Annotated in this window: 61 protein-coding genes (1 of these 61 only partly in view); 36 read left to right on the top strand and 25 right to left on the bottom strand. The window is 37.6% G+C overall.

Annotated features, from left to right (window positions below):
- Positions 1-507 precede the first annotated feature (507 nt).
- From QM524_RS18780 to QM524_RS18740, 9 genes are all read left to right on the top strand, one after another.
- On the top strand, positions 508-1,644 hold the full coding sequence (locus QM524_RS18780) for a glycoside hydrolase 5 family protein (RefSeq protein WP_388047539.1): 1,137 nt from the start codon (positions 508-510) through the stop codon (positions 1,642-1,644).
- 57 nt (positions 1,645-1,701) lie between these two features.
- Positions 1,702-2,748: a glycoside hydrolase family 43 protein gene (locus QM524_RS18775; RefSeq protein WP_310586458.1), complete on the top strand. Its 1,047-nt coding sequence runs from the start codon at positions 1,702-1,704 to the stop codon at positions 2,746-2,748.
- 322 nt (positions 2,749-3,070) lie between these two features.
- A complete protein-coding gene (locus QM524_RS18770) occupies positions 3,071-5,095 on the top strand; it encodes a beta-L-arabinofuranosidase domain-containing protein (protein ID WP_283345756.1) in 2,025 nt (674 codons plus the stop codon).
- A 92-nt stretch (positions 5,096-5,187) separates the two neighbouring features.
- A complete protein-coding gene (locus QM524_RS18765; RefSeq protein ID WP_283345755.1) occupies positions 5,188-7,593 on the top strand; it encodes a glutaminase family protein in 2,406 nt (801 codons plus the stop codon).
- 209 nt (positions 7,594-7,802) lie between these two features.
- Complete coding sequence (locus QM524_RS18760) at positions 7,803-11,759, top strand: hybrid sensor histidine kinase/response regulator transcription factor (RefSeq protein WP_283345754.1); 3,957 nt, start codon at positions 7,803-7,805, stop codon at positions 11,757-11,759.
- A gap of 524 nt (positions 11,760-12,283) precedes the next feature.
- The gene (locus QM524_RS18755) at positions 12,284-15,499 is read left to right on the top strand and encodes a SusC/RagA family TonB-linked outer membrane protein (RefSeq protein WP_283345753.1); all 3,216 of its coding nucleotides are present in this window, start codon (positions 12,284-12,286) and stop codon (positions 15,497-15,499) included.
- Positions 15,500-15,517: 18 nt separating this feature from the next.
- Positions 15,518-17,407 carry a RagB/SusD family nutrient uptake outer membrane protein gene (locus tag QM524_RS18750; protein ID WP_283345752.1) on the top strand — a complete coding sequence of 630 codons (1,890 nt, stop codon included), beginning with the start codon at positions 15,518-15,520 and terminating at the stop codon, positions 17,405-17,407.
- A gap of 19 nt (positions 17,408-17,426) precedes the next feature.
- On the top strand, positions 17,427-18,125 hold the full coding sequence (locus tag QM524_RS18745; RefSeq protein ID WP_283345751.1) for a DUF3823 domain-containing protein: 699 nt from the start codon (positions 17,427-17,429) through the stop codon (positions 18,123-18,125).
- An 861-nt stretch (positions 18,126-18,986) separates the two neighbouring features.
- A complete protein-coding gene (locus QM524_RS18740; protein WP_283345750.1) occupies positions 18,987-20,537 on the top strand; it encodes a replication initiation protein in 1,551 nt (516 codons plus the stop codon).
- Positions 20,538-20,589: 52 nt separating this feature from the next.
- Here the strand turns inward: QM524_RS18740 and QM524_RS18735 are convergent, their stop codons facing one another.
- Together QM524_RS18735 and QM524_RS18730 are read right to left on the bottom strand one after the other, a co-directional pair.
- Positions 20,590-21,495: a ParB N-terminal domain-containing protein gene (locus QM524_RS18735; protein ID WP_283345749.1), complete on the bottom strand. Its 906-nt coding sequence runs from the start codon at positions 21,493-21,495 to the stop codon at positions 20,590-20,592.
- Between the two features lie 2 nt (positions 21,496-21,497).
- Entirely contained in the window at positions 21,498-22,442 is a 945-nt protein-coding gene (locus tag QM524_RS18730; protein ID WP_095165020.1) for a ParA family protein, read from the bottom strand.
- Between the two features lie 517 nt (positions 22,443-22,959).
- Here QM524_RS18730 and QM524_RS18725 point away from each other — a divergent pair.
- The 6 genes from QM524_RS18725 (at position 22,960) to QM524_RS18700 (ending at position 30,717) form a co-directional block, all read left to right on the top strand.
- On the top strand, positions 22,960-25,245 hold the full coding sequence (locus QM524_RS18725; RefSeq protein ID WP_283345748.1) for a TonB-dependent receptor: 2,286 nt from the start codon (positions 22,960-22,962) through the stop codon (positions 25,243-25,245).
- A 37-nt stretch (positions 25,246-25,282) separates the two neighbouring features.
- Positions 25,283-26,677, top strand: coding sequence for an HmuY family protein (locus QM524_RS18720; protein ID WP_283345747.1), 1,395 nt, complete (start codon positions 25,283-25,285; stop codon positions 26,675-26,677).
- 37 nt (positions 26,678-26,714) lie between these two features.
- Entirely contained in the window at positions 26,715-27,551 is an 837-nt protein-coding gene (locus QM524_RS18715) for a heme/hemin ABC transporter substrate-binding protein (RefSeq protein ID WP_283345746.1), read from the top strand.
- A gap of 4 nt (positions 27,552-27,555) precedes the next feature.
- Complete coding sequence (locus tag QM524_RS18710) at positions 27,556-28,641, top strand: FecCD family ABC transporter permease (RefSeq protein ID WP_283345745.1); 1,086 nt, start codon at positions 27,556-27,558, stop codon at positions 28,639-28,641.
- Between the two features lie 220 nt (positions 28,642-28,861).
- Positions 28,862-29,707: a heme ABC transporter ATP-binding protein gene (locus QM524_RS18705; RefSeq protein WP_283345744.1), complete on the top strand. Its 846-nt coding sequence runs from the start codon at positions 28,862-28,864 to the stop codon at positions 29,705-29,707.
- Complete coding sequence (locus QM524_RS18700) at positions 29,695-30,717, top strand: hemin-degrading factor (protein WP_283345743.1); 1,023 nt, start codon at positions 29,695-29,697, stop codon at positions 30,715-30,717. Before QM524_RS18705 ends, QM524_RS18700 begins: the two co-directional genes overlap by 13 nt.
- A gap of 68 nt (positions 30,718-30,785) precedes the next feature.
- Here QM524_RS18700 and QM524_RS18695 read toward each other — a convergent pair whose 3' ends face one another.
- A complete protein-coding gene (locus QM524_RS18695; protein ID WP_283345742.1) occupies positions 30,786-31,232 on the bottom strand; it encodes a molybdopterin-binding protein in 447 nt (148 codons plus the stop codon).
- On the bottom strand, positions 31,229-32,320 hold the full coding sequence (locus QM524_RS18690) for a cytochrome-c peroxidase (protein WP_283345741.1): 1,092 nt from the start codon (positions 32,318-32,320) through the stop codon (positions 31,229-31,231). Before QM524_RS18690 ends, QM524_RS18695 begins: the two co-directional genes overlap by 4 nt.
- Positions 32,321-32,444: 124 nt before the next feature.
- Here QM524_RS18690 and QM524_RS18685 point away from each other — a divergent pair, with 124 nt between their 5' ends.
- Together QM524_RS18685 and QM524_RS18680 are read left to right on the top strand one after the other, a co-directional pair.
- Positions 32,445-32,981, top strand: coding sequence for a hypothetical protein (locus tag QM524_RS18685; RefSeq protein ID WP_283345740.1), 537 nt, complete (start codon positions 32,445-32,447; stop codon positions 32,979-32,981).
- Positions 32,982-33,203: 222 nt separating this feature from the next.
- Entirely contained in the window at positions 33,204-35,390 is a 2,187-nt protein-coding gene (locus tag QM524_RS18680) for a TonB-dependent receptor family protein (protein ID WP_283345739.1), read from the top strand.
- A 236-nt stretch (positions 35,391-35,626) separates the two neighbouring features.
- Here the strand turns inward: QM524_RS18680 and QM524_RS18675 are convergent, their stop codons facing one another.
- The 4 genes from QM524_RS18675 to QM524_RS18660 all read right to left on the bottom strand — a co-directional run bounded on the left by QM524_RS18675 (position 35,627) and on the right by QM524_RS18660 (position 41,505).
- A complete protein-coding gene (locus QM524_RS18675; RefSeq protein ID WP_283345738.1) occupies positions 35,627-36,709 on the bottom strand; it encodes a PepSY-associated TM helix domain-containing protein in 1,083 nt (360 codons plus the stop codon).
- Positions 36,710-36,766: 57 nt separating this feature from the next.
- Complete coding sequence (locus QM524_RS18670; RefSeq protein ID WP_283345737.1) at positions 36,767-38,260, bottom strand: PepSY domain-containing protein; 1,494 nt, start codon at positions 38,258-38,260, stop codon at positions 36,767-36,769.
- A 113-nt stretch (positions 38,261-38,373) separates the two neighbouring features.
- Positions 38,374-40,722 carry a TonB-dependent receptor gene (locus QM524_RS18665; protein ID WP_388047554.1) on the bottom strand — a complete coding sequence of 783 codons (2,349 nt, stop codon included), beginning with the start codon at positions 40,720-40,722 and terminating at the stop codon, positions 38,374-38,376.
- Positions 40,723-41,106: 384 nt separating this feature from the next.
- Positions 41,107-41,505 carry a hypothetical protein gene (locus QM524_RS18660; RefSeq protein ID WP_283345736.1) on the bottom strand — a complete coding sequence of 133 codons (399 nt, stop codon included), beginning with the start codon at positions 41,503-41,505 and terminating at the stop codon, positions 41,107-41,109.
- A gap of 160 nt (positions 41,506-41,665) precedes the next feature.
- Between QM524_RS18660 and QM524_RS18655 the strand changes: the two genes are divergently transcribed.
- Positions 41,666-42,139 (top strand): hypothetical protein, encoded by a 474-nt coding sequence (locus tag QM524_RS18655; RefSeq protein WP_283345735.1) that lies wholly within the window; start codon positions 41,666-41,668, stop codon positions 42,137-42,139.
- A gap of 164 nt (positions 42,140-42,303) precedes the next feature.
- Here the strand turns inward: QM524_RS18655 and QM524_RS18650 are convergent, their stop codons facing one another.
- Positions 42,304-45,588, bottom strand: a complete 3,285-nt coding sequence (locus QM524_RS18650) for a glycoside hydrolase family 2 TIM barrel-domain containing protein (protein ID WP_283345734.1) — start codon at positions 45,586-45,588, stop codon at positions 42,304-42,306.
- A gap of 395 nt (positions 45,589-45,983) precedes the next feature.
- Between QM524_RS18650 and QM524_RS18645 the strand changes: the two genes are divergently transcribed.
- The 6 genes from QM524_RS18645 (at position 45,984) to QM524_RS18620 (ending at position 53,101) form a co-directional block, all read left to right on the top strand.
- A complete protein-coding gene (locus tag QM524_RS18645) occupies positions 45,984-49,313 on the top strand; it encodes a PAS domain S-box protein (RefSeq protein ID WP_283345733.1) in 3,330 nt (1,109 codons plus the stop codon).
- 15 nt (positions 49,314-49,328) lie between these two features.
- Entirely contained in the window at positions 49,329-49,766 is a 438-nt protein-coding gene (locus tag QM524_RS18640; RefSeq protein WP_283345732.1) for a response regulator, read from the top strand.
- The gene (locus tag QM524_RS18635) at positions 49,759-50,784 is read left to right on the top strand and encodes a PAS domain S-box protein (RefSeq protein ID WP_283345731.1); all 1,026 of its coding nucleotides are present in this window, start codon (positions 49,759-49,761) and stop codon (positions 50,782-50,784) included. The genes QM524_RS18640 and QM524_RS18635 overlap by 8 nt, the downstream gene beginning before the upstream one ends.
- Before the next feature lie 319 nt (positions 50,785-51,103).
- Positions 51,104-51,337, top strand: a complete 234-nt coding sequence (locus QM524_RS18630) for a hypothetical protein (protein ID WP_283345730.1) — start codon at positions 51,104-51,106, stop codon at positions 51,335-51,337.
- A 103-nt stretch (positions 51,338-51,440) separates the two neighbouring features.
- Positions 51,441-52,241 (top strand): HipA family kinase, encoded by an 801-nt coding sequence (locus QM524_RS18625; RefSeq protein WP_283345729.1) that lies wholly within the window; start codon positions 51,441-51,443, stop codon positions 52,239-52,241.
- Complete coding sequence (locus QM524_RS18620) at positions 52,238-53,101, top strand: DUF3037 domain-containing protein (protein ID WP_283345728.1); 864 nt, start codon at positions 52,238-52,240, stop codon at positions 53,099-53,101. Before QM524_RS18625 ends, QM524_RS18620 begins: the two co-directional genes overlap by 4 nt.
- Positions 53,102-53,143: 42 nt before the next feature.
- On the opposite strand, the gene QM524_RS18615 is transcribed toward QM524_RS18620, so the two are convergent.
- The 8 genes from QM524_RS18615 to ccsA all read right to left on the bottom strand — a co-directional run bounded on the left by QM524_RS18615 (position 53,144) and on the right by ccsA (position 67,251).
- Complete coding sequence (locus QM524_RS18615) at positions 53,144-53,401, bottom strand: hypothetical protein (protein WP_283345727.1); 258 nt, start codon at positions 53,399-53,401, stop codon at positions 53,144-53,146.
- 100 nt (positions 53,402-53,501) lie between these two features.
- The gene (locus QM524_RS18610; protein ID WP_283345726.1) at positions 53,502-54,278 is read right to left on the bottom strand and encodes a GW dipeptide domain-containing protein; all 777 of its coding nucleotides are present in this window, start codon (positions 54,276-54,278) and stop codon (positions 53,502-53,504) included.
- A gap of 10 nt (positions 54,279-54,288) precedes the next feature.
- Entirely contained in the window at positions 54,289-55,941 is a 1,653-nt protein-coding gene (locus tag QM524_RS18605) for a hypothetical protein (protein WP_283345725.1), read from the bottom strand.
- Complete coding sequence (locus QM524_RS18600) at positions 55,895-59,548, bottom strand: hypothetical protein (protein WP_283345724.1); 3,654 nt, start codon at positions 59,546-59,548, stop codon at positions 55,895-55,897. The genes QM524_RS18605 and QM524_RS18600 overlap by 47 nt, the downstream gene beginning before the upstream one ends.
- Positions 59,549-59,559: 11 nt before the next feature.
- A complete protein-coding gene (locus QM524_RS18595) occupies positions 59,560-61,290 on the bottom strand; it encodes a cytochrome c family protein (RefSeq protein ID WP_283345723.1) in 1,731 nt (576 codons plus the stop codon).
- A gap of 224 nt (positions 61,291-61,514) precedes the next feature.
- Positions 61,515-62,831: an NAD(P)-binding domain-containing protein gene (locus tag QM524_RS18590; RefSeq protein ID WP_283345722.1), complete on the bottom strand. Its 1,317-nt coding sequence runs from the start codon at positions 62,829-62,831 to the stop codon at positions 61,515-61,517.
- A gap of 9 nt (positions 62,832-62,840) precedes the next feature.
- Positions 62,841-63,680: a hypothetical protein gene (locus QM524_RS18585; protein WP_283345721.1), complete on the bottom strand. Its 840-nt coding sequence runs from the start codon at positions 63,678-63,680 to the stop codon at positions 62,841-62,843.
- A gap of 484 nt (positions 63,681-64,164) precedes the next feature.
- Positions 64,165-67,251: a cytochrome c biogenesis protein CcsA gene (gene ccsA / locus QM524_RS18580; protein WP_283345720.1), complete on the bottom strand. Its 3,087-nt coding sequence runs from the start codon at positions 67,249-67,251 to the stop codon at positions 64,165-64,167.
- Positions 67,252-67,803: 552 nt separating this feature from the next.
- On the opposite strand from ccsA, the gene QM524_RS18575 reads away from it, so the two are divergent.
- The 7 genes from QM524_RS18575 to QM524_RS18545 all read left to right on the top strand — a co-directional run bounded on the left by QM524_RS18575 (position 67,804) and on the right by QM524_RS18545 (position 77,400).
- A complete protein-coding gene (locus tag QM524_RS18575; protein WP_283345719.1) occupies positions 67,804-68,502 on the top strand; it encodes a response regulator transcription factor in 699 nt (232 codons plus the stop codon).
- On the top strand, positions 68,499-69,881 hold the full coding sequence (locus tag QM524_RS18570; RefSeq protein WP_283345718.1) for a sensor histidine kinase: 1,383 nt from the start codon (positions 68,499-68,501) through the stop codon (positions 69,879-69,881). Before QM524_RS18575 ends, QM524_RS18570 begins: the two co-directional genes overlap by 4 nt.
- A gap of 205 nt (positions 69,882-70,086) precedes the next feature.
- A complete protein-coding gene (locus QM524_RS18565; protein ID WP_283345717.1) occupies positions 70,087-70,536 on the top strand; it encodes a hypothetical protein in 450 nt (149 codons plus the stop codon).
- A gap of 170 nt (positions 70,537-70,706) precedes the next feature.
- The gene (locus QM524_RS18560; RefSeq protein ID WP_283345716.1) at positions 70,707-71,072 is read left to right on the top strand and encodes a hypothetical protein; all 366 of its coding nucleotides are present in this window, start codon (positions 70,707-70,709) and stop codon (positions 71,070-71,072) included.
- Positions 71,073-71,670: 598 nt separating this feature from the next.
- Positions 71,671-74,838, top strand: coding sequence for a SusC/RagA family TonB-linked outer membrane protein (locus tag QM524_RS18555; protein WP_283345715.1), 3,168 nt, complete (start codon positions 71,671-71,673; stop codon positions 74,836-74,838).
- Positions 74,839-74,852: 14 nt separating this feature from the next.
- A complete protein-coding gene (locus tag QM524_RS18550; RefSeq protein ID WP_283345714.1) occupies positions 74,853-76,313 on the top strand; it encodes a RagB/SusD family nutrient uptake outer membrane protein in 1,461 nt (486 codons plus the stop codon).
- Positions 76,314-76,512: 199 nt separating this feature from the next.
- On the top strand, positions 76,513-77,400 hold the full coding sequence (locus QM524_RS18545; protein WP_283345713.1) for a DUF1684 domain-containing protein: 888 nt from the start codon (positions 76,513-76,515) through the stop codon (positions 77,398-77,400).
- 88 nt (positions 77,401-77,488) lie between these two features.
- Here QM524_RS18545 and QM524_RS18540 read toward each other — a convergent pair whose 3' ends face one another.
- The 3 genes from QM524_RS18540 to QM524_RS18530 form a co-directional block, all read right to left on the bottom strand.
- On the bottom strand, positions 77,489-78,664 hold the full coding sequence (locus QM524_RS18540) for a cysteine desulfurase family protein (RefSeq protein ID WP_283345712.1): 1,176 nt from the start codon (positions 78,662-78,664) through the stop codon (positions 77,489-77,491).
- Positions 78,665-78,711: 47 nt separating this feature from the next.
- Positions 78,712-80,136 carry a tetratricopeptide repeat protein gene (locus QM524_RS18535; protein WP_283345711.1) on the bottom strand — a complete coding sequence of 475 codons (1,425 nt, stop codon included), beginning with the start codon at positions 80,134-80,136 and terminating at the stop codon, positions 78,712-78,714.
- 93 nt (positions 80,137-80,229) lie between these two features.
- On the bottom strand, positions 80,230-80,388 hold the full coding sequence (locus tag QM524_RS18530) for a hypothetical protein (RefSeq protein ID WP_166577709.1): 159 nt from the start codon (positions 80,386-80,388) through the stop codon (positions 80,230-80,232).
- 416 nt (positions 80,389-80,804) lie between these two features.
- On the opposite strand from QM524_RS18530, the gene QM524_RS18525 reads away from it, so the two are divergent.
- Both QM524_RS18525 and QM524_RS18520 read left to right on the top strand, forming a co-directional pair.
- Positions 80,805-80,981, top strand: a complete 177-nt coding sequence (locus tag QM524_RS18525) for a hypothetical protein (RefSeq protein ID WP_166577708.1) — start codon at positions 80,805-80,807, stop codon at positions 80,979-80,981.
- Positions 80,982-81,028: 47 nt separating this feature from the next.
- Positions 81,029-81,646, top strand: coding sequence for a pyridoxamine 5'-phosphate oxidase family protein (locus QM524_RS18520; protein ID WP_283345710.1), 618 nt, complete (start codon positions 81,029-81,031; stop codon positions 81,644-81,646).
- 194 nt (positions 81,647-81,840) lie between these two features.
- Here the strand turns inward: QM524_RS18520 and QM524_RS18515 are convergent, their stop codons facing one another.
- On the bottom strand, positions 81,841-83,178 hold the full coding sequence (locus tag QM524_RS18515; protein ID WP_283345709.1) for an ATP-binding protein: 1,338 nt from the start codon (positions 83,176-83,178) through the stop codon (positions 81,841-81,843).
- A gap of 255 nt (positions 83,179-83,433) precedes the next feature.
- Between QM524_RS18515 and QM524_RS18510 the strand changes: the two genes are divergently transcribed.
- From QM524_RS18510 to QM524_RS18500, 3 genes are all read left to right on the top strand, one after another.
- Positions 83,434-85,068, top strand: a complete 1,635-nt coding sequence (locus QM524_RS18510; protein ID WP_283345708.1) for a sensor histidine kinase — start codon at positions 83,434-83,436, stop codon at positions 85,066-85,068.
- Positions 85,065-85,814, top strand: a complete 750-nt coding sequence (locus tag QM524_RS18505; protein ID WP_283345707.1) for a LytR/AlgR family response regulator transcription factor — start codon at positions 85,065-85,067, stop codon at positions 85,812-85,814. The genes QM524_RS18510 and QM524_RS18505 overlap by 4 nt, the downstream gene beginning before the upstream one ends.
- A gap of 155 nt (positions 85,815-85,969) precedes the next feature.
- The gene (locus QM524_RS18500) at positions 85,970-86,599 is read left to right on the top strand and encodes a 3-keto-disaccharide hydrolase (RefSeq protein WP_283345706.1); all 630 of its coding nucleotides are present in this window, start codon (positions 85,970-85,972) and stop codon (positions 86,597-86,599) included.
- 68 nt (positions 86,600-86,667) lie between these two features.
- On the opposite strand, the gene QM524_RS18495 is transcribed toward QM524_RS18500, so the two are convergent.
- From QM524_RS18495 to QM524_RS18480, 4 genes are all read right to left on the bottom strand, one after another.
- Positions 86,668-87,843 (bottom strand): DUF3179 domain-containing (seleno)protein, encoded by a 1,176-nt coding sequence (locus QM524_RS18495; protein WP_283345705.1) that lies wholly within the window; start codon positions 87,841-87,843, stop codon positions 86,668-86,670.
- Positions 87,844-87,889: 46 nt separating this feature from the next.
- The gene (locus tag QM524_RS18490; RefSeq protein WP_283345704.1) at positions 87,890-88,459 is read right to left on the bottom strand and encodes a carboxymuconolactone decarboxylase family protein; all 570 of its coding nucleotides are present in this window, start codon (positions 88,457-88,459) and stop codon (positions 87,890-87,892) included.
- Positions 88,460-88,542: 83 nt separating this feature from the next.
- Positions 88,543-89,766, bottom strand: a complete 1,224-nt coding sequence (locus QM524_RS18485) for an MFS transporter (protein WP_283345703.1) — start codon at positions 89,764-89,766, stop codon at positions 88,543-88,545.
- Positions 89,767-89,793: 27 nt separating this feature from the next.
- Positions 89,794-90,058, bottom strand: the 3' end of a protein-coding gene (locus tag QM524_RS18480; protein ID WP_283345702.1) for a TonB-dependent receptor. Its footprint extends 2,501 nt past the window's final position; 265 of the gene's 2,766 nt are visible here — the last part of the coding sequence; the start codon falls outside the window, past its right edge; it ends in the stop codon at positions 89,794-89,796.

Genomic DNA, 90,058 nt, shown 5'->3' with positions numbered 1-90,058 from the left:
AGAATTTAATTTTTGTGCCCAAGGCATTCAGGTATCAGCTTTCGGCGGTGGGCTTTGTAAAAAAGCATGGCTGTGGTTAATAAAAACATTTTAACACTCTGTGCCTTGTGCCTGTTGCCTTGTCCCTAAACACATAACTTAAATCTTATTCTGCACTATTACTAAATATAGTTTTAAGAAATCCTTAAGTTCATACCAATTGAGTAACTCGAAATCATCTAATACAAAATACTCATATGTCTCATCAAAATGAACAATTTTATAACACTATAGAACAGTTTTGCCTAAAAATGACTCAAAATAGCCCTTCTAAATTGTTCATCCAATTGATGTTTTGAATAAAAAGCGCAAATATGATACGTTTTGATTAATATTTGAATAGAAACATCAAAGAGAATCTACTTACTTTGTTTCAATAATATATCAAATTAGTTCAATAAAGTTGCTTTAAAGGCTGTTTGGCATATTATCTCCGAATTAATTAACTTAAACGTATTAAAAGAAAACATGATGAAGTTCAAAAGAGGTTGGTACAAAGGCATTTCCTTGGCAGCTTTGATGATGTGTGCTATATCCAACAACTCAACTGCCCAAGTGCGTAAGGTATGGACAAAAGAGCAGGCAAATGAGTGGTATAAAAAACAAGGTTGGCTCGTCGGTGCAAACTATCTTCCTAAATCTGCCATCAACCAACTCGAAATGTGGCAAGCAGATACTTTTGATACAGAAAATATTGATAAAGAATTAGGATATGCCCAATCACTTGGAATGAATACCATGCGTGTGTTTTTGCATGATTTGGCTTATGAAACAGATTCACTAGGTTTTTACAAACGCATTGATACATTTTTGACTATTGCTCAAAAACATAAAATTCGTCCTTTGATTGTAATTTTTGATTCATGCTGGGATCCATTTCCACAAGTAGGCAAACAACATGAGCCAAAACCGTATGTACACAACTCTGGTTGGGTACAAAGTCCAGGACAAAAAGCTTTGCAGGACGAAAGTCAATATATACGTTTAGAGAAATACGTTAGAGCTGTCGTGAGTCATTATGCAAAGGATAAAAGAATTTTGGGGTGGGATGTTTGGAATGAACCAGATAATATGACTGGACCATCCTATGAAAGATTAGAAATCAAAAATAAGGTAGATATTATCACTAAACTACTTCCAAAAGTTTTCGCTTGGGCTCGTGCTGCCAAACCTACACAACCACTTACTTCTGGTGTTTGGGCTGGAGACTGGTCACAAGATGCTAAATTGAAGCCAATCGAAAAGGTTCAATTGGAAGAATCAGATGTGATTTCGTTTCATAATTATGATAATCCCACGATTTTTGAAAATAGAATAAAAGAACTGAGCCGTTATGGAAAACCAATGTTGTGTACCGAATACATGGCTCGCCCAAATGGTAGCACCTTCCAAGGTTCATTGCCAATAGCAAAAAAATACAAAGTTGCCATGTTCAACTGGGGCTTTGTTTCAGGAAAATCTCAAACGATTTATCCTTGGGATAGCTGGACAAAGCAATACAATTCAGAGCCTCCTGTATGGTTTCATGATATTTTCAGAGAAGATGGTTCTCCATACAAGCAAGAGGAAGTTGACTTTATTAAATCTATGACACTGAAAAAATAAGACTTTTAGTCTCAAGTGTCTTTAAAAAAACTGATAATCAAACACTAAAACATAAAAGTGAGAAAACTATTAACTATAATCCTTGCTTTGGGACTTTGTTCTTGTGGGCAAATGGATGTTTCGGCACAAAGCCAAGGAACATTCACTAATCCCTTATTGCCCTCTGGAGCAGATCCTTACAGTTTTTATAAAGATGGGTATTACTATTACACCCATACGACGGGCAACCGTTTGGTTTTATGGAAAACGAAAAACATAGCAGAACTTGCGACAGCACCTAAGAAAACCATTTGGACACCGCCAGTCGGGACGATGTACTCTAAAGAAATTTGGGCGCCAGAAATTCATTTCATTCAAGGAAAATGGTATATGTATTTTGCTGCCGATGATGGCAAAAACGATAACCATAGAATGTATGTGCTAGAAAATGCCTCTGCTGACCCGATGGAGGGAGAATGGATATTTAAAGGAAAAGTGGCAGATAAAAATGATAAATGGGCTATTGATGGCGATGTTTTTACCCATAATAATCAGCTTTATATGATTTGGTCGGGTTGGGAAGGAGATGTAAATGTACAACAGAACATTTATATCGCAAAGATGAAAAATCCGTGGACAATTGATGGTGAAAGGGTAAAAATTTCTGGTTCAGACTATGATTGGGAAAAACACGGAGACCTCAACGATCCCAATAATCCGCCTCATGTAAATGTAAATGAAGGGCCTCAGTATTTGGCTCACGACAAAAAAGTATTTATTATCTACTCAGCAAGTGGCTGTTGGACAGATTTTTACGCTTTAGGAATGCTTACAGCAGACGCTAAAGCAGATTTACTCAATCCAAAATCATGGAAAAAATCGGCACAACCTGTATTCAAACAATCTGCAGAGAATAAGGTATATGCCCCAGGACATAATTCATTTTTCAAGTCAGCTAATGGCAAAGAAGACTGGATACTCTATCACGCAAACCCTGAACCCAATCAAGGTTGTGGAAACCATCGCTCTCCAAGAGCTCAGAAGTTTACTTGGAATGCCGATGGAACTCCCAACTTTGGAAAACCAGTAAGTACACAGGAACAAATAGCCTTACCTGCAAAATAAGATATTTGTCCATTTTAAGGATTTGAAAATGTAGGTCAATACACTATCAAATCGAAAAGAATTCCAATTTTCTATGAGAACGCCTCGGGGGTGTAATGCCCTCGGGGTTATTTTAAAGTTATCTACACATTTTTTTTTAAGGTTACCGTCTTTACTAGTTCAAGACTTTGTCTTGGACTTAATATCTAAACAGTTTCGAAACTGAATCTATTACTAACACTATTTCAAGCTAGTGTTACAATTCTTGAAATGCTTTTATTGGTGTCAGCAATAAGATCTCAATACAGAAACGATCCCTTGATAACTATTGACTATGAAAATGATGAAAAACCGTTTACTTCTAACTTTAATCATTTTATACGCTTGGTCTGGTTTTGCTCAAAAAGCACAGTATCAAGGAAACAAAGCGCCTTTGGCTCCTCTCAAATATATTGAACTTCCTTTGGGAGCTGTAAAGCCACAAGGCTGGCTTCGTCAACAGTTGGAAGTCATGAAAAAAGGAGCAACAGGGCATTTGGATGAATATTTTCCCAAAATCCAAAACGACAATGGTTGGTTAGGAGGCAAAGGTGATGCTTGGGAAGAAACCCCTTATTGGTTGGATGGCGCTGTACCATTAGCCTATTTGCTCGAAGACAAAGCCCTCACTCTGAAGGTCCAAAAATATATAGATTGGACTCTTTCTACGCAAAGATCCAATGGTTTTTTTGGTCCATTAACCAACGAAGAAAGAGAAGGAAAACCCATAAGCTCATGCGAACAAGGTGCTGACTGGTGGCCAAGAATGGTGATGCTTAAGGTATTGCAGCAATACTATACTGCCACCAAAGATACTCGTGTAATTCCGTTCATGACCAAATATTTTCACTATCAATTACAATCCATCAAAGCTTGTCCGCTCAACAAATGGACAGATTGGGCTCGTGCTCGTGGGGGTGACAATATAATGTCTGCTTATTGGCTCTACAATCAAACAGGAGACAAATCTTTGCTCGAACTTGCCGATATTCTTTACCAACAAACTACTCCATGGACTCAGTACATGGCAGAAAGAAACTGGGTTATGCAGGCTTCGGCCAATCAAACGGGTGAAAGTTGGATGGATCGTCATGCCGTAAATGTAGGAATGGGAATCAAATTACCAGCCATTTATTATCAAAGTCAAAAAACCGACTATTATCTCAAAGCCATGAGCCAAGGTTGGAAAGACATTATGACTTTGCATGGCTTACCACATGGAATGTTCTCTGGAGATGAAGATTTGCATGGAAACGAACCTTCTCAGGGTGTGGAACTTTGCGCTATTGTCGAAACCATGTTTTCGCTTGAAAATGTCCTTGGTATCACAGGTGATCCAATGTATGCACAAGCCCTTGAGCGAATGACTTACAATGCGTTACCTACGCAAACAACAGATGACTATATCTCTCGTCAGTATTTTCAAACAGCTAATCAGGTAGAAGTTAGACGTGGAACTTATGATTTCTCTCTACCATTTTATCGCGGTATGAATAACGTATTTGGTCCTTATGCTGGATACACTTGTTGTACTTCAAATATGCACCAAGGCTGGACAAAATTTGTGAGCCATCTTTGGTATGCAACGCCACAAAATGGTTTGGCGAGCTTGCTTTACGGACCTTCTAGTATAAAAGCAAAAGTAGGTAATGGCATTGAGGTAAATATCAATGAAAGCACAAACTATCCTTTTGAAGATCAAATCAATTTTGAGTTACAATCCGCTCAAGCTGTTACATTTCCTTGGGAGTTCCGCATCCCTGAATGGTGTCAAGAAGCCACCATTAGTATCAATGGAAAGGAATTTCAAAAGGGAAAAGCAAGCGAAATTGTAAAAATTCAACGTCAATGGCAGCCCGGAGATAAAGTAACCTTGCATTTTCCTAGTGAAGTTCGTACAAGCGTTTGGGCACATAATTCCAGAGTTATCGAAAAAGGCCCACTAGTTTATGCCTTAAAAATCGAAGAAGAATGGAATAAAAAGGAAATTAAAGAAGAAGGTACTTTTTATGAAATTATCCCAAAAAGCCCTTGGAACTTTGGTATTCCTACTTCAGTAGCTGAAAAACCAAGTAAATTTTTACAAGTATCCAGCAAAGGAATGCCGCAAGGTTATGTTTGGAATGCCCAGAATGCTCCTATAGAAATCAAACTTTCGGCCAAACAAATTCCAGCTTGGATCATCAATAACGACGGTGTTGCACGCATTCCCGTTACCACACGAGACGGCTTTTATCAAGGTGCGGTCGATAGCAAAGAACAAACCATCACACTTATCCCGTATGGTTGTAGTAAATTAAGAATTGTAGCATTTCCTTTAATCAAATAATAGTAGAGAGTTCGAAAGAAATCAAGTGTTTTATCCCAAATACGAGATTTCTTTCTCGCCCAATTCTCTATATCATGAATCAATTTTATCACATGAAAAAATCAATTGTTGCACTTCTGAGCCTTTTCAGCATTTCAACGCAAGCTCAACAGTTGCGTCCACCCGCTGTTCCACTGATTGCCAATGACCCTTATTTTAGCATTTGGTCAGTTTCTGACAAAGCTAATGAGTCGGTAACAAGACACTGGACTGGCAAAAATCACTCTCTTCAAGGTATTGTCGAAGTCGATGGCAAAGCTTTTCAATTTCTCGGAATGCCAAAAATCAATTACAAAACCTATGCAAGTACAGCCGCAGAAAAAGTATATCAAGCTAAGTACACTTTGGATACACCTGCTGCTGGTTGGGAAAAAGAATCATTTGACGACAACTCATGGAAAATAGGCACTGCTCCTTTTGGTGATGGTGCGGGTAGTAATCCCATGCGTCCAAATACCGATTGGAAAACGAAAAAAATCTGGTATCGTCGTGCGGTAGAACTTCCTGCAAAATTCAATGCGGAGAAATTGAGACTACAAGTAAGTAATGACGACGATGTTCAAATTTATATCAACGGCGTTTTAGCCTATGAGTGTGGACCTTGCTATATTGCTGGATATGAGCAATATAAACTTTCTCCAGCAGCACAAAAAGCTATTAAGCCAGGCAAAAATATTATTGCCGTACACTGTATTAATCCAATTGGTGGTGGTTTTGTTGATGTAGGTATTCAGGAAGAATTACCCCCTGCAACACCAGTAACAGCGGCAACTCAAACAAGTGTTCAAGTAAAAGCTACTAACACGATTTATACATTTGATGCTAATGGTGTTCAGGTAAAAGCTACATTTACTTCTCCCCTATTGATGGACGAATTAGAAGTTTTGGCTCGTCCTGCTTCCTATATCACTTTCGAAACAAGTTCTAAAGATGGTCGTTCTCACAAAGTAAAAGTGAAAATGGATGTTTCGGCAGACTTAGCTGTGAATATGCCTTCTCAGGAAGTAGCAACAAAGGTATTACCAAATACCACTGGTGGATTAAAATTGATGTCGGCTGGTTCGGTTGAGCAAAAAATCCTAGGAAAACGTGGTGATGATCTTCGTATCGACTGGGGATACGCGTACGTAGCAGCAAAAAATGCTACTTTTACCACAGGAACTCCTCAAGAAAGAGTGTTGAAAAGTACCTTTGATTTTGGTACGGTTGGTCAAACTTCAAAATCAAATCACTTGATTTTGGCGTATGATGACATTTATGCTGTACAGTATTTTGGGAAAAACTTGCGTGCTTGGTGGCGTAGAGATGCTTCGATGACTGCTGAAAAAATGTTGGATGAAGCTGAAAAAGACTATTCAAGACTAATGGCAAAAACTGCGGCTTTTGATCAACAATTGTATCAAGATGCTCAAAAAGCAGGTGGTAAAGAATACGCTGATTTATGTGAATTAGCTTATCGTCAAGCTATTGCGGCACATAAAACAGTTGACCGTGGTGATGGTACTTTGTTGTTTTTCTCGAAAGAAAACTTTTCAAATGGCTCTATCGGTACAGTTGACGTAACTTATCCTTCAGCACCGATGTTCTTGTTGTACAACAATACATTGATGAAAGGTTTGTTAGAGTTTATTTTCGAATATTCTGAATCTGGAAAATGGGCAAAACCTTTCGCAGCACACGATGTAGGTACATATCCATTGGCAAATGGTCAGACTTATGGCGAAGATATGCCAGTAGAAGAATGTGGCAACATGATTATCTTGGCAGCAGCTACTTGTTTGAAAGATGGCAATGGCGATTATGCTAAAAAACACTGGTCAACGCTTTCGACTTGGGTAAAATACTTGGAAGAATATGGTTTTGACCCTGCCAACCAATTGTGTACTGACGATTTTGCTGGTCACTTGGCTCGTAATATCAACTTGTCTGCCAAAGCAATCATGGGTATTGCATCGTATGCAAAAATGGCGGAACTCGTGGACGACAAAGCTACTGCAAACAAATATCAAGCAATGGCAAAAGAGATGGCAAGCAAATGGCAAACGATGGCCGAAGATGGCGATCACTATGCTTTAACTTTTGACAAAAAAGGTACTTGGTCTCAAAAATACAACTTGGTTTGGGATGAGCTTTTGGGCTTAAATGTATTTCCAAAATCAGTAATGCAAAAAGAAATTAAGTATTACTTGAACAAACAAGAGAAATATGGATTGCCTTTGGATTCAAGAAAAACATACACTAAGTCTGACTGGATTATGTGGACAGCAACGATGGCTGATTCGCAGCAAGATTTTGAGGCATTGATTCATCCTATTTGGAAATTCGCAAACGAAACAACTTCAAGAGTTCCATTGTCTGACTGGCACGAAACAACCAACGCTAAACAAGTGGGCTTCCAAGCTCGCTCGGTAGTGGGAGGATATTTTATCAAAATGCTAGAGGGAAAACTCAATAAATAAAATGAAAACGCCGTGGCTATTAGGTCTGCTGACAAATAGCCACAGTTTTCGAACAAAAGAACAGTAAATTTGGGATTTTAAATTGTTCATTTTTGTTCATTTTTTATTCAAATCTTCTCAAAATAGTCTCTACACTTAAATTAAGTATATTTACAATTTTCTGCATCTAGGAATTAAATTTATCTTTACAGGACAAAAAACACAGTAAATTGAAACTTAATCTTACAATAGTATTATTTGTTTTATGGTGCCAGCAATTAGTGGCTCAGTCTTTCAGCTTTCGTCATTATGAAGTAGAAGATAATCTTTCTTACAACTCGGTAATGTGTAGCATGCAAGACAAAAAAGGCTTCATGTGGTTTGGTACCAAAGACGGGCTCAATCGTTTTGACGGATACTCTTTTAAGGTTTTTAGAAAAATAGAAAACAATCCCAAAAGTTTAGGGAATAATACGGTTTTTGCGGTTTGTGAGGGAGACGAACAAACTATTTGGGTAGGAACTTACTCTGGAATTTATCAGTATAATACCATTACCGAACAATTTAGTGTGTTACCCGACACTAAGGAACACTTTATCCGAACCATCAAAACAGACGATGAAGGAAAGGTATGGTTTATTAAAGATTACACCTTACACATTTATAATACTAAAACACAAAAAACTGAAAAATTAGATACAGGAAAAGAAAGAATAGATGTTACCTCTTTTATCCTGAATAAACAACAGGTTTGGTTAGCTACCACAGATGGTAATTTGTGGGAGTATAATATGCTCAGCAAATCGTTGAAAAGGTACAATATGTTTGAGAAATCTGCACCTGCTATTTCTCATTGGATAGACAAAATTTACGATACTCAGCAAAATGCAATTCTGATTGGTACCTCAAGTCAAGGGGTCAAATTATTTAATACCAAGACGAAGACCTATGAAGATATATTGACTTACAATTCCAATAAAACTACCATTTATGTACGCGATTTTATGCATCGCACAGAAGATGAATATTGGATTGCTACAGAATCGGGGCTATATGTTTATTACTTACAATCTCGAAAATATATCAACTTAAAACATGAATATAGTAATCCATACTCCATATCGGACAATGCGCTGTACACGCTTTCAAAAGATCGAGAAGGTGGAATTTGGATTGGAACATACTTCGGTGGTATCAATTATGTGCCTACTCAACATGTAGCATTTGAAAAATACTTCAACCAAGGAGCTAATAATAGTATTACGGGAAATGCCGTAAGAGAAATTTGCGAGGACAAATTTGGTAACCTCTGGATAGGGACTGAAGACAACGGATTGAACAGACTCAACCTCAAAACTCGTCAGTTTACCCATTTCAAACCAGACGGAAAACCCAACAGTCTTTCGCACTCAAATATCCACGGACTATTAACAGTTGGAGATAAATTATGGGTCGGTGCATTTGAGTCAGGCTTAGATATTCTTGATATACCTTCTGGAAAAGTAGTAAAGCACTTTGTAGCAGGAAACGGGCCAAGAAGTTTGAAAAGTAATTTTGTGGAAACACTTTACCGCACAAAGTCAAATATGATTTTGGTTGCCACCTCTAACGGGCTGTTTCGTTTTCATGAAAAAACACAAGACTTTACACCTCTATGCGATCGAACTACCTACGGGCATTTTATTACAGTCACCGAAGACAAAGATGGGAATATTTGGGCAGGCACTACGCGCGAGGGATTACGCTGTATAGATTTTAAACACAATCGCGTAATCAATTTTCGTTCAAGCGAAAAAGATACAACCTCAATCAGTTGTAATGCCATCAATGGTATTTTTATCGACCATGCCAACCGCATGTGGGTTACTACCGAAAACGGATTGAATTTACTGGATAGAAAAACAGGAAAATTCAGAAGATTTGGAACAAAAGATGGTTTTCCGAGCGATGTTTTTTACAAAATCTTGGAAGACCAACATCATAAACTTTGGATAAGTACCTCAAAAGGCTTGTGTGCGTATGATTTTGAACGCAATAAGTTAGCTACTTATACCAAATCAAATGGAATTTTGAGCGACCAGTTTAACTATAGCTCCGCCTTCAAAGATGATGAAGGACGAATGTACTTTGGAAGTGTAAAGGGTCTAAATAGTTTTACACCTGATACTTTTATGCAAAATGCTTTTGTACCCCCAGTATATCTGACGGGTATCCAAGTAGACAATCAAGAGTTGAAGATTGGGGAAGAGAACTCTCCGCTCGAACGCTCAATTTCGTCTACCAAAAGCATCAATTTAGACCATACACAATCCACATTTAGTTTAGACTTTGCTGCCCTAAGCTATACCTCACCACAAACCACCGAGTATATGTACATGCTCGAAGGCTTAGACAAAGGCTGGAATTTATTAAAAACTAACCGCAAGGTATATTTCACAAAACTTGCTCCTGGCTCCTATACTTTTAAAGTGAAAGCATCTAATGGCAGTGGCATTTGGAGTGAAGAAACGGCCATGCTCGAAATAGAGGTGAGTCCTCCTTTTTGGGCAAGCGGAATTGCGTATATCCTTTATAGTGTAATAATTTTACTGGCAGTGTATTTTGGTGTACAGATGTACCATGAGTATATCAATCAACAGAATCAACGGAAAATTGATATGTTGGAAATTGAGAAGGAGAAAGAGATATATGCTGCTAAAATTGAGTTTTTCACCAATGTAACCCACGAAATCAGAACTCCTTTGACGTTGATCAAAGCACCTCTGGAGGACTTGTTGAAAAAGAACATTGAGAATAATGCCTTGGCCTCAGGCTTACAGGTGATTGAAAAAAATACAGATAGATTGTTAGAGTTAACGAATCAACTTTTGGATTTTCGTAAAACAGAGGCCAACGGTTTTAGTTTGAATTTTGTAAAAATGAATATTAGTCAGTTTTTACAAGAACGCTACGAGGAGTTTTATCCCATGGCAACATTCAAACAAATAAGCTTTGAGTTACAACTTCCCAATGAAGATTTTTGGGCATCTGTCGACCGTGAGGCATTTCAAAAAATTATCAGTAACCTTATTGACAATGCCGTCAAATACGCTGAACATAAGGCGATTGTAAAATTATCTTCAATAGATGATAGTCGTTTTTCGATTGAAGTTCAAAATGATGGCGTACTTATTCCTGAAGATTATCGCCAGCGAATTTTTGAGCCTTTTTATCGAATGAATAATGTAAAAAATCAAAGAGGAACAGGAATTGGTTTGGCACTTGCTCGTTCTTTAGCAGAGCTTCATGAAGGAACATTGAAAGTGGTTGATTCAAAAAGTAGGAATATTTTTCTTCTCGAACTACCAATTCATCATGCCTATGAATTTGATATTAGGAAAGATATTGTTTCGCTAAACGCTGAAAATATTGCTCAAAAAATAGCTCATGACGAGCGTCCAACCATACTTTTGGTGGAAGACAACTATGAAATTGCCCAATTCATTGGCGAAAAGCTTGAAGAAAATTACCATATCCTACGTGCCAATAATGGAAAAGTTGCATTGGATATCATTGAGTCTGAGTCTGTTCAGCTAGTATTATCAGATGTTATGATGCCAGTCATGGATGGTTTTGAACTTTGTAAACATCTGAAAAGCAATCAACAGTATTCGCATATCCCTGTAATTTTGTTGACGGCAAAAAATACACTTCAGGCAAAAATAGTAGGGCTTGAACTTGGTGCAGATGCCTATATCGAGAAACCTTTTTCTTTGGATTATTTACTCATGCAAATATCTAACTTACTGATTAACAGGACAAAGGTTAAAGATTATTTTGCTAATTCGCCGCTGGTGCATCTTAAAAATATGGCACATAGCAAATCAGAGGAAGCATTTTTGGAGAAAATTACAGAAATTATTTTGCAGAATCTCAACAACAATCAACTGGACGTAGATTTACTAGCTGAAACCATGAATATGAGTCGCCCTACGCTTTACAGAAAAATTAAAGCCGTAGCAAATCTCTCTCCCAACGAATTGATTATTGTGACAAGACTCAAAAAAGCAGCAGAGCTATTAGTTCAAAGTGATTATAAAATACAAACTATTGCAAGCATGACAGGTTTTAATTCGCAAGCACAATTTGGAAGAAGCTTTTTAAAACAATTCGGCATAAGACCATCCGAATATGCCAAGAAAAAATAGTGTACACTCGAGTTCGAGGTATTAATGTAAAATAAAATTGCATTAACACGCTATAAGCCGTAGGCATTAGGCAAAAAATATATGCATGATAGTGAGAAATACTTGTGCTTTAGGCTTTCAGATATCGGCTTTCGGCGGTGGGCTTTGGGAAAAAACATGTTAAAACTCTTTGCCTTGTGCCTGTTGCCTAGTTCCTAAACCCATAAATTAAATCTCACTTTGCTCTATTAATTAATGAAAATTACCTTTAAAAATAATCCCTTTAACTCTGAGGTTATAGAGTATAAACCTACTAAGTCGAGAGAAATTTACTATTGCCCCAATATCTCCCCTAATCAAAGCAAGAATTTCTCTTAACTATCTGAAAAAACTATGATAAAATAACGTGTATTTCAATCTCAAAAAAAGTCAAGGATGCTTGTCCCATCCCTGACTGGTCGTTTGTTCATACTCAACTGATTGGCGTCAGTTGTGGATTTTTATTGCTCGATAACTAAAACAATACGAACAAATCTTTCAAATTTATGAATCAATCTAGACTATTACTATCACCATGGATGAAAAAATCTGTGGTACAAATCCCCGTGGCCTGTTTGCTGCTCAACTTGATTGGCGTCAAGGATGTTACAGCAAAGACTACTGCGGGATTTTTAACCAGTAATTCAAGTAATGTCAGTAGCCTCATCGCCGATCAGACGGTAAAAGGAAAGGTTATTGATGAAAAAGGCGAGCCTATCGCTGGAGTAAACATTTTGGTGAAAGGAACACCCAACAAAGGAGCAAGTACCAATGCTTCGGGGGAGTTTACCATTAACGTAAGTAATCCAAATGCTACCTTAATTTTTTCTTCTATTGGCTTCGTTAGTCAAGAAGTAGCCATCAACAATCGCACGTTTATCGAAGTAAAACTTTTGGGAGATGTAAAAAGTCTTGATGAAGTCGTGGTAGTTGGTTACGGTACCCAAAAGAAAGAATCTTTAACAGGTGCTATCTCAGTAGTGACTTCTAAAGATATAGAAAAAGTACACGGTGGATCAACAGTAAGTTCGGGTTTGGCAGGTAAAATTCCAGGGGTAACTTTCCGTATGGCTGACGGTCGCCCAGGTGCGAGTGCCAACATCCAAATTCGTAATATGGGTGACCCTCTTTACGTAATCGATGGTATTCAACAAGATGCGGGTCAGTTTAACAACATTGCTCCCAACGACATCGAAAGTATCTCTGTATTGAAAGATGCTTCTGCGGCAATTTACGGGGTACGTGCTGCCAACGGGGTTGTCGTTGTAACGACCAAAAGAGGAAAAGCTGGTGCTAAAAATACCATTAATGTAGATACTTACACAGGATGGCAAAACTGGTCGAGATTCCCGAGTGTAGTGAATGATTCTTACCAATGGTGGTTAGGAAAAGTAGATGCTGATGTAAACCAATTTTTTACAACAGCTATGACAAAAACTGAACTTGAGAAATATAAGGTTGGAACAGAATATGGTTACCAAACTTTCAACTGGAAAGACTTTATCATTCAAGGAAATGCTCCACTTAATTCATTAAACATCAGTGCAACTGGTGGTTCAGACAAAATTACGTATTACTTGTCTGCTACTCGATTAGCTCAAAGTTCGGTATTGGGTCGTGAGTTTACTTTCCAAAGAAGCAATATCCAAAGTAACGTAGATGCTCAAATCTCAAACCGTTTGAAAGTGGGCGTACAAATCAATGGTCGTATCGAAACACGTGATCAACCGGGTATACCTGGGGCAGATGATTACTGGTTACCAAGATTTGCCATTTTACGAAACCGTCCTTTCGAACGTCCTTATGCAAATGACAATCCTGAGTATTTGAACGATATCAAGCACAATGAAACTAACTGGGCTTATAACAACAAAAAACTAGGAGGCTATTGGCGTGAAGACTGGCGTGTAATGCAAGCCAATTTTACAGGAGAATACCAAATTCCGGGAGTGAAAGGTCTGACAGCCAGAGGAATGTACTCTTACTACATTGCTGACCGTGTGATGAATGGTCACGAATATACTTACCAAGCATATACTTATAACCCCGCAGATAATACATACAAAGTAACAGGAGGTAGTACAAACCCTTGGCGTGAAAGAGGTACTCGTAAAATCATGCGTAATATCTATCAAGGTCAATTAAGTTACAATAATACATTCGGAAAGCATACTGTAGGAGGTGTATTTGTTACAGAACGTCAGGAGCAAAGATACCAAGACCAATGGGTTCACTCGGTGCCAAAAACAAATGTGTTGCCATTGGTATATTTCACAACCATGGATACTTATGACGATACAGACAATGAGGAAGCTAGAATTGGTTATATCGGTCGTTTCAACTACAACTTTGCTAACAAATATTATATTGAAGTTTCTGCTCGTCGCGATGCCTCTTGGAAATTTACTCCAGACAAACGTGTAGGCGTATTCCCTTCTGCTTCAATTGGTTGGAGAATTACAGATGAGCCATTCATGAAAAACATTTTAGGTTCAAAAAGTATTTTGGATGACCTAAAATTCAGAGCTTCTTACGGGGTATTGGGTGACGATAACATCGGTATTGGCGCTTATGATTACTTAACTGGCTATAACTACAACTCAGGAACAGTTATTTTGAGTGGTACACCAGTGGTTACTAGCCGTGATAAGGGTCAGCCAATTACAAACATTTCTTGGTTTAAAAGTAAGGTTACCGACATTGGTGCCGACTTCTCTTTGTTAGGTACAAAATTGACAGGTAGCGTAGATTATTTCCATCGTTTAAGAACTGGCTTGAGAGGTCGTAAATATGACATCTTAGTACCAAGTGAATTAGGTTATAGCCTTCCTGACGAAAACGTAAACAGCGATGCCCAATCGGGTGGTGAAATTGCCCTACAATACAACAATAAAAAAGGAGATTTTAGCTACAGCATCGGTGGAAACCTTTCTTATGCTCGTAGCAAAACCGTTGAAACGTACAAACCAATCTTCAACAACTCTTGGGATAACTACCGAAACTCAATCGAGAATCGCTACACAGGGATTTTCTGGGGTTATGAAACCATTGGACAGTTTAAAACAATGGACGAAATCAATGCGTATCCTGTAAACATCGATGGTCAAGGAAACCGTACACTTCTCCCGGGTGATTTAATCTATAAAGACTCTAACGGAGATGGTAAAATAGACCAATATGATGTTCGCCCAATTGGCTATACGACCTCAGGTCAACCAACGGTTAACTTTGGTTTTAACGTATCTGTAGGTTGGAAAGGCTTCTCGTTAACAGCTGACTTCTCAGGAGGTAGCATGTACTCTTGGAACCAAAACTGGGAACAAAGATGGGCTTACCAAAACGATGGTGCTTTAAACTCCCTTTTGACAGACAGATGGCATCGTGCTGATCCGTTCAATATCAATAGCGAATGGATTCCGGGTCGCTTCCCTGCACTCAGATACAATAACGGCGGCCACAGCAACTACAACCGTAACTCTACATTCTGGTTACAAAACGTAACATACTTACGTGCCCGTACCTTAGAACTAGGTTATCAGTTACCAAAATCAATCCTAGATAAAGTCAAAGTTCAAAGAGCACGCGTGTATATCAATGCCTATAACATGTTCTCTTTCGACAACCTCAAAGAGTATGGTGTTGACCCAGAAATTGCTGACGACAATGGTTTGCAATATCCTCAAAGCAAGTTTGTTAACATCGGTCTTAACCTTTCTATCTAATTAATTTTGAATCCGAAAATGAAAAAAACGATATATAGTATTCTTTTGGCAAGTCTTGGAATTTGTTGGTCGTGTAATGATGATACCTTCCTTGACAGAAAACCAACCAATATTTTAACAGAACAACAAGTATGGTCTAGTCCAGACCAAGCCTTGTCAGTTTTGGGTGATTTATATAACAGATACGCAGACCTTGGTACTGTAAAAAACTGGACAGCTATCTCTGACTTCAACGAAGCATTTTGGTCTGAAGCAGGACAGTATGGAAACTTCCAAAACACAGGTTGGGACTATGGCGCTTGGGGTGCTTGGGATTACGGTTATATCCGTGACTTGAATCTCTTTATTCAAAAATGCAATAATGCTACATCCCTAGACGCTGCTTCAAAAGATCGCTTCTTGGCAGAAGCCAGATTTCTAAGAGCTTCTTATTACTTTGAATTGGTCAAAAGAATGGGCGGGGTGCCGTTAATTCTCGAACCACTTACTTATGATTTTAGTGGTGACCCAACGTATTTGCGTAATCCTCGTGCCAAAGAATCCGAAGTGTATGATTTTATCTTGAAAGAAGTTGATGATATTAAGGATAAACTTCCTACAAATACAGGTGAAAAATCAAGAGCAACCAAAGGTGCCGTATTAGCTATGGCTTCTCGTGCCGCGCTTTACGCTGCGTCAATTGCCCGTTATGGGGTCAATACGCCAGTGGTAACGCTTTCAGGTGGTGAGGTTGGTATACCAAGTACTTTGGCAACAGGATATTACAACAAAGCGCTTGGTTATGCGCAAGATTTGATTTCAGGAAAAGCGGGAGCTTATGCCTTGTACAACAAGAAACCTGACCTGTCAGAGAACTTTGCTTCTATTTTTTATGATAAAGCAAACAACCCTGAGGTGATTTTTGTAGAAGATTTCAAATTACAGTCTGGTAAAACTCACAATTTTACTGTTGTAAACCAACCACGTTATGGAGCTGAGGAAGAAGAAGGTGGACGTATTAACCCTTCTTTAAATTTTGTTCAAGCATTTGAAAAATTAGATAACTCCTTTGCTCCGCTTCCTACAACTTCGAGCAACGGCACACCTGTTTACTATTCAAATGTAAGCGATATTTTTGCTGACCGTGATGCTCGCTTGGCAGGTACCGTGATTCTTCCAGGAAGTAAATTCAAAGGTAGATCAGTGGATATTTGGGCTGGCTATCAGTTGGCAGATGGCTCTATCATTAGTGGTACAGACCGTGGTGCTCAAAAAGTATTACCGGGCAAAACGCTAGCTGAACAAGTTGTAGGATTTGACGGTCCTATCGATGGCTTTGAATTTACGGCTCAAACAGGTTTTTATCTACGAAAATATCTCGATCCATCAGTAGGTTCGGGTCAACGTGGGGTTCAATCTGAAGTTTGGTTTGTTCGCTATCGTTTCGGAGAAGTATTACTCAATGCGGCAGAAGCTGCCTTCGAGTTAGGTCAAAAAGATTTGTCTGCGCAATATATGAATTCGCTTCGTGCTCGTGCTGGCTTGACCAAGGCGCTTACAGCTAATGATATTAACTTCGACCGTATTGCTCACGAACGTCGTGTAGAGTTAGCATTCGAAGGTCATACGCTTTACGATATGAAACGCTGGAGAATTGCTCACCTTATTCAAGACGGTAACAGCATCTCTCCTACCGAGTTAAATACAGAGCTTGATAAAGCGACTAAACGCAATACCCAGCCGTACTCACTTTGGCCGTATCGCATTTATGCGCCAAACACCGCTAATCACGATAAATGGATTTTCAAGGTTGTGAAATTGACACGTGTAACTGGCGCTGACCGCTTCTTGATGGGTAATTACTATTCAAGAATTGGTGACGATATTATCAGTAACAACCCTAAAATTGTGAGAAACCCAAATCAATAGACATTCAATTTTATTCAATATGAAAATTTTAAAATACTTCGTTGTGCTTGCCGGACTACTTTTGGTTGCCTGTTCAAAGGATAACTACGTAGCACCATCAATTACACTCAAAGGACGCATCGTGTACGGAGGCGAACCTTTAAATCTCGAATATAGTCAAGTGGGTATGCAACTTTGGGAACCGGGTTGGGGAAAATTAGCGCCTATTGATGTGACCGTTTCGCAAGAAGGTACATTTTCTTCTTTGCTGTTTGCTGGAAAGTATAAATTGATTATTCCTAAAGGTCAAGGTCCATTCATGACCAAAGCGCAACAAGGCAGTTCATCGGATACTTTGTACGTTGATTTGAAGGATAATCAAAATATCGACATCGAGGTAACGCCTTATTATTTGGTTCGTAATACCAAATTCGCTAGCGAAGCTGGAGTAATCTCTTCTACCTTCGACCTCAGTAAGGTTATAACGGACGCTAACGCCAAAAATATTGAGCGTGTGAGTCTTTATATCAACAAGACACAGTTCGTAGCTGGTAGCACAAATATCGCAGCCACAAACCTAACTGGCGCTAACATAACGAATCTAACAGGGATTAAAATGTCGGTTAACGTTCCAACAATCAATCCAGATCAAAATTATGTGTACGCTCGAGTGGGCTTAAAGATTGCTGGAGTTGAGGATATGATCTTCTCTCCTATCCAAAAAATTCAGTACAAGTAGTTAGGGTTGTACGAAGGATTTCCAATAATTTCGGATTGGGGATTTCGGAAATAAAGTAAAATACCTTTATTTTTTACAAAACATAAAAGATTACACTTCCGAAATCCAACATCCGATATCCGAAATAGACGGTTTTAGAATCCTACATACACTCCTGATTGCAGAAGTATTACCTCCAGTTCTCAATATTTCCGCAATCAGCAATCCCAAATCTACAATTAGTCACAAAAAATAGCCTCATCTTTCTGGAAAAATCCGAAAAATGAGGCTATTTTTTATCATTTTACCATAACCAATTTCACGGAAATTCACATAAAAACTTCGTTTTTGGAAGATTAAAGCACTTTTTATCTATAACCAAAATCACGATTTAGTATAACCAATTTCACGGAACGAGTTTTTTATTTAACATAAACAGGACAGCTACCTTTCATATTCACACTAATTTTTTATTTGTTTAAGAAATCAAAGAAGGACTATTTTTTTTAGAGTCGATTAAAAAAAATAAACAAAAACTTTTAAAAAAACAGCAACATCTTCTTTTGTTGTTTTTATTCTTTTTTATTCTTTTTTATGTTTAAGAGCTCTGTAACTATTTGATTTACAGTTTATTGTAGGGGTAACTATAACCAAAATCACGACAACTATAACCATTTTCACGATTAACTATAACTATTTTCACGATTAACTATAACCATTTTCACGGGTAACTATAACCATTTTCACGATTAACTATAACTATAACTTGACGGAGTTATAGTTATAGTTAATTCTTTGTATATTTGTTATAGAAAATGCTCATTACTAGTAGTCACAGGTATTTTTTATAATTCTCTGTTGATTAAAACTCTGAACTGATTAATGACAAAGAAACGAACTATAGCGTTACGTAAAAAGCAGGATTATCAAGATCGTTATATCATCCGAATGCAAGGTGGTAAAGCAGGGCTTGTGGAAGCTACCTCCAAAATGGACATCCATGAGTTTCGTGTATTTATGGCCATGCTCACGATGGTATTGCCCGACGATGATGATTTTGCGGAATACGAAATTCGTACACAAGACATTATCAAGCTGTATTCGTTGAGTGATGATGGTCGATACTACGAGGCTATTCGTGATGCAGCGGAGCGACTTTTTAATAAGCGCTTTGTGATTTATGAAAAAAAAGAAGATGGCGAGATATACAAAACGACCATTCACCTAATAGACGAGACGAGTGAACCTGTCAAGAAAAGTGAGAAGAACCGTATTCGTTTAAAATTTAATCCTAAGCTAAAGCCCTATTTGTTGGAGCTTCAAAGAGAGTATCTGACTATTGATATTCGAAATATTGCAAACGTCCAAAGTCCTACATCTGTAAAAATGTACTTGATATTGAAGCATCAATTTAATTTGGGAAATCGTCGGGCACGATATTCGGTAGCACGTCTGCGAGAGATTTTAGCGATTCAAGATAATGAATATCCCATGTATGGAAATTTCAAGCAGAAGATTTTACAAAAGACAATCAATGACTTTGAGAAATATACAGATTTAGTCGTAACACAATTGGAGGAAGAAAAAGTAGGTCGTGCTGTGGATGCTGTTATCTTTCATCTGGAAGAAAAGAAAGCGCCGAAGCAACTGGAACAGATTTCTAAAAAACTTACCAGACAAGTCATCAAATCTACGAATGGAAGTATTGTTGTAGCCTCAAGAACACAGGATTTTATTGAAGAAATCAGTCCAAGTGAAGTAATTGAGTCCACTCTCATTCAATCAGAGGAAGGTGTGAGTACATTAGATCAGCTTTACGAGAACGTCAGACGCTTCAGAATCGCTAAAAATACCCTTAAAAAGTGGCTTGACGCTTACTCTGAAGAGCAGGTAAAGCGTTCGATTGATTATGTGATTGCTAAAATAGACAAGGGAGAAAAAATAAAAAGTGTAGGAGGCTATATCTTTAATCGTATCAAAGATGCTGATTGGGGTAATGAAGAAGTGCCAAAAGAAGTAAAACCCAAAGGCTCCTCTCCTATCGAGATTCAAAAAGCAAACCAGGTGCAAAATGAATTGGAGAAACTGAAAGTTGACTTACAAAAAGAATATTTTCAAGAGCGTTTGGGACTAGTTCAAACCTTAGTGCAGGATGAGCAAGCTTTGATTGCGCAATTGATGTTACAGCTTAAAAATGATAATGTAACTGAAAATCCGAATATCTTGGCTGAGCTTGCCCAAGCTAATTATCAGTTGTATCCTGAGTTGGATAATGTGCAAGAGTTTTTGGTGAACTTTGATAAAGGGGGAATTTTCCAAGGATATATGTTCGAGAAAGTGGAGAAATTATATCCATCAAAATTTGCTAAAATAAGAGAAGATTTTCAAGCAAAAGCTTTAGCAAACGGACTTAACACAAATACTTTTTTTTAAAGTTTGAAGGTCTATCAAATGGTCATTTTGACCATTTGATAGACCTTCATTTTTAGAATACTTTCTTAAAATTATTGAAAGATTTTTGAGCTTCGTCCAAATCTATCTTGCTTCTAGAGGCGAAAGCGATTCTTATTTTTTCCAAAACATCTTCATATAAAATCTCAATGGCAGGCTCTTCTATTGCTATTGCCGAACTTGGCGTTTGCGTTTGAGATAAAATAGCTTCAAATTGGGAAAGGTCTTCTATCGGTTGCTCGACTACTTGCTTAGATAATTTTTGAACCTTAGCTTTTTCGATTTTTGCTTTTCCAGAAAGAACTTCATTTCTTAACTGAGTACTAAATTTTTCGAGACCAGCCGCAAACTCAGCATCACGACGAATAGTTTTTTCTGAAACATTATATTCTTCTGCAAGCTTTTTCGCTGTTGAATTTTCCTGAGAAGTCTCCACCATCAATTGGTCATTTTGACCATTAGATGACTCCCTCTTGAAGTTTTGTCCAACATTAATTTTTTCGGTTTGGTAACGAAGTCCTCGAAGATATGATGCTTGTTGAGGATTCAAATTACGACGACCCAATTGAAGGTCAATCATGTATTCTTTGGCTTCTTTGATTGAATCAAATGGTACCAACTGAACATTGAAATTTATCCCTAATTCACTACAAATGCTATATCGGTTGTGACCATCTACCAACACATAAGCGGCTTCTTCTGCCGACCCAGTCCCAATGATTTCTTTAGTTGTTTCCCATACTAGAAGAGGGTCTTTACAACCATCCTTTAATAGGTTTGAGCGTAATTGATCATATTCCTGAGGTAATAGAGGTGGAATAAAGTCTCTTAATTCGTCGAGAATCGTGATATTGGTTTTGATTTTTTCGACATAACTAAAAGAATTGGTAATAGCTTCCCTTGCTTTAGATTTCAAGGTGCTTTTAAAATCTTTTGCCATAATTAGAATAGGGTTAAATACTCGGCACAGAAGGTATCATAACATTTTGCAGCTTCCGAATCTTTGTCGTACATCCTGATAGGAATTTGCTCGATTTGGGCTTTTTGAAAAGCAATCAAGTGTCGAATTTCATTACTGAAAATACGAACATGATTAAACTCTTCACGAACCAAATCTTTGATACCATTATGAACCGTATTATTACGAACCATCGTAAATACAATTCCATCCACTTGCAAAGAAGGGTTAAAGATTTGACGAGCTTCCGAAACACGTTCCAATAAAGTGTTGAGACCTTTCAAGGCTGACATTTCTGGAAGCAAAGTAATCAAGCAACTATTAGATGCTTGCATAGCACTCATCGTAAGAATATTCAAAGATGGTGGGCAATCAATCAAAATAAAATCGTAGTTTTCGCTTAGTCTCGAAATAAGAATTTTAAGACGTTGCTCTCCTCCTACTTTATTGATTAACTCGGTTTCAGCTTTGGACAACTCAATATCTGATGGACAAATATAAAGGTTGTCTGCCACCTGATAACTTGGCAAGTCTTGTAGTTTTACTAAACTTGTGTAAACTTGTTTTTCATCCTGAATATCAACGTCAAAAATCTGACTAAGATTGCCTTGTGGGTCAAGGTCGATAAGCAATACTTTGAACCCTTTTTTAGCAATGGCTTCTCCCAGATAACCAGTGGTAGTGGTTTTGCCAACACCTCCTTTGTGGTTGATAACTGATACAACTCGGGCTTTCTCGAATAGGTCTGGAGAGTAGCCATAAGCTGTCAAAACTGGCAATAAAGATTCTACGTGCTTGTCACTTAGTTTTCTTTCACCTTTAAGTGCTTTTGCTATAGTATCTTTAGGTAAATTTGCTTCACGTTCAAGCGTAGCAATCGACAAGGCATTGCGCCTTCTGATAAATCTAAGCAGTTGGTCTTGTATCATTTCTTTTGCATGTAATTATATACAAATATAATTATTTTGCATGATTTTTTATGCAAAATAATTCAGAAAATTTTCATCTATCTAATGGTCAAAATGACCATTAGATGCGTGTTCCTCTTTTTGGAATAATTGCTAAAATCTGCTACAAATCATTTCTATCTAATGGTCAAAATGACCATTAGATGCGTGTTCCTCTTTTTGGAATAATTGTTAAAATCTGTTACAAATCATTTCTATCTAATGGTCAAAATGACCATTAGATGTGCGTTCCTCTTTTTAGAATAATTGCTAAAATCTGTTATAAAATATTTCTATCTATTGGTCATTTTGACCATTAGATAAGGCTGACATTTTCCAGCTAAGAAAAACTATTTGAAAAATTATTTAAAATGATTCTAAATAATACTTGACAATTCAATTCTTTTTTACATAACTTTGTACAGTTATTTATATTGAGTCTAAATAAAAATAGTGAAAGTATTTAAGAATATTACTTATTTGAACTAGCATCAAATCCATGAAATATAAGAGTGTTGTGTTATTGCTGCTTTGTCTGGCAGCAAGCTGGCAAGTATTTGCCCAAGAAATAATCATAGAAGGGAAAATTATCAATACAGAGGGATTGCCCATTGAAGGTGCTACTATCCTATTGCTGAAATCTGGCAAAGGAACTGTGAGTAAATCGGACGGAAATTTTAGTTTGAAAGTTGCCCAAAAGCAGATAGAACAGATTAAAGTTAGCTCAGTTGGATACGAGACAGTAGTGAGAACACTCGATGTCAGAAAGTTTACCAAATTCGAAGTGTCATTAAAACCTTCTGTAAAAAACTTGGATGAGGTAGTCGTGACTGGACAACCGCAAGGTCAAACGCTCCGTAATTCTGTTTATCAAGTAAGAGTAATCGATAGAGCAAGAATAGAACAGCGGGCAGCCACCAATGTGATGGGAGTTTTAAATAATGAAATAGGCTTTAGATTTTCGAATGATATGGCATTGGGTACAACAGATATTCAGTTGATGGGTATGTCGGGCAGAAATGTAAAGATATTATTAGATGGAGTACCGATGCTTGATCGTGGGGATACAAGAGAGAGCTTGAACCAGATAGATATTAACAGTATCGAAAGAATTGAGATAGTGGAAGGTCCTATGTCAGTAAACTATGGGACAGACGCCTTGGCGGGAGTAATCAATATTATTACGAAAAAAGGAAACGCGAATCATTGGAGTTTGTCGGCTAAAGTTCAGGAAGAAACGGTGGCAAATGAATATGGTTTTAGTAAAAATGTGGGAGATGTCTGGAATGGCGTTCATTTACAAAGTATTGCTGGAACGTGGCAAGGTAAAGCTCTCTCCTTTTCGGCGGGTTTGACTAATCAAAGTTTTGGTGGCTGGCAAGGCAGTTCTACAGGACGAAATAAAGAATGGTTGCCTAAAACACAAACGCTTGCTAATGCTAAAGTGGGCTATCGTTTAAAAAGTGCTGAATTCTATTATCGATTAGATGGTCTTGATGAAGATATTGTCAATCTTGGGACGGTCAATATCAATACAAATCAAGCACGTGACCAGCGTTTTTTGACAACACGCCTTATGCATCAATTTCAGGGCAATTGGCAAGCAAGTGCAAAACTGACCGTAAATTTCTTGGCCGCCTATACCGACTATCAGCGAAAAACCCAAACCTCAATTTTGGATTTGAATACAGGTAAAAGAACGCTTTCGCTTGGGGCAGGAGAACAAGATATTTCGAAATTTAATAATGCCATGACACGTGCGACTGCCTATTATCGGTGGTCGAAGCTTCTGAATATACAAGCTGGTTTTGAAATCAATGCAGACCGAGCTAGCGGAGCTAGAATAGAGGGTTCTCCAAGTATCACCGACTATGCAGTATTTGTGGCACCAGAAATAAATCTAGACTCAGTCGTACTGATTCGCCCTGGTTTTAGACTCATCAAAAATTCTGTATATGCTGCTCCTCCATTGATACCTGCATTGAATGTGAAGATAAAATTGAGTCAACATTGGGATTGGCGTATGGCGTATGCACAAGGATTTAGAGCGCCAGCTTTGAGAGAGTTATACTTTAATTTCTTTGACGCTAGTCATTCAATTAAAGGAAACCCTAATTTGAAGGCAGAAAATTCTGACAGTTTCAATGCCTCACTGACTCGGATAGGCAATATTGGAAAGTTTCAGAATAAATCAACTTTGACAGGATTTTATAATGATTTTAGAAATTTGATAAGCTATGGTACTGATCCAACGAATCCAAGTGTTTCGCAAACGATAAATATCGATAGATTTAAAACAACTGGTTTTACGATTGAACAAACGTTGGCAACTCAAAAATTACGTGCCAGCTTGGGACTTTCATACATTGGCAGATACAATCAACTATTGAGTGACGAGAGCCTTGCGAATACAGCCATGGAAAGTTTTTTGTGGTCGCCAGAAATTAATACCAATGTGAGCTATACACTAGGCTCAGGAACTACTTTGGGCTTGTTTTATAAGTTTACAGGAAAGCAACCTGCCTATCAAGCCAGTATAGATGCACAAGGAAATGCTACTGCAAAGTTGACCGAAATCGGAAGTTTTCATTGGGCAGATCTTACCATAACCCAAAAACGTAAGCATGGCTTTCAGCTCAATGCGGGCATTAAGAATCTAGCGAATGTTACACGCTTGAATAATACAGGTACAAGCTCAGGCTCGGCACACAGTACGAGCGGACCAGTGCCAATGAGTTATGGTCGTTCCTATTTTGCGGGTATAACTTACCAGATTCATCAATAAAATTTTACCAATCATTCTCATAAATTAAAAGAAAACAATGAAGTATTTTTCTCAATTATTAGGAGCATTACTTGTAGGCGGTGCTTTGGTGGTATCGTCATGCAAAGATACTGAGATTGCTCTACCCGATAATTTAGCACAATTTGAAGCAACCCAACAAGGAATTGATGCCGCTACAACCGAATCGGTGATAAAAGTAAAACTTTCGAGAGCAGTAGAATCAGCGACTTCGGTTACCCTACAGTTGGCAGCAACAGGGCTTACCTACGGAACCGAGTTTACTACAGAACCTGCGGCAAGTAATAACCAGATTAGTTTACAAATTCCAGCAGGAAGCAGCGAGACATCTTTTAAACTAACTAAAAAAGCAGGTATTTTTCTGAGTGGCTCAGAGTCACTCGCTGTAAAAATTGCTTCAACGACCAACTCGGTTTTGGTGGGAACAAATGCAGAATTGACCGTGAAATTTACAGCAATTGTATCAGATGGTTCAACCCTCAAACTCAATGGAGGAACTGGAGGTTCATCGGCAGTCAATTCTGTATGGGTAGATTTTAGTAATAATAGTCAAACCGCTGTGGCTCGTGCTGCTTGGGATTTGGGTTTTTATACAGGAAATTCTTTTTCCGTAAAAATTAATAACCTTACTGCGGCAACAGCTATTGCAACAACCAAGACGGATATAAATCAGGTAAGTGCTGCCGATACCATTGGCAAAAACTTGACTTTAGGTTTTGAAACATCACATTTTGCTTTAGTCGACGACGTGACAGGAGATATTACCAAAACCGTTATAGCCGCAGTTTCTGCAACCGATGCAGATAATAAAGTTTATATCTTGAATAGAGGAACAGGCGGAGCTACCACAAAGAAAGACTTGATAAAACTACGTGTATTGAGAAACACATCTGGAGGATACACTTTACAATATGCCAAACTAAATGAAACAAACTATCAAACTATGACGATTGCAAAGGATGCTTCATTGCAGTTTGTGTACACTTCTTTTGATAGCACAAGTCCAGTTTCGGTAGAGCCAGTCAAAGAAAAATGGGATATCCAATGGACAGGAGCATTATACAAAACAGCATTATCAGCAACAGCAGATATTCCTTATTATTTCTCTGACCAAGTCTTTATTAACCATTTGGCTGGTGTACAGGCAGCAGAGGTGTTGACTAGTACCGTCAGTTATGATGCCTTTGCTGAAAGTAACATTAGTTCAATAACGTTTAGCAATAACCGTTCGGTAATTGGAGCCAATTGGAGAGCTACTACTGGAACAGTTGGTGTAAAAACGGATAGATTCTATGTAGTAAAAGATGCTGCAGGAAATGTCTATAAATTGAAATTCCTAAACTTTACATCTGCTGATGGCGGTGAAAGAGGCTATCCCAATATTGAATATAAATTAGTGAAGAAAGCGCAATAGCATAAAGAGGTAAAATAACACTCACTTATTATTAGTTATGAAAAAACTCATTTTAGGATATTTATTGCTTTGCAATATTTCTCTTTTCGCACAAACAAAAACACCGAGAATCGTCTCTATCAGTGGCGCTGTTACAGAGATATTGGTTGGTTTAGGTTTACAAAATCAAATTGTTGGCACGGATGTAACCTCCAACTATCCAGCCTCAATCGAGAAACTCCCAAAGGTTGGGCACAACCGCGGTATAGGTGCAGAAGCAACTTTGGCATTACAACCTACCATTGTGATTGGAACGAAGGATGAAAAAGGAACTTCCTTTTTGAAACCAGAGGTAGAATCGCAATTCAATTCGGCAGGGGTAAAAGTGCAAATGTTTACTCAAACCTATACCGTAGAAGGCACTAAAAAACTGATTGATGAAGTAGCGTCATACTTTGGAAAAAAGGTAGAGGCACAACGTTTAAAACAGCAGATTGATATTGCGCTGAAACAAGTCAAAAAGCTCAAATCCTCGCCCAAAGTCTTGTTTATTTATGCACGAGGCATGGGAGCACTGTCAGTAGCAGGTAATGGTACTTCGGTAAAAAGTTTGATAGAATTGGCAGGAGCGCAAAATGCAGTTAATGATTTTGAGAACTTCAAACCACTCACTCCTGAGGCACTAATAGCAGCAAATCCAGATTATATCCTGCTATTTGATTCGGGTTTGGAAAGCATAGATGGCACAGCGGGATTATTAAAAATTCCTGGTGTAGCACAAACTAATGCAGGAAAGAAAAAGCAGTTTATCACCATGGACGGAGCCTTGTTAACGGGTTTTGGACCTAGAGTGGGCTTAGCAGTGTTGGAACTGAATAAAAAAATTAACCTTTAAATCTATGAATAATTCGGCTGAAATGCGGTTTGTAGAGACGATATTGACAAGAAAAAAAAGCTCTTTTACCAAAAATGGACTTATTCTTCTTGGTCTGACATTGGTACTTATCACCGCTGGTTTGTGGGCAGCAGGCTTGGGTGCAGTATCAATATCATTCCGTGATGTTTGTTATATTTTGGGTCAAAAGCTAGGACTTGTCAGTGGTGCTGTCAACGACCAAGCCAGTGTAATCCTTACGGTAATTCGCTTGCCTAGAGTATTGATGGGGATTCTAATAGGAGCAGTATTGGGCATGACAGGAGCTTCCATTCAAGGTCTTTTTCGGAATCCATTGGCTGACCCAGGTCTGATTGGTATTTCGTCGGGCGCTTCGCTATTTGCGGTATCAATGATTGTGTTAGAACTTCATTGGTTGAGTGAATGGCAAATGCTGGGATTGTTTGGTATGTCTATCATGTCATTTATGGGTGCTTGTTTGACGGCTTTTGGAGTATATCAATTATCCAAAGTCGAAGGAAAAGCGTCCGTTTCCAATATGCTTTTAGCAGGAATTGCCATCAATGCTCTATGCGGAGCAATTACAGGCTTGTTGACGTATCTTGCCAACGACGCTCAGTTAAGAAGTATTCAGTTTTGGGGATTAGGAAGTTTGGGTGGTGCTACTTGGGAAACACTTCAAGTAGGAGCTATAGGATGTTTTTTGCCATTGGTGGCTATTCCAAGATTAGGGAAATCGCTCAACGCCTTTGCTTTGGGCGAAGGTCAAGCGCAACATTTAGGCATCAACGCCAAGCGTTTGAAGGTTCAACTTATCTTATTGACAACCTTGGGGGTTGGTATTTCTGTAGCGCTTTGTGGTACAATTGGGTTTGTGGGTTTGGTAATTCCACATATTACCCGAATGCTTGTGGGCTCCGACCATCGAATAGTGTTGCCTGCGTCGGCGTTGATGGGAGCCATTTTATTGACTTTGGCAGATTTGATTTCAAGAACGATTGTTGCTCCTGCTGAGTTGCCTATTGGTATCGTCACCGCCATTGTTGGAACACCAAGTTTTATAGCAATACTTATCAAAAATCGTCGATAGGTGAATTTGAGTTATTGGTATATCAGTTATTGGAATACAAATGTAATCAGCTTAATATCGTCAATGTATGTCATCGGAATAAGTATTCATGCAGTAGTAGATTGTTTAGGCAACAGGCACAAGGCAAAGAGTGTTAAAATGCTTTTAATAATCACAGCCATGCTTTTTCCCAAAGCCCTCTGCCGAAAGCCGAAACCTGATTGCCCAAACCCTTTTTATCATGATTGAAGTTCAAAATATCAATTATAGCATTAACAAAAGACAACTCTTGAGTCAGGTGAGCTTTGATTTTCCTAGTGGAAAACTCTTGGCAATCATGGGTGCTAATGGCGCTGGAAAATCTACTTTACTGAAAGTATTGAGTAAAGAATTGCCATGTCGAGAGGGTAAAGTTAGACTGGCACATCGTAACCTAAATACCTATCGCTCGGATGAACTAGCCCAGATAAGAGCGGTATTAGCACAGCAAAATACCCTAGCATTTGAATTCAAAGTGGATGATTTGGTAATGATGGGTCGATACCCGCATTTTACTTCTCGGCCCAACGCCCAAGACCGAGCTATTGTAGAATACTGTTTAGACCAAACAGGTATCGCCCATCTTGCCAGTCGTATTGTACATACTTTATCGGGCGGCGAGCAACAACGTGTGTATTTGGCAAAAGTCATGGTGCAGTTGCTCGATTACGAATCACTATTTGATAAAAATTATAGGTCAGATCAACCCAAATATCTGTTTTTGGACGAGCCTGTAACAGGGTTAGATTTATTTCATCAACAACAATTATTGACAACAGTAAAAGAGTTAACTCAAAGAGGTTTCTGTGTGGTCGCGATTCTTCACGATTTGAATTTGGCAATGCAGTTTGCCGATTCGGTACTATTACTCAAAAAAGGGAAAATCGTGGATTACGGCGTCACACAAAAGGTTTTACAACCCGATTCCATTCATGAAACCTTTGGGATTCAAGTAAAATTATTTCAGGATAGCCAATTGGATTATCCCTTTATTATTCCATTTCAAGAAAATATTTATCATAAAACAGCAAGGATATGTCAAGTATAACCCTTTCTCTCAAAGAGATATATCAAAATTTTCAAAACGAAAATCCTAAAGTTAGAATAAGAGACGCCGCCAAGCAATTGGGCGTTTCTGAGGCAGAATTACTGGCGACCTCAATTGGCGAAGGCGTGGTACGACTGAGTGGTGATTTTAGAGAGTTGATGAAACAAATTCCTTCGTTGGGATACGTAATGGCGCTGACTCGTAACGAAAGCTGTGTGCACGAACGCAAAGGAAAATATGAAAAGGTCTCATTCAATAACCACGTTGGTTTGGTACTAGGCGAAGATATCGACCTACGTTTGTTTATGAGTCATTGGAAATTTGGTTTTGCCGTTGACGCTCAGAATAAAAGTCTTCAGTTTTTTGATGAAAACGGCAATGCAGTCCACAAAATATTCTTGCAAGAAAGCAGCAATATTGAGGCATTTCAAAATATTGTTTCAGCATTTCGCGATAATGAACAGTCATCAATATTGGAGGTGATTCCTGAAGTTGAATTTGTGGCTCCATCCGCCAATCCTGATTTAGATGTTGAGGCCTTTCAGGAAGCTTGGTTAAAATTAGAAGATACCCATCAGTTTTTCCCCTTATTACAAAAATTTGGGGTAAATCGTCAGCAAGCTTTGGCCTATGCACCAGAAGGATATGCACAAAAAGTTTCGGTGGAGCAAGTAAAACAGGTGCTAGAAGAAGTATCAAGTACCAATACCGAAATTATGATTTTTGTGGCTAGCAAAGGCTGTATTCAAATTCATACAGGCTTGGTTCAAAAACTGGTAGCTATGGGTCCATGGTTCAACGTTTTGGATCCACAATTCAACCTACATTTACGTGAAGACCATATTGCTGAGGCATGGCTTGTGAAGAAACCAACCAACGACGGAATAGTTACAAGTTTGGAGCTTTTTGATGAAAACTTCCAACAAATTGCCTTAATTTTTGGTAAAAGAAAACCTGGCAAACCAGAATTAGAAGCTTGGCGAGTGGCCTTGGAGAAATTTATAAACTAATGATTGATTTTGTAGAATCGGTACCGATTATGGTACCGATTTCTTTTTGAGTAAAAAAAGGAGTAGAACTATTTAGCGAATTTTATCTCTAGAGAAGCCAATTCTCGAATCCATCTGGCTCGGCGTTTTTCTTTTGGAACAATCAATCTAAAAGTCCCATCATTCGGAGCTATCAAGACAGGAGAATCTGTATATTCTGGGTCAAATTCTGTCAGGGCAAAAACCACTTCATAGCCATCAGAGGCTTTGGCAACGACGTATTTTGACAAACTTTCACCTCGTAATTGATTACCTAAGGTAACACCAGCGGCTTTGAATAGCTCATAAACACCTACGGCGTTATAAGTTTTGCTTTGGTCTTTGTCTTTTACTTCAAAATTAGCTGAAGGATATTTACTCAACGCTTGTGCATCGAGGTTGATTTCTTGCTGTACTTCTCCGAAGATTCTTAACTTTTGGGCAGAAATAGAGAAGGAGAGTAGTAATGCAAATAATAAAACTAATGATTTTTTCATGGTTGGTTAATTTTATGAGGATTCGCAAAAGCGGGATTTTGAATAAAACTTGAGTCGGTAAGTGTATGTAAAAAAGCAATCAGGTCTTGCTTTTCCTGAACTGTTAACGCAAGATTTTTCCCATTCTTTTCGTTCGAGTTATTTTTTAAAAAAGGACTTAAATTCGGAACACTTTCGATATGCTCGTTGTAATGATCAAGAACCTCTTCAAGCGTTTTAAATCTGCCATCGTGCATATAGGGTGCTGTGAGGGCATTATTCCTCAAAGTTGGAGCTCTGAACCTAGCCTTATCAATGGTGTTTTGTGTAATTTCAAAACGCCCCAAATCTCTTTCATCAATCGGAAGCCCATTATTATGGAATAATTCAATATAGGTTTTGGCGCCACCGTGGCACTGAACGCAGCCAGCACCACGAACGCCATTTTCTGGTTGAGGTAAGCTTGAAAAAAGTTTTAATCCATTAGATTCTTGATGGTTAAGTGATATTGTCCCTGCTAAATATTGGTCATATTTGGCATTGGCTGAAATGAGGGTTCTTTCAAATTGAGCAATAGATTTTGTAATGAGTTCGGGTGTAATCTTTTTTGTATGGAAAACCTCCCAAAATAGTGCTGGATACACCTTAGTCTTTTCAAGCTTTTGGCATGAGACAGCTAGACTTTGAGCCATTTCATCAGGATGCGTAAGTGGTCCCATGGCTTGTTCTTCTAAGTTTGATGCTCTACCATCCCAAAACAATTGCCGAACCCAAAGCAAATTGGCGAGTGACATACTATTGCGTTTGGTGGTTTTTCCACTTACACCAATACTCAATCTCTTTCCATCGGTAAATGCTAGCCTTTGTTGATGACAGCTAGCGCATGATATTTTATTGTTTGCCGATAACAGCGGTTCATAAAAAAGCATTCGACCTAGATAAACCACTTCTCTTCGCATCTGATTGTCGGTTGGAATGGTGTATCTGCTACCAAAGTTTTTGGGGTATTCTAAAACGTATGCTCCTTGAGGGATAGATTCCTTAAGTGCAGAAGCCATCGTTAATACAAGGATACCGATACAGATTATAGCCCGAGCCTTTCTTTTCATTAAATTCGTTATATTTGTACAAATATAACGAAAGGTTTTAATTTTGTTTTAAATGAGTTTATGATTTGAATCATTGGCTAGCTAAGGATTAAATGTTATTTTTGTTAAAATTTCTATAAAAATATTGAGAGCACTCACAAGCATATTTTTGTTGGTATTATTACTAAATTCTATTTTTAGTAAAAGTATTGCTTTGTTGATAGTTCATGACGCGCCACAAATTGAACAAGAAGATGTTGTTTCTGAGCGAATAGAAGTTGGTATGCCAATGATTTTGCCTTATACTTTTGACTTTCATAATAGGGTAGAAGGAAGAGCATTGGTAGAACACGATGGAAAGTTTTATAGTGTTGTGGAAAAAATCTATCGAAATGATAGTTTGATAACAGTGTTGCAACTCAATGAAAAAGCTACGCAAAAAATCAAACAAATAGCGCAAGAAGTTAAATCAGAAAGTGGGCAAATACCAGCCTCAGGGCCAATCCAAAAAGCATTAGAACTCTGTAAAAATTTATTGGTAGAATATTTGCCAAGTATTACCTACCCCACTGTCTCGTTGTCTATAAGTGTTTCTTATATTAAGCTAAAAAAGACCTTTTATTATACTACTTCATATCATTTTTCCTATTATTTAAGACTTCTCAAACCTCCGTGTTTTTAGTTATACTTATAATTAATTTGTATTTTTAATATATGAATCATGTTAGTTTTATTATATATAAATCTTATAATTAAGGTTTTATATAAGATATTTTCAGTATTTATAGGTTAATTAAAATACAAAATAATTAATATAAAATTTTGTTTAATTTTCAACTCATCTATTGAGTTGAGAGTTATGCTTTTATCCAATAAGTGAACTATTACATTTTGACGAGAAGAAATGAATTTAACATATTCTATAACTACATTATTATTAACTGTTTGGTCTCTAAAAACCAATGCTCAAACCGCTGATTCCACTAAATCCAAAGAGTTACAAACCATTACAGTAGAAGGCAAAAGTCTTCACGAGGATATAAGTCGCCTGTCAGGTATTACAGGTACGTATATTATGGAAGGTAAGAAAAGCGAAGTGCTGAAAGTATCTCAATTGAACGCCAGTATTACCGACAAAACGGGTCGTCAGATATTCGCTAAAGTCCCTGGTGTATTTGTGTACGACATGGATGGAACGGGCAATCAGGTTAATATTTCGACTCGCGGACTCGACCCACATAGAGGTTGGGAGTTTAATATTCGCAAAGATGGAGTCATTACCAACTCAGATATGTATGCTTATCCTGCCAGTCATTACAGTGTACCTATGGAAAGCGTAGAACGTATTGAACTGGTTCGCGGAACAGGTGCTTTGCAATATGGAGCACAGTTTGGCGGGATGCTCAACTATGTCAGTAAGCAAGCTAGTGAACATAAAGCGATTGAATTGGAAGCTATTTCGACGGCGGGTTCTTATAATCTATTGAGCAATTATGTATCGATGGGCGGAACACTCAAAAAGTGGAAATATTATACCTATTTTCTACAAAAGTCAAGAGACGGATACCGTGATTATGAGCATACCAATATGAATGCTCAAGGCGCTGTGGTGCAGTTTGCACCGAATGAAAAATGGAATTTTAGATTAGAATGGGCACGTTCGAGCTATTTATACCGTATCCCAGGGCCATTAACAGACGCAATGTTTGCTACTGATCCGACTCAAGCAACACGTACCCGCAACTACTTTAGCCCGACAATCAATGTACCATCGTTTAGAGCAACTTATCGTTTGGGTGCTAATACAACGGTAGAGTTTACTTCTTCGGCAGTTATCGGAACTAGAAATAGTGTGATGTTTGATAAACTAGCGACCATACAGGATACACTAAACCGTGCGACTCTACAATACGCTAATCGTCAGGTAGATATTGACCGTTTTAATAGTTTTACCAATGAGTTGCGTGTCTTGAGTCATTACAAAATAGGTCATATGGAAAGTAATTTGGCAAGTGGTGTGCAGGTAATGACCAACGATTTGCATCGTACACAATTGGGTAAGGGTACAACTGGCGATGACTATGACTTGACCTTAGTAGACCCTGTTTGGGGCAGAGATTTACATTTTGCTACCAACAATATCGCCATTTATGCAGAGAATAGCTTTTATGTTATGAACAATCTGAAAGTCAATGCAGGGGCACGGGTTGAAATGGGAGAGAGTCGTATGAGTGGAACGATTAGCTATTATCCTGAAAATAAAATTCCTGTATCCATCAAGCATCAATATCCTTTGTTGGGAGCGAGCTTTAGCTACAAGCCGAGCTTAATAGGAGAAATTTACGGCGGTTTTTCTCAAATGTACAGACCTATGATTTTCAAGGATTTAGTGCCAAGTTCTATTTATGAAAAAGTAGACCAAAATATAAAGGATGCCAAAGGATACAACCTTGAATTAGGCTATAGAGGTCGAAAAGGCTTTTTGAGATGGGATGTGACAGGATTTTTGTTAAGATATGATAATCGTTTTGGTACTTTGGGCATTACTGATGAGACAGGTACATTTATTACTTATCGAACTAATATTGGAAATTCGGAAACAAAAGGCTTAGAGATTTTCATTCAAGGAGATTGGAATTTGAGTAAAAAATCGTCTCTATCAATCTTCACTTCGACTTCATTCATGGATGGAAAATATGTTTCAGGTGAAGTCAAAACGGGTAATGCGAATATTTCTGTGGTAGGCAATAAGATTGAGAGTGTTCCTGCAGTAATTACACGCAATGGGCTTACTGTCAACATCGGTGCGATTAGTTCAACACTTTTGTATAGCTACACTTCTGAAACATTCGCAGATGCGCTCAATACACGTACCCCAAATGCAAGTGGTGCTATTGGCTTGGTTCCTTCCTATGGTATTCTGGATTTGAATGCAGCTTTGAGACTAAGCGACATGATTCAGTTGAAACTGAATATCAACAATATTACAAACGAGCATTATTTTACTAAAAGACCGCTATTCTATCCTGGTCCAGGCATTTGGCCTTCGGACGGGCGTAATATGCAATTGTCCTTGACGATTAAGATTTAGCGAGTTGTGATTGAGAGGATGAGGTATCATTCTAAAATATAGTATCAAAAAGGGGTTAGAAAAAAGTTTTCTAACCCCTTTTTGATTAAACGCCAGTAAATGATTACAATTTCAGTGTTTTTATTCCGAATAGGGTCGCACCCTATTCGGAAATGTTTAGAGACTTGTTCTGAAAAATACTTAAATTCAGAATGACCTATATTTAGACGAAAGCATTGCGTCTCTACGGATAATCATCATTTTTTCACTTTTCTCCACCACAACAAAAACCCTGTAATTGACAATAGGGCAGGGCTGAGTCCTAAAATAACATAAAGTATTTTGAGTAAAATACCTCCGTAGTTTCCCACATGAAGTGGATAAAACAGGGCTTCGACTTTGTCCCAAAATGCCATTTCTTCAAATCGTCCCATACTGCTGAACGCTCCTGTTTGAGCGTCAAATTTGACAAAATTCCCTCCTGCAAACAAGGCGTTTTGCCCCGCGATATTTCCTCTAACATTGAATTTCTTTTCGGGTTGTGTTGGGAAATACACATAATTCGGTACTAAATCTGGCATTTTTAGTCGGGCTTCATGATACATTTTGTCGATTGAAGCTTTTGCAAGTGCATTGGGAGAAGCTAATTCTTTTTCTACTGCCCACTTGTCTGTTTCAAAAGCAAATAAATTCATCCAAAAGCCTGTGAAAAAAACCACTATATTGAAAAGTAACGCCCAAACCCCGACAATTCTGTGTAAGTCTGAGGAGATGGTACGCCAGTTTTTGGTTTTGATTTGCACTTTGAAAGTAAGTACTTTCCGAATAAATTTTCGGTAAACAATCAATCCCGTAATTATCGAAATGAGCATACAAATCCCCATAATGGCTGTTAGCGCCGCGCCAGGCATTCCTAAATGGAAAGAGAAATGGAATTGAAATAGCCAATCCATCAACCCTGTCACAAAAGTGTCACTTCGCCCTGTTCGGATGATTTGTCCTGTGTATTGGTTGATATTCAAGCCACCCAAATCATATGTCATTAGTTTGGCATCGTTGAGATATAAACGAAACTTGTATGACTCATCAGGAGCCGCCACAGGGTTTATCCATGAGGCACCATCTAATCGAGGATATTCTTTGACAATCACATGATATAGAGTATCTAATGAAAGAGGTTTTCCTGTAGGAACTACCTTTGTAGTGGTATGGTCTAGGATGTGTTCTAGTTCATCTTTGAAGACTAATATTGAGCCACTTACCCCTAGGAGTAATAAGAATATTCCTGTTACTAAGCCAAACCATTTGTGAACACTGTAAATATTTCGATAAATACGCATGATTGTTGATGTTCCTAAAAATCGGCTATCAGTTATCTGATAGCCGATAAATGAAAATTATTTAGTTTTGATAAAAATGGCAAGACCAAAAATACTTACCACCAATACCCCAAAGGCTGCGAAAGTCATAACTCCGTCTCTGATATCTTTTCCTAGGCTTTCTAAACCATTGTATTTATGCAAGAAAGCAAACGAAAATCCCTCACGACGGTCAGCATCGGTCACTTTGGCTGCTAAACGATTGGTGGCAGGTTCAATGTAATAAGTAGTATGCTCTGGCGTGTTGTATGCCAATTTAACAACAGGTAATCTTTTATTGACAAAGCCGTATTCTCCCGCAAATTTAGTGATGATTTTAACCTCCTTTAAATCTGTTTCACTTACTGACAAAGACGATTTGTTGTCCATCATTTCACAACATTCTTCTCCACCTTTTGCCTCACGATTTGAAAATTGATTGGCAAGATATTCAGCATAGACTTTATAACCATCCTTTAACGGTTTGTGCTCATTTACTGTAAGATATTCGAAGCTCGTTTCTTTAGTCTCCCAGTTCTTTTTGATGAGTTGCCAATAAAGTTGTTCATTCATTTTTACCAAAGAGATATTGCTAACGCCTTTTAGATTCACCAATGAATCTTGGGCTATGGCTTGAGTTTGAATGACTGGTTCGCTAATATATTTTAGTCTTTCATCAGGGGTAAATTTCCTTGTTGCATGATAGATTCCTGAAAAGGCGAAAGTAAAAGTGACAAAACTTGTCCAAAGTCCGATAGAACGGTGATATTTTTTAAAACCACTTACTTGATTTTCTTTTTTCGCAGGTTTGAATTTTCCCCACATAAAGCCATAAATCACTAGTCCTCCGATGGCTGAGGCAATGATGATTGTTAAAAAAATCATCATCACAATGATTCGAATGGTATTGTTACTTATAGCATTCAGAAAATCCCAGTTGTGGAAAATATCGAAGATTTTGATAAAAACTTTTCTTTTAGCATCGTTAAAAACGATAAAGCGACTTTGTTCTGTTTCTACATAAAGATCCATTTTGTCTGGTCTATCAAAGGATACTTTGTAAGCAGGTAAAATTCGGTTTACGTAAGGGTATTCTTCGGTAAACTCTGTAAGTTTTTCTATGCTTGTAATTTTACTTGTAGAGTCTGCCAACATAAAACGAGCAATTTGCTCAGCAAATAATACATCACCATTTAGTAAAGGTTTTCCGTATAATGTGTTGAAATACTGCAAGTTACCTTTGATGTCTTTAACTTGATAATAACTTTGTTTGCCAAACTTAGCAAAACGAATATTTTTGAATGAAGTGATTTGGTTTTGTGTTAAAACTTGTCCAGCGCTTAATTTGACATCAGTTTTCTTTACTGTTTCCGCTTTATAAAATTCATTGGCAATTTTGGTTTTAAACCAATGGGACATAAATGGGTGCATTACGCCTGAAGCTGTCCAAAATATCGTTGGCACTAGCGCAATAATTCCTATAATACGATGCCAACGATACATATTTCGTTGAACCCATTTTTTGAACCCCATCTTTTGACTTTTTGTGTTTTTATCCTCAATATCCATAGTTGCTGATTGTGATACTTTTAAGATGAAAAGAGTTTGGTTACAGCATATCAAGCTGCAACCAAACTCTTTATGAATTATTTTCCGATAAAACTGTATTGAATTCCCATCACAAAAGTGCGTGGTGCAGCAGGAGTGAAGGTGGTACGGTCTGTAGAAGCGTTACCTCTTGTAGCATTTGTGGCATAAAGTGCGTCTGTGGCGTTCATGATATTAGTAAATACCTCAAAGCCTTTCCAACGATAACCAACACGGAAGTTGACTAAATCATATCCACCGTAAGTCACTGTATTGATTTGGTTTTGATACCATTGTCCAACATGTTGCCATTCTAAAGCTGTTCTTAAGCCCTTAAACCATGTAGGATAGTAGCTCACTTCGGTGTTCCACATCCAGCGAGGAGCTGAAGGCATATCTTTGCCATTTACATCTTTGATGGCATCTGTAGACTTTTGACTCAACGTAAATTCGATAAAGCGGTGTACCGAGTAAGTACCACCACCACGAATAGATAATTCTTGGCTTGGGCGGTAGGTGATACCCAATTCTATTCCTTTGTGTTCAGTTTTACCTGCTGCCTGATAGTCTGTAGAGTTGTCGGGTTGGCGAATACTCAACAATTCGTTACGACCGTCCATTTGGTAAATCGATGCGTCGACATATACTTTATTTTTAAACAACGAAGCCCAACCACCAATTTCAGTATTGGTAAATGTGGCAGGTATCAAGTTATAATAGAACAAATCGCCGTTTGCGGCAGGGGTTGGTCTTTTACGGAAAATAGCTGTCAACCCAGAAGGAGCAAAGCCTTGTGAGTAGTTGAAATAAACACCCTTGCTGTTGCCAAGATCATAAGTTAATCCCAATTTTGGCGTTACGTTGGTGTAGGTTTTTCCACCTCCAATATCTAAGCCAGTGGTTTTATCAATGTCCAAATTGTTTACGTAATCAAAAGTCATATTGTCATAACGTAAACCTGCTGATACATGCAATTTTTGGATTGGTTCAAAATCATATTGTAAGTAAGCAGCTGTATTATAGATTTTTGCGTTATAATCTGCAATTTTAATATCTGGACGCTCCTTTGTAATGGTATATTTCTCTACTGATTTTCCATCAGCTCTTAATTTCGCCGCCAAGTCTATTTGATACGACCAATAATCATTAGGAGAATAGTCGATACTTGCTCCTGCGATTAGTTTTGAGTTAAGAAAATCAAACTTTTGAGTGTGTTGTGTAATCAAACCCAAACTTCTAAAATTGTTTGAGTTGATTTCTCCTCTTGCGGTAGTCGCCCCCGAAGTCCAACGAATACCGTAGCTTGGATTTTGACCATGTTCATTATCTCTTGCAAAAACGGTTACATAGGTTTGTGAACCTTTTACCCAATCCTTTTCAAATGTTAATCTTGTACGTAAAGAGTACGCCTTACGATACGTAAAATCCGTGGTACTAACATATTGACGATTATAGAACGCTACGCTGTCGACACTACCACTTGTTTGTGAGTTGTATTTGGCATACGATAAGGTATAAATCAAGCGAGCTTTTGGATTGATTTGGTATTCCAAACGAGCATATTGTGCATTTTTAGTATAGTCAGAGCTTGTCATCCAAGAATTAGTTTGGTCTGATAATAATCCTCCTACATATACACCTAGTTTACCGATTGTTGCGCCAGCACCGTATTGTACTCGACGGAAACCCCATTGGTCAAATTGAATACCAGCGCGTGCAGTAGGTACTGCCGTAGGTCTTTGAGAAATAAAGTTTACAGCTCCACCAACAGCTTCAGGTCCATAAATAGATGATACGGGACCTTTTACCACTTCGATTGAGCTTACCGTAAATTGGTTCATTTCCAACAAAGAGTTGTGATTGAACACACCCATTGGACGAATAGGAACGCCATCTTCCATATACAAATAATAGGCGTTGGTAGTCATAGGCTGGCGAATCGACATGGAGTGTTGTTCATTACCTAAGTTTACCATCAAAACACCTGGCGTTTTGTTGACCACTTCATAAATAGCCGTCGGTTTAGCCTCTTCTATTTGCTTTGGTGTTAATTTACTAATGGCAATCGGAGCTTCAGTTCGTAAACCTGCCTCACGGTTTGCGGTTACTATAACTTGTTGTAAATCATGGGTTTCTTGCTCTAATGAAACTGAAATAGTCTTTTGATTAGCCGTGGAAATCGTTGTTTTTTTATAACCAACAAAAGAAATAGTGATGCTTGCTGGCGTGTTTTTTAGACTAAACAGACCTTGTTGATTTGTAACTGCACCAACACCATTAGCTTCAATATTGGCACCTATTAGAGGCTCATGAGTAACACTGTCAAATACTTTCCCTGTGATCTGGGCATTAGAGATGAATGCGATTGTGCTCAATAGCATAACCGACAGGATACGTAAAAAATACATAATAATGTTTTAACTTTAAAATTGGAAAAAAGTACTAGAGGCACAACGACGCCTTTTTGCTGGCATTACAGCAAGGCAACGAGAGGTCTCAGTATGAAAATGGAAAGTTTAATCAGGTAGGATTTTATCTTACCTGATTTTTATTTGGAGAAATCAATAGCACGAGGGGCATATTTTTCCGAAAACAGATACCGTTTATTTCGGATATAGGAAGTTAGATTTCGGAAGTGTAATCTTTTACATTTCTTAAAAAATAAAGGTATTTAACCTTCTTTCCGAAATCCGCAATCCCAAATCTGAAATAGCAGAAAATCCTTCATACAGTACTATTACTCCATAGATTGATGCTATGCAGTACTATCGAAAACCCAAGAAAATGAGGAATTAAGCCACAGTTGGTGGTTTAAGGAGAAAATGGAAATAGATAGAAGAGTAATTATTGTTGTAGATAGGAAAAGAGCATTTCTTTTTTATCTCAATAATATCATTTTCTAGTACTAAATCATGATTAATGGAAGGTACAATACAAGGAATTTCAAGGAGAATTCTGGCAAAAGCCATTCCTTTTTCTGAAGTTTCTTTTTGGTCGGCTGCCGCTACTCGTTTAGCCAAATAACATTTACCATTACAGTGTAAATCCGGTCTAAAGCGATTCTCACAAAGATTTTGGACAATATAGTCCTTACGAAGATTATAATCAACATATACCAATGGCACGGCCATCATCCTGATAAACAGAAGGATAGCTAGTAGCAATGCCGCTATGTTGTATTTTTTCTTCAAAATTTTGGTCTAAATTTTCTGGACAAAGATAAGCCAGCATTTTTAATCTAGCAAATGGATATACTGATATATCTGGGAAGAAACCCTGATTCTTATTAGTTATGTTCAATATTTTTCTTAGAAATTTGTACTTTATTAAGAGATTTAAGACTTTATAAATATGCTTTATTCGTTTTTATTAGCTTTTCATTCGTTTTGGAGATGGGTTGTTTTGCTTACGTTGGTGTTGAGTATCGGTAGAGCTTTTTTGGGTAAAAAAGGACATAGATCGTTTTCTAAAAAAGACCAACAACTAAGCTTATTAACTTTGATTTCGGCACATATTCAACTAACTGTTGGCGTACTATTGTATTCTATTAGCCCGATTGTAAGTTATTTCTGGAATAATTTTGGAAAGGCAGTTCACGAGCGACAAATTCGCTTTTTCGGAATGGAGCATATTACTGTTATGATTTCAGCAGTTGTAGTCTTGACGATTGGTTTTTCGAAAGTCAAAAAGCAAAAGGGAGACTATGAGAAGTTTAGTTCCATGTTCTTTTGGTTTGGAATAGCACTTTTACTGATTCTAAGCTCGATACCATGGTCATTTTCTCCGCTGACCAGCCGACCCAACTTTCGAGATTTTTCGTGGTAGGAGATAGGATTGATAAGGCAAAACTTGCATCAATATTAATTGAATACTAAAAATTGCGAGATTATCCGATAATCTCGCAATTTTTAGTATTTGTCCACAGGGAATGATACTAGTTCAAGACTTAGTCTTGGACTTATTTTTTACAGTTTGTTAAAGCGTTTGCTCTAAAAAACTAACTTCCTTTTGACATTCGTGATATTTTCTTTACCCAAAGTCATTGGTTTCAAATAGAAAGAGTAGGTATAATCCTTTGCAGGAATCTGATGCTGTTCCAGAGGAGCAGCCACCTCGCTCCATGAATCGTTGCCACCTACACCCATTTGCACAAGGTCTATATTAAGCGTAATATAGCCTGCATCTTGCAGTTTGTAGGTATGTTTGGCGTTTTGAATATTGGCCTCAGTATAAGGCCAAGCGCTCATGCTGAGTAAGCTATCGGCTGCTACCAACAGACCTGTTTGTTGTTTATTGCCCAAAAACATCCAGCGAACATCGGTACGATTACCATTTTCTTGCGGTACTACATAGTTTTCCATAAACTCCTGAATAGCCTGTGAATAGATACCCACATCCATTCCTTGGCGTTTATCGGTGTAGTTTTCCATCGGACCACGACCAAACCAAGTAATTTGCTCAAACTCACGACGAATTCCCATTTGCATACCAACTTTAGGTAGATTGGGAAGTTTGAATTTTGGTGAAAAATGATAAGTTACTTTTACAACTCCTTGAGGATTAATGAGATATTGGATTGTGACATTCGCGCTATCGCCCACTAGGCTATAATTGGTCTTAACCAAAACACCTTTATCCGATTGTTCGGTTTTTACTTCTTTTACCTTTAATTGAACATTATACCATTCTTTCATTTTGCGTTGTGGTTTCCAACCACGACGGTCATTGTCGGTTAACGGACGAGAGAAATGGGGGAGGAGCGGGGCGAAAATTTGCTCTTTTCCATTCAACAAATACGAGCTTAAAGCACCAGATTCTTTTGAAAAACTAAGTTTAAAGTTTTTATCAGAAACAATAACCTTTTTTTGCTCATCGTCTACTTTTAAAGAAGATTTTAACGAAATAGTTTCTTTAATATTTGCCTTAATTTCCAATTGATTACTAGCAATAACAAAACCTTTCTCAGCCCAAGGCTGAGTTTCTGGCAATAAGAATGAGATTTGAATATGATATTCTGAATTAGGTTTTAATACAGGTAAATACGAAGCTATATTCAGTTGTGTGGAAGCTCCTGCCTCCAGATTTAACTTTGGTAATGCTAAAGTTTTTATCAAACTACCTTCTTCAAAAACTTGCAATTGCATATCATAATATGAGGCATTGCGATGAGCATGACGATTGAGAATTTGAATTTGTTTTCCTTCCAAATTACGCCATGTAACTTCTATACCTTGAAAAATTCGTTTGGCTTCAAACATGGCAGACTTTGGACTTCCATCGGCGTTTACTACGCCTTTTATGGTAAAATTATCAAAGTATTTTTCTCCAAAATCGCCGCCATAGGCATAATAAGGCTTACCTAAAGAATCTGTTTTTACTAATCCTTGGTCTTTAAATTCCCAAATACAACCCCCAATTACGCGTGGAGTTTTACGGAAAATATCCCAAAACTCTTTCAAATTACCTGCACTATTTCCCATGGCGTGGGCATATTCACAAAAGAAAATCGGGCGTGTATCACCATTAGGTTGATTTACCAAAAGCTCTGGCGTATAGATGCTAGGGTACATGCGACTGACCATGTCTACGTAATACTGGTCGAGAGGGTTTTGAGTTCGATGCGAGTGGTCGTTGGGTTTGAGATAACGTGGGTCTTTAGGATCCATATAGCCCTCCAATTTGGGACTTCCCATGGCTGGCTCATAATGTACTGGGCGAGTAATATCAAAATCATGCAACCAGGCCGCCATGGCTGCATGGTTTGGTCCACGACCCGCTTCGTTTCCTAAACTCCAAAAGATAATAGAAGGGTGATTTTTGTCACGCATCGCCATACGATTGCTACGTTCCAAATAAGCGCTTGTCCAAGCGGGGTCATTGCTGAGTTTGCCACCCAAACCATGTGTTTCGAGATTGGCTTCGTCAATGACAAAAATGCCATATTCGTCACAAAGTTCATATAGATAAGGATCGCTAGGATAATGACTAGCACGGATACAATTGAAATTGAATTTCTTAATGGTCTGTATATCAGCTAGTATATCTTCTCTCGACAAAGCTTTTCCTTTGGTCGGATGATGGTCTGGACGGTTTACGCCATACAGATAAGTCTCACGTCCGTTAATTAAAAGCTTACTGTTTTTGGGAGAAAAATCAATGGAACGAAAACCAACTTTGCAACTTTTTGCTTCCAAAACCGCTCCTGAGCTATCTTCTAGCGACATTACCAAAGTATAGAGATAAGGGTCTTCGTCGCTCCATAAATGAGGTTGGTTGACTTTACTTTCCAATATCCCAAATTTGGCATTATCCAAACGTGGATATACTTCATTGACAATACTTTCGACAGTACAAGAAAGTGGATCTGTCCAAACTGGTGCATTCTTTTTATCATAAAGTTGTCCTTTGATAAGCGTCTTTTTCGAAATAGGTTTTCCTGTAAAATTATCAATACGAGGACGAAGACTAAAAAGAGCTTCTTGGGAGTCTTTCCCTAATTTGGTTTGATAAAAGAAATCGGCAATACGAAGGCTTGGTTCGGCGTGTAAAAAAACTTCACGATGAATACCACTCATACGCCATTGGTCTTGATCTTCCAAAAAAGAGCCATTGCTCCAGCGTATTACCCAAACTGAAATAATATTTTCTCCTTCTTTCAAATAGGGCGTAATATTGAACTCAGAAGACAGAAAAGAATCCTCGGCATATCCTACAAATTGACCATTGAGCCATACTTTATAAGCCGAACTTACCCCTCCAAAATGTAGATTGATTGTTTGCCCTTTCCAAGAAGCAGGAACAGTAAAACTTCGCTGGTAACAGCCTACACCATTATAGTCTTTTGGCACAAAAGGTGGGTTGACAGGACGAAAAGGATATACAGCACTTTTATAAATAGGCTTGTCATAACCTTGCATTTCCCAAGAAGAAGGTACTGGTATTTTTTTCCAACCTTGTACTTTTTGCTGGTAAAAGTTCTGTGGTTCGTCGCCAGGTTTTAGGGCAAATGCAAAATCCCAGTCTCCATTGAGCGACATATAGCGTCCGCTCTGCTCACGAGGCTTTTGGATGGCATCTTCGACGGACGCATAGGAATAGGCGGTAGCCCTTGAAGGCTCTCTATTGATACCACTAACTGATGGATCTTCATAGGGTTGTGTTTGATAAACCGTAGGGACTACGGGTATAGGAGCGGGAGTTTTATCAACTAGTTGAGCCAAAGATACAAACGGTACAAACGCCAATGCCAGTCGAAAAAAGGTAAAATATTTCATGAAAATAGAATTAGATTCAAGACTAAAAATCTTTTCACTGTTTCTCAAAGAATATAATTTGATATACAAGCAGTGAAAGAAAATCAAAATTAATTCTAATACTCCTTTAAAAAGTTCTATATTTTTACAATAGATTGTATGATATTATCAGAGTTGAGGAACCTTTACGAAGGTTTGGGAGAATAGAGGGCTAAATTGATACATTAATTCCATCGACAAAACTAAAGCGGTATAAATTTTAGAAAATTTTCTGTCAAAAATCATTTTTAAAGTAGGTAATATATTCTATTTTGCTTTAGTAGAACGAGAATTTGCCTAAGTATACTCAATAATAAATTACCAACCTCACTCACTTTGAGGTTGATTCATATTGTTTATACTAAAATCAACAGAGTATGTTGGATATAATAAAGCATATTTCAAAGCCCTATCTTCTGTTTACAATTGAGCAAAATAACTTTGTGGTTACTGAGCTCAATACAGCTTATTTGAACTACTCAGGAGTATTGACAAAAACACAAGTATATGGTCATTCTTTTGAGGAGTTAGAGGCTCTTTTTGTACAAAATGAAGTGTATTTCAGGGAGTCTTTGCTTTCATTGAAAGAGGTATTAGCTACAAGCGCTACCGATACAGTATACATAAGTTTGAATAATACCGAGGTTGAAGTTCAAAATACGTACTTCCGAGAAAATGGTATTCAATACATCCTCCATATTATTACGATTGCCGAGAAAAGCAGTATATATCTTCCTGAGCTTTTTGAGACGGTAGTAGCTCATACTACCGATACGATTCTTATCATGGATACCTTCAAAGAAGGCGCCGAACCTAAAATTTTATTTGCTAATAAGGCGTTTTGTGACCTTGTAGGATATTCTTTGAGCGAAATTCTGGGCAATAGCCCTATGATGTTTACTGGAGCAGAAACAGATCGTGAGCAAATTGATCGTTTACGTACCTCATCGGAGAACCATCAGCCAATACAACTGTCACTGTTAAATTATAAAAAATCTGGTGAAAAGTTTTGGTTAAATATTTCTGTAACACCAATTTATGACAAAGCAGGTAATTTGATTCAATGGCTGTCAATAGGACGTGATATTACAATTTATAAAAATGAAGAACGGAGAAAAGCATTTAAAGAAAAAGTTCGAACCTTATTTAGACAACCCCAAAATCTCAATTTTATCCTTTCAGAACTGAGTTTTTTGATTACTAGTGAACTAGGTTTGAAAAATGTCGAGATATGGCTCAATAGTTTTAATCATGATATAATACGTTTTGGAAATCAACAAAACTTTGTCTTTGAGGATGTTACGGAAGGTTCGGAATTTGTTATGAAGGTTTTTGCTTCAGAGCATCACTCTGGCGAAATCGTGGAGCTACCTGATAAGAAAGTTGTAGGTATTATGATGCAAGCACCCAAAGGGCTTTGGGGAGTACTCACCCTAGAAGTGCCAATAGGTTTGCTTTCAGATATCGAGTTAGATTGGTTCAAAAATTTGGGCACGCTACTCATAAATGAAATAGAGCAAAAACAAGTGGCAGAGGAGTTAAAACAAATTTTCGATTTTGCACCTGATATAATTTGCATACTTGGCTTAGATGAATATTTCAAAACTGTAAATCCTGCATTTTGCGAATTGTTGGGTTACACAGAAAAAGAGTTGTTGAGTAAAAAATTCTATGAATTTATTTATCCAGGAGACCAAAAGCCTACCCTAAATGCCTTCAAATTAGAAAAGGATTTTTCGAAAGTCTATCCTTTTGAAAATCGTTATGTGACCAAATCAGGCGAAATTTTGAGCATTGCTTGGCGTTCGACTATGCGCATGGATGGAAAACATTTATTGGCGATTGGTCGCGATATTACCGAGGAGTTGAAGCTGCAACAATTGCTACATCGCACCAATTTATTGTCCAAAATCGTGAGTTGGGAAATCAATCTTCAAACACATAGTATCTATGTATCAGATGTGATTCATGAAGTATTTGGCTACACACAAGAGGATTTTAAACTCAGTACAATTGAGGCTTTGGTTGAGGTTTATAAAGAGGGAGAACATCGTAAAAGAGCATTATTCTATATCAATAGAGCTATCCAAACAGGTGAAAATTGGGATGAGGAATTTATCATTCTATTACCTAATGGCACCGAACGATGGGTTAGGGTAATTGGTGAAACGGCTTTTGTCGATGGCAAATGTGAACGAGTATATGGCAGTGTCCAAGACATCAATAATAGAAAAATCAATGAATTAGCGCTTCAGGAGGTGATTCTTCAGAAAAACGAAATCCTCGAAACAACAGGAGATACCTTTATAATGCTCAACCAAGAATGGGTCGTGACTTATTGGAATGCACAGGCTACCAAACTCACAGGGATTTCGAAAGAGCAAATCGTTGGAAAAGTGATATGGGAGGTGTTTACCGAAAGTATTGAAACTGAGATTTTTAGCAACCTAGAGTACTCTCGCAAAAATCTGACACCTGTAACCTTTGAATCATTCTATGAGCCAATCGGTAAATGGGTAGAAATTCGATGTTTCCCTACGGAGGATATTATGAGCGTTTATGCTCGTGATATTACGGTGCAAAAAATAACTCATCAACAGCTTAAAGAAGAAAGAAACTTGCTTCGGACGTTAATAGATAATTTGCCTGAGACCGTTTATTTTAAAGATACCGAAGCCCGAAAAGTTATTAGCAATCGAGTTGACTATTTATTCTTGGGAGCTCAAAATGAACAAGAGGTTTTGGGGAAAACTGATTTGGAATTATTTGATAATGAGCTAGGTAAAATCGGGTATGAACATGATATTCATATTCTACAAACTGGTGAGCCTTTGCTAAACTATGGGCAATTACATCAAACCTCAGGGAAACCTGATTTGTGGTTAGAGTCGACCAAAGTGCCCGTTAAGAATGAAAAAGGTGATATTATGGGTGTTTTAGGGATTGGGCGCGATATTACGATTCAAAAGCAACAAGAATTAGAACTAAAAAAACTTAATCTTGAGCTAGAAGAATACATCAAACAACTGGAGTTGTCTAATACCGAATTAGAACAATTTGCGTATGTGGCTTCGCACGATTTGCAAGAACCACTTCGAATGATTACCAATTTCCTTTCTCAAATCGAGCACAAATACGAGTCAGTTCTCGACGAGCGAGGGAAGCAATATATTTGGTATGCAGTCGATGGAGCTAAACGAATGCGACAGATTATCTTGGATTTACTGGACTTTTCGAGAATAGGGCGAATAGAAGAAAAAAAACAGCTGGTTGACATCAGTGAAGTGCTAAATCATACCCGAAATATGCTCCATCAAGAAATTGTACAAAGTAAGGCCCATATTAAGGTTAGTCAGATGCCTGTTATTTTTTCGAGCAAATTACGTATCGAACAAATCTTTCAGAATTTGATTAGTAATGCACTTAAATACCGAAAACCCGATATAAATCCTGTGATAGAAATAGAAGCAAACGAAACACTTACACATTGGATTTTTTCGGTGAAAGACAATGGCATAGGTATTGAAGAAGAATATTTTCAAACCATTTTTGTCATTTTTCAACGCCTACATACCCGTGATGAATACGCTGGCACAGGTATTGGTTTGGCTATTGTCAAAAAAATCGTTGAGATGCTGGGCGGAAAAGTCTGGGTTGAATCTATTGAACACCAAGGTAGTACCTTTTATTTTTCTATAAAAAAATAATACACATACAACACTATGAAAAAAGGACATATCTTATTAGTCGAAGATAATGAAGGAGACATTCTTCTTACTCAAGAAGCCTTCGAACATTCATCCCTTGTCGATAAATTGAGCGTTGTTCGAAACGGAAAAGAGGCTATGGATTTTTTAACCAAAAAAGGAAAATATGCCCATGAAGCTCCACCTGATTTTGTCTTGTTGGATGTTAATATTCCCAAGAAAAATGGGCATGAAGTTTTACGGTTTATCAAAAACACTGAAAACATCAAGCATATTCCTGTGGTGATGTTTACCACGTCATCGACACCCAAAGATATTAGTATGGCTTACGAAAATCATGCTAACTGCTATATTACGAAGCCTGTAGATGTAAAGTCATTTCAAACTACAGTGAGTCAAATCGAAAAATTTTGGTTATCTCTCGTTCAACTATCTCCTAATAACTATGCATAGAGACGCATTTCCATATAACATATTGGTCATAGAAGATAACATGGGCGATTTTATCTTGATCAATGATTATTTGTTTGAGATGATACGTGAACCCCAAATTACGCATTGTCAAACCTTTAAACAGGCGCAATCCGTGTTGCAAAAGCCTGAAGAAAAGTTTGATATGATTTTGCTTGATTTATATCTTCCAGATAAAAATGGGCAAAGCTTAATTGACGCTGTTTTGCAGATTTCTCAAGATGCTCCAGTGATTATTTTGTCTGGTAACTCTGATTTAAGCTTTAGTATAAAATCTATTTCTTCTGGGGTAGACGATTACTTAATTAAAGATGACTTGAGACCAACAACACTTTATAAAAGTATAGTTTATTGTATTGAAAGAAGGAAAAAAAGACAAGAGCTTCTTGAATCAGAGCAGCGCTACAATGAGCTATTTGACTTTAGTCCGCAGCCTATGTGGGTTTTTGATTTGGAAACACTTGAGTTTATGGATGTCAATTTGGCTGCCATCAAACATTATGGTTATAATCGCTCAGAATTTTTGTCAATGAAAATATCAGATATTCGTCCTGTCGAAGAAATTCCAGTTTTGCTAGAAGAAGTAAAAGATGTACGTGTCGTAAACCCATATTTTGCAATAGGAGTATATAAACATTTAAAAAAGAATGGTGAAATTATCTTAGTAGAAATTCGAGCAAACCCTATTATGTACAAAGGTCGAAAAGCTCGTGTTGTACTTGCCAATGATATTACTGAGAAAATCAAATATATCGAGTCAATAGAAATACAAAACAAGAATTTAAGCGAAATAGCATGGATTCAGTCGCATTTGGTACGAGCGCCTTTAGCGCGTATTATGGGAATTATTCAGATGTTTGAACACAATAAAAAAATGTCAGAACCTGAAAAGCAAATGTTTTTTGAGCACATCATCACTTCTGCACATGAACTGGACGAATTAATTATGGAAATAAGCCAGAAAGCATATTTAGCCAAAACAAAGTTTGCGGAAGAGTAGGGTTTGTATAAAAGACTAGGTAAACATGAGTCACCTCTATTTAGTGAATTGAGATTGAGTGAATGAGTGATTATTTTTAATATGAATTTTACCTTTAGAGACGTAATGCTTTGCGTCCTAAGCTGAGTCAATCATAGCATAGTAGCATCAAAAAAGCGGTCGAAAAACAATTTTCGACCGCTTTTTTGATGAATAGTTTAACCATAAGTCTAATTCCAACATTCGGTAAGACGTATGTTTTATGCAATTTATTTCATAAAACCTTAAAAATAAGACTACTTTGTAGTGTTATTATCCAAATTACTATTATATAAACTGTATGAAGATTAAGAGTAAACTTTCGCAAGGGTGTACTATACCCTTACTATTTCTTCTGTTGTCCCATTTTTCATTTTCTCAAGTACAAGATAGTACGCTGGCAAAACCTCAAAGTTTCTTTTCGGGCAATATCGTAGCAAAAATTGAATGTTTAACGGTTCAAGTAAGTGCTTTAGAAGCTGAAAACAAAGCCCAACAAGTCGAGTTTGAGTGTTTGATATTGGCAGTATTATGAGACTCACTCAGTTACACTGTTTGGAAACCATGCAAGTAGCTTAAATACTTTTCATAAAATACTTGTATATTTATTCCCAAATTTATATAACGCATTTATCAGCTTGTTACCAATCTACGAAGCCATATCTTATGATAGTCGAATCACAAAAGGGGGAAGAACACGCCCAATTATTGTGACAATTAAGAATGAAGAAGGAAAATTAAAGCAATTCGTTGTGAAGCTTTATAATAAAAGAGAAGTTCATGAGAATCTAACGGTTGCTCGTGATGTCCTTACCGTTGCATTAGCTGACGAGTTTGATTTATTATCGCCGTTCCCTGCTTATATTAGTTTTACAAATGACTTTTTACAAACACTACCGAGTGAGCTGCAAGCCGAGATAAAAGAAAAGGAAGCTTATTTAAACTTTGGTTGTGAGTATATATCAGGGGTTATAAATTTTGGTGCAAATATCCCTAAAAAAACCTTAGAGGGGCTAACAGGAATTGATACAGTATTTGCCTTTGATAATTTGGTCAGAAATTTTGATAGAAGATATAATGAAAAAACTAACTTACTATTAGATAATCATGATATTTATTTGATTGACCACGAGTTTTGTTTAGATATTGATTTAAACCATATTGAAGATTTAGAAACAATGAAATGGAACTATTTTTACCAAAATCATGTGTTTTATCCCTTTTTATCAAGCCATAGTAAACAAACTATATCAAACTATTTCTATGACTTCGAGGAATTATTGAAACGCTTGAACGTTAATAAGTTAAATACCTATGTCAATCAATTAGAGGACCTTGATTTTCCTGTACCTGATATTGAAATATTAAAACGCTATTTAGAATATACAAAGAAAAATAGTTATAAATTTGTGACCCTTTTGAAAGGAATACTCCAATGAATAATAATATTTTCACATATAGCCTCCTACAATACGTGCATTCAGCTTCGTCAGGAGAAGCCTTGAATGTGGGTATTTTGTTCATTTTTCCAGAGCAAAGGAAAGTAGTTTTTCATGCTCCTACCAAACTTTCAAGGCTATCTCATGCTTATCAAAACTTTTCAGAATGGTTGGTAAAAGCACATTTGAAAGGCATTAAGCGAAAGACCCAAGAGGTGAGTAAAGATTGGGTTTTATTTGCAGACGACTTATTAAGTGACCAACGAGCTTTTATTGCTCGTGAGTTTTTACTGGAAGATGCCACAGCTTTACAGTTTAGTGAATTACGAGTAGGAGTACTCTACACAGAAAACATAGGAGAACTAGCGCAATCATACTATGATTTGTATTTTGGTGATTATGAAGAAATAATACCCAAAGAAAATCAACGTAACGAAAAGTATATTAGCCAAAAGCTCTATAAAAGTATCATTGCTAAAAGTAAAGACGTTGAGCAATATTTGAAAAAAGATGTTGTAATTAAGTCGCCCGATTTGACACTCAAATTTGAATATGCTTGGCAAAACCACCAAGAGCATTTGGTAAAACCTTTGTCCTTAGATTTAGCGACAGAAGAGGGTATTCAAGAAAAGGCTGCCCGTAACTATGGATATTTGACTCTAATGAATCAAACTGCCCAAGAAAATAACTATACTTTCGATATTCTGGTCAGTCGGCCCACAGAAAGAAGACTTTACCCTTCTTACGATAAGGGTTTGAGAGTTTTGGAGTCTGTACCTACTTCAAAGAAAATCATTGAAGAAAATCATATAGATGACTATTCTGATGAAATTGTTCAGCAGATTGTTCTGATTAGATAGCAAAGTAAAGCCCCAAGTATGAGACAATACTTGGGGCTTTGTTCACGCACTCAAACGATATAACCTTTGCAGATTTTGAATCATGAGTATTTGTTTTGCATTGTGTGTTTGACCTACAATATTTTCGAATAACTTTTCTGCAATCATCTCTATGATTCTGGTGGAGATGGCTTCCAGCTTCTGTAATTCATCAAGACTACATCCTTTTCCATGACGACTAATTTCTTGATGTTTTACCAAGTTTAAATAGTTTTCAAAAGCCCGCATTATTTGCGCTTCATTTATTTCAAGTGGTTGCATCTTATAGAGTGGTTAGGTATCGTATCAGTACAACATGATGATTGCTAGTCATCTATAAGATGAAACTTGAATTGTAATGGTTGGGTAAAATTTAAAAAAATTACAAACTTCCGTTTTCCAAAATAATATCGTATTTATAACCTGCGCCAAAATCTTTATTCAATACCACTTTTCCTTTCATGGCAATAGTCGCACCCATCGGAATATTTTCGGTGGTAGTAATGGTAATATCACATTTTTGTCCTTTGATACTTGTGCCATCTTGGATATGTACCCAATTGAGATTCATGATTCCGTAGTTAACCTTTACCACTTTTCCTTGTACCAAAACAGTCTTTCCGTTGTATTTTTGACTATTTACCAATAAATCTTGCAAACGAATAGCATCTTTTACTGGAGCAACTTTTGTATTTGCCTCTGCTTCAATTGGTGGATGATTATGTGGCATTTCGCTGCCCATCGCACCACCTGGGTGTGCGGCTGCATCGATGATATTGGATACTAATACAATTTTGTCGAAAGTTCTATGATGCTCTTGACTTTCGAAATCGGTTTTGAGTAGCCCTCCTTGGTACAGATAGGTATTGCCAACTTTAGGTTCAAATTTGACTGTAGCGATCCAAAACTCATTATTTTTTTCCTTTACCTTCATATAGGTATAGCGTTGAGCTTGAAGTATTTCGATAGCCACCACTTCATGCATTTGATTATCGGTAGCGCTATTATTGCCAGAAGCTGGAGCTAAGGCGCTCGAACTATCAATGGTCTGAGCAGGAACTGGTTTTGTGGTATCTTCCTCAACCACTTTGGGCTTTGATTTACAGGCTACTGTAAGCGCAAGCATACAAATGACAAGGGTAGTGTTAGCGTATTTCATGATTAATCGTTTATTTCTTATTTCTAAATCTTTGAGAAAAGGTAACAAAATAGCGATGATACTTTTTATCTGGTTCAAAAGTACCCTCGTATGATAACATAATCGAGGTGCGCTTTTGTGTGTAATAACTAGTAGAAAAACCAAAGATATTTTGTTGAAGGCTTGGTTGAAAATCACTAAAGAAGGTATAATCTACTTTGCGGTATTCAAACTCAAGTGATATTTTACTTTTAAGAATATCTTGGTTCAATCTAGCAGTTAAAATATTACCATCAAAATAATAGGTATTCATCATGTTATAATTAAAATTCAGGTTAGAGCGATTGCCAAGCAATTGCGCCATATTGAGCCCAATCACATAGTTTTTAGTAGGCTCAGGTCTACTGGATTCAAAGCGATAAAATCCTGAAAAATTCCAACTCAGATAATTCGACATATTATGATTGAACTGCAAACGGTACCCTTGTCGAGTTTCTTGATTGATGAGTTGGTCGATAAACGTTCTGTATGTTTCGTAATAAATCACATTTCGACGATTGTCATAAGATGCCGTAATATTAAAACGCTTGAATGGTCGGTATCTCAGTGAGACGTATGTACTGGTAAGTTGAACATCATTAGTTTGTACATTATTGATGTTTTGATATAAATCTAGTTCCAAAGAATAAAACAGACTCATGTTCTTCACAATCGTATTATTGTGTTGTAAGTACAAAAAGCGCCTATCTACCTTGGAGGCATTGCGTTGTTCGGCTATGGCAAAACTCGTTTGAACTTGTCCGTTATCACCTTGATAATCATGTGCTACAAAAGCGCCATATTGCAACAAGGAAGGGTTGAAACTATAATCAAAAAAATCAGGAGCAAAACCAGCAAAGCCACCAAATACCATTTTTTTGTATTTATGCTCTATTTGTAATCCGTCAACAGCGCCCATATTAGAAATATAATTACTAATTTTTCGACCGAGTGTCAGGTTGGTTTTGGCATTCAATTCATAATTCAATGCAAGTGCATAGACCTTAAAATCATCGGCGAATGTTCCCGAACTGGCACTTGGTCCAAATCTTGGTCGATAGGTAATATAATTTTGGAAAGAAAACTTGCCTCCCTCAATATTATTGATGTCGAAACTTAAGGTCGTTCTTACTTGGTTGAAATTACTTTCTCCTGACCCAATATTTCCATACGACGAAACGTAAAATCGCCCATCGAAAGTTTGCTTCCGAACCGCAACAGCAGGCACAGGTTTGCTAGTTGATGAGTCTACCTGTACTGAGGTTTGGCTTTTTTCAGTTTTTAGTTCTGCAGGTTTTGGGCTCACTTTTAGGGCATATCGTACAGGAGTATTTAATGCGATGGTATTTCCAAGGATACTTTGTGTTACACAAGATTTGGAGGAAATCGCTTTTACCAACAATCCCTTTACCCATTGATTTTGAGTAAAAATTTCGAGCGTGTCATTTACCCGCAATGACTGTGCGTGATCAAAGCGAACATAAATATTTTCAGAGTTGAAATATGTGACAACTCCCTCATTGTATGTGGTTTGTGCTTTTGATTCAAAGAATGACAAAATCACAATAAAGAGATAACATAAAAGCTTGAACACTTTCCTAACTACTACCTCTCGGATGGCATGCGTAACATGAGTTGTTATCATAGCTATAGCCTCTAATTTGTCGGTGGTCTTTGTCTGTATCTGTCTTTTTGTGACAGTTTAAACAGTTGAAAATACTATAATTATTAGGAGAGGTATGACAGTCGGTACAGGTATTCCACTTGCCTTTGTGCTTGCCACTGTAAATAGGGAAATAAGACGCATCATGGTTCCAATTAGCTGGTTTCCAAGCATTTTGACTGTGGCAATCAGTGCAAGTTGTTGGAAATTGAGAGGCCGTATGACTCGGTGTTGCTCGGTTATATGCAGAAGCATGGCAACTGTAACAGCCATTATGACTATAGTTTCCACCAGCATGACAAGCAGTACAGTTAGATGCTAAGGCGGCATGAGCACCCATTAATGGATATTTTGAATTATGGTTAAAAGTACTTGGTCGCCAACTAGGATTGGTGCTATGACATGATGCACAATCTCTAGAAAGGTTGATAGCTGAGTGATTGGGACTAGCCGCCGAGTTATACGCACCACTATGACATGAGTTACAGTCAGTAGGGGTATTCTTGAATCGACCATTTGGATGACAAGAGGCACAATTTGAGGCGATATTGGCATGTGCTCCCGTCAGCGGATAATAAACATTATGATTGAAAGTACTTGGTCGCCACCCCGGATTGGTACTATGACAACTTGCACAATCTGTGGATATACCAGCCGCCTTGTGGTTGGGGTTTGCGGCGTTATTATAGGCAGCATTATGACAGCCATTACAGTCTTTTGGGGTATTCTTTACATCGCCTTTATGACAAGCTGTGCAGTTATTGGCAACACCAGCATGTGCTCCTGTTAGTGGATAATATACCGCATGGTTAAAACTGGTCGGTCTCCAACCAGCATTAGTGGTATGACAACTTGCACAATCTCTTGACAGATTGAGGGTTGTATGGTTGGGATTTGCCGACGTTTGGTAGTTAGCGCTATGACAGCCATTACAGTCTTTCGGGGTATTTTTTACATCGCCTTTATGACAAGCCGTACAATTATTGGCAACGCCAGCGTGTGCTCCTGTTAGTGGATAATACACCGCATGGTTAAAACTGGTTGGTCTCCAACCTGCATTAGTGGTATGACATGATGCACAATCTCGTGATAGATTGAGGGTTGTATGGTTAGGGTTTGCTGAAGTTTGGTAGTTAGCACTATGACAACCATTACAATCTTTCGGGGTGTTTTTTACATCACCTTTATGACAAGCTGTACAATTATTAGCAATAGCCGAGTGCGCTCCTGTTAATGGATAAATCGTACTATGGTTAAAATTGGTTGGTCTCCAGCCAGCTTTGGTGGTATGGCAACTCGCGCAATCTCTTGATAGATTGAGGGTTGTATGGTTAGGATTTGCTGAAGTTTGGTAATTAGCACTATGACAACCATTACAATCTTTCGGGGTATTTTTTACATCGCCTTTATGACAAGTTGTACAATTATTGGCAATGGTCGAGTGCGCTCCTGTTAATGGATAAATCGTATTATGGTTAAAACTCGTCGGTCTCCAACCTGCATTAGTGGTATGACAACTTGCGCAATCTCTTGAAAGATTGAGCGAAGTATGGTTGGGGTTTACTGCATTTTGATAATTGATGCTGTGACAACCGTTACAATCTTTGGGTGTGTTTTTTACATCTCCTTTATGACAAGCTGTACAATTATTGGCAATAGTTGAGTGCGCTCCTGTTAATGGATAAATCGTACTATGGTTAAAATTGGTTGGTCTCCACCCTGGTTTGGTTGTATGGCACGAAGCACAGTCTTTCGACAAGTTCATACCCACGTGATTAGGGTTCACGGCCGCTACATACTTAGCATTATGACAGCTGTTACAATCTTTTGGGGTATTGGTGTAATTTCCATTTTTATGACAATCCTTACAACTAATGGTAGCGTGAGCACCTGTAAGTGGATAAAAAGCATCATGTGCTTTAAAACTAGCAGGAGTCCAGCCTGCATTGGTGGTATGACAGCTTGCACAATCGGTACTAAAACCAGAAGTTTTGTGATTGGGACTTGTGGTCGAATTGTAATTGGTATTATGGCAACCATTACAATCTTTTGGAGTATTTTTCACATCACCTTTATGGCAAGAGGCACAATTGTTGGCAATAGCAGCGTGCGCTCCTGTCAATGGATAAAAAGTACTGTGGTTGAAACTCGTTGGTTTCCAACCACTTTTTGTCGTATGACAGGATGCACAATCTGTGGATAAATTGAGGGTATTATGGTTCGGGTTACTAGTGGATTTATAATTAGTATTATGGCATCCATTACAATCTTTTGGGGTGTTTTTTACATCACCTTTATGACATGCCACACAATTGCTTTGGATATTGGCATGTGCCCCTGTTAATGGATAATAAGTACTATGATTAAAATTGGTTGGTCGCCAACCTACCGCGGTGGTATGACACGAAGCACAGTCTGTAGACAGGTTCATGGTTTTATGACTTGGGTTGACAGACGAATTGTAGATGGTATTATGACAGCTATTACAATCTTTTGGTGTGTTGGTGTAAACGGCATTTTTATGACACTCGTTACAGCGTATATTTTTATGCCCACCCGTCAAAGGATAAAAGTTATCATGCTGAACAAATCGAGCTGGTAACCAACTAGGGTTAGTGGTATGACAACTTGCACAATCAGTAGAAAATCCTAAAGTTTGATGGTTTGGATTACTCGTTTTCTTGAAATCTGTGGCATGACAGCCATTACAATCATTGGGCGTATTGTTAAAATTTCCTCCTTTATGACAATCATAGCAATTATTGGCAATGCTAGCATGCGCTCCTGTTATTGCAAAAATCGTATTATGCGTTACAAAACTGGCTGGTTTCCAAGTGGGTTTGGTCGTATGACACGACGCACAATCATTGGAAAAGTTAAGTTTGATGTGATTGGGGTTGCTCGTTTTAGCAAAATCAGCCTTGTGACATCCCGCACAATCTTTAGGTGTATTATTGAAATTTCCTCCAATATGACATTTTTGACAATCTTTGGCAATAGCAGCATGTGCGCCAGTCAGAGGATAAATACTATTATGATCTGGGAAAAGGGCATTTTTCCAACTGGTCATGGTATTATGACACATATTACACTCAGTCGATAAATTGAGCTTAGTATGATTGGGGTTGGAGGTTTGTCTAAAATCTTTTCTATGGCAATCGACACAAGCTAAGCCTGTTGGTTTGAACTGAAGACTAGTTTCTGAAGTATGACATTTTTTACAATCAATCGTAGCATGAACTCCTGTGAGTGGAAAAGAGGTTTGTTCGTGCAATTTAGTGATGTTGCTCACCAGCCAAGACTGAGTGCTATGACAGCGGGCACAGTTATTTCCCACCGTTTGGTTGTGGCGGTCGGTGTGGCAAGAGGCACAATTTGAAGTAGCTTTTTTGAAAGTCAAGGTCGTATGACAAGCCTTACAATTGATGGCTTGATGCTGCCCCGTCAAGGCAAAGCCTGTGGCGCTATGGTTGAATTTGCTTTTTTTAGCATCAAATTTCCATCCGCCTGAATTATGACATTTGGCACAATCCATCGTAAAGTTCTTTCCATGAGGCGATTGCGCAAGTACCGCAAGCCTACCGAACATCAATAACAGAATTATAAATGACAATCTACGCATTGGTACTTTTGTATCTTAAAGAATTTAACTGAACGATTATTTACCGTAATGGTTTGCTTGTGGCATTTGTCACAGGAGACTCCCTGATGCTTACCATCTAGTTTGAAAGCAGTTTTATCATGGTTAAATAACTTGCCATCCCAAGCATTTGCACTGTGGCATCTAGCACAATCGGTAATGCCTTTTTGCTCAAACTGATTGCCATGAATATTGGCATGACAACTAGCGCATTGTTTGCTAAGTCCTTTGAATTTTTGTGTGGCAGGATTTACATTTTTATCAAAATGACAGGAGGCACACTGCGCAGTGCTATGCCCTCCTTTAAGTTCGTAACCTGTAGTTTTATGGTCAAATTTTATTTTTTGCCAACTCTCTACTTGGTGACAAGCCTCACAGGATTTTTCACCGTAATATTTTTTATCTAAAAATCCTTGATGAATATCTTCATGACAACTACTACATTGGGTATTCATTTTGGTAAAAATCCATTTAGAGTTTTGCAAATGACAAGCAAAGCAAGGTTGTGCCAAATGCGCTCCTTCGAGCTTGAAAGCACCTTTATTGTGCATCTCAATATTGAATTTGGATGGACTAAAACCTTTTTCACTATGGCAGGTGGCACAATCTGGGTACTTTTCTTTCTTGTTGGCAAAATCTCCATTATGTTTGTCGGTATGACAACTCATGCAGGTATTATGCTGAACGGGGTCGGTCAAGTCTGATTTATGGCATGATTTACAATCTATCGCTTGATGCTTTCCGACTAATGGATAGTTGGTTTTGTCGTGGTCAAATTTGCCTACGAAAGTTTTGTTTTTGAGTAAAAATGAGTGCTGGTTATGACACGACTTACAGTCATTCCCCAATTTGCCTTCATGAACATCTTTATGACAACTCGCACAAGTAATGTTTTCTTTCTTTGAAAATTCTTGAAAATTACCTGATGCACCATTCGAATTATCATGACATTTTTTACAAGAAATTTCATGATGTTTTCCTTCCAAAGCATATCCAGTTACGCTATGGTTGAACGCTCTTGTAGGAACTATTTTGTTAAATGAATCTTCAGTGTCGGTATGACAAGCTTCACAATTATTGCCAAATCTGCCTTTGTGGGCATCTTTATGACAGCTATTGCAATTGTTAAAACTCAGACCCGAGTAGCGAACAAACTTCTGATTATTGCGAGCTTCTGATTTGTGGCATGATGCGCAATCCACTGATTTGTGTGCACCTTTTAGCGCAAAATCAGCTGTATTGTGATTAAAGGCTGGTGCTTTTTTGAAAGTATTAACATCATGGCAAGAAGTACACTCTGAGGATAGTGTTTTCTGATGATAATCATCATGACAGCTCAAACATTTGGTATCGAGTCCTAAAAAAGTCTCACGACGATTTTTGACCGAGGCATCCGTAATATTATCAGCTTTATGACATTCTTTGCAGTTAACAACTTTGGTTTTATGTGCACCTTTCAACTCAAATCCTGTGAGATTATGATTGAAAGTTTTTTGGTCAAAACGCACCATATCAAAATTGGTCCCGTGGTGTTCGCTGTGACAAACAATACATTCCTTGCCACGTACCGAAGCGCTTACATGGAAGCCCTTATTTTTTGAAATTCTGCTATTAATTTCCTTGTGACAAGCCAGACATTTTTTATTGGCAACTTTATCTCCAATCGTATGACATTGCGTACAATTGGACATTCCTTCCAATTTGGCGTGCGCACTTGTCAATTTTCCTGGAGATAGTTGCCCGATAGATAGATAATGAAATAAAAACAAGAAACAATACAGCGCTATCCCAACAAAATGCCTTTCATGAAAAGCTAATTTATTGGGTAACAATTGATAAAGGATTCCTTTGGAAAGAGAAAACCTTGAAGGTAATATGTTGAAATAAGGTATAATAGTGGTAAAAGTTTGTTTTGTTATGTATGCGATTTCATGACATGACCGAACCGCTTGGTTATTTCGATTCCTATATTTTTCAAAAATTGCGTAGGCAATTCTCCTCCTGCAAAAATGAAAACTTGGTCATTAGCAATGCTTTCTTCAACTCCGTTTTTATCTAAAATAACTTCCTGGTTTTGAATAGATTTCACAACCGATTCAAACTCTACCCGAAGGATTTTTCTTTCTATTGCCCTTTGAATATTGGTAAGGTTTTTGGGTTTGAGTCGGTTAAAACTAGCGCTACGATACGACAGAATGACTCTGTTTTGTTCTGCCAAAAGCAAAGCACTTTCAATAGCCGAATCACCACCACCGACTACCAGAATATCTTTTTGCTGGATTAGTTCGGGTTCGAGTAAACGATATGCTACTTTTTCTAATCCTTCACCTTCAACTTGTAACTTTCTTGGACTACCTCTTCGACCTATGGCTAACAAAACTCTGTGCGTTGAATAGCTTTCGCCATTGTTCGTAACAATTCGAAAATTATGTCCGTCTTTTTGAATCGCTTCAACTTTGGTATTCTCGATGATTGACACTTGATTTTTCTCTAACACAGTATGCCAAAGTGTAAGCAATTCGCTTTTGCTGGTTTCTGACAATTTTACTTTACCATGTCCAGGCAAATCCATCGCCGAAGTCATTACTACTTTTGCTCTTGGAAAATTGAACACTGTACCTCCAAGCGAATCTTGTTCTAGCGTCAATGCTTTGAGATTCATTTGTTTGGCTTGTAAACTTGCCGATATTCCCGCTGGACCAGCACCAATAATGATTAAATCATATTCAGCCCCATGATTCGTTTGGATGCTTTTAGCAATAAACTCGGTGGCTTGCTTGCCTTGTTCAACGCTATTTTTGATAAGTCCCATGCCACCCAATTCTCCCGCAATAAAGATTCCTTTGACATTGGTTTCAAAGCTTTGAGAAACATGTGGTAACTCTACACCCCGTTTTTCGGTACCAATTTTTAAGGAAATCGCCTCAACAGGGCAAGCATGAAAGCAAGCACCGTGACCAATACAGCTCGAAGCGTTGACCAATTGAGCACGTCCATTGACAATACCCAAAATGTCTTTTTCGGGACAAGCTGTTACGCAAGCACCGCTACCAATGCAGGCATTCGGGTCGATAAATGGATAGAGCGATACAGGTTCGTGCACGCCATCGATTTTGGCTTGCTCGATTTTGGCTTGTACCTTTTTTCCTTTTCTGGATTGTACCCATAAGTAGCCTCCAAAAATGAGTGCACAGAAGGCAAAGACGCCTCCATACACGATAATTTCCTCCATATTCATAGCCTAAAAAATCCATTTATAGCCAAACGCAATCGTAACTCCAACGTGTATCACCATGATTACTAGCATGATAATCGCAAAAGGTAAGTGTATGATATGCCAGTAATGAAAGAGTTTTTGCATGAGCGCTAACCTCTCAATTTTGCGACTCATTCCTAATTCAAACTGGACTAATTGAGCTATTTTCGTAATCTGATTTTTGCTTAAGCCATTGGCTTTTAGCTGATTTTTTAATTGGCTTAGATAAATTAAATCGGTAAAATATTGAAGGAATAGATTGGATTTGCGTTCAGAAGATGTACCCAAAATTTCGTTCAAATCAATTCCTTTTACTCCTTCTTTTAATTGTTCAATGGTTTCGTTTTGTAGAATTTTGATTTCGTGAAGAGACAGTTCTCGTCCTTGAATAGTTCGGGGAATTTGCAGGTAAATGAATCGCCCTGCTACACCACTAGCCACCACTGCTACCATACTCCAAAAACTAACAGACACAATGCCGCCAAATTTGAATGAAGTATGAAACAAAATCATAACAGGCCCGAGGGTACATAAGAAGATATGAAATTCTAACCAATGTTTGAGCACCCAAACCTTGGAAAGTACTTTCATGTATTTGCGTGCTTGGTAGCCAAAAACACCTATTAAAATCAAAAGCGTACCTACAATTCCGAGTGTATGACCCATGATACCACTGGGCTTAAATGCCTTGTGGTCAGGATGATAAAATCGTTCTTCTAAGGAAGTTTGATAATAGGATTTTCCCACCAAACTCAAATAAATAGTTGTTAGGAGGACAATGAAAACCATTGTCCCAATATAAATTCTGTGTGCTGTTCTAGACATTTTCTAATTTAGTTAGGTACGAAAAGTCTATTAAGTACAATGACTCAAGATTTTTTATAAATTTTAAAACGGACTATAGTTCTTGAAATCAGGTACTTAAGTATAATTGATGGTTAAGTAATAATGCAAAATAAATTTGTTGCGCCTTCGGCTGTCAGCTTTGGGCAGTCGTCAAAATGTTTCTATGGTTTTTAAGAAATATATTCTAGCTTTTAGTCTATTGCTCAGAGCATAATGCTTGCTGCCGACAAAGTGAATTTAATGTATTCTTCTTATTCGTGCAATCACATTATGGGGTGATATGATTGAGAATAGTTAAGTTGGCACGCAAAATAATATTTAATTTTTGAGCTTTCGTTTTTCAGCTCAGGGCATTCGAAAAAAGCGTATCTATCGTTACTAAAAAACATATTTAAACTCTTTGCCTAGTGCCTGTTGCCTTGTGCCTAAAACACAAAAATCAAATCTAATTCTGCATGAATACTTATTTACTAAATAATTTTTTGTACTTGATAAACGAAAATATGCTTAAAAGGGTCAGTACTATCACGGTGTAGTAGACTGAAGGAGGGATAGGGACAGGGTCACCTGCCGCATAGGAATGAAGGCCAGACAAATAGTAGTTAACTCCCAAGTAGGTCATAATTACCGTGCCAAAACCAAACAAAGCCGCAAAATGAAAAGCATATAATCCCTGTAATTTTGGAATAAAGCGCATGTGCAAGATGAATGAGTACACCAAAATGGTAACGAGTGCCCAAGTTTCTTTGGCATCCCAACCCCAATAGCGTCCCCATGATTCGTTGGCCCATACACCTCCCAAATAAGTTCCAATGCTAATCATGGCTAATCCACTCAGCAAAATAATCTCGCTGATAACGGTTAATTCTTTGATGGTTTTGAGGATATTTTCTTTATTATTTGAGTTGGCAAAAATCATTAATAACAAATTGAGCATTCCTACCACAGCACCCAATAACAAGAATCCATAGCTTCCTGCTTCGAGCGATACGTGGATGGTCAACCAATAGGATTTGAGTACGGGTACCAATGGCGTAATTTCAGGATCGAGCCAGCTCATACTTGCTACCAATAAAATCGTCGCAGCCAAAGTGGTTGTGGCGGCCAATCCTCCCAATGATTTTCTGGAAAATAAAATTCCTGCTAAAGTCGTAGTCCAACCTATATAAATCATGGATTCGTACCCGTTACTCCAAGGCGCTCGTCCTGAAATATACCAGCGTAATCCGAGCCCTAAAGTATGAAAAAATAACCCTACAAATACAATCCAGAAAGAAATCGAAGTGATTTTGGATTGTATTTTTACTTTTTTTACGGTTACAAATAAAAAGGTAAAGGTTAGAACCAAACTTAGAATTCCGTAGAAATTTCGAAGTCGGTTAAAAACATCTAGTTTATTCAGAAATAATTCGGATTCAAGTTTGGTTTCAGAAGGAACCAAGTCGCCACCAGTTATGGTTTGATAAGCTCTAATTTTTGCCAAAACTCCTGTTGCCTGACTAAAATCTTGGTGATTCACACCTTCATTTAATGCTTGAAAATACGATGTCAATAATTGCTGTGCATCCGAATTACTAGTATTGGCTACTTGGTGATTGTGCATAACATCAGGCAATGACAACCAAGTATTGGTGCTATCTTGTTTTTGAGGAAAAATTCTGATTAACGTTCCCGAAAAGACCATATTCATAATATTGACCTTTTCATCTAGTTTGATGACCGCTTTTTCAAAAGTTCCTTGGTCTTTTGGCATCATAGCCTGTGCTTGTCTTACGGCATCTTCAAGCAAGTATTTTCCATCTGCCGAAAAGAACGATACATAACTTAGCGTATTAGCATCGGTTTTCAATATTTTTTTCAGCTCTGGATGGTCAGGTACTTGAATGATACTTTCTTTTTCCCATTGTCCAGGGAAAAGCAACATTGATAATAAAACCTGATCAGAACTCAAATCTCCAATCGATGATTTTTTAGCAACTTTTCGTAAGATTTCACTGCTATGCGTATTCATTGGTTTGATACGACCGTTGAAATCTTGGACAAATAATTTTCCAAATTCTGCAGCATGATCGGCAGGAATTGGCGAAGTTGCATCAGCATAAACTGCTCCAACCGAACTCAAGGAAAGCAAGCAGAATATAATGACCGATTTTTGGTAATCTTGAAGTTTTTTAATCAATTGCGTAAAACGACTATTCTTCATAAAGAAGGTCATCACCATTCCGATGGTTAGTAAGAAATAGCCCAAATAAGAGAATAGCGTGCCCCAATAATCGTGGTTAACGCTCAGATAAGTTCCTAATTCGTCATTATCATAAGAAGATTGGAAAAAACGATAGCCGTCATAATCCAAAATATGATTCATGTAAATTCTGATATCCTGATTCACATGGTTGGCTTGGTCGATAAGTTTTACTTCACTGGCATACGAAGAAGGGTTTTCTGTGCCAGGGTATTTTTCTAGCTCAAAATCTTTACACAATAACGAAAAGGGAAGTACTTCCTGTTTTGAGCCGTAACTAATTGACACATTGGTGTTTCCAAATGTCAAAACCTGTGGCTCACCAGCTTCTCCCTTACGACCAGTAACCATCACTCTTTGGGCTTGTCCGTTGACTTTTACGGTCATATTGAGCCCAACCATGCTTTCATTTTTGATTTTTTTCGAAGAAGATTCAATAGAAACAATTCCTTTTGAGACAAAATCTCCAATCACAAAATTACTTCCACCAACACTATATAAGGAACGCAAACGCAAAGGATATTTTCCACCAGCTTGTAGGGTATCTTGCTTTTGGGTTGCCATAACAGTTTGACTTACTGTTTGGTTGACAGAAAAAGATAAAGTGTCTGCTTCCAAGAAAACATTAAAGGCATTTGGTAAAACCTGATTGGTGAAATTGAAATCAACGCCATTGATTTGCATTTGCTCACCTTGTTTTACAAAATATTCCTCACGACCGCCTGCACCAGCTACCACTACTTTTATCATGGCTTTGCCATTGGGACTATCTATCGCTTTTTGGACAGGGTTTGGAATAAAATTATCAAGATTGACTTCCAGCAAATTATTTCCAACTTGATAAGAATTACTAAAAGAGTTATTGCCTAAAGAAGAGAAAAAGACAGGCTCGTCAAAAGAATATGATTTGTCATTTTGTTGAACTTTAAAAATCAAGAACGTTTCGGCAGACAAATAGGTATTCGAAGTTTGTCCCTCACGAATATGCATCATGCCTTCTGTGCCGAAGTAACGAGTAATACCAGCCCCAATCAAAATCACAATAATGGCCAAGTGAAAAGTAAGCGAGCCCCATTTTTTGAGCTGTATCAGCCTGTAGCGCTGAATGTTGGCAAGAATAGAAGCACTGAACAAGAATAACAAAATTTCAAACCAAAGACTTCTGTAAATAAGTGCTTGAGCAGAACTTGTTCCAAAATCATTCTCTATAAAAGTACCCACACCAATGGCAATAGCAAAAAGTAATAGATATGCACCAGCAGCTCTAGTAGAAGTAAGTGTGTTCAATATATTTCTAATAATGTTCATTGTAGTTAGGATATGCTAAAATCTGGACCTTATTGTATCATAATTATTTTGTAAATGTACTTCGTGTCTTTGATTTTATCTACAAATTCTGATGAATTCTAATTTCTTCCCGTACGTACAGCCAATTCGCGAAAGCATCATATTTTATCTGTTTCGCAAACCAGTGCTTTATACCTAGATGGAATAGCGAATAAAATGGTTGGGTGAAGGGATAATTTTTTAAAAAAAAATTACTCAGTCATAATTAAGTCTTGGACTTATCTATTAAAAACAGTTTGTTTGGAGCATCTCTAGCAAGCTTAGTTGAAGACTATTTGCTTTGCATGTGCATAAACTTATCTTTGTGCTTTGGTACTTTTAGGCTATTAGCTTGAAAAATGGACACCCAATAGCTAAAAATTAGTAACAGGAATAATTATATTACCAATATATCGGTGATAAACTGTGATAGTATCTTGTTGATTATGAATATAACCCAATAACTGATACACGATTAACTATTAACTTCTTTTACCTAATTAGTACCAAATACCACATAGAAAAACAAAAATTATGAAACGTATTTTGCTGATTGAAGACGAAATCAGCGTTGTTACATTTATTAAAAAAGGGCTTACAGAAGAAGGATATGAGGTTTCGGTTTCGCTCACTGGCGAAGTGGGATTTCAGATGGCATCGTCTTTTCAATACGATTTGATTATTCTCGACATCATGTTGCCTGACAAAAATGGCTTGGAAGTTTGTAAAGCTATTCGTCAAAATAATGTAAAAACGCCCATACTATTCCTGACAGCTTTGGGAACAACCGAAAACGTTGTTATCGGGCTCAATTCAGGGGCAGATGATTATTTGGTAAAACCTTTTAAGTTTATAGAACTCCACGCACGCATCAATGCCTTGATTCGTCGCAATGAACAGAGTGGCTCTGATGATTCACAGTCGCCACAGCATATCTATCAAATCGATGATTTGGTGATCAATGATGACTCAAAAATCGTAACCCGCAATAACGAAAGTATTACGCTCACTGCCACAGAATATCGTTTGCTCCTAGCCTTGATTCGTAACCGAGGTAAAGTGTTATCTCGTTTGGATTTATTGGAAAGTGCATGGGATATCAATTTCGATTTGGGAACAAATCTGGTCGATGTTTATATCAATTATTTAAGAAAAAAGATTGATGCACAGTCACCCAACAAGCTTATTCATACCGTTGTAGGAATGGGATATGTCCTAAAAGTTAAGTCATGAAAACACGTACCAAAATGGCAAGCATCTTTTTTACAAGTTGTTTGCTTATTATCTTATTGCTTGGTGGAGCGGTTTATTATTCTTTCGATAAATATTCGCACGTGGATTTTGACAAGCGTGTACAAACGCGTGCCATTATTGCGAGTAAATATTATTTAGAAAAGGATACTAATAAGTCGGAGGCTTATAAGATGATTCGCGAGCAGTTTTTTGAAAAACTGCATAAAGAAAAGGAAATGGTGATTCAGCTAGAGCCTAATATAAGTTTTGACTCCTATGCTAATAAATACCATCTGCCAGAAGAACTTCTATTTCAAGTAAATACAAAAGGGAAGGCAACCTTAAGAGATGGTGATGTGGTATATTCAGGTCTAAAATACAAGCAAGGCAATAAGACTTCAATTGTGGTGGTGTCTGCCGAAAATTATTTTACAGCTCACCACCTAAGTTATCTGAGAAATGTACTATTAATTGCTATTGCGCTAGGAACTTTGTTGACCCTCTATGTTTCGATATATTTTTCGATTCATATTTTCGATCCTGTTAAGCAGATTACATATAAGGTGCGTCAAATAAGTACCGATAATATCCACTTACGACTCGAAGAACCAACAAACAACCATGAGATTGGAGAACTGGCAAGTACTTTTAACCAGTTGTTAGACCGACTAGAAACGGCTTTTGAAATACAGAAAAACTTTATCAGTAACGCCTCTCACGAACTCGGAACGCCCCTCACCGTTATCATAGGCGAGGCAGATTTAGCCCTGAGAAAGCAACGATCTTCTGAAGTTTATCAAGAGGCAATACAAAATATTTTAGCGCAAGCCGAGCGATTAGACCATATCACCAAGTCTTTACTTTTCTTAGCGCAAAGTGGTTATCAGGGCGATAAACCAACGCGTGAAATCGTTCGCACAGACCAGCTACTCTGGGATGTAAAAGAAACTTTTGACAAGCTTTCTCCAAAAAATCATATAATTATCGACTTGAACGAAGTCCCCGAAGATCCTAAAAGACTGAAAGTCATGGGTAATAGGCAACTATTATTGGTGGCATTTTCAAATATTATCGGAAATGCCTGCAAATATTCTCACAACAAACCCGTAACAATTTCAATTAAAGCTACTGATTCGGAGGTAATTATGGTGATAAAAGACCAAGGAATCGGTATTCCTGAAGAAGAAATTTCTCAGATTTTTAATCCTTTCTTCAGAGCGTCAAATACCCAACTTTTTGAAGGTTATGGGATTGGTTTACCACTTTCCAGAAATGTTATTAAAATGCATAATGGACATTTACAGGTCGACTCACAGGTTGGTGTTGGCACTACGTTTACCATTCGCTTTCCTCATATTTTGGCTAATAAGACTATGTAAGCATTCAGCTTTGGGCATTCAGCGGTCAGCAAAAAATGAACGACCAAAGCTGACCGCCAAATACCTACTAATCAAAAATCCGAAATCAGATATCTGAAATCCACAATCCCCAATCATCTCCCTTTTCTTTAATCCCTTTCTAATACCACTCTTAACCAGCACTAATACCGTTTGATGAAGTTTGTATAAATAATCTTGAAACTTTATGCAAAAGAATATCAGACTTCTTATTCCTGTAGATTTTACGAATACTACCCTTGAGACCATTGAGTGGGCGCTATCCGTTTTTGATGAAAATCCTGTAGAAATAGTCTTGCTATTGGCTCGTGAAATGGAATATTCTATCACTGAAATGATTTTGTATAGACCAAAGCCTTTCCTCGACGAAGTATTTACGACCAACTTCAAAGCTTCTATTGCTGAGCTTAGTCAGATGTACACGAATACTTTAGCAAAAATTCATGTAGAAGTATTTCACGGAAACACCGTGCAAGCCATGAAGAATTTTCTAGAAATACATACGATTAATTGTATTTGTTTGCCACCGTTAGGTTTGTATAAACCCGTAAAAGATAGTTTTGACCCTAGAAAATTGCTACAAAAGTCTAATATATCGGTTATCGAAATGCCATTATATGCCTCTGTAGCGGTCTGATGCCTTTTTAGCCTTTGTTGGAGTTATCTCCACCAACTGTGCGCCAGCCACAAATCTGTTACCTTATGACCTTATTACTCGCCGTACTCGATGGAGAAACTCCAACGAGTACGGCATAATTATTGACAGAGATTCAAGGTTTACCTATTAAAATATAACTAAACACAGCCATGAAAATTAAAAGATTACTAATGTTCACTCTATTAATATTGGTATCATTTGCTTGTTCAAAGCAAGATATTGTCAATGATACTGTGTGCGGGGTTATAAACCCTGTAACAAACCTTCCTTGGTTAAAGGAGTTTACTGAGAAAATGCAAAAAGGTGATTATGGAGATTGTAGTAGGTGTGTGATGTATTTGGAAAAATATAATTTACGTGATATTCTTGTTGTAGAGAATTTTCCTGACAATTGTGTTTTGTGCGAAGTTAGGGAATGCGATGGCACTTATGTGAAATTTAAGGACTTTGAGGAAAATCAAAATTTTATCAATAATTTAAGAAAGGATAAAATTATTTGGAAATATAAGATTTGAAAAAATCATTACAGCCTTTGGTGGAGTTATCTCCAACAAACTGGCGCCAGCCACAAACCCGCTAATTTGTGCTCCCAATACTTGGCTTGTGGCTAACGCCAGACTCGTTGTGGACAACTCCAAAGATGGCAGAATTTACAAAAAACTTACATTCACAATTCACAACTCATCATTCTGCATTAACATGACAGTTGTAATATTTGAATTTATTTTTGAATAATACTCCTAAAATAAAGTAATTTCTAAATTTTTTTAAGAAAAGATTTGGGTGTGAGTAATTCATATAACATATTTGCATATAAAATCTATAGTTTTAATAGATTAATATATTTCTCCAAAGAACAAAACCCTCAATTATAAGTAAGTGAGCAAAATTTGATTTAAGTATTGTGTTTTAGGCAACAGGCACTAGTCGATGAGTTTTAAAATGTTTTTAACAACTACAGACATGCTTTTTTCTAATGCCCCGAAGGCCGATACCTGAAAGCTCAAAGCTTAATAATAAATAGTTTTCAGGCTGATGCGCAAAGTCTGTAGACAGGATAACTATGCTCTAATTTTTTGAATTACATTGTTTACAAATCAACAAAAGACCATTATGCGAAATAAATTTTTACTATTGCTACTCTTTTTTAGTATCACTTGGCAGGTCTGGGCACAAACCGAGCCTATCACAGGTGTTGTAAAGGAGCGCTCAACTGGACAGACTTTACCAGGGGTTTCGGTGAGCATCAAAGGTACTACACAGGGGGGTGTAACGGATGCTAACGGACGTTTTAAGATTAATGCCAAAAAAGACCAAACATTGGTTTTCTCATTTATCGGATTTGGGGTCATTGAAAAAAAATTAATCAATAACTCTATTTTGTCTATAGAATTAACAGAAGAAAATAAAGAACTTACCGAAGTACGAGTAATTGGTTATGGAACACAAACCAAAGCGGAGTTTACGGGTTCCGCTGTACGTGTTGGTGGCGAAGTCATTAAAGAACAGCCCGTACAAAGCTTTGATCAAGCGTTGCAAGGTCGTGCTGCTGGGGTGAATATCGCTCAGCCCAATGGCGTTTTGAACAACCCTCCAGTCATTCGTATTCGTGGGGTTAACTCTATCTCTTTGAGTTCGTATCCCTTGGTAGTGGTAGATGGAATACCAATTAATACAGGTAACGTATCAACTTCAACCGCTGTGCCAAATAACCCACTTGGCGACATTAACCCTGCTGATATTGAGTCGATTGACGTATTGAAAGATGCTGCATCTACTTCTATTTATGGCTCTAGAGCTGCCGCAGGGGTATTGTTGATTACTACCAAAAGAGGAAAATCTGGCAAAGCCAAAATCAACTACGAAGTATGGACAGGCTTCTCTGACGTAGTTCGTTTACCCGAAGTTTTGAACGCAGAGCAATATATCGCCATTAAAAATGAAGCGGTATTAAATGCTAAAATTTTAGGAGGAAATCAAAACAATAGCTCTGTAGCATCGGCTTTGTTTTTCCCAAATTATGATGCCAACAATCGAGCGATAGATACTCGTTGGTATGATTATATTTATCAAAGAGGTACGTCACAAAGCCATAATTTGAGTGTATCTGGTGGGAATAATGGTACTACTTATTATTTTTCTGCCAATTTTACAGACCAAAAAGGCTTTTTGGTAACCAACGAATTTAAGCGTAAAGCGCTTCGTTTTAACATTGATCAAGAAGTAAATTCTTGGTTGAAATTGAAAGGTGGTATTTCTTACAACACTAGTTTCAACCAATCGCCTTATGCTGGTTCACTAGCAAACTCTAGTTTCTTTTTAGTTGGTGCTGCTCGTTTGGCCGTTGCTTTACCTCCAAACGTCCCTGCTTTCAATGCTGATGGTTCTTATAATATCAACCCTTCGAGCCCGAATACTATTGGCATGGGCAACAACCAAGTGGTAAGTAACTGGGGAAATCCAGTAGCCTTGTTGAATGAAAATAATTACACATCTACCAATGACCGTGTAATTGCTAATATTTCGGCAGTGGCGAAGTTATATAAGAACTTAGATTTTACGACGACGTATGCTGTAGACCGTTTACGTACAGATACTTATAGCTACGATAGTCCAATCCAAGGAAATGGGTATTCGAGTAAAGGAAATGCTGCCAATGTTACGGCTATTCGCGATAACTGGAACTGGACAAATACCCTTAACTATTCAACTACTTTGTTTGATAAACATAGCCTTTCGGCTTTGGTAGGTTACGATATTCAAAAACTGACCTATAATTCTTGGGGAGCTTCACGTACACAAAGTGCAGATCCATATTTTGAAAATTACCAAGGAAACTGGGGTGCTATTTCGGCGACAGGAAATGATATTAGTGAGAAAACATTCTTGTCATTTTTCTCTCGTTTGAGTTATGATTATAACAAAAAGTATTTCCTAACTTTCAATTTCCGTCGTGATGGAAACTCTGCTTTGGGTGCTGGTAAGAAATATGGAAACTTTGGTGGTGTGTCTGGTGGTTGGGCTTTGTCGGAAGAAGATTTTTACAAAAATGCAAGTCTCGCTTCTGTATTGTCAAATATCAAAATTCGTGCAAGCTGGGGACGTGTGGGTAATGGAAACCTAAGTGACGCTTTCAGTTCACTAGAATTGTACAGCGGCTCATTGTATGGAAGTGTGCCAACTTGGTCGCTGTCGCAGGCTGGTAACCCTAATTTAGGATGGGAAACTAGTAACCAAACCAATATCGGTGCCGATTTAGGTTTGTGGAACAACCGTGTACAGGTAGAGTTAACGTATTTCAATAATGACGTGAATGGCTTGATTTTGAGTGCACCACAGGCAGTGTCGAAAGGCATCCCTGGCAATGCTATCTTAGGAAACGTTGGTTCGATGTATAACCGCGGTGTGGAATTGGGAATCAATGCGACTGTTTTGCAAAAAGGTAATTTCTCATGGAATACCTCTTTAAACTTGACAACTATTCAAAACAAAGTAACGGCTTTGGCAGAAGGTAATACCGATATTGTTGGTACAACTCACGTATCTTACGAAACCACCAACGTAACCAGAGTGGGCTATTCAGTAGGTAGTTTGTATGGTGCCAAAACGGCGGGTGTGAATCCAGCCAATGGTCGAAGAATATTTATTAATGCCAAAGGAGAACAAGTACAATACAGTCAGGTAGTTGCCCCAGGGGAAAGTCAGTGGACTTATCTGACGGGTGAAAAAGCGCCAGCTATTACAGGTGCTGACTATTATTTGCTTGGAAATACTTTACCAACTTGGTATGGTGGTTGGTCTAATAATTTCAAATACGGAAACTTTGACTTAGGCTTCAACCTTTCGTTTTCGGGTGGAAACTATATTCAGAATGGTACACGTGCTACCTTGCTAGACCAACGCGCATACAATAACTCTACAGAAATTTTGACTCGTTGGCAAAAACCTGGAGATATCACCGATGTACCACGATTGGTGTACAACGACCAAACGTCGAGTGGTTCTTCATTCCCAATTTCTGGAAATGTTCAAAAAGCAGACTTCCTTCGCTTGCAGAACCTCTCATTGGGCTACCGAGTGCCAAGTGCTTGGTTGGGCAAAACAGGTATTGCTTCGGTGCGACTATTTGCTCAAGGCTCAAACCTTTTCCTAATCACAGGGTATAAAGGAACAGACCCAGAATCATCGGTAAATGGTAACTCTAATACGACGCCAGGCGTAGAGAAAAACTCTGTAGGTCAGGCACGTACATTTACTTTCGGTATCAATGTTGGATTTTAAGAAATAGAGAAAAGATGAAAATTTTGAAAAATAATCATATATCAAAATGGGGACTTGCCCTTGGTTTAGGAACCCTATTAGTAAGCACCAGCGCCTGCGACGACCAAAAATATTTGAATCCAACGCCTGCAACAGCTATTAGTGGGACAAATGCTTTTGATACTCCTGACAGAGTGTTAGGACTTGTAAACGGTATATATAAAGCGATTAAAAGTGCCAACTTTTATGGAGGTAACTATTATACCTATACCGAAGCTCGTGGCGAAGAATTTATCAATCGAACGAGCAACACCTTTACTGCTTATGAAGCGTGGAATCAGACCCTCAACGCTGGATCTAACTTTGTAGCGGGTTTTTGGGCAGCAGGGTATACGGCTATCAACAATGCCAATATCGTCATTCAAGGTTTAGCCGACCATCCAAATGTAGTAAATGCTACCTTAACTAAACAATATATTGCCGAGGCGAAGTTCTTGAGAGCGTTGAGTTATTATTCATTGGTTACTTTGTATGCTCGTCCATACAACGAAAATCAAGGTGCTTCGCCTGGCCTACCATTGCGTCTAAAAGCTGAAACCAATACTGCTAATAATGACCTCAAACGCAGTACTGTAGCAGAAGTTTATGTTCAGATTATCAAGGATTTAGATGAAGCTGAAGCAGACTTGCCTTTAAACTATTCAACCAGCTTGTTGAATACCACACGTGCGCATCGCAATACAGCGATTGCCCTCAAAACTCGTGTGTATCTCAACGCTGGGAATTATGCCAAGGTAATTGAGGAAGCTAAAAAAATTGTTTCTACTTCAACTCCTTTTGCAGCAACTACAGGTGTGGCGCATAAATTGCAAAACATTGTCGAAATCTTCACAACGAATTACACTTCAACTGAATCTATACTGTCGGTACCAATGACAGAACTGGACAACGTGACTGGTCAATCATCGTTTCCTTATGTCTTCAATGCCAATGCTGAGTACAACTTAAATCCCAACGGCATTTGGGGCAATACCGACTGGCGCTCTAGCGATTTGCGTAGAACTTTTGCCCGTACTTCTTCTGGTTTGTATTTTATCACCAAGTACAGCAAACCGTCTCCATTTCTGGACTACTTACCTATTATTCGCTATGCCGAAGTCTTGTTAAACTACGCCGAAGCCGAGGCTCGTGTGGGAGATATTACTAAAGCTACCGAATTGTTGAAAGCAGTACGCAATCGCTCAGACGCTACTTATTCTTTTGCTGAAAGTGCCGTATCAAGTCGCACGGCTTTGCTAAGTACAATTTTGAAAGAACGTCGTATCGAGCTTATTGGAGAAGGATTCCGTTCGAATGATCTACTTCGCAATCTGTTGCCATTACCAGCCAAAGCTAGTAGTGTATTGACGGCGCCTGAGGTGCTACCTTCTCAGAGTAATTATATTTTTCCATTACCAAACGTAGAAATTATCACAAATAAATTATTACTTCAATAAATTTATAGTGAGATATAGTGGGCTGTGAATGAATGATTTATGGCTATTATAGATTTGGGATTTCTGATTTCAAAAATAAAGTATAAATCAGGATGTATTTCTGAAATCAGGAATCCTCAATAGCCAGAAAACATTTGTAAAGGACTAACTTGATGTTCAAGAATCATAACCCACTTTATCTCCATTAAAAAATCTAATTATGAAAAAAATACTTTTAGCAGTAAGTACCCTATTGAGTTTAGGGTTTTTGAGTTCGTTTGTTGAAACAAATGACAATAACTACGAAGCCGAGGTAAAGCAATGGCAACAAAAGCGTATTGAAGGTCTGAAAAGAGAAGATGGCTGGCTAAATTTAGCTGGTCTTTTTTGGTTGAAAGAAGGAGAAAATACCATCGGAGGAAGTGATAAAAATGCCATTAATTTCCCGAAAGAACATAGTGCAGATTTTGTCGGAAAGGTGATTTTAAAAGAGGGTAAAATAAGTTTTGTAGCTGCCAAAGGAGCAAAAGTATCCCTTGATAATCAGGAGATAAGCAATGCAGAAGTATTTCCCTATCAAGGCAAACCCATTGTGCTGGCGCATCAGTCACTTCGTTGGTTTATCATACAACGAGGCGATAAATATGCTATTCGCTTGAGAGATTTGGAAAGTCCTTTTCTGAAAAGTTTTACAGGAATTCCTACTTTTCCGATTGATCCAACATGGCGTGTAAGAGCCAAATTTGTGCCTACAGAAGGTCGTAAGCTCAAAATTATTGATATTACAGGACGAGCTTATGAGCAGGATTCTCCTGGGAAATTAGTTTTTTCGGTAAACGGCAAAGAATATACGCTAGAGCCAACAGGAACGCCCAAACACCTAAGTTTAGTGTTCGGAGACTTGAGTAATAAACATGAAACTTACGGCGCTGGTAGATTTTTGGAGGTAGAAGGTCCTGATGCTGAGGGATATACCTTTATTGATTTTAATAAATCTTATAACCCTCCATGTGCCTTTACACCATTTGCAACTTGTCCTTTACCTACCAAAGAAAATAAACTTGAAGTCGCAATTTTAGCGGGCGAAAAGAGAGTAGGGGAGCATTGATTTTTTTGGGGAGGGGATAGGGTATAGGCAAAGAGGCAATAGTTTTATACTTACTATTGCCTCTTTGCCTATACCCTATCCCCTTTTTCTACGCTACCTCCAACAATTTTGATTTTGCGATTCCTTCATCTTCTTGGTAAATCTGGTTGAGAACTTTCACCACATGTCGAATTTCTTGTGGAGTATTGTGCCTGCTAAAGGAAAATCTCACGTTATCACGATCCAGATGAACTTTGAGATTTTTTAGTACATGAGACCCTGATTGAGTAAGATTTGAACAGGCGCTTCCACCAGATACATATATCTCGAGTTGTGCTAGTTTATCTAATAGCGATCCACCATGTTTGAGATGCGGAAATGCCACATTTACAATTGAATAACTACTTTTGTCTTCCGAGAAGCTTTCGCCATTAAAACGAATATTTTTGATAGGCCCATTCGTAAGTAGTTCGATGAAAAATGATTTTAGGTAGGAGATATGATTGTGATTTTTCTCTAAATCACGATACGAAACTTCGAGTGCCTTGGCCAAACCTACAATCCCAGCGACATTTTCGGTTCCGCCACGAGTGCCACGTTCTTGTGCGCCACCATATATCAAAGGCTTTACTTTTTTATATTTGTTAATGTAAATGAATCCTACACCTTTAGGTCCATGAAATTTGTGTGATGAACCCACTAAATAATCTATGTCAAGTTCTTGTAAATCAATACGATACTTTCCAATGCTTTGTGTAGTGTCACTGTGTAATATACCGTCATAATATTTTACTAAAGCACTTAATGCTTTAAGATCGATAAGGTTTCCAATCTCATTATTGACGTGCATCAAACTGACAATGGATTGTGCGTTAAACTTGAGCAAGTTTTCTAGGTATTCAAAATCAATATTGCCTTTGCTATCAATTTTAACAAAACTTACATCCAATTCCCCTTCTTGACTATATTGTCCAAGTGTTTGCAAAACAGCCTTATGTTCGAGTCTCGAAGTGACGGCATGTGATACATCGTACGTACGAATCGCTCCCGAAAGGGCGATATTGTTTGCTTCGGTGGCTCCAGAGGTAAAAAAAATATCATTTGGAGAAGCGTTTAACAAGCTTGCCACCGTATGGCGCGATTCCTCAACTGCCTCTCTTGCCTTTTGCCCCAAAGCATGGCTTGAAGAAGGATTACCATATTGATTGGTAAGATACGGAATCATAGCGTTCAGAACTTCAGGGTCTAGAGCTGTGGTGGCAGCGTTATCACAATAAATTTCCATGTTGTGTATCTATTTTAAGGTTTTAAGTGTTGTTGATTTTGTTTCTTCTAATTGTTTATGTCAGTAATTGCTGCTTGAGCCTTATTGTCCACAGAGTTTTTGTATTCATGTTTTTTGTAAGAAAGTGCTTTTTCGAACCACGAGAGGGCTTTTTTAGAATCTTTTTTCTTCTGATAAATATACCCCAGTTGTAATGACGAACTAGCGCCAAAGTGCGTATCCAGACTTTGTGCAAAAGCAATACTTCTTTCGAAGGCAGGAATTGCTAAATCCGTATCGCCTAAATTTTGATAAATTCTCCCTTTTCGAAAGTTGAAATCAGCTTTATCTAAATTGCTACTCAGGGTATTTTCATTGATATCTTTTATATTTTCCAAGGCTTCTTTATAGTATCCTCCATCAATTGCCAGACGAGCTTGAAGTAAGTTTTTATTGGGCAATTGCTTCGTTTTTGTATAATTATCATAAAATTTTTGAGCTGCCTTGTCAGACTCCGATAGCTTTTTGCCGTATTGATTGATATTCTGTAAAAATGCTATTGCTTGCTGATTTTCACCACTCAAATAATTAGTAATGAATAATTTATAAAAACTATCCTTGATAAAACTATGTCCTTTGAATTTCTTTAAATAGGCTTGATAATAGCTTTCAGCTTTGGCATAGTTCCCTTTTTGTAGGTAAATCTCGGCTGTATAGAAATCGAAAATTGGTAATGGCAAATACCCATTGCCATTTTGGACTTTTTGCAGAATTTTCCAAGCTTGGTCACTTTTGTTATCTTTTTCAGATATCGCTACACCCAAGAACAAAGCCAGCTCGCTATCGGTATATTTTTGTACAAACTCATTGACCTCTGTACGTACTTTATCGTTTATTGGAAGAATATAACTTTGAATAAAAAGCTTAAAAAATTTCGCTTCAAAACCTGTAATCTTATCCTGAGTGGCAATTTCCAACTCACGAATCCCCTGATCGATATTACCTTTCAAGCCCAACATTTTGGTAATCCAGCGATAATTTTCTGGTACCGAGCCAATGAGCACATGAATCACCCCAAGTATCTTATTATTGGCGCTATAATTTGGGAAAAGCTTTTTATTTTCCTCCAACAATTTATATGCACTCATGACGGTCATACCAGCCTTAGTCTCATGTCCCAGTTTCATTTGAACTAAGGCCAAATAAAATTTTATTTCGGCGCGGAGTTGGCGTTGTTGGGGTGCTTTGGTATCGAGGTCTTCAATTACGTCAAGTGCATCGTCCACTTTATCTACCAACTTTTCATATTCGGTCTCGCTCTCACTAGCATATACATTAACAGCATCTGCCAAGCAGTCAACCCAAATTTTATAACCATTATTCGGAGACTCTTTACTAATCAATTGTTTGGCATGAGCCAATCGCAACTTAGTAACTTCGTTACAGGCATTTTGAAGATTAGCATTAAAATCAAAATCTTGTGCCAACCCCATTATAGCTGAAGAGAGAATGAATAAAACGGTCAAAAAAAAACCTTTGTGAAATTTGAATAATATCATAAACTATGGATTCTTAGCGGAGAGCTATTATTTATTTTTTGTAAAAAGCATTTGATGATTTTGAGCAATAGTTTGCTGTTTCTTCTTGTGAAGATTTGGATTACTCAATAAAGTAACCAGTGCGATAACCAAGGGAGGAAGTATCCCCATGAATCTTGTTGCTATTGAAAAGATGAATGCTTTCATATAATTATGTAATTTTAAACAAAAATATATAATCTATAGATATTATAGATTATATAGGTGTAATTTTTTTTGAAATATTTTATTGTCTTGTGTTATTTTGCAAGTTTTTGTACCAAAAACCTTATAAAATACTATAAACGGTATATTAAAAAAGATATAACAAATAGGTACAATATAATTTTGATATTTCTTCTTAAAAAGAAGGGGAATACATTGTACCCGAAAACGGACGATTTGATGACAGTCTACTCTTAAAAATATTTTAGAAAAAAACAGACTTGTCTGTATGTTTTATCAAAATTATTCTTACCTTTGTTTCGTAGCCAAAAGGAGAGAGACGAAATCTCTTTTTTATATCGACTTATATATACAGACTTGTCTGTATATATATTTTAACCTTTAACAAAAATACTAACATGGAAACCAAGAAATCAGTACCCGCAAAATTGGACTTAGCCACCTTATTAGCAATCCAGCCCAAACCAGTACAACTCAATGATGAGCAAGAAGTGGTAATGCCAGACGAATGTGGAGATACATTATGGGATAAAGTTTTGGCACAGTACGAAGCAGAAGATAAAGAGAAAAAATAGTATCAATAAAAGCATACTTATAATGAAGTATTAAACTCGTTGAAATCATGGCAAACAATTTCGCAGAAATTGGCTTTAGTGCTGCGGCTAAGAAGCTACAAGAAAAGCATGGCAGTCGTAAAACGTATTCCCGAATGGAAAGCCAAACAGTCTATTTGGGACTCGGTAAACATGAGCAAAGCTTTATTGCTCAAAGAGATAGCTTTTATATGGCAACCTCTGGCGAAAATGGCTTTCCCTATATTCAGCATCGTGGTGGACCTAAAGGTTTTCTGAAAGTACTCGATGAAAATCGATTAGGGTTCATAGACTTCAAAGGGAATATGCAATACATTTCTGTGGGGAATATCGCGACGAATAACAAAGTATCTTTATTTATGGTCGATTATCCGAATAAAAGACGCTTGAAACTATATGCCAAAGCGGAAATTGTTGAACTGAAAGATAATACAGAGCTATTACAAAATCTTGATTTAGAAGATTATAAGTTTCAACCAGAAAGAATGATGGTGTTCAATATAGAAGCTTTTGATTGGAACTGTCCGCAACATATTACCCCTAGATTTACAATAGAAGAAGTAGAGGAAGCTTTGAAACCACAATACGAGCATATCAAAAACCTAGAAGCTGAAATTACTGTGTTGAAAGCAAAATTGGGTTTGTAAAACGAAGCCGTAGGTGCCATTATTGGAGTTATCTCCAACAAATTGGCGATAGATTCAAACTAGTTAACTTATGTCTACAATCCTTGGTTTGTTGCTAACGCTGGGCTCGTTGGAGAAAACTCCAACGAGGGCAAAAACGATGTTAAAATGCCGACAGCCTACTGCATATAGCTGACAGCCCCAAAGCATTTTACTTACAAATTATTGACCGAATACAAAGGCATATTAGTCATCCAGTCTTGTACTCGGCGATTGTTCATCGAAAATCGGAGGTTTTGTTTTGTTTGGAATTTGTCAACAAAGACCTTCAGACTTTTTGATTTAAGATTTTCTTCGGCTTTTACTTCTATAGGTATAATCATTTGCTCTTTTTGAATCATAAAATCTATTTCAGCCGTGGCATTTGGCGCAGACCAATAATAAATTTCATGTTTGATTTTTAATTGCTGTGCGACAAACTGTTCGGTTAGAGCACCTTTAAATTCTGTTAGAATACCATTTTTCTCTAACAATATTTTGGGTGAAATACCTGCCATGGCATTGAGCAAACCCACATCCAGACAAAACAATTTGAAAATATCAATGTCAGAATATGCACTTAGTGGGATATTGGGCTTTTCAACAATATTCACTTTCAGCACTAAACCAGCATCCGTAAGCCATCTGATAGCAGTTTCAAAGTCCTTTGCCCTCGAACCTTTCTTGATTTGACCATAAATAAATTTCCGATTTTCTTTGGCTAATTGACTAATTAGGTGACTCCAAACCAATCGGATTCTTGGGACAGTTTCGATAGGAGCATATTTAGCAAAGTCGTTTTCATAGCCTAGCAAAATTTTGCTTTGAATCTCACGTACTTGATATAAATCTTGGAACTGAATATAATTTGCGACCGCTTCGGGCATGCCACCTATGAAATAATAGCGTCGCAGTAAATCGACAAGTTTATCGTGAAAAGTATCTATGATAGCCCAATTTTCAGCTTCAAGTTGAGCCAAGAGCAATTGTTGCCCAGTATTCTCTAAAAACTCAACAAAGCTCATGGGATACATTTGTAAAAAATCTACCTTTCCAACAGGGAAAGACGTACTTTTTTGTAAAGAAACGCCCAAAAGCGAACCCGCAGCGATGATAAAATATTCTGGCGCTTGTTCGTAAAAGTATTTTAAAGCAGTAAGTCCTTTTTCTGCTTCTTGAATTTCATCAAAAATGAGTAAACATTTGTCTGCCTGAATCTTATAACCTACTTCAATTTCAATGGTAGTAATGATGCGCTGTATATCAAAATCGACCAAAAATAAGTTCTTTAGCCTTTCGCTACTTTCAAAGTTTAGATAAACAGTTTTTTCAAATTCCTGTTTTCCAAACTCTTTCATCAACCAAGTTTTACCTACTTGTCTTGCTCCTTGTAAAATAAGGGGTTTTCTATTGGCTGAATTTTTCCAGTAAATTAAATCTTTATAAAGGCTTCGTATCATTTTTTCAATGGATTTTTTGTGTAAAAATACATTTTTATCTATGAAAAAATTCATAAAATTACATTTTTATGAATAAAAAAATAAAATGGAAGTTTTTTGAAAATTCATACGATTAAAAATTATTGTTCTATGATACAGGGTTTTGTGATGATTTCTCATAAATAGAGTAAAATCATTACTTAAGATTTTTGTTACATCATTCCTCAGGAAAAAATCCAAACTCACAGAAATTCATGTTACATTCACATTGGAAGCCAAAATCTAGTTTGAATGATAGATTTTTGAGACTCAAACTTAAAAATCAATACCATGTCTACAAAATGTTTATTTCTATTCGCCCTATTAATGTTCCCTATTTTTCTCAAAGCTCAGATTAACTGGGGAGATTATTCTCAAAGCTTTCCTAGCGAAGTGCAACATAAAAAAGATGCTTTGGGGATTATTCTTGCTATTCGAAAGGAAAATAACTCATATTGGAGTGTTCGCGAAAAAAGCGACTTCTATTTCAAGCTGCTAGCAGATTCAACATTTACAAAGTTGCGTTCCAAAGATATTATTGCACGTACTACTTTTGATACTTCTAGTGCTCACTTTTTCGTACATGCAATCAACAAATTTAATGCTCATTTGTATGAATATCGAGTTTTGGAATATCCGAGCAACAAGATTATTGTGCCTTGGAATAGTATTACCAAGTTTACAGATTCGACTTTGATAAAACAATCAGGGTATCCTGAAATGGCATATTTGGGTGGGTGTAAAGCAGGATTTGGCAAGATGCTGATTGTTGATGTTAGAAAAAAGAATCAAACTTCAATCTTGGCAACGAGTATGATTTCTTGGGAATCCATTAAGCCTAGTGTTTCTAGCGTGTACACTTCTAAGGATTTGGAAATCTTCCTTCAAAAACTACAATTCCCGTGGTCAAATACACTAGAGGTACAGTCAGCGCCACAACCAATAGCCAATCTCAAATTGTCGCCTGACAATAATAATCTAGTGTTTGTGCTGAATGCAGATATATCCTCAAAACATCAGATTCAATATCAATTACTTCTTGATAATCAAATTGTTGTGGATTGGCATGACAATGAATACAACAATAGTTTTATTTGGCTGAAAGATTTTTCACCAGGTGCGTACCGTATCCGAATGCGATACACAGTGCAACCCATGAATGTGTCTGAATATACCTTTGAAGTTGAGCCTGCTTGGTATCAGACTATTTGGTTTAGGGTTGCCATAACAATAGGTGGACTTGCATTATTGGGGTTCTGTATTTTTGCCTACTTACTTTTCCAACAAAGGCGAAAAACGAATATTGAGATTGCTAAAAAACAGAAACTTCAACTCGAATTAAAGGCTTTATATGCGCAGCTCAATCCACATTTTCTCTTCAATTGTTTGAGCTCGATACAAGGACTTGTCAATCAACAAGACTTTAAAGGCGCTAATGAATATCTTACAGATTTCGCTCAACTGATTCGAGGAGTTCTTAGCAATAATGCTAAGGAGGAGACTCCACTTCAACAAGAAATACAAACCTTAGAGACCTATCTAAAATTAGAGAAGCTGCGGTTTGGATTTTCTTACACTATAGAAATCGACAGTAGTATTGACCTTTTTGCAATTAATATTCCTTCATTACTATGGCAACCGCTTGTGGAAAATGCTGTCAAGCATGGAATGGCAACGTTGGAATCATCGGGGCGTATCAATATTCTTTTTAGCAAAGTTGATGATTCACTAATAGTCGCTATCAGAGATAATGGAAAAGGGTTTGATACATTAAAATCAACTACTGGACTGGGTTTACGTCTAACTCAAGAACGTATCGAAAGATTGAATGAACTGCAAAATGAGCAACCGATAGTCTTAACTTTTAATCCTAATTTTGAGCATGGTACAGAAATAATTTTAACCTTTACTCATTGGTTTTTATGAAAGCGATATTGATAGATGACGAATTGCCTAACCTTACAAACCTGCAAATTCTGCTAAATACCTATTGTCCACAGATAGAAGTATGCGCGTTAGCCCAAAGTGCTGAACAAGGAATAATTGCCCTTAAGACCTATTCGCCAGACTTGATATTTTTAGATATTCAGATGCCAGAACAGGATGGTTTTGCCTTTTTACGAAGTTTAAATTCCTATGATTTTGAGGTGATTTTTGTCACTGCGTATGATCAATATGCCATACAAGCAGTACGTTTTTCAGCGGTAGATTATTTGTTAAAACCAATAAATATCAAGGAGTTGATAGAAGCAGTAAACCGTGCGTTCAAACAAAATCAATTAAAAAGCCAGCATAAACAAATTGAATATTTGATGGATTGGTTCAAGGTACAATCTCAAAAGGAAGAACAACGAATTGCGCTGTCGACGGTTGAAGAAACTAGGTTTGCCAAGGTAAGTGAAATTATTCGCTGTGAATCTTCTAATAACTACACGACATTCTTTTTATCGGATAATTCAAAGCTATTGGTTAGCAAGCCTATTTACGAATATGATGAGCTTTTGTCAAATTATGGCTTCATTCGCTGTCATCAATCTCATCTTGTCAATAAAGCATATATTAAAAGTTGGCTCAAAGAATACGGAGATTTTTTGCTATTGAATGATGGAACGCAGATTCCTATATCACGTGGTAAGAAACAGATGGTAAAAGATACTTTAAGGGTTTTCTGAAAGCAAAGTAGGCTTTTTCCTAATTCTTATAAACCTTAATTCTTTTACCCCACAGACACCCACACCGTAATTTTTGATAGAGATAGCCAAATAGTATTTGTACTTTAGCGTTGTAAAAAACAACTTATCCCAAAAGGACTATAAATACTATAAACATGAAAAAACTATCATTTATTCTTTGCTTGTTGATGTTGGTGCAAATGGCTTTTGGCCAGAAAAAAGAAAAAGGCTGGGTCTCGCTTTTTGATGGAAAATCTTTTGCAGGCTGGCGTGTCAATGAGGAAAATCCTAAGACTTTCTCTATCGAGGATGGTACCATAAAAGTAGCTGGCGAACGTACACACTTATTTTATGAGGGGCCTGTTGGTAATCATGATTTCAAAAATTTTGAACTAAAAATCAAGGCAAAAACATTGCCTGGTTCTAATTCTGGCATCTTTATTCACACAGGTTATCAGGCTTCTGGTTGGCCCGAAAAAGGCTATGAAGTGCAAGTAAATCAGACACATACCGACTGGCGTAAGACGGGTAGCTTGTATGGTGTAAATGACGTAAAAGAAAACTTAACCAAAGATGATGAGTGGTATGAATACCACATTATTGTGAAGGATAAAAGAGTAATTATCAAAATCAATGATAAACTTGCTGTGGACTATACCGAGCCTGAAACACTTCCAGAAGATCGTGGTAAAAAACGACTTAGCTCAGGTACTATAGCTCTACAAGGTCACGACCCGAAAAGTGTGGCCTATTTTAAAGATATTAGAATTAAGATGCTGAAATAATTGACGATTTGTTTAGGTTGCCTTATCATTCCTAGCTGGCGAATCAATTCGCCAGCTAGGAATAATGCTTATTTCATCACTAAAGTATTGGGTTGAAAGGTCTTCCACGAATGCCAAAACTCCTGATAAGCTTGTATTTTGGGTAAAGACGAGCCTTGGTATTTTCCTGATATACATTTCCCATCCATATCCCACACTGCATCTGATTGACTATCAATCAACTGGTTGTCTTTTAAAACCAAATCGAGCATCCCGAATGGGCTTTCGCTTTTGAAGGCATGAAAACTTTTACCATCTTTTTCTAAAACGATTATGATATGATGCTTTTCGACAGTGTCATAAATAATCCGTTTTTGCAGCAATGTATTCCAATCATAAGCTTTGGCAGTCTTTCCAAGTGTTATGCCCACAACCCATGACTTGAGCTTCCAAGAAAGAGAATCTCGAGTGGTTAATTCACTTTTCCCTTTGCCTGAATCATAGTTTTTCAAACCACTATATTCTTCCTTAAAAAGGCTGTCAGCTTGCATAATCAAGGAATTGGGATATTGTCTTAGCCATGAGGCTAGACTAACCTGCTCGGATGGAAAAGAGCGAAGTGTTTTACCTTTGAGTTTTCCTGTAATAGACTCTCCTGTAGCTTGTTGCCACCATGATCCTGTTGTTTGGTCTTCGAACATGGCATTGAAATGATCCATTCCTACTAGTCGAAATTGCTCATATTTGCCATTGACAAAAGGCAAATAAACACGTCCTGTACGACAAACGGTGCAATAGGTAATCATCATGGGTGTGCCTCCAACGGTATCTATTACTTGATGATGATAACCAATCAATTGTATAGGATAGGCCTTGGCTTGTCCGTTATGAACAACGCCAAGTATCAATTTATCTTTAGCAATTTTGTTATCGCTTCCACTTGCCATTGTTTTATTTTTAGGTTGATAAAACATATGGTCAGCAGTGAGCTGAAAATTAAATAAATAAACCACTCCTAGCCACAGAAGAGTAAGTCCGCCGAGGATAATTTTAGTAAGTTTTGAGCCTATTTTAAAGTTTTTCCAAAGAGGATATGCCAGTAGTACAATCCCCAAAATGCGTAAATACCAAATGTATTGATGTAAAAAATACGCCAATTCTATGGTATCAGACTGCTGACTTCCAGGAAATGGCATAATAAAATATACTTTCAGTATTTCACTGATAAAAAGAATTAAAAATCCGATAATGAGTTGTACTCTCATAATAGCTTGATAAATAAATGGTTAATAAGTTTGTCTGAAAAGAGTTCTACCTCTTAATATAGGCAATTGGGTCAAAATTAGCATATCCTTCGTCTCTGATTCTTGGTCCTCTGTCGAGATAGGCACTTGCCTCTTGAGGTGCCCATGTTCCTAAACCGTCTACATATCTATTAAACATACAAAAAGTGGCTGCAATCAATACAGTATCATGAATTTCTTTGTCAGTAACTCCATGTTCTTTCGCCGATTGGATATGATTTTCTGTTACGAATTTTCCTCCTTTTTGTACAGCCGCTGCAATGACTAACAAAGATTTGAGTTTCTCAGCAATAGGCGCATGAGACATATCTTTTTTAACCTGTTCTATTAATGCTCCGTCATCTTCCAAGTAGCATTGAGCTGCTGAACCGTGTACCATTTGACAAAAAGTACAATTATTAAGATAGGAAACATACGTTGCTATTAATTCTCGCTCGCCTTGAGAGAGACTATTGTTTGTATCTCGTAATAAGATTTCGGCTAAAGCATTAAGCGGTTTGGCTGTTTCTGGACTAAACGCCATCAGACCACGAATACCGGGCAATTGTTCTTCAGAAGGAATGTTAATATATGCCATATTTCTTTGAGTTAAATGATTTTGAAAAGAAGCGAGTCTATAACCGATGATAGACTCGCTCTAGGTTCACTTCCAGTCCATTATTACAATATTTTCGAATCGCTTACTAAATTTTTTGTACGTAAAAGCATGATAAACGCTATAACAAATGCTAGTGAGAATATCATGAGGGATTGTCCTAATCCGCCAAGTATTGCCACTAAACTTCCTACAAAAAACACGGCTGTAGCGGTAAAAAATCTTCCAATATTAAAGCATAATCCCGTTGCGAATCCTCTGACTTGTGCGGGGAAAAGCGCAGGAATAAAGCTTGACAATGCCCCCTGACTAATGCCAAAAAAGAGCGATAACAAGGCTGTTTCGATATAGACCATACCACTAAAGGTCTGATTAGTTAAAAACAATAACATACAAACACTGCTGCACCCTAAGAAAGTACCAAGTAGCGTTTTCTTAAATCCAAATGATTTTATCAGAAAACCAGAAAGTATACCACCTACGATTCCGCCAATTCCCAAAAGCATCATGACAATACCTCTTTCTTGCTGACCTTTTTGACCATTGCTTAATAAGCCTTGTACCCATGTAGGCAACCAAGAGAAAATTCCCCAGAGTCCAATAAGTACTGCTCCGAAAATAAGTATTCCCGTCCAAAGGTTTTTCTGGTAATCTATTGATTCTATTGGGGTTATATTCTTTGTTTTTCCTTGCGATTTTTGCCATTCTGGAGATTCTGGTAAAAAGACAAACATCAAAATAGCGATACCAATTGGGATAAGACCAATCCAAAAAGCTTGATGCCAATAAGGAAATAGAAGGGTAATTCCGCCTGATAGTACAATTCCCAAAGGAAACGAAACCGCCAAAATGCCCAAGATGACAGGTCGATTTTTTTCTGGCCATATTTCAGAAATATAGACCGTGGTCAATAGTAAGATTCCCCCAACACCAACGCCAGAGATAAAGCGTAAGGCAAGAAGCAAGTACCAATCTTTCACAAAAACAATAAATACGGTTCCCAAGCCGCAAAGTGCTGTTACGACACTCAAGCTTGGAATTCGACCGATTTTATCGCTAGCAAAACCCATGGATAAGCCACCGCACATCCACCCATATAAAAATATGGCATTGATATAAGCTCCATATTCTGAGAGCTTTTGTTCGTCGAGTAATCTGTTCAGTAAATCGGGCAATGCAACAGGCAAATAAGACGACATCATGGTGGAAATACATCCTCCTAATAAATAACTCAGCATACAAAGCGTAAATGCCAACTTAACCTTGGTTGTGTGAATAGTTGATTTCATAAAGTTGTAAGGTTGTTTTAGCACTTATTATCTTAAGAATTCGTCAAAATTGAGGCTGATATAATACATGCCTCCAACGGCTGGTGACCCGTAAGCTTGAACTACATATTGATTCGTCAAGTTGGCAGCACCCAATTTGATTTTTGTTTTAAGTGATGGAACTGTATAGCTTACCTGTGCATCTAACAAATTATAAGCGCCTATTCTTCCAGGTCTCAACTCTGTAAATGTCCCATACCAATCGAATGCAGTTTGCCAGTGCCATGCCACGCTAAAACCTAATTTGTCAGTA

The sequence above is a fragment of the Flectobacillus roseus genome (assembly GCF_030056595.1).
Taxonomy (GTDB): Bacteria; Bacteroidota; Bacteroidia; order Cytophagales; family Spirosomataceae; genus Flectobacillus; species Flectobacillus roseus.
The sequence above is the reverse complement of the archived record's forward strand: the minus strand, read 5'-3'. Positions and strand labels throughout refer to the sequence as shown.

Excerpts from the sequence above, each read along its gene's own strand:
- QM524_RS18730 (WP_095165020.1), bottom strand. The coding sequence starts at position 22,442 with ATGATACAAGACCAACTGCTTAGATTTATCAGAAGGCGCAATGCCTTG.
- QM524_RS18560 (WP_283345716.1), top strand. The coding sequence starts at position 70,707 with ATGAAAATTAAAAGATTACTAATGTTCACTCTATTAATATTGGTATCA.
- QM524_RS18545 (WP_283345713.1), top strand. The coding sequence starts at position 76,513 with ATGAAAAAAATACTTTTAGCAGTAAGTACCCTATTGAGTTTAGGGTTT.
- QM524_RS18540 (WP_283345712.1), bottom strand. The coding sequence starts at position 78,664 with ATGGAAATTTATTGTGATAACGCTGCCACCACAGCTCTAGACCCTGAA.
- QM524_RS18635 (WP_283345731.1), top strand. The coding sequence starts at position 49,759 with ATGCATAGAGACGCATTTCCATATAACATATTGGTCATAGAAGATAAC.
- QM524_RS18530 (WP_166577709.1), bottom strand. The coding sequence starts at position 80,388 with ATGAAAGCATTCATCTTTTCAATAGCAACAAGATTCATGGGGATACTT.
- QM524_RS18565 (WP_283345717.1), top strand. The coding sequence starts at position 70,087 with ATGCAAAAGAATATCAGACTTCTTATTCCTGTAGATTTTACGAATACT.
- QM524_RS18765 (WP_283345755.1), top strand. The coding sequence starts at position 5,188 with ATGAAAAAATCAATTGTTGCACTTCTGAGCCTTTTCAGCATTTCAACG.
- QM524_RS18740 (WP_283345750.1), top strand. The coding sequence starts at position 18,987 with ATGACAAAGAAACGAACTATAGCGTTACGTAAAAAGCAGGATTATCAA.
- QM524_RS18630 (WP_283345730.1), top strand. The coding sequence starts at position 51,104 with ATGAAGATTAAGAGTAAACTTTCGCAAGGGTGTACTATACCCTTACTA.
- QM524_RS18745 (WP_283345751.1), top strand. The coding sequence starts at position 17,427 with ATGAAAATTTTAAAATACTTCGTTGTGCTTGCCGGACTACTTTTGGTT.
- QM524_RS18675 (WP_283345738.1), bottom strand. The coding sequence starts at position 36,709 with ATGCGTATTTATCGAAATATTTACAGTGTTCACAAATGGTTTGGCTTA.
- QM524_RS18680 (WP_283345739.1), top strand. The coding sequence starts at position 33,204 with ATGAATTTAACATATTCTATAACTACATTATTATTAACTGTTTGGTCT.
- QM524_RS18555 (WP_283345715.1), top strand. The coding sequence starts at position 71,671 with ATGCGAAATAAATTTTTACTATTGCTACTCTTTTTTAGTATCACTTGG.
- QM524_RS18705 (WP_283345744.1), top strand. The coding sequence starts at position 28,862 with ATGATTGAAGTTCAAAATATCAATTATAGCATTAACAAAAGACAACTC.
- QM524_RS18615 (WP_283345727.1), bottom strand. The coding sequence starts at position 53,401 with ATGCAACCACTTGAAATAAATGAAGCGCAAATAATGCGGGCTTTTGAA.
- QM524_RS18755 (WP_283345753.1), top strand. The coding sequence starts at position 12,284 with ATGAATCAATCTAGACTATTACTATCACCATGGATGAAAAAATCTGTG.
- QM524_RS18575 (WP_283345719.1), top strand. The coding sequence starts at position 67,804 with ATGAAACGTATTTTGCTGATTGAAGACGAAATCAGCGTTGTTACATTT.
- QM524_RS18485 (WP_283345703.1), bottom strand. The coding sequence starts at position 89,766 with ATGAAATCAACTATTCACACAACCAAGGTTAAGTTGGCATTTACGCTT.
- QM524_RS18700 (WP_283345743.1), top strand. The coding sequence starts at position 29,695 with ATGTCAAGTATAACCCTTTCTCTCAAAGAGATATATCAAAATTTTCAA.
- QM524_RS18495 (WP_283345705.1), bottom strand. The coding sequence starts at position 87,843 with ATGAGAGTACAACTCATTATCGGATTTTTAATTCTTTTTATCAGTGAA.
- QM524_RS18715 (WP_283345746.1), top strand. The coding sequence starts at position 26,715 with ATGAAAAAACTCATTTTAGGATATTTATTGCTTTGCAATATTTCTCTT.
- ccsA (WP_283345720.1), bottom strand. The coding sequence starts at position 67,251 with ATGAACATTATTAGAAATATATTGAACACACTTACTTCTACTAGAGCT.
- QM524_RS18610 (WP_283345726.1), bottom strand. The coding sequence starts at position 54,278 with ATGAAATACGCTAACACTACCCTTGTCATTTGTATGCTTGCGCTTACA.
- QM524_RS18570 (WP_283345718.1), top strand. The coding sequence starts at position 68,499 with ATGAAAACACGTACCAAAATGGCAAGCATCTTTTTTACAAGTTGTTTG.
- QM524_RS18650 (WP_283345734.1), bottom strand. The coding sequence starts at position 45,588 with ATGAAATATTTTACCTTTTTTCGACTGGCATTGGCGTTTGTACCGTTT.
- QM524_RS18645 (WP_283345733.1), top strand. The coding sequence starts at position 45,984 with ATGTTGGATATAATAAAGCATATTTCAAAGCCCTATCTTCTGTTTACA.
- QM524_RS18500 (WP_283345706.1), top strand. The coding sequence starts at position 85,970 with ATGAAAAAACTATCATTTATTCTTTGCTTGTTGATGTTGGTGCAAATG.
- QM524_RS18515 (WP_283345709.1), bottom strand. The coding sequence starts at position 83,178 with ATGAATTTTTTCATAGATAAAAATGTATTTTTACACAAAAAATCCATT.
- QM524_RS18605 (WP_283345725.1), bottom strand. The coding sequence starts at position 55,941 with ATGATAACAACTCATGTTACGCATGCCATCCGAGAGGTAGTAGTTAGG.
- QM524_RS18595 (WP_283345723.1), bottom strand. The coding sequence starts at position 61,290 with ATGTCCAATTGTACGCAATGTCATACGATTGGAGATAAAGTTGCCAAT.
- QM524_RS18770 (WP_283345756.1), top strand. The coding sequence starts at position 3,071 with ATGAAAAACCGTTTACTTCTAACTTTAATCATTTTATACGCTTGGTCT.
- QM524_RS18695 (WP_283345742.1), bottom strand. The coding sequence starts at position 31,232 with ATGAAAAAATCATTAGTTTTATTATTTGCATTACTACTCTCCTTCTCT.
- QM524_RS18550 (WP_283345714.1), top strand. The coding sequence starts at position 74,853 with ATGAAAATTTTGAAAAATAATCATATATCAAAATGGGGACTTGCCCTT.
- QM524_RS18490 (WP_283345704.1), bottom strand. The coding sequence starts at position 88,459 with ATGGCATATATTAACATTCCTTCTGAAGAACAATTGCCCGGTATTCGT.
- QM524_RS18725 (WP_283345748.1), top strand. The coding sequence starts at position 22,960 with ATGAAATATAAGAGTGTTGTGTTATTGCTGCTTTGTCTGGCAGCAAGC.
- QM524_RS18655 (WP_283345735.1), top strand. The coding sequence starts at position 41,666 with ATGCTTTATTCGTTTTTATTAGCTTTTCATTCGTTTTGGAGATGGGTT.
- QM524_RS18720 (WP_283345747.1), top strand. The coding sequence starts at position 25,283 with ATGAAGTATTTTTCTCAATTATTAGGAGCATTACTTGTAGGCGGTGCT.
- QM524_RS18640 (WP_283345732.1), top strand. The coding sequence starts at position 49,329 with ATGAAAAAAGGACATATCTTATTAGTCGAAGATAATGAAGGAGACATT.
- QM524_RS18670 (WP_283345737.1), bottom strand. The coding sequence starts at position 38,260 with ATGGGGTTCAAAAAATGGGTTCAACGAAATATGTATCGTTGGCATCGT.
- QM524_RS18510 (WP_283345708.1), top strand. The coding sequence starts at position 83,434 with ATGTCTACAAAATGTTTATTTCTATTCGCCCTATTAATGTTCCCTATT.
- QM524_RS18620 (WP_283345728.1), top strand. The coding sequence starts at position 52,238 with ATGAATAATAATATTTTCACATATAGCCTCCTACAATACGTGCATTCA.
- QM524_RS18780 (WP_388047539.1), top strand. The coding sequence starts at position 508 with ATGATGAAGTTCAAAAGAGGTTGGTACAAAGGCATTTCCTTGGCAGCT.
- QM524_RS18665 (WP_388047554.1), bottom strand. The coding sequence starts at position 40,722 with ATGTATTTTTTACGTATCCTGTCGGTTATGCTATTGAGCACAATCGCA.
- QM524_RS18735 (WP_283345749.1), bottom strand. The coding sequence starts at position 21,495 with ATGGCAAAAGATTTTAAAAGCACCTTGAAATCTAAAGCAAGGGAAGCT.
- QM524_RS18505 (WP_283345707.1), top strand. The coding sequence starts at position 85,065 with ATGAAAGCGATATTGATAGATGACGAATTGCCTAACCTTACAAACCTG.
- QM524_RS18525 (WP_166577708.1), top strand. The coding sequence starts at position 80,805 with ATGGAAACCAAGAAATCAGTACCCGCAAAATTGGACTTAGCCACCTTA.
- QM524_RS18590 (WP_283345722.1), bottom strand. The coding sequence starts at position 62,831 with ATGGAGGAAATTATCGTGTATGGAGGCGTCTTTGCCTTCTGTGCACTC.
- QM524_RS18690 (WP_283345741.1), bottom strand. The coding sequence starts at position 32,320 with ATGAAAAGAAAGGCTCGGGCTATAATCTGTATCGGTATCCTTGTATTA.
- QM524_RS18520 (WP_283345710.1), top strand. The coding sequence starts at position 81,029 with ATGGCAAACAATTTCGCAGAAATTGGCTTTAGTGCTGCGGCTAAGAAG.
- QM524_RS18710 (WP_283345745.1), top strand. The coding sequence starts at position 27,556 with ATGAATAATTCGGCTGAAATGCGGTTTGTAGAGACGATATTGACAAGA.
- QM524_RS18750 (WP_283345752.1), top strand. The coding sequence starts at position 15,518 with ATGAAAAAAACGATATATAGTATTCTTTTGGCAAGTCTTGGAATTTGT.
- QM524_RS18535 (WP_283345711.1), bottom strand. The coding sequence starts at position 80,136 with ATGGGGTTGGCACAAGATTTTGATTTTAATGCTAATCTTCAAAATGCC.
- QM524_RS18585 (WP_283345721.1), bottom strand. The coding sequence starts at position 63,680 with ATGTCTAGAACAGCACACAGAATTTATATTGGGACAATGGTTTTCATT.
- QM524_RS18600 (WP_283345724.1), bottom strand. The coding sequence starts at position 59,548 with ATGTTCGGTAGGCTTGCGGTACTTGCGCAATCGCCTCATGGAAAGAAC.